102 protein-coding genes, 1 tRNA gene and 2 riboswitches (2 of these 105 cut by a window edge) are annotated in these 115,343 nt (G+C 43.3%); of the genes, 96 read left to right on the top strand and 7 right to left on the bottom strand.

The genetic code is table 11. The features are described from left to right. Together GON05_RS07845 and GON05_RS07840 are read left to right on the top strand one after the other, a co-directional pair. Positions 1–833: the 3' portion of a helix-turn-helix domain-containing protein gene (locus tag GON05_RS07845; RefSeq protein ID WP_157318580.1), read on the top strand. The gene continues 1,513 nt to the left of window position 1, outside the view; 833 of the gene's 2,346 nt are visible here — the last part of the coding sequence; its start codon lies beyond the left edge, outside the window; its stop codon occupies positions 831–833. A 469-nt stretch (positions 834–1,302) separates the two neighbouring features. Further along, positions 1,303–2,220, top strand: coding sequence for a stalk domain-containing protein (locus GON05_RS07840; protein ID WP_221435214.1), 918 nt, complete (start codon positions 1,303–1,305; stop codon positions 2,218–2,220). A gap of 50 nt (positions 2,221–2,270) precedes the next feature. On the opposite strand, the gene GON05_RS07835 is transcribed toward GON05_RS07840, so the two are convergent. Continuing rightward, positions 2,271–2,344, bottom strand: a tRNA-Arg gene (locus GON05_RS07835). 409 nt (positions 2,345–2,753) lie between these two features. Next, positions 2,754–3,257 carry a tRNA adenosine(34) deaminase TadA gene (gene tadA, locus GON05_RS07830; protein WP_157318578.1) on the bottom strand — a complete coding sequence of 168 codons (504 nt, stop codon included), beginning with the start codon at positions 3,255–3,257 and terminating at the stop codon, positions 2,754–2,756. A 232-nt stretch (positions 3,258–3,489) separates the two neighbouring features. After that, positions 3,490–3,577: riboswitch (cyclic di-GMP riboswitch) on the top strand. A gap of 82 nt (positions 3,578–3,659) precedes the next feature. Between tadA and GON05_RS07825 the strand changes: the two genes are divergently transcribed. From GON05_RS07825 to GON05_RS07775, 11 genes are all read left to right on the top strand, one after another. Then, the gene (locus tag GON05_RS07825; RefSeq protein WP_157318577.1) at positions 3,660–4,412 is read left to right on the top strand and encodes a PilZ domain-containing protein; all 753 of its coding nucleotides are present in this window, start codon (positions 3,660–3,662) and stop codon (positions 4,410–4,412) included. A gap of 78 nt (positions 4,413–4,490) precedes the next feature. After that, positions 4,491–5,591, top strand: coding sequence for a redox-regulated ATPase YchF (ychF, locus tag GON05_RS07820; protein ID WP_157318576.1), 1,101 nt, complete (start codon positions 4,491–4,493; stop codon positions 5,589–5,591). Positions 5,592–5,623: 32 nt separating this feature from the next. Further along, the gene (gene prfA / locus GON05_RS07815) at positions 5,624–6,700 is read left to right on the top strand and encodes a peptide chain release factor 1 (protein ID WP_157318575.1); all 1,077 of its coding nucleotides are present in this window, start codon (positions 5,624–5,626) and stop codon (positions 6,698–6,700) included. Further along, entirely contained in the window at positions 6,700–7,587 is an 888-nt protein-coding gene (gene prmC, locus GON05_RS07810; protein WP_157318600.1) for a peptide chain release factor N(5)-glutamine methyltransferase, read from the top strand. The genes prfA and prmC overlap by 1 nt, the downstream gene beginning before the upstream one ends. Positions 7,588–7,967: 380 nt before the next feature. Further along, a complete protein-coding gene (spoIIR, locus tag GON05_RS07805) occupies positions 7,968–8,717 on the top strand; it encodes a stage II sporulation protein R (RefSeq protein WP_157318574.1) in 750 nt (249 codons plus the stop codon). Positions 8,718–8,751: 34 nt separating this feature from the next. After that, positions 8,752–9,819 (top strand): L-threonylcarbamoyladenylate synthase, encoded by a 1,068-nt coding sequence (locus GON05_RS07800; RefSeq protein WP_181646575.1) that lies wholly within the window; start codon positions 8,752–8,754, stop codon positions 9,817–9,819. Between the two features lie 64 nt (positions 9,820–9,883). Continuing rightward, a complete protein-coding gene (locus tag GON05_RS07795; protein WP_246069054.1) occupies positions 9,884–10,444 on the top strand; it encodes a manganese efflux pump MntP in 561 nt (186 codons plus the stop codon). 115 nt (positions 10,445–10,559) lie between these two features. Next, positions 10,560–11,162, top strand: a complete 603-nt coding sequence (locus GON05_RS07790; RefSeq protein WP_157318573.1) for a low molecular weight protein arginine phosphatase — start codon at positions 10,560–10,562, stop codon at positions 11,160–11,162. Between the two features lie 57 nt (positions 11,163–11,219). Beyond that, positions 11,220–11,300: riboswitch (ZMP/ZTP riboswitch) on the top strand. Positions 11,301–11,402: 102 nt separating this feature from the next. Next, entirely contained in the window at positions 11,403–11,861 is a 459-nt protein-coding gene (gene rpiB, locus GON05_RS07785; RefSeq protein WP_157318572.1) for a ribose 5-phosphate isomerase B, read from the top strand. Between the two features lie 11 nt (positions 11,862–11,872). Next, positions 11,873–12,478: a TIGR01440 family protein gene (locus GON05_RS07780; RefSeq protein WP_157318571.1), complete on the top strand. Its 606-nt coding sequence runs from the start codon at positions 11,873–11,875 to the stop codon at positions 12,476–12,478. 42 nt (positions 12,479–12,520) lie between these two features. Continuing rightward, positions 12,521–13,771, top strand: coding sequence for a serine hydroxymethyltransferase (locus GON05_RS07775; protein ID WP_157318570.1), 1,251 nt, complete (start codon positions 12,521–12,523; stop codon positions 13,769–13,771). Positions 13,772–13,830: 59 nt separating this feature from the next. Here GON05_RS07775 and GON05_RS07770 read toward each other — a convergent pair whose 3' ends face one another. Next, positions 13,831–15,099: an MFS transporter gene (locus tag GON05_RS07770; RefSeq protein ID WP_157318569.1), complete on the bottom strand. Its 1,269-nt coding sequence runs from the start codon at positions 15,097–15,099 to the stop codon at positions 13,831–13,833. 181 nt (positions 15,100–15,280) lie between these two features. Between GON05_RS07770 and GON05_RS07765 the strand changes: the two genes are divergently transcribed. The 50 genes from GON05_RS07765 (at position 15,281) to GON05_RS07520 (ending at position 78,016) form a co-directional block, all read left to right on the top strand. After that, positions 15,281–17,107, top strand: coding sequence for an ABC transporter substrate-binding protein (locus tag GON05_RS07765; protein ID WP_157318568.1), 1,827 nt, complete (start codon positions 15,281–15,283; stop codon positions 17,105–17,107). Positions 17,108–17,298: 191 nt separating this feature from the next. After that, positions 17,299–17,928: a uracil phosphoribosyltransferase gene (gene upp / locus GON05_RS07760; protein WP_127453437.1), complete on the top strand. Its 630-nt coding sequence runs from the start codon at positions 17,299–17,301 to the stop codon at positions 17,926–17,928. Positions 17,929–17,958: 30 nt separating this feature from the next. Then, positions 17,959–19,095 carry a non-hydrolyzing UDP-N-acetylglucosamine 2-epimerase gene (wecB, locus tag GON05_RS07755; protein ID WP_127453435.1) on the top strand — a complete coding sequence of 379 codons (1,137 nt, stop codon included), beginning with the start codon at positions 17,959–17,961 and terminating at the stop codon, positions 19,093–19,095. Between the two features lie 224 nt (positions 19,096–19,319). Next, complete coding sequence (locus GON05_RS07750; RefSeq protein ID WP_127453433.1) at positions 19,320–19,541, top strand: AtpZ/AtpI family protein; 222 nt, start codon at positions 19,320–19,322, stop codon at positions 19,539–19,541. Further along, positions 19,541–19,921, top strand: coding sequence for an ATP synthase subunit I (locus tag GON05_RS07745; protein WP_127453431.1), 381 nt, complete (start codon positions 19,541–19,543; stop codon positions 19,919–19,921). Before GON05_RS07750 ends, GON05_RS07745 begins: the two co-directional genes overlap by 1 nt. 33 nt (positions 19,922–19,954) lie before the next feature. Beyond that, positions 19,955–20,650, top strand: a complete 696-nt coding sequence (gene atpB, locus GON05_RS07740) for a F0F1 ATP synthase subunit A (protein ID WP_157318598.1) — start codon at positions 19,955–19,957, stop codon at positions 20,648–20,650. 77 nt (positions 20,651–20,727) lie between these two features. Continuing rightward, on the top strand, positions 20,728–20,952 hold the full coding sequence (gene atpE, locus GON05_RS07735) for a F0F1 ATP synthase subunit C (RefSeq protein WP_028556930.1): 225 nt from the start codon (positions 20,728–20,730) through the stop codon (positions 20,950–20,952). A gap of 78 nt (positions 20,953–21,030) precedes the next feature. Beyond that, the gene (gene atpF / locus GON05_RS07730; protein WP_145668580.1) at positions 21,031–21,516 is read left to right on the top strand and encodes a F0F1 ATP synthase subunit B; all 486 of its coding nucleotides are present in this window, start codon (positions 21,031–21,033) and stop codon (positions 21,514–21,516) included. Further along, the gene (locus GON05_RS07725) at positions 21,513–22,046 is read left to right on the top strand and encodes a F0F1 ATP synthase subunit delta (RefSeq protein WP_157318567.1); all 534 of its coding nucleotides are present in this window, start codon (positions 21,513–21,515) and stop codon (positions 22,044–22,046) included. The genes atpF and GON05_RS07725 overlap by 4 nt, the downstream gene beginning before the upstream one ends. A gap of 33 nt (positions 22,047–22,079) precedes the next feature. Continuing rightward, on the top strand, positions 22,080–23,594 hold the full coding sequence (gene atpA, locus GON05_RS07720) for a F0F1 ATP synthase subunit alpha (RefSeq protein ID WP_157318566.1): 1,515 nt from the start codon (positions 22,080–22,082) through the stop codon (positions 23,592–23,594). A 130-nt stretch (positions 23,595–23,724) separates the two neighbouring features. Next, a complete protein-coding gene (atpG, locus tag GON05_RS07715) occupies positions 23,725–24,582 on the top strand; it encodes an ATP synthase F1 subunit gamma (RefSeq protein ID WP_157318565.1) in 858 nt (285 codons plus the stop codon). Positions 24,583–24,631: 49 nt separating this feature from the next. Continuing rightward, positions 24,632–26,029, top strand: a complete 1,398-nt coding sequence (gene atpD, locus GON05_RS07710) for a F0F1 ATP synthase subunit beta (RefSeq protein ID WP_127453420.1) — start codon at positions 24,632–24,634, stop codon at positions 26,027–26,029. A gap of 46 nt (positions 26,030–26,075) precedes the next feature. Further along, entirely contained in the window at positions 26,076–26,480 is a 405-nt protein-coding gene (locus GON05_RS07705; protein ID WP_181646574.1) for a F0F1 ATP synthase subunit epsilon, read from the top strand. A 225-nt stretch (positions 26,481–26,705) separates the two neighbouring features. Further along, complete coding sequence (locus GON05_RS07700; RefSeq protein WP_127453506.1) at positions 26,706–27,071, top strand: NADH-quinone oxidoreductase subunit A; 366 nt, start codon at positions 26,706–26,708, stop codon at positions 27,069–27,071. Continuing rightward, entirely contained in the window at positions 27,056–27,574 is a 519-nt protein-coding gene (locus GON05_RS07695; protein ID WP_127453417.1) for a NuoB/complex I 20 kDa subunit family protein, read from the top strand. Before GON05_RS07700 ends, GON05_RS07695 begins: the two co-directional genes overlap by 16 nt. Before the next feature lie 416 nt (positions 27,575–27,990). Continuing rightward, positions 27,991–28,440: an NADH-quinone oxidoreductase subunit C gene (locus GON05_RS39660; RefSeq protein WP_338114014.1), complete on the top strand. Its 450-nt coding sequence runs from the start codon at positions 27,991–27,993 to the stop codon at positions 28,438–28,440. 3 nt (positions 28,441–28,443) lie between these two features. Next, positions 28,444–29,544, top strand: coding sequence for an NADH-quinone oxidoreductase subunit D (locus tag GON05_RS07685; RefSeq protein WP_127453415.1), 1,101 nt, complete (start codon positions 28,444–28,446; stop codon positions 29,542–29,544). Then, on the top strand, positions 29,544–30,548 hold the full coding sequence (gene nuoH / locus GON05_RS07680) for an NADH-quinone oxidoreductase subunit NuoH (RefSeq protein WP_127453414.1): 1,005 nt from the start codon (positions 29,544–29,546) through the stop codon (positions 30,546–30,548). The genes GON05_RS07685 and nuoH overlap by 1 nt, the downstream gene beginning before the upstream one ends. Positions 30,549–30,685: 137 nt before the next feature. Next, positions 30,686–31,138 carry an NADH-quinone oxidoreductase subunit NuoI gene (gene nuoI / locus GON05_RS07675; protein WP_127453413.1) on the top strand — a complete coding sequence of 151 codons (453 nt, stop codon included), beginning with the start codon at positions 30,686–30,688 and terminating at the stop codon, positions 31,136–31,138. Next, the gene (locus tag GON05_RS07670; RefSeq protein ID WP_157318563.1) at positions 31,131–31,661 is read left to right on the top strand and encodes an NADH-quinone oxidoreductase subunit J; all 531 of its coding nucleotides are present in this window, start codon (positions 31,131–31,133) and stop codon (positions 31,659–31,661) included. Before nuoI ends, GON05_RS07670 begins: the two co-directional genes overlap by 8 nt. Before the next feature lie 2 nt (positions 31,662–31,663). Continuing rightward, positions 31,664–31,975: an NADH-quinone oxidoreductase subunit NuoK gene (nuoK, locus tag GON05_RS07665; RefSeq protein WP_127453411.1), complete on the top strand. Its 312-nt coding sequence runs from the start codon at positions 31,664–31,666 to the stop codon at positions 31,973–31,975. A gap of 15 nt (positions 31,976–31,990) precedes the next feature. Next, entirely contained in the window at positions 31,991–33,892 is a 1,902-nt protein-coding gene (gene nuoL, locus GON05_RS07660) for an NADH-quinone oxidoreductase subunit L (protein WP_157318562.1), read from the top strand. After that, positions 33,882–35,504: a complex I subunit 4 family protein gene (locus tag GON05_RS07655; protein WP_157318561.1), complete on the top strand. Its 1,623-nt coding sequence runs from the start codon at positions 33,882–33,884 to the stop codon at positions 35,502–35,504. The genes nuoL and GON05_RS07655 overlap by 11 nt, the downstream gene beginning before the upstream one ends. A 4-nt stretch (positions 35,505–35,508) precedes the next feature. Further along, positions 35,509–37,020 (top strand): NADH-quinone oxidoreductase subunit N, encoded by a 1,512-nt coding sequence (locus tag GON05_RS07650; RefSeq protein WP_181646573.1) that lies wholly within the window; start codon positions 35,509–35,511, stop codon positions 37,018–37,020. 237 nt (positions 37,021–37,257) lie between these two features. Further along, positions 37,258–38,487: a hypothetical protein gene (locus tag GON05_RS07645; RefSeq protein WP_157318560.1), complete on the top strand. Its 1,230-nt coding sequence runs from the start codon at positions 37,258–37,260 to the stop codon at positions 38,485–38,487. A gap of 87 nt (positions 38,488–38,574) precedes the next feature. Next, positions 38,575–39,000: a hypothetical protein gene (locus tag GON05_RS07640; RefSeq protein WP_157318559.1), complete on the top strand. Its 426-nt coding sequence runs from the start codon at positions 38,575–38,577 to the stop codon at positions 38,998–39,000. A 289-nt stretch (positions 39,001–39,289) separates the two neighbouring features. Further along, a complete protein-coding gene (locus GON05_RS07635; RefSeq protein WP_157318558.1) occupies positions 39,290–41,818 on the top strand; it encodes a S8 family peptidase in 2,529 nt (842 codons plus the stop codon). A 19-nt stretch (positions 41,819–41,837) separates the two neighbouring features. Beyond that, positions 41,838–42,098 (top strand): DUF1146 family protein, encoded by a 261-nt coding sequence (locus GON05_RS07630; RefSeq protein WP_246069053.1) that lies wholly within the window; start codon positions 41,838–41,840, stop codon positions 42,096–42,098. A gap of 197 nt (positions 42,099–42,295) precedes the next feature. Next, complete coding sequence (gene murA, locus GON05_RS07625; RefSeq protein ID WP_127453399.1) at positions 42,296–43,615, top strand: UDP-N-acetylglucosamine 1-carboxyvinyltransferase; 1,320 nt, start codon at positions 42,296–42,298, stop codon at positions 43,613–43,615. 349 nt (positions 43,616–43,964) lie between these two features. Continuing rightward, positions 43,965–44,609: a hypothetical protein gene (locus tag GON05_RS07620; protein WP_157318557.1), complete on the top strand. Its 645-nt coding sequence runs from the start codon at positions 43,965–43,967 to the stop codon at positions 44,607–44,609. Positions 44,610–44,917: 308 nt separating this feature from the next. Then, a complete protein-coding gene (locus GON05_RS07615; protein WP_157318596.1) occupies positions 44,918–46,081 on the top strand; it encodes an RCC1 domain-containing protein in 1,164 nt (387 codons plus the stop codon). 100 nt (positions 46,082–46,181) lie between these two features. Next, entirely contained in the window at positions 46,182–47,234 is a 1,053-nt protein-coding gene (spoIID, locus tag GON05_RS07610; protein ID WP_157318556.1) for a stage II sporulation protein D, read from the top strand. An 82-nt stretch (positions 47,235–47,316) separates the two neighbouring features. Next, positions 47,317–48,048, top strand: coding sequence for a M23 family metallopeptidase (locus GON05_RS07605; protein ID WP_157318555.1), 732 nt, complete (start codon positions 47,317–47,319; stop codon positions 48,046–48,048). A 300-nt stretch (positions 48,049–48,348) separates the two neighbouring features. Next, positions 48,349–48,639 carry a sporulation transcriptional regulator SpoIIID gene (spoIIID, locus tag GON05_RS07600; RefSeq protein WP_181646572.1) on the top strand — a complete coding sequence of 97 codons (291 nt, stop codon included), beginning with the start codon at positions 48,349–48,351 and terminating at the stop codon, positions 48,637–48,639. 164 nt (positions 48,640–48,803) lie between these two features. After that, positions 48,804–49,805 (top strand): rod shape-determining protein, encoded by a 1,002-nt coding sequence (mreB, locus tag GON05_RS07595; RefSeq protein ID WP_079417018.1) that lies wholly within the window; start codon positions 48,804–48,806, stop codon positions 49,803–49,805. Positions 49,806–49,830: 25 nt separating this feature from the next. Then, on the top strand, positions 49,831–50,724 hold the full coding sequence (locus tag GON05_RS07590) for a flagellar hook-basal body protein (protein WP_157318554.1): 894 nt from the start codon (positions 49,831–49,833) through the stop codon (positions 50,722–50,724). A gap of 23 nt (positions 50,725–50,747) precedes the next feature. Then, the gene (locus GON05_RS07585) at positions 50,748–51,614 is read left to right on the top strand and encodes a flagellar hook-basal body protein (RefSeq protein ID WP_157318553.1); all 867 of its coding nucleotides are present in this window, start codon (positions 50,748–50,750) and stop codon (positions 51,612–51,614) included. Positions 51,615–51,640: 26 nt separating this feature from the next. Next, positions 51,641–51,871, top strand: a complete 231-nt coding sequence (locus tag GON05_RS07580) for a DNA-directed RNA polymerase subunit beta (RefSeq protein WP_127453387.1) — start codon at positions 51,641–51,643, stop codon at positions 51,869–51,871. Positions 51,872–51,971: 100 nt separating this feature from the next. Continuing rightward, on the top strand, positions 51,972–52,490 hold the full coding sequence (locus tag GON05_RS07575) for a CDP-alcohol phosphatidyltransferase family protein (RefSeq protein ID WP_174806771.1): 519 nt from the start codon (positions 51,972–51,974) through the stop codon (positions 52,488–52,490). Positions 52,491–52,650: 160 nt separating this feature from the next. Beyond that, positions 52,651–53,079, top strand: coding sequence for a 3-hydroxyacyl-ACP dehydratase FabZ (gene fabZ, locus GON05_RS07570; protein ID WP_127453383.1), 429 nt, complete (start codon positions 52,651–52,653; stop codon positions 53,077–53,079). Positions 53,080–53,113: 34 nt separating this feature from the next. Continuing rightward, positions 53,114–54,808 (top strand): phospho-sugar mutase, encoded by a 1,695-nt coding sequence (locus GON05_RS07565; protein WP_157318552.1) that lies wholly within the window; start codon positions 53,114–53,116, stop codon positions 54,806–54,808. 171 nt (positions 54,809–54,979) lie between these two features. Continuing rightward, positions 54,980–57,028 (top strand): DUF5693 family protein, encoded by a 2,049-nt coding sequence (locus tag GON05_RS07560; protein ID WP_309492365.1) that lies wholly within the window; start codon positions 54,980–54,982, stop codon positions 57,026–57,028. Further along, positions 57,004–58,113: a polysaccharide pyruvyl transferase CsaB gene (csaB, locus tag GON05_RS07555; RefSeq protein ID WP_157318550.1), complete on the top strand. Its 1,110-nt coding sequence runs from the start codon at positions 57,004–57,006 to the stop codon at positions 58,111–58,113. Before GON05_RS07560 ends, csaB begins: the two co-directional genes overlap by 25 nt. A gap of 51 nt (positions 58,114–58,164) precedes the next feature. Next, positions 58,165–58,950, top strand: coding sequence for a WecB/TagA/CpsF family glycosyltransferase (locus GON05_RS07550; protein ID WP_157318549.1), 786 nt, complete (start codon positions 58,165–58,167; stop codon positions 58,948–58,950). A 132-nt stretch (positions 58,951–59,082) separates the two neighbouring features. Further along, entirely contained in the window at positions 59,083–60,192 is a 1,110-nt protein-coding gene (locus GON05_RS07545; RefSeq protein ID WP_157318548.1) for a glycosyltransferase family 4 protein, read from the top strand. A 265-nt stretch (positions 60,193–60,457) separates the two neighbouring features. Then, positions 60,458–64,339, top strand: a complete 3,882-nt coding sequence (locus GON05_RS07540) for an S-layer homology domain-containing protein (RefSeq protein WP_181646571.1) — start codon at positions 60,458–60,460, stop codon at positions 64,337–64,339. Between the two features lie 389 nt (positions 64,340–64,728). Further along, positions 64,729–67,818, top strand: a complete 3,090-nt coding sequence (locus GON05_RS07535; protein ID WP_157318546.1) for an S-layer homology domain-containing protein — start codon at positions 64,729–64,731, stop codon at positions 67,816–67,818. 244 nt (positions 67,819–68,062) lie between these two features. Beyond that, a complete protein-coding gene (locus tag GON05_RS07530) occupies positions 68,063–71,038 on the top strand; it encodes an S-layer homology domain-containing protein (RefSeq protein WP_157318545.1) in 2,976 nt (991 codons plus the stop codon). 266 nt (positions 71,039–71,304) lie between these two features. Beyond that, entirely contained in the window at positions 71,305–74,388 is a 3,084-nt protein-coding gene (locus GON05_RS07525) for an S-layer homology domain-containing protein (RefSeq protein WP_157318544.1), read from the top strand. A gap of 391 nt (positions 74,389–74,779) precedes the next feature. Then, positions 74,780–78,016, top strand: coding sequence for an S-layer homology domain-containing protein (locus GON05_RS07520; protein WP_246238902.1), 3,237 nt, complete (start codon positions 74,780–74,782; stop codon positions 78,014–78,016). Positions 78,017–78,059: 43 nt separating this feature from the next. On the opposite strand, the gene GON05_RS07515 is transcribed toward GON05_RS07520, so the two are convergent. Then, positions 78,060–78,755: a stalk domain-containing protein gene (locus tag GON05_RS07515; RefSeq protein ID WP_157318543.1), complete on the bottom strand. Its 696-nt coding sequence runs from the start codon at positions 78,753–78,755 to the stop codon at positions 78,060–78,062. Positions 78,756–78,859: 104 nt separating this feature from the next. On the opposite strand from GON05_RS07515, the gene GON05_RS07510 reads away from it, so the two are divergent. The 33 genes from GON05_RS07510 (at position 78,860) to GON05_RS39880 (ending at position 112,343) form a co-directional block, all read left to right on the top strand. Beyond that, the gene (locus tag GON05_RS07510) at positions 78,860–79,414 is read left to right on the top strand and encodes a hypothetical protein (protein WP_157318542.1); all 555 of its coding nucleotides are present in this window, start codon (positions 78,860–78,862) and stop codon (positions 79,412–79,414) included. Positions 79,415–79,558: 144 nt separating this feature from the next. Continuing rightward, complete coding sequence (locus GON05_RS07505; protein WP_157318541.1) at positions 79,559–79,831, top strand: alpha/beta-type small acid-soluble spore protein; 273 nt, start codon at positions 79,559–79,561, stop codon at positions 79,829–79,831. Between the two features lie 315 nt (positions 79,832–80,146). Continuing rightward, positions 80,147–81,352, top strand: a complete 1,206-nt coding sequence (gene metK / locus GON05_RS07500) for a methionine adenosyltransferase (RefSeq protein WP_157318540.1) — start codon at positions 80,147–80,149, stop codon at positions 81,350–81,352. A 192-nt stretch (positions 81,353–81,544) separates the two neighbouring features. Next, a complete protein-coding gene (locus tag GON05_RS07495; protein ID WP_157318539.1) occupies positions 81,545–81,883 on the top strand; it encodes a hypothetical protein in 339 nt (112 codons plus the stop codon). 190 nt (positions 81,884–82,073) lie between these two features. After that, entirely contained in the window at positions 82,074–84,677 is a 2,604-nt protein-coding gene (locus GON05_RS07490) for a stalk domain-containing protein (RefSeq protein ID WP_157318538.1), read from the top strand. A 95-nt stretch (positions 84,678–84,772) separates the two neighbouring features. Continuing rightward, entirely contained in the window at positions 84,773–85,960 is a 1,188-nt protein-coding gene (locus tag GON05_RS07485) for a sensor histidine kinase (RefSeq protein WP_397370667.1), read from the top strand. After that, positions 85,938–86,663 (top strand): response regulator, encoded by a 726-nt coding sequence (locus GON05_RS07480; RefSeq protein WP_127453353.1) that lies wholly within the window; start codon positions 85,938–85,940, stop codon positions 86,661–86,663. The genes GON05_RS07485 and GON05_RS07480 overlap by 23 nt, the downstream gene beginning before the upstream one ends. Before the next feature lie 65 nt (positions 86,664–86,728). Further along, positions 86,729–87,124: a hypothetical protein gene (locus GON05_RS07475; protein ID WP_157318537.1), complete on the top strand. Its 396-nt coding sequence runs from the start codon at positions 86,729–86,731 to the stop codon at positions 87,122–87,124. Positions 87,125–87,174: 50 nt separating this feature from the next. Further along, positions 87,175–89,046: an ATP-dependent helicase ComFA gene (locus GON05_RS07470; protein ID WP_246238901.1), complete on the top strand. Its 1,872-nt coding sequence runs from the start codon at positions 87,175–87,177 to the stop codon at positions 89,044–89,046. Beyond that, positions 89,047–89,817 (top strand): ComF family protein, encoded by a 771-nt coding sequence (locus tag GON05_RS07465; protein WP_157318536.1) that lies wholly within the window; start codon positions 89,047–89,049, stop codon positions 89,815–89,817. It abuts the gene before it with no gap. Between the two features lie 107 nt (positions 89,818–89,924). Next, positions 89,925–90,359: a TIGR03826 family flagellar region protein gene (locus tag GON05_RS07460; RefSeq protein ID WP_157318535.1), complete on the top strand. Its 435-nt coding sequence runs from the start codon at positions 89,925–89,927 to the stop codon at positions 90,357–90,359. 109 nt (positions 90,360–90,468) lie between these two features. Beyond that, entirely contained in the window at positions 90,469–90,735 is a 267-nt protein-coding gene (flgM, locus tag GON05_RS07455) for a flagellar biosynthesis anti-sigma factor FlgM (RefSeq protein ID WP_157318534.1), read from the top strand. Positions 90,736–90,761: 26 nt separating this feature from the next. Continuing rightward, a complete protein-coding gene (locus GON05_RS07450) occupies positions 90,762–91,256 on the top strand; it encodes a flagellar protein FlgN (RefSeq protein WP_157318533.1) in 495 nt (164 codons plus the stop codon). Between the two features lie 27 nt (positions 91,257–91,283). Further along, complete coding sequence (gene flgK / locus GON05_RS07445; protein WP_420819856.1) at positions 91,284–92,825, top strand: flagellar hook-associated protein FlgK; 1,542 nt, start codon at positions 91,284–91,286, stop codon at positions 92,823–92,825. Between the two features lie 27 nt (positions 92,826–92,852). Further along, entirely contained in the window at positions 92,853–93,749 is an 897-nt protein-coding gene (gene flgL, locus GON05_RS07440; protein ID WP_157318531.1) for a flagellar hook-associated protein FlgL, read from the top strand. 128 nt (positions 93,750–93,877) lie between these two features. After that, positions 93,878–94,318: a flagellar assembly protein FliW gene (gene fliW / locus GON05_RS07435; RefSeq protein WP_157318530.1), complete on the top strand. Its 441-nt coding sequence runs from the start codon at positions 93,878–93,880 to the stop codon at positions 94,316–94,318. A gap of 1 nt (position 94,319) precedes the next feature. Next, on the top strand, positions 94,320–94,556 hold the full coding sequence (csrA, locus tag GON05_RS07430; protein WP_157318529.1) for a carbon storage regulator CsrA: 237 nt from the start codon (positions 94,320–94,322) through the stop codon (positions 94,554–94,556). Positions 94,557–94,685: 129 nt separating this feature from the next. Further along, entirely contained in the window at positions 94,686–95,453 is a 768-nt protein-coding gene (locus GON05_RS07425; protein WP_157318528.1) for a flagellin N-terminal helical domain-containing protein, read from the top strand. Between the two features lie 95 nt (positions 95,454–95,548). Then, on the top strand, positions 95,549–96,592 hold the full coding sequence (locus tag GON05_RS07420) for a glycosyltransferase family 2 protein (protein ID WP_185157195.1): 1,044 nt from the start codon (positions 95,549–95,551) through the stop codon (positions 96,590–96,592). Between the two features lie 78 nt (positions 96,593–96,670). Then, on the top strand, positions 96,671–97,045 hold the full coding sequence (locus GON05_RS07415; protein WP_157318526.1) for a flagellar protein FlaG: 375 nt from the start codon (positions 96,671–96,673) through the stop codon (positions 97,043–97,045). Positions 97,046–97,059: 14 nt separating this feature from the next. After that, on the top strand, positions 97,060–98,541 hold the full coding sequence (gene fliD / locus GON05_RS07410; protein ID WP_157318525.1) for a flagellar filament capping protein FliD: 1,482 nt from the start codon (positions 97,060–97,062) through the stop codon (positions 98,539–98,541). Positions 98,542–98,565: 24 nt separating this feature from the next. Next, the gene (gene fliS, locus GON05_RS07405; RefSeq protein WP_157318524.1) at positions 98,566–98,964 is read left to right on the top strand and encodes a flagellar export chaperone FliS; all 399 of its coding nucleotides are present in this window, start codon (positions 98,566–98,568) and stop codon (positions 98,962–98,964) included. Continuing rightward, a complete protein-coding gene (locus GON05_RS07400) occupies positions 98,957–99,289 on the top strand; it encodes a flagellar protein FliT (protein WP_157318523.1) in 333 nt (110 codons plus the stop codon). Before fliS ends, GON05_RS07400 begins: the two co-directional genes overlap by 8 nt. 172 nt (positions 99,290–99,461) lie before the next feature. Continuing rightward, the gene (locus GON05_RS07395; RefSeq protein ID WP_157318522.1) at positions 99,462–101,255 is read left to right on the top strand and encodes a bifunctional glycosyltransferase family 2 protein/class I SAM-dependent methyltransferase; all 1,794 of its coding nucleotides are present in this window, start codon (positions 99,462–99,464) and stop codon (positions 101,253–101,255) included. 26 nt (positions 101,256–101,281) lie between these two features. Next, a complete protein-coding gene (locus GON05_RS07390) occupies positions 101,282–102,985 on the top strand; it encodes a glycosyltransferase (protein ID WP_181646570.1) in 1,704 nt (567 codons plus the stop codon). Next, positions 102,978–105,110 carry a glycosyltransferase gene (locus GON05_RS07385; RefSeq protein ID WP_157318520.1) on the top strand — a complete coding sequence of 711 codons (2,133 nt, stop codon included), beginning with the start codon at positions 102,978–102,980 and terminating at the stop codon, positions 105,108–105,110. Before GON05_RS07390 ends, GON05_RS07385 begins: the two co-directional genes overlap by 8 nt. A 31-nt stretch (positions 105,111–105,141) precedes the next feature. Further along, positions 105,142–105,918 carry a glucose-1-phosphate cytidylyltransferase gene (gene rfbF, locus GON05_RS07380; protein ID WP_157318519.1) on the top strand — a complete coding sequence of 259 codons (777 nt, stop codon included), beginning with the start codon at positions 105,142–105,144 and terminating at the stop codon, positions 105,916–105,918. Beyond that, positions 105,915–106,979, top strand: a complete 1,065-nt coding sequence (rfbG, locus tag GON05_RS07375) for a CDP-glucose 4,6-dehydratase (protein WP_157318593.1) — start codon at positions 105,915–105,917, stop codon at positions 106,977–106,979. The genes rfbF and rfbG overlap by 4 nt, the downstream gene beginning before the upstream one ends. A gap of 21 nt (positions 106,980–107,000) precedes the next feature. After that, entirely contained in the window at positions 107,001–108,371 is a 1,371-nt protein-coding gene (rfbH, locus tag GON05_RS07370; protein ID WP_157318518.1) for a lipopolysaccharide biosynthesis protein RfbH, read from the top strand. Positions 108,372–108,375: 4 nt separating this feature from the next. Next, complete coding sequence (locus tag GON05_RS07365; protein ID WP_157318517.1) at positions 108,376–109,440, top strand: NAD-dependent epimerase/dehydratase family protein; 1,065 nt, start codon at positions 108,376–108,378, stop codon at positions 109,438–109,440. Between the two features lie 8 nt (positions 109,441–109,448). Next, positions 109,449–110,651, top strand: coding sequence for a class I SAM-dependent methyltransferase (locus GON05_RS07360; RefSeq protein WP_157318516.1), 1,203 nt, complete (start codon positions 109,449–109,451; stop codon positions 110,649–110,651). Further along, entirely contained in the window at positions 110,644–111,444 is an 801-nt protein-coding gene (locus tag GON05_RS07355) for a transketolase (protein ID WP_157318515.1), read from the top strand. The genes GON05_RS07360 and GON05_RS07355 overlap by 8 nt, the downstream gene beginning before the upstream one ends. A 23-nt stretch (positions 111,445–111,467) precedes the next feature. Next, positions 111,468–112,343: a transketolase C-terminal domain-containing protein gene (locus tag GON05_RS39880; RefSeq protein ID WP_157318514.1), complete on the top strand. Its 876-nt coding sequence runs from the start codon at positions 111,468–111,470 to the stop codon at positions 112,341–112,343. Between the two features lie 103 nt (positions 112,344–112,446). Here the strand turns inward: GON05_RS39880 and GON05_RS07345 are convergent, their stop codons facing one another. The 3 genes in view from GON05_RS07345 to GON05_RS07335 are tightly spaced (at most 24 nt apart) and all read right to left on the bottom strand, a layout consistent with a single transcriptional unit that may run on beyond the window. Further along, positions 112,447–114,396: a TPR domain-containing glycosyltransferase gene (locus GON05_RS07345; protein ID WP_157318513.1), complete on the bottom strand. Its 1,950-nt coding sequence runs from the start codon at positions 114,394–114,396 to the stop codon at positions 112,447–112,449. A 24-nt stretch (positions 114,397–114,420) separates the two neighbouring features. Continuing rightward, positions 114,421–114,822, bottom strand: coding sequence for a glycerol-3-phosphate cytidylyltransferase (gene tagD / locus GON05_RS07340; protein ID WP_157318512.1), 402 nt, complete (start codon positions 114,820–114,822; stop codon positions 114,421–114,423). 6 nt (positions 114,823–114,828) lie between these two features. After that, positions 114,829–115,343: the 3' end of a CDP-glycerol glycerophosphotransferase family protein gene (locus tag GON05_RS07335; RefSeq protein WP_157318511.1), read on the bottom strand. It continues 1,027 nt past the right edge of the window; 515 of the gene's 1,542 nt are visible here — the last part of the coding sequence; the start codon falls outside the window, past its right edge — the gene reads right to left on this strand; its stop codon occupies positions 114,829–114,831.

Below are 115,343 nucleotides of genomic sequence, written 5' to 3'. Positions count from 1 at the left end.
AAACCATTAGCTCCCTTCTTAAAATGCAGACCACCGTGTGCATGGGCCGTTTAACCGCGAACGTGCAGGATCTGCCGCAGCTTTTAGTATTTTTGCGCAGCTCTATCCGCTATCGGGATTTGAAAGCTGATCATCAAGTGCTTGATTTGGAAGAGATGCTGCCGAGCACCAACGACGATGTGCATTATCCATTTGCCTTGGAGAAAGAGCTGATGCAAGCCATTCGAATGGGCCAAAGCGAGCAGTCGCTGAGCTTGATCGAGAGCTTCGTTCATGAGCTTGTGCGCCAGTCGAGCAAAGAGAAGATCCTCCAGGAAGGAGCCATGCAGGTTCTGGGCAGTATGCTGCATACTATGCTGGAGTCCGGCTTTAATCCGCATCATTTCTTCGAGGGCTACAACTTGTACGAACAGTTGAATCAGCTTCGGGAGCCTGAGCAGATGGTCCGCTTTTTCCAGACGAAGGTGATCTCACCTTATATTGAAGGGCTGAATGAATACCAGGACATCCACATGAAGCGTCTGGTGGAGCGCGTTACGGATCGGATTCAGGAGCGTTTTATGAGCAGTGACATCTCCTTAGAGGAATGTGCGGATGCTTTTAATACAACGACCTATGCGCTAAGTAAAGCATTCAAGCAAATCAATGGCGTGAATTTCATCGACTATTTGATCACCCTGCGGATGGATAAAGCCAAGAAGCTGCTGGTCGAGTCTGATTTAAAGGTCAACGAGATTGCGGAGCAGATCGGGTATCAGCCATCGTATTTTATACGTCTTTTTCGAAAATATGAAAATATGACGCCGGGACAGTATCGGGACCGGATGAAGTAGGGAGGGCCTGCCGCTTTTTGATGCGGTGGGCTCTTTTTTTTGCGCAGAGATGCCGCCCCGCCCTATGTTGTACTTTATACAATACTGAAGGCGGTTTTAACCTGGAATCGTCATCTTCATTGCATGATCTACACTCATTTTGGCCTGTATGGGGTTAATACCGTCCCTCCCTCTCCGAAGTGTTGCACAAAGTACAACGAAACTGCAATTTGAGGCCGATCCTCCGTCTTTTTGTTGTAAAAAGTACAACACAGTGCATGCTTTTTCCTAAGTACTACTTTTTGGTGCCCTTACCTACCCAATTGGGGATAACCTCCCTCTTTTTCGTTGTTAATAACGTTTCAAAAACCTCGTACTTGTGCTGATGTTGATAACGCTGATTTTTTTTCTTAGCGGGCAGGAAGTCTATTAACATGTGGATAGGTAGAAAAAGTTGAATTTTTGCAGGAATTTTCTAGAAATATTAGAAATGTTACAGGTGGCAATTAACAAGCTTATTTGGGTGGGGGAGAAAGTTTTTATGAAAAAAAAGAAAGTAATGGTGTTTATGCTATCGTTTTTCTGTTTGGCTGGTGTCGTTCATGCAGCGGGCCTTCATGGGGACTACAAGGGGGCTCCAATCGTGAAGGTTTTATTTGGGGGGAAAGAGCTTCAAGCCGAGGATGTGCCTGCTACGATACAAGATGGCAGAACCGTTGTGCCGTTGTACCTGTTGAAACAAGCCGGGGCATCGGTAACATGGGATGCTGAGAAGTACACCGTTGATCTTGCATTTCCTCAAGTAAAAGAAGATAACGCAATGAAAGATTTTGCAGCTACTATTCCGTCATTAAATGAGAAAGCCAAAGAATATCAGGGTAAAAATGTCCAGCTTATCTATAATGAGTATGGCGCTTATTTAAAAGTAGATTTAGAAATGTCAAATGATAGTAGCGCAGATAAAGATCATACCATTGCGCTCTCCGATTTTTTGGTTAATTCACCTGTAGATTCAATGATAGTAAGCATTATTCATAATAACTCGGTTACAAACTTTGTTACCGTCAAACGATCAAATGCTGAGGAGTATAGTAAGAGCAGTAAGGACAACCTAGCAGAATACCATTTTATGAAGACTTGGAACTCTCAGCGTGTAGATAATACAACGGATGTATCTGTTCCGAATAAACCTCAACCAACGCCTACACCGCTGCCCGTGTCAAATTCGGCAATCACAGGTCCAAGATGTCACGAGATCGCTGTTCTTTACACAGAGCAGATAAACAATGAAGTCAATCAATACAACGCAAATCTTAGCAATCATTCTGGTGATCTTACTGGATATGTAGATAAACTAAAAGAAAATATGAAAAAAGCTTTAAAAGAATTTAACTGTCCTGTGGATTGAAAAAAACGCCAGCTAACGGCTTATACCGTTAACTGGCGTTATGTTGTATACGCGCCCGAGATGATTCGAACATCCGGCCTACAGTTTAGGAAACTGTTGCTCTATCCTGCTGAGCTACGGGCGCTTGGCAAAGATTATGATAGCACGAAGCCTTATATGGCGCAACCTTTGAGTGGCAAGATTTAACTTGTAGTTGAAATTCGCTAACTGCATCGTGCGATGGGGAACTACAAGGCGCTATTTGAGTAAAACCGCACACTTCAAAGGTTCAGACGGAACTACAGGGCTTTATTTCGCCTAATTAGCCAAGATTTCGGCTAGAAGTGCTAAAATAGCGGATCTCAGTTCCCTCTTCCTCGTGGAAGTACTTAAGATCCGGCGAATAAGGGATCTTAGTTCCCTTTCGCGTATCAATGCGAGGCGACCGCTTGCGAAACTAGCTCGCACTCAGCCTAGCGGCCAACCCCAACGGCAAAGTCCAAAGCCAAAAGCCAAAAGCCAAAAGCCAAAAAGCTAAAGCCAGGGCCAACGCGCTATTCCTTCCCGCGCAGCTTGCGGAAAAACTGCGTCAGCATCGTCGCGCACTCCTCTTGCAGCACGCCGCTGATCACATCGACCCGGTGATTGAACCGGTCCTCCTGCAGCAAGTTCATCAACGTTCCCGCGCAGCCGGCCTTGGGATCGGTTGTGCCGTAGATCACCTGCGGAACGCGCGCTTGAACAATCGCGCCTGCACACATCGGGCAAGGCTCCAGCGTAACGTAGAGCTTGCAGTCAAGCAAGCGCCACGCTTGCAGATGCTCGCTGGCCTGCTTAATAGCGATCATCTCAGCGTGAGCGAGCGGATCCAGCGTCGTTTCGCGAAGATTGTAGCCGCGGCCGATAATTTCCCCTTGATAGACAACAACGGCACCAATCGGCACCTCTCGAATGGCTTCGGCTTTACGCGCTTCCTCTATGGCCGCTTTCATCCAGGGGATATGTTCACTATATTCATCCACAGGGGGACACCTCACTAAAAATAATCTTATCCACATGTGAACAAAGGATCGAACAAGCATTCGTTGTTAACAACCTGTGGATAACAATGTGTATAACTCAAAAAGTTGTGGATATTTAATTCTTCTAACATTCATACAACAAATACCAGATGTATGCAAGAGAATTAGTTGATAATAGGGAAATCCATCCGTATAATGAAAGATAACGTAGGTCTTTTAGACCATAAATCACGATATTGTACGACAAAGCATGACAAATCATTTGCAGGTTCGATAATGGCAAACTTACCGAAAGGTAAGGACGCAAAGCCGAGGGTCTACGGTTCCTATGGAACTACGACAGCCTGGTTACCGAAAATCGATGCTTTTTCAGATTGAGGTAATAGGCTGTCCCCAAAGCAGGGGCAGTCTATTTTTTTATATGGAACGCGGGGAGGGGTGATCAACAAAGTGGTTAGCAACAGCAAACAAAAATCTGCTAAGTTTTACGGCAGCAAGGAAGGGTACGACGCTGATGTAATGATTGACAGCAAAGCGATGCTGAGCAAGGAAGATTTCGTAGCCACTGGCGTGTTGACCTATGCACTAGGTGACATTATTGAAGTGGAGCTGCCGGAGTACCATGTTTTTGCACTGGGAGATAAGTGTAAAATGACAGTGTATACGAAATCCGGGCTGTTTGTTATGGATACGGTGGTTGTGGCCAAGGAGCAGGGTTCGTTGATAGTTCTGAATCCTCCTGAAAATCGCAGGAAGTTCACGGAAAAGCGGGAGTTCCCTCGCGTAGATGTGAAGAATGAAGGGCTTCTTTTCGCGCTCCAGGATAGAAACAAGAAGCTCAAACATCATTTTGATACACCGATTCGATTCTCTATCAAAAATCTATCTATTAATGGTTTAGGATTTACGATCAGTGAAAATGCTATGCTTGAAAAAGTTATTCAAAAGAACTCTCAACTGGAAGTGGAGTTAATTTTGGGCTTTTTGGTGCCTTGTACAATGGAAATTGTTCGGCAAGAAAAAACAAATGACGGCTACTATTATGGTGCTAGTTTTGTCAGCATCCCGGATGAGAAAACGAACGCGCTGCGCGGATTTATTTTAAAAAATCAGATTGAAACGTACTTCGTCCAGAAGCGGGAAAATGAAACAAAAAAAGCACTGGAAAAAAAGTCTGCGGCTAATCAGTAGCCTACAGGCTTTTTTTTGCGTTCCAAGTACTATATAATAAGAAGGATGATTTTCGAAAATTAAGGAGTTGTAACTACGATGGCTTTGAAAGCAGGTATCGTCGGTCTACCGAACGTAGGAAAATCGACATTGTTTAATGCAATTACACAGGCGGGGGCAGAATCTGCAAACTATCCGTTCTGTACGATAGATCCGAATGTTGGGGTAGTTGAAGTACCGGACGAGAGATTGCACAAGCTGGTAGAGATGATTGTCCCTAAGAGCATTGTTCCGACAGCCTTCGAATTCGTTGATATTGCGGGTTTGGTGAAGGGCGCGAGCAAAGGCGAAGGGCTTGGAAATAAATTTTTGGCACACATTCGTGAAGTGGATGCCATTGTGCATGTTGTCCGTTGTTTTGAGGATGATAATATTACCCACGTCTCCGGTAAAGTTGATCCGATTGGCGATATCGAGACGATTAATCTCGAATTGATTTTGGCTGACATTGAGTCGGTTGAGAAAAAAATCGAGCGTTCCCGCAAAAACCTGAAAGGCGGCGACAAGAAAGTTGTTGCTGAGGTTGAGTGTTTGGAACGCATCAAGGAAGCTCTTTATAACGATCTGCCAGCGCGTAGCATCGATTTGAGCGACGATGAGAAGCTGCTTGTTCGCGACCTTCACTTGTTGACCATGAAGCCGGTTCTTTATGCGGCCAATGTGAGCGAAGACGAAGTATCAACTGCGGATGAGAATCCATTTGTTAAAATCGTTCAGGAATACGCTACGAAAGAAAACAACGAAGTTGTTTCGATCAGCGCGAAGGTGGAATCCGAGATTGCTGAGCTAGAAGATGAAGAAAAAGCAATGTTCCTCGAAGAGTTGGGACTTCAAGAGTCCGGCTTGAATAGATTGATTAAAGCAGCTTATCGCAAACTTGGCTTGTATACGTATTTTACAGCTGGGGTGCAGGAAGTAAGAGCTTGGACGATCCGCAAAGGAACGAAAGCTCCTCAAGCGGCTGGCGTAATTCATACTGATTTCGAGCGTGGATTTATTCGCGCCGAGGTTGTGTCTTATACGGATTTGGTAACGGCGGGTTCCATGAACGGCGCGAAGGAAAAAGGGCAAGTGCGTCTGGAAGGTAAAGAGTACGTAGTGAATGACGGCGACGTTATGCATTTCAGATTTAATGTTTAATGAATAAAAAATAAAGAAAGGAGTGATCCGTTATGTTGGATCGACTTCAGTCCATTGTGGACCGCTATGATAAATTAAGTGAGCTGCTGTGTGACCCGGATGTGACGAGTGACACGAAGAAGCTTAGAGAGTATTCGAAGGAACAATCCGATCTTCAGGAAGCTTACGATGCTTATAATGAATATAAGAGCGTGAGCGAGCAGCTGGCAGACGCGAAAGCGATGCAGAACGAGAAGCTGGATGATGAAATGCGTGAAATGGTGAAAATGGAGATCGAAGAGCTTAGCGAGCAATCGGCTAACCTGGAAGAACAACTCAGAATCCTCATGATGCCAAAAGACCCGAATGACGACAAGAACGTCATCGTTGAAATTCGTGGAGCAGCAGGCGGCGATGAAGCTGCGTTATTCGCAGGCGATCTTTATCGTATGTATACCCGCTATGCGGACGCGCAAGGATGGAGAACGGAAATTCTCGATGCTTCCGTGAACGATTTGGGCGGATTCAAAGAGATTATTTTCATGATCACAGGAAAAGGCGCTTTTAGTAAGCTGAAGTTTGAGAGCGGGGCGCACCGTGTGCAGCGTATTCCAGTAACAGAATCAGGTGGACGTATTCATACTTCCACTTCGACGGTTGTTGTTATGCCTGAAGCGGAAGAAGTTGAGATTGTTATTAATGACGCGGATATTCGCGTAGATACATTCTGTTCGAGCGGAGCGGGCGGCCAGTCCGTTAATACGACGAAATCAGCGGTTCGCGTGACGCACGTGCCTACGGGCATTGTGGCAACATGTCAGGATGGCAAATCGCAAAACTCCAATAAGGAGCAAGCGCTTCGCGTACTGCGTGCACGAATTTCCGATAAGATTCGTGAGGAAGAGGAAGCGAAATACTCAGGCGAGCGTAAAAGCAAAGTCGGTACAGGTGACCGTTCGGAGCGCATTCGCACGTATAACTTCCCGCAAAGCCGGATTACGGATCACCGGATTGGTTTGACGCTTCACCGACTAGATACAGTGCTTAACGGCGACATGGGAGAAATCGTGTCGGCGCTAACGATTGCCGCGCAGTCGGATGCTTTGGATAATGGGGAGCAGGCAATGTGATGCCGACTGCCTCGAAGACGATTAGAGAAGCCTATGTAGAGGCTTCTTCTTTTTTAGGGAAGCTGGGCGTAGCGGAGGCGGCTTCCTGTGTGGAGCTTTTGCTGCAGCATCTTTTGGGCTGCAGCCGGACTGAGCTGCTGTTCCGTTTCCAGGAACAGTTTCCTGCCGAGCTGGAGAGCGCTTGGCGCCAGCTGGTAGAGAGGAAGGCCGCGGGTGAGCCGGTACAGTATGTAATCGGCGAGCAGGATTTCTACGGCCTTACGTTTGCCGTTAGCCCGGCGGTGTTGATTCCACGGCCGGAGACGGAGCTGCTCGTGGAGGCTTTGCTCCGCGAGGGCTCGCGTCTGTTCCCGCAAGGCGCTCCGCTGCTTGCGGATGTGGGCACCGGGAGCGGCATCATCCCGGTGACGGTAGCTCACGCGCGCCCAGACTGGCGCGTGGCGGCCAGCGACATCTCCGCGGCAGCGCTGGAGATGGCCCGCTCGAACGCGCAGCGCCACGGCGTGGCTGCGCGGGTGGAGTGGCTCGAGGGCGACCTCCTCGAGCCTTATATTGAGCGCCGGATCGCTCCGGATATACTGGTGTCTAACCCACCGTATATCCCTGATGGCGAGCTCCCGGCGCTGATGCCGGAGGTGCGGCTGTTCGAGCCGCACACGGCTTTGTTCGGCGGTGTCGAGGGACTCGACCTGTACCGCCGGATGGTTGCGCAGCTGCCGCTGCTGCCGCGAATCCCGACCGTAGTCGGGTTCGAGGTCGGCATCGGGCAGGCGGAGGCAGTGGCGGCGATGCTGCGCGCCGCCGCGGATTGGGAGGAGATCCGGTTCGTGCCGGATCTCCAAGGGATTGATCGCCACGTGATCGCGATCCGGCCGCGGGAACAGTAGGGGCTTGTTTTTTTATCCAGTAGTGGCGTTAATCTTGATCATGGGGAAGGGAACAATGGTCCGCTATTCTCCTTTAAAATTGTATTTTCCACCTGGTACAGGAACTACAGTTCGCTATTTTGCCAGTTTCGCTCGATTGACGCTCTATGGGGATTAAATAAGACCCTGTAGTTCGGTTCAGAGAAGGAACAGCCCATTTTTCCCGAAATAGCGTTCTCTGGTTCCGCTAAAGATAGGACCTGACAGGGATTTTGTTAATTGGCAGTTAACTGAATCCCAACTCTATCAAATCTACCAAATTTAAATAGATTGCTAGGTTTAGCCTCTCCTCTTTTTGCCTATACTGGCTAGTAGAAGCGAAGGGAAAGGGGCTTTTCCTCATGGTAAAAAGAACGGATCGCCATTCATTCAAGCACTTATTATTCGTGGCTTTTGCACTTATTGTTATGATAACTAGTTGGGAATCCAATCGTACGAATGCGGCGGTAATTTCGCCTACTATACCGGAAGAATCTATTCGCCTGCGTATTCTAGCAAACTCGGATTCGGCGCAGGATCAAGCACTGAAACGCGAAATTCGCGATGCGATTATTGAGCGTATGCAGGGTTGGGTTGTTGGCCCGCATTCCTTGGATGAAGCAAGAGCGGTAGTATTGGCTCATTTGCCGGAGTTCGATGAACTTGTTGGACAAATGATTGAAGCTCGTGGCTACAGTTATACTCATACGGTTGAACTTGGCAAAGTCCCTTTTCCTACAAAAATGTATGGAAATGAAGTTTACCCTGCGGGTGACTATGAGGCGCTTCGTGTAACGATTGGCAGCGGGGAAGGTCAGAATTGGTGGTGCGTGTTGTTTCCACCGCTTTGCTTTGTAGATTCTGTTTCAGGAGAAGCGGTGGCAACCGCCGCTGTTGTAGCGAAAACAGAAGGCCAAGACAAATTGAAAACTTCGTCTACACCTGCACCTGCAGCAAAAGACAGTAAAGCAGCCCAGCCAACGGTTAAGCAGAAAGCAAGTATGGAAGCGCAAGCGCAGCCTGTCCTTGCTGATGCGACTGAAGACTCGCAGCCTAAAGTGAAGTTTTTCATCTGGGAAATGACTAAAAAAATCGTATCATGGTTTAGTTAACTTGAATTCATTTTGGAAGTAAGGATGATAGATCGTGACAAAGTACTGGAAAGTAGACCCGGATACGGTAGGTAGCAGGGGGGAAGAATTATCAGATGCCGCAGCGCTTTTGCGGGACGGGGATACCGTAGCTTTCCCTACAGAAACGGTATACGGGCTTGGTGCTGATGCTACGAATACCTCTGCGGTAGAGCGTATTTTCTCAGCAAAAGGACGGCCGTCGGATAATCCATTGATCGTCCACATAGCGGATGCGGGGCAGCTCTCAGCTCTCATTGAACCTGATAGTGTCACGCCTGATCATCGTAGGCTTATGGAAGCTTTCTGGCCTGGGCCTCTTACCATCGTGCTGCCTGTGAAAACAGGCGGCATTTCGCCGTTGGTGACTGCCGGTCTTAAGACGGTAGGCATTCGTATACCTGATCATCCTGTTGCTCTGGAGCTGCTCCGGAAAGCAGCACTTCCTATCGCAGCCCCAAGCGCCAACAGTTCTGGCCGACCGAGTCCAACGCTGGCGTCACATGTTGAAGAAGATCTGGACGGTCGAATCGGTGGTATTGTGGATGGCGGCGGCACGGGGGTCGGTGTTGAGTCGACGGTGATTCAGCTTGTTGATGGTGAGCTGTATATTTTGCGTCCAGGCGGCGTTACGGCAGAGCAGCTGCAGTCCGCCCTGCCGGCTATTCGAATTCATGAGCCTGAGCGGGAAGATGTGCAGGTTTCAGAAACGCCTCGTGCTCCGGGGATGAAGTACACACATTATGCGCCGAAGGGATACATGCATATTGTATACGGAGACAATGCTGAAGCAGTGGCCGCTTGGATTCAGCGTGACATTCAAGCCGCTAAAGAACGAGGGGAATCAACGGGAATTCTTACTTTTGAGGAAAGGGTTTTTCTGTTTGAAGCTGATTTGGTCATTGCCTGCGGCTCGTTAGCAGAACCAGAGAAGATTGCTCAGGAGCTTTACGCTGCATTAAGGCGATTTGATCAGCAAGGGATTGAATATATTGCTGCAGAAGGCTGCCCGGAAACGGGGATTGGTCAGGCCATTATGAACCGCCTGCGCAAGGCAGCCGGTCACCGGCTTGTACGTGTTTAGCTAGCATGATTCCCAGTTTGTCCGCATATCTTGGTTAAGAAAGCGGACAAGGGGGACAGCACTTATGCTCGTAACTGGTGTTGAATTTGGGCAGCTCATCACTATCTTCATCATGGCGATAGCTTTGGGTTTGGATGCTTTTTCCTTAGGGATCGGTATCGGCATGAAGGGGATTCGCTTATTGGATATTTTTAAAATAAGCATGGTGATCGGTATTTTTCATATCATAATGCCGTTAATGGGCATATTTATGGGACAATATGTCTCGCTTCTGCTTGGCAATGTGGCTACTGCCGCCGGCGGATGTTTGCTCATTCTTTTGGGCTCCCATATGGTGTATAGTTCGATCCGTGGAGAGGAAGCAACCTCTTTTGATCATAGATCTTTATGGGGGCTTACGATTTTTGCGCTTAGTGTAAGTATAGATTCGTTCTCAGTAGGTGTATCCTTAGGCATGTTTGCGACGGATATCCTGTTAACCGTGCTTGTATTTGGTTTGTTCGGAGCGCTACTCTCTGTAGCTGGTTTATTGGTTGGCAGACGGGTGAACGGCTGGGTTGGCGAATATGGCGAAGCGTTTGGCGGGCTAATTCTGCTCGCGTTTGGGATCAAGTTTTTGCTATGATACAATAGAGGCGGAGCAGGCTCTGCCTATGTTTACGAAGAAAGTTTTGTTACCACAAAACTCAGCCTACGCTTACGAAGAAAGTTTTGCTATGCAAAACTCTGAGGAGGGTCTCATGTTGCGAATTCTATTTGTCTGTACAGGAAATACGTGCCGCAGTCCATTAGCCGAAGGTTTGCTGCGTATCAGGGTGCACCAAGAAGGACTTGCGGCAGAAGTTCGTTCAGCTGGCGTATCCGCGATGACGGGCGCTTCGATCTCCCGAAATAGTGCGACACTGCTGCAGGAGGCAGGGTTCAAAGAGCCCATTCGTTCACTAGCGATTCAGGAGTCTGAGGTGAAGTGGGCTGATCTCATTTTGACAATGACGATGGGGCATAAACGTTCAGTTATTCAGCGGTATCCGGGCGCCATTGATAAGATTTTTACACTCAAAGAATATGTAGAGGACGATCAGCGTATCCTTCAAGCGATTGAGGAGAGAGAGAAGTTGGTCACGGAGCTTCAGCTTAAGCAGGCTCTTTCACAAACAGTAACCGTTGAAGAACGAAATCGGATTTATCTGTTGGAAGATGCCATTCCGGATTACGATATTTCTGACCCGTTCGGAGGCCCTATAGAGGTTTACCGGCAAACAGCGAATGAAATCAGCGGGAGTTTAGATAAATTGGTTAAAAAGCTGCGCGAGCGGAAAGAGGATTCGCAGTCTGGGAAATGATTTGCGAAAGACATCTTTACACCTCGTGCATAATGCGATAAGATGGATTTATCAAGCAAGACTCAATGTAACTGGCGACGAGTGGGAGTAACCACAATGGAGCATTGAGCTATACGGCCGGTCGCCTGGGCAAAAGAGCAACGCGCTATTTCAGCGTGTCCGCTCTTTTTTTCGTTTTCTGGTGGACTTTGGGATATAATAGAAGGGTCGAATTCGAACAAGCAAAGGAGCGTTCTATCCATGAAAATTGCGTTAGGTGCGGATCATGCAGGCTATCGTTTGAAAGATGTTATTATTCCTTTTATTGAATCCTTGGGCCATCAGGTCATAGATTATGGATGCAGCTGTGCAGATTCCGTTGATTATCCGGATTATGCGCTGAAGGTTTGTGAAGATGTGGTTTCCGGGGAAGCAGACAAAGGAATTCTGATCTGTGGAACAGGCATCGGGATGTCGATCGCTGCGAATAAGGTTCCAGGCATCCGTTGCGCGCTGGTTCATGATCTATTTTCTGCTAAAGCCACACGGGAGCACAATGATACGAATGTACTTGCTTTAGGCGAGCGTGTCATCGGACCGGGTGTTGCCGAGGAAATCGTGAAAATTTGGCTGGAAACAGAGTTTTCCCAAGGTGTCCGTCACCAGAACCGCATTAACAAGGTGCAAAGCATCGAAGATCGCTTCGCGATTCATCCATAAGGGTGGCCACCATGACAAATTCCATACTTCACACGATTGCAGAAGATTTGGAAGCAAATCTTCGCGAGTTGGTAAAGGTGGGCAATCTACGGCCAGGTCACATTCTGGTCATTGGTACAAGCACGAGTGAGATTCTCGGTCATCGGATTGGGACGTCGGGGACGTTGGATGCAGCGCGGCCGATTTTTGAAACGGCGCAGCGCATTAGCCGCGAGTTCGGTTTGCACTTGGCTTTTCAGTGCTGCGAACATTTGAACCGCGCGCTTGTCATCGAGGAAGATCTCTTCGCGATTTCCCCTCAGCTTGAGCCTGTGTCGGTGATTCCCGTGCCAAAAGCCGGCGGTTCTATGGCCTCCTACGCCTACCGCCACTTCACAAAGCCCATAGTTGTCGAGACGATCCAAGCGCATGCCGGGATCGATATTGGCAGTACGCTGATCGGGATGCATTTGCGGCGGGTTGCTGTGCCAGCACGGCCGCCCGTGCGGAATATGGGTCATGCCTATGTGACCATGGCTTTTACACGGCCTAAATTGATTGGCGGAACAAGAGCTGTCTACACACCTGAGGCTGCCGAGCAGCTCTATCAGCAAGCCGCGCCAGATGCGGATTGCTAGGTTAACTTATAGATATAAATTATCTTTTAGGAGGAATTCCATATGACAAACTTTCTAAGTAAACAAGATCCAAAAATCGTAGAAGCTATGAACCTAGAACTTGGTCGTCAACGCGACAAAATTGAGCTTATCGCTTCTGAAAACATCGTTAGCCAAGCTGTGCTTGAAGCGATGGGTACAGTACTGACTAACAAATACGCAGAAGGTTACCCAGGCAAAAGATACTACGGCGGCTGCGAATACGTAGATATCGTAGAAGATATCGCTCGCGACCGCGCGAAAGAGCTTTTCGGAGCTGAACATGCGAACGTTCAACCGCACTCTGGTGCACAAGCGAATATGGCTGTATACTTGGCAGCTCTTAACCCTGGCGACACTGTTCTGGGTATGAACCTGGCACACGGCGGTCACTTAACACATGGCAGCCCTGTTAATGCTTCCGGTATTCTTTACAACTTCGTGGCTTACGGTGTAAGTGAAAAAGATTTCCGCATCGACTACGACGATGTTCGTAAAGCGGCTTTCAAACATAAGCCTCGCATGTTAGTTGCTGGCGCAAGTGCTTACCCGCGCACGATTGATTTCGAAGCACTAGCATCCATCGCTAACGATGTAGGCGCATTGTTCTTCGTTGACATGGCGCATATTGCCGGTCTAGTTGCTGCTGGCTTGCACCCGAACCCAGTGCCGCATGCACATTTCGTTACAACTACAACGCACAAAACGCTTCGCGGTCCTCGCGGCGGTATGATTCTTACGCGCAAAGCTTGGGCAGCTGCGATTGATAAAGCTGTATTCCCTGGTTCCCAAGGCGGTCCTTTGATGCATACGATTGCTGCAAAAGCCGTTTCCTTCGGTGAAGCTCTGCAACCGGAATTCAAAACTTACGGTCAAAACGTCATCGACAACGCGCAAGCATTGGCGACTGCATTGACAGCTGAAGGCATTAACCTTGTTTCCGGCGGTACGGATAACCACTTGATGCTGGTTGATCTGCGCAACCTGAACATCACAGGTAAAGATGCTGAGCACGTACTTGACGAGATTGGTATCACAGCGAACAAAAACGCGATTCCTTTCGACCCAACAAGCCCGTTCATCACAAGCGGTATCCGTTTGGGCACACCGGCTGTAACATCCCGCGGCATGGGCGTAGAAGCGATGCAAACAATCGCGAAAGTGATTGCAATTACATTGAAAAGCCCGAAAGATGAGGCTGTTCTTGAGAAAGCTCGCGGCATGGTGAAAGATTTGACGGCGCAATATCCGTTGTACGCAGGTTTAACTTACTAATCAAAATAGAAAGGGCTGTACCAGAAGGTCGTCTAAGACCTCTTGGTACAGCCCTTTTTTTATACTGCCGCATGATGTACCTTCTGCTCTGCTTCCTTCAGGCTCGGCAGAATGGTCGCCATCAAGCCAATGCCCGCGACGCCGGTTAGCAGAATAAACAGCGCCATGGCCCCGGATGGCAGAAAACCGCCGATGATCATGTTTAGTCCGCTAAGCATAATGGCAACGCGGTTCGTCATGCTGCTGAGCGCCATATAGGAGCTGCGGGCGTGATCGGGAACAAGCTGTACAAGCAGCGCTTGTTTTATAGGCACATAGGTCAGCTCACCTATGGTGGCAACAAGCATTAGCAGCATGAGCATGATCGGTTGACTACCGAATACGAGATATGTATAGCCGGCTACGTTCAGAAACATGGCGAACAGCATCATCCTGGTGTCGGAGTTTCCCTTGAGCAGCCGCCCAACAAAGAGGGAGAGCAGCACGACGGCGAGTGTATTCTCTGTGCGTAGAACGCCAACGAGAGGCAGACCGTCGATGGTGGCGGACATACCGGGAAACCAAGGCGTGTGATGAATATCTTGAGCGAGCCGGATGCCGATATACCCGTTTAAATTCATTTCTACGGATACGATGAGCACACTCGAGATTAGATAAATGAGGAATCTGCGGTCGCTCAGCACCTCTTTATAACGGTGATACATCGAGATACGTTTAGAAGGGTGCGCTTCTTCCTCCCCGCTAGTCACCTCGGCCGGCATCGTTTCTGTCATGAAAAAGGCGGTCACCAGCAGCGCAACAAGTGACATTCCGCTAGCAACGAACAAAAGCTCAAAGAGATAGTCGCTAAAGAAGAAACCGCCGATCATCCCTGCAACGGAAATGGCCAGGTTATTGGACCAATAATTTATCCGATAGATGGCTTTACGGGTATCAGGTCCTGATACATCAATCAGCATGGCCTCAACAGCAGGTTTGCTTAGGCCCCAAGAGGCCGTACTGATCACTGTCATGATGAGCGTCAGTGCTGCGGAATGCCAGATTGGCGAATTAGCGAAGGTCATGATCGTATAAGCCAGAAGGGCAACGCCTTCCCCGATAAGCATCATTTTTTTGCGGCCGACCCGGTCTGCGTAATGACCACCGATCGTGGCGCTGATTAGAGCCACAGCAATGGAGATAGTTGTCGCTGTGCCGGCGATGGTTGTGCCGAGTGTACGTGCAAAGTAAATCGACATGAATGGAATAACCATATTGCTGAGGATGTTGGTCAGAAAGCTTAGAGCAATGCGCAGTCGCACATTAGGATGGAATTGAAAGAATGTCATGCGCCATCACCTGTTTCCTAGTGTCGTCAATTTCTGTTCCCCCATCATAACAAATGACAATGAGTTAAAAAGTGTACAGAGCTTTGGAAAACTTTCACCTTTTATCCCTCCTGCAGGCTGTTGACGAAATGGCAAGGCGCAACTATACTCTTTGGTAATTCGTGTAAAGGAGGGGACTTTCATGCAGCTTGCCTTACAATATGCGCAGTTGAAAACATCAGTAACGCGTGTTTTACAGATCCCCCACACGTATATGGACGTGCCAGTCTCCGTAGAAGAAATTGCCGGTTACCTGTATTGTACGGAGCGCAATGTAAAAATTTTGATTCGCAAAATGAGCGAAATGGGTTGGATCGTCTGGACGCCGGGACGAGGCCGTGGACACCGCTCGATGATTCGATTTCTGGTTCCAGCGGAAGATGTGCTGATGGCGGAAGCGAAGATCCATGTTGAACAAGGAAACTTGAACCATGCGATGAGTTTGTTTCAAATGGAAGGTTTGGACGGGAGTGTCATGGATCGGTTCTTGGCCTGGCTCGGCAGTTATTTCGGATATAAAGGCAATTGCGATTCCGGAAATCCTGAAACGCTGAGGCTGCCGATGCAGATTCGCGTGCTGACGCTTGACCCTGTCGATGTGCTGTTCTCGCGGGACCTGCATTTTGTGAAGCAAGCCTTTGACACGCTGCTCTATTTCAATCCGCTTTGCGGCAGCCTGGAGCCTGGCTTGGCTCATGAGTGGGAATGCAATGCGGATGCGACGGTATGGACTTTCTATTTGCGGAAAAGAGTGAGATTCCATCATGGCCGGGAGCTGACGGCGGACGATGTTGTGTTTTCATTCAACCGGCTGCGCTCACTGGGCACAGAGGATTCGCCGAATCGGTGGCTGTTGAATTCCGTCAAGGATATTCGCGCCGTCGACAGGCTGACGGTTCGCATGGAACTTGCTGCGCCGAATTATATGCTGCCGCATTATGTTAGCTCCTACCAGGCAGCGATTGTCCCAGCAGATGTTTACAGTGCAACTAAGGTAGCGGACGCCAGCATGCTCCCCGTTGGAACGGGTCCTTTCCGCATTACGAGGCATGATGCGGGTGGTGTGACGTTAGAGGCTTTCGAGGAGTACTACAAGGAAGGCGCCCATTTGGATCGCATCGAGCTGCTTTATGTTCCGGATAACGTCAGCGATCGAAGATGGCAGCAGTTAAACTTTCAAATGGGGAAACTCAACCATTATAAACAGCCTGCCCCTGCACACTGGTGTAAAAAAGAAGTGATGATGCTGGGGTCTAGCACGGTTGTTTTTAATCTTCGCAAAAACGGGCCACAGCAAGCCCTTGAATTTCGCCAGGCTATTCAGCTTATTTTGAACCGCTGTGGGTTAATAAAGGAGTTAGGCCTTTATCATGCAAGGCCAGCTGCCGATTTCTTGCCAACGGACTCGCCGGGGCAAGGACCTGAGGATCACCAGCCGGAGCGGGCAAGGGAGCTGCTTAGAGAATGCGGTTATAATGGCGAACCCATTACCATGACATTTACGCTCAAGAATCAGCCTCAAGCCGAATGGATTCATGCTCGCTGTCAGGAAGTAGGTATCCCAGTTATTCTGAAGCTTTATACGTTTGAACAAATGACAAAGGTACCGTTGCTGTTAGAGGCCGATGTTATCATAGGCGGAGTTGTTGCGGATGATGATGAGGCACGCTGCCTAATCGAGATGTATAAAGTGGGAAATTTAGCGGTACGTGTTTGTGCGACGGATGAGCAGCGGCGAGTTTTTGATGAGACTATTGCGGCTATCGAAAATGAGCCCGACAGACAGGCGCGCCTGGAACGAATTCGAGGTATGCAAGATTTAGTGTCGAAAAATTTCGCCGTCCTATTCCTCTTGCATACGACGCAGCAATTGGTGTACAGCCCTCATTTACAAGGCATAACGTTCAACACGCTGGGATGGTTTGACTTCAAAAACATTTGGTACCACCCGGGGCCAGTGGAAGATTAAAACAGATAGGATGCAAAGCCGCTTGGGAGATGCTCTCGGGCGGTTTTTTACGCAAATAAGGATATTCATGGTAGGTTTGGTTTTTCGGAGGATAAGTTGGATAACATATGATATAATGAACGAGGTTTGTCGTACCTTGACGCTAAAATGGGTAAAATACATATAACATTGTGGTTTTTTAGGAGGATATTATGGGGAAGTTATTTATTTGTGATCATCCGTTAATTCAGCATAAGCTGACCTTTATTCGGGATGAGAATACGAAAACAAAAGATTTTCGGGAGCTCGTAGACGAAGTAGCGACTTTGATGGCCTACGAGATCACGAGAGATATTCCGCTTGAGCATGTTCAGGTGAAAACGCCTGTTACAACGGCAGATTGCCGCATTATTTCCGGCAGAATGCTGGGCCTTATCCCTATTTTGCGCGCAGGCTTAGGAATGGTTGACGGTGTGCTTAAACTGATCCCGGCTGCAAAAGTAGGACATGTTGGTCTATACCGTGATCCTGACACGCTGCAGCCTGTCGAATATTATGTGAAGCTGCCGACGGATGTCTTGGAGCGGGAGCTCATTGTGATCGACCCGATGCTCGCAACAGGCGGTTCAGCGAATGCAGCAATTGAAGTATTGAAACGCAGAGGCTGTACACAAATGAAGCTGATGTGTTTAATTGCTGCGCCGGAAGGAATTAAAGCGGTTCAACAAGAGCATCCGGATGTTGATATTTACGTGGCGGCCGTGGATGACTACTTGAATGATCATGGCTATATCGTACCTGGCTTGGGAGATGCGGGAGATCGTCTGTTCGGCACGAAATAATAGACTTATGACGATGGGGGAGAAGAACCAATGAAACGTTTGAAAGTCATTACGATCTTCGGTACTAGACCTGAAGCGATTAAAATGGCTCCGCTGATTAAGGAGCTGGAGAAGCATCCAGAACATATCGAGTCTCTCGTTTGCGTAACGGCTCAGCATCGCCAGATGTTGGATCAGGTGCTTGATATTTTTAAAATCACACCGGATTATGACCTTAACGTTATGAAGGATCGTCAGACGCTGAATGAAATTACTATGCGCGTGCTGCAAGGCTTGGAGCCGGTCTTCCAAGAGGCAAAACCGGATCTGATTCTCGTGCACGGCGATACGCTGACAACTTTCCTTGCGAGCTATGCGGCATTTATGCAGCAAATCCAGGTTGGACATGTCGAAGCGGGGCTTCGTACGTGGAACAAAATGTCGCCATATCCGGAAGAAATGAATCGTCAGTTGACAGGCGTTTTGGCGGATCTGCATTTTGCGCCAACCCAGCAATCGGCTGATAATCTGCGCAAAGAAAATAAATCGGAATCTCAAATCTATGTAACAGGGAATACCGTTACGGATGTCTTTCAATATACCGTGCAAGAATCTTTCGAGCACCCGGTTTTGGAGTGGGCTGCAGGCCGCAGGCTGATCTTGATGACAGCTCATCGCCGTGAAGCTCAAGGTGAGCCGCACCGTCAAATTTTCCGTGCTGTGAAGCGTATCGCTGATGAATTTGAAGATATCGCAATCGTATATCCGGTGCATCCGAGCCCGGCTGTCAAAGAGCCTGCGCACGAAATTTTGGGCAACCACCCACGCATTAAGTTAGTAGAGCCATTCGACGCAAGTGAATTCCATAACTTCTATCCGAAGACACATATGATTCTGACAGACTCTGGTGGTCTTCAAGAGGAAGCGCCTTCCTTTGGTGTGCCGGTACTTGTGCTCCGTGATACGACAGAGCGTCCGGAAGGCATCCAAGCGGGCACATTGGAGCTGGTTGGAACAGACGAGGAGAAGGTCTACGAGCGTGCTCGCGCGCTGCTGACAGATCCAGTTTTATACAACAAAATGAGCCAAGCTGCCAACCCTTACGGGGATGGCAAAGCATCCCAAAGAATCGTTCAAGCGATTCTGCATCACTTTGGCAAGGTCTCGGAGCGCCCTGAAACATTCTAACCGTGACAAAATCATGACAAACGCTACAGCGTACAGTTCGACTGTTTGGTTTGGAAACTCGCAAACCTTAGAGCCGCAAGGCTCTGAGGGCTTTCGGGCTGCGAGGACTGTTAAGTTTCGTCAATTGACAAACCTCGCACTGCTTCGATACAATAAATGAGGATTCGTAGCACTATGTCTACGAAACAGGTTTTCCTCAGCGGAAAGCCTTCAGGAGGGATGCGATGAAACGGCAAAATCCCAATGATAATCCGTGGCGGGCAGTAGCGTTAACTAGTGCAATTGGCATTGACCTTGTAGTTTGTTTAGGAGCCGGATATTTGTTCGGCGATTGGCTAACTCGCGTACTAGGGGGACAATTCTGGTTGTTAGGCGGATTTTTGCTCGGGCTTGTAACCGGAATCATTAGCATTTACTTCATGATAAAGCGGTACGGAGGGCTATGATGGATGAATTTTCAGCCACTCTGAAAACGGTTCAAAATGTGTTTCTTTTCTTTTTATCCTTTTGTTTGGCTGCATGGGCGCTTCTTGTCGATTACCGGGTTTACTTTGCCGGCATTATGCTTGGATCTATGGCGAGCATGATCAATGCAAGGTTTCTGGCCTGGAAAATTAACAAGTTGGCAGCAGCTGCGATAGAGCAGAAAGGGCGCAAGGTGACCCTAGGTTTTCTGACAAGAGCAGCAATTGCTGGCTTCGCAGGTTTGGTTGCCGTTCGGTATCCGGAACATGTCGCTTTAACCACGACGATTGTTGGATACTTTTTTGCTCAATTGGCAACACTCGTACTGGGTATTCTTTCTATTAGGAAGTCTAAGAAGTAATTCCATTCGATGAAAGGGGTGAAAATGGGAAATATGGAACATAAGGTACCAGAATTTGAGTGGTTAGGTATTCACTTCGACGCATCAGCTCTTATGATGATCGGAATTACCACCATTATCGTGCTTATTCTTGCAATCGCAGGGGCTAGCCGTGCATCTGTGACGAATCCTTCAAAAATTCAAAACTTCATGGAATGGACGATTGAGTTTGTAGAAGGCATCATTGGAAGTACGATTGGTTCTAAGCATGGCAAAGGTTTTATCGCGCTTGGTCTTACGCTCATTATGTACATCTTTATCGGCAACATGCTCGGCCTTCCTTTTTCGATCGTGACGGAAGATCATGTGTCTTGGTGGAAATCACCGACAGCTGATATCGCTGTAACAGGAGCACTGACGGTTATCGTTATCGTACTAAGTCACTACTTGGGCATAACACGTAACACGAAGCATTACTTCGCGCATTACTTTGAGTACAAAGGGGCAATGTTGATCCTTCATTTGATTGAAGTTGTATCAAAGCCGCTTACGCTCGCTTTCCGTCTTTACGGTAACATTTATGCAGGTGAAATTATGATATCTGTCATCATCGGAGCTGGTTGGTTTGGAATTGCGCCTCTCTTCGTATGGCAGGGCTTCAGTGTGTTCGTAGGTGCTATTCAAGCCTTCGTATTTACAATGCTGACAATGGTTTACATCTCACAAACGTTAATCCATGAAGAACATTAAGAGTAAGACTTACCTCGGGTAGTCTCGAGTCACTTATACACAAAACAAACCTAAGAGTTTAAGGGAGGATTTTATCAATGGGAGCAATAGCATTAGTAGCAGCAGGTATCGTATTCGGTTTAGGAGCACTAGGTGCAGGTATTGGTAACGGTTTGATCGTAGGTCGCGCTTTGGAAGGTATTTCCCGTCAACCAGAACTACGTGGTACGCTTCAAACAACTATGTTCATCGGGGTAGGTCTAGTAGAGGCAATGCCGGTCGTTGCATTGGTACTTGCGTTCATCTTTATGGGGAAAGCTTAAGAAACCGTTTGGCGGGGATGGCCGTAGTCGCCACCACGCCTTCGTTTTGCCCACGTTATCAGAAGGGAGTGACGTTACTTGCATATTGAATGGTCCACATTTTGGATTCAACTTATCGCGTTCTTAATTTTATACGTGCTACTTTCCAAGTTTGCGTTCGGCCCTTTGTTCGGCATGATGGAGAAACGCAGACAGTTAGTTAAAGATCAAATTCAAACAGCTGAAGCGAGCCGCAAGCAAGCTGATCAACTGTTAGAGGAACAAAAACAAGCACTGCAACAAATGCGTAAGGAAGCTTACGATATCATCGAGCAAGCGAAACAAACAGGTTCCAAACAAGCTGATGATATTGTTCGTGCAGCTGGAGCAGAAGCAGCTCGTCTGAAAGATGAAGCTTTGAAAGATATCGAGAACGAGAAGAACAAAGCGGTTGCCGCTCTTCGCAGCCAAGTTGGCGCGATGTCCGTTCTGATTGCCTCCAAAATTATTGAAAAGCAAATCGACGAAAAGTCACAAGAGCAATTGGTTGAGCATTACCTCAAAGAGGTAGGAGGCAACGTATGAGTGACATCGTCGTAGCGAAGCGTTATGCCAGAGCTCTTTTTGAAGTAGCCAAAGATAAGGGGATTATTTCCCAAGTCGAAGAAGAGCTGAAATCTGTAGCTAGTGCGATTAGGGACAATGCAGACTTGCAGAAGTTCCTGAACCATCCGAACATCGGGAACACCGTCAAAACGGACCTGCTGAAGCAGATTTTTGAAGGCAAAGTTTCCGAACCGGTGTGGAACACGCTGCTGGTCTTGATTGATAAAGGAAGACAAGCGATTTTATCCGTTCTTGTAGGCGATTATGTGAAGATTGCGAATGAAGCGCTTGGACAAGCGAGTGCAACGATTTATTCCGCTTTTACACTGACAGAAGCTCAACAAGCGGAAATTGCATCACATTTCAGCAAAGTTACGGGAAAAACAATTCGTGTTGCGACTGTTGTTGAGCCTAAGCTGCTCGGCGGCATCCAAGTGCGCATTGGTGACCGTTTATATGATGGAAGTTTGGCAGGCAAGCTAGACCGCCTATCCAAAGCTTTGGTTTAATAACAAGCACTGTAAGAATAGGGGTGACGTTCGTTGAGTATCAAACCTGAAGAAATCAGCTCATTGATTAAACAACAGATTGAAAACTATAAATCCGATATGCAAGTGGTTGATGTTGGTACAGTCATTCAAGTAGGGGACGGTATCGCTCGTGCTCATGGTTTGGAAAACGTAATGGCAGGCGAACTGCTTGAGTTTTCAAATGGCGTTCTGGGCTACGCGTTTAACCTTGAAGAAAGCAACGTAGGTATCGTTATTCTCGGACCTTACAAAGATATCCGTGAAGGCGATCCAGTAAAACGTACAGGACGTATCATGGAGGTTCCTGTTGGGGAAGCCCTTCTCGGCCGTGTCGTTAACTCCTTGGGTCAACCAGTCGATGGTCAAGGACCTATTGCTACAACTGAATTCCGCCCTGTTGAGAACATGGCTCCAGGCGTTATGGCTCGTAAATCCGTTCATGAGCCAATGCAAACAGGTATCAAAGCGATTGACGCGATGGTTCCAGTTGGCCGTGGTCAACGTGAGTTGATCATCGGTGACCGTCAAACAGGTAAAACAGCGATTGCGATCGATGCGATCCTGAACCAAAAAGGCAACGGCGTTAAATGTATCTACGTTGCAATCGGTCAAAAACAATCCACAGTCGTAGGCGTTGTTGAAAAACTTCGTGCTGCTGGCGCTTTGGAATACACAATCGTTGTAACAGCATCTGCTTCCGAGCCTTCACCAATGCTTTGGTTGGCTCCATACTCAGGCTGCGCAATGGGTGAGTACTTCATGTACAAAGGCGAGCACGTATTGATCGTATACGATGACTTGTCCAAACAAGCGGCTGCATACCGTGAGTTGTCCCTCTTGCTACGTCGTCCACCAGGTCGCGAAGCATACCCAGGTGACGTATTCTACTTGCACTCCCGTTTGCTGGAGCGCGCTGCGAAATTGAACGATGAGCTTGGTGGCGGTTCGATTACGGCACTTCCTTTCATCGAGACACAAGCAGGCGATATCTCTGCTTACATTCCGACGAACGTAATTTCCATTACGGACGGTCAAATCTTCCTTGAGTCCGACCTGTTCTACTCCGGTCAGCGTCCAGCGGTTAACGTTGGTAACTCTGTATCCCGTGTAGGGGGCTCCGCTCAAACGAAAGCAATGAAAAAAGTTGCCGGTACACTGCGTGTAGACTTGGCTCAATACCGTGAGCTTGCTGCCTTCGCAGCGTTCGGATCTGATCTTGATAAAGCAACAAAAGCCCGCCTTGATCGTGGGGTTCGTACACTTGAAATCTTGAAGCAAGGCGTGCATCAGCCGCTTTCCCTAGAGAAACAAGTTTGCTCCCTGTACACGGTTGTTAAAGGCCACTTAGATGATATTCCAGTACAAGACGTTACTCGTTTTGAAGCGCAATTCTTGGCTTACCTGGAATCCAATCGCTCCGAAATTTTGAACAGCATTCGTGATACCAAAGATATTACTGCGGATAACGACAAAGCGCTGGTTGATGCTATCAACACGTTCAAAAAGAGCTTCGCAGTTTCTGAATAAAATTTGAATACCTGCGCTTTTCTTCGTGAAAAGCCAGGTACTCCGTATATGCCTGAGATTGGGTGTAAGCTGCCTGAGATCAGGCCTTCGAATGAAGGCTTTCCAAAGCCTCAAAAGAGAGGTGACAGGTATGGCAAAAGGAATGCGCGAGATTAAGCGCCAAATCAAATCGACACAAAACACGAAGCAAATTACGCGTGCGATGGAGATGGTTGCAGCTGCGAACTTGCGTCGTGCTCAGCAAGCTGCTGAAGCGGCTCGTCCTTATTCGGATAAGCTGAAAGAAGTAGTAGCTAGCATCGCTGCAGGCTCCAAAGGTGTGAAACATCCAATGCTGCAAACGCGCGAAGTGAAGAAAACCGCTTACTTGGTTATCACTTCGGATCGTGGTTTGGCTGGAGGCTACAACGCGAACGTATTGCGGAAAGCGATGACGGAGATTCGCGAAAAACATCAATCCCCTTCGGAATATGCTGTTTTCGTAATCGGACGTAAAGGTAGCAACTTCTTCAAAAAACGTAATGTTGAGATCGTTCAAGAAGTTACAGGACTTCCGGATTCTCCGAAGTTCTCGGATATTAAATCGATTGCAGCTTCTGCTGTTTCCAATTTTGAGAAGGGCGCGTACGACCAATTGTTCTTGGTGTACAACAAATTCCAAAATGCAATCAGTCAGATACCAACCATGGTTCGCTTGCTTCCTATGGAGGAAGTAAAAGGCGCGTCAACGGCTAGCTACGAGTATGAGCCGTCTGCGGAAGGCGTTCTAGAAGTATTGCTGCCTAAATATGCGGAAACAATTATTTACAGCGCGGTATTGGAAGGTAAAGCAAGTGAGTTCGGCGCGAGAATGACAGCGATGAACTCCGCAACGAAAAATGCAACGAAGATGATCAGCAGCTACACATTAGCATACAACCGTGCACGTCAAGCTGCCATTACGCAAGAAATTGCGGAAATCGTCAGCGGCGCGAACGCGAACGCTTAATTGATAAAACGCCTCGCTTAGAGGCGAAGCTTTTCTTAGGAGGGAAACCATGAGCAAAGGGCGCGTTGTGAATATTACAGGGCCTGTCGTCGACATTGAGTTCGGACGCGGACAACTCCCTGAAATTCTGAATGCAATCAAGATTGAAAAAACGGAAGCCGGTCAAACGGTTACGATTACGGTTGAAGCGGCGGTTCACCTCGGTGACAACCTCGTTCGTTGCGTAGCGATGTCTTCCACAGACGGACTTGTACGTGGCGCTGAAGCTACGGACACAGGAGTTCCAATCACAGTACCTGTAGGTGCTGCAACACTAGGTCGCGTATTCAACGTAGTTGGAGATCCTATCGATGGTATCGAAAACGTTGATCGCACGTTGACTAGTCCAATTCATAAAGAAGCTCCTGCATTCGAGAACTTGTCCACGAAATCGGAAGTTCTTGAAACAGGAATTAAAGTTATTGACCTTATGGCTCCTTACGCAAAAGGTGGTAAAATCGGTCTCTTCGGTGGTGCGGGTGTAGGTAAAACCGTAACGATGCAAGAGTTGATTCACAACATTGCCCAAGAGCACGGTGGTATCTCCGTTTTCGCAGGCGTTGGTGAGCGTACTCGTGAAGGTAATGACCTTTACCACGAGATGAAAGACTCCGGCGTTATCGAGAAAACAGCGATGGTATTCGGTCAAATGAACGAGCCTCCTGGCGCGCGTCTTCGCGTAGCTTTGACAGGTTTGACAATGGCTGAGTATTTCCGTGATGTTGAAGGCAGAGACGTTCTTCTGTTCGTAGATAACATCTTCCGTTTCACACAAGCAGGTTCCGAGGTTTCGGCTTTGCTTGGACGTATGCCATCTGCGGTAGGTTACCAACCGACTTTGGCTACAGAAATGGGTCAATTGCAAGAGCGTATTACATCCACGAAAAAAGGGTCCGTAACGTCGATTCAAGCGATTTACGTTCCTGCGGATGACTATACGGATCCAGCTCCAGCTACAGCGTTCGCTCACTTAGATGCGACAACGAACTTGGAGCGTAGCATCGCGGCTGCGGGTATTTTCCCAGCGGTAGATCCACTTGCTTCCTCTTCCCGTATCTTGACGCCAGAAATTCTAGGCGAAGAGCACTATAAAGTAGCACAAGGTGTTAAACAAGTTCTTCAACGTTACAAAGAGCTTCTGGATATCATCGCGATCTTGGGTATGGATGAGTTGTCCGATGAGGATAAACTGGTCGTTACTCGTGCGCGTCGTCTCCGTCTGTTCTTGTCTCAGCCGCTTCACGTTGCTGAGCCGTTCAACGGTTTCCCAGGCTTGTATGTACCATTGAAAGAAACTGTGCGCAGCTTCAAAGAAGTTCTTGAAGGTAAGCACGACAACCTTCCTGAAGTAGCGTTCCACAACGTAGGTACGATTGAGGACGCAATCGAGAAAGCGAAAACGCTGTAAGGTTACCTTTGGTAAACTTCGCGTTAGCTGAGGAAGGAGAATCCAAGTGAGTACATTCCTACTTGAAATTGTTACTCCTGAGCGCAAAGTGTACGCTGAACAAGTGAACATGTTAGTCGCAAAGGGTGTCGAAGGGGAGCTTGGAATTCTGCCGAACCACATTCCACTCGTGACTCCATTGAAAATTAGCTCGATTACTGTGAAGAAGCAGGGCTCCAAAGACGAGATCATCGCAGTGAACGGCGGATTTATGGAAGTGCGTAAGGACAAAGTGGTCATACTGGCGGAAAGCGCCGAGCTGCCAGAACAAATCGATGTAGATCGTGCGAGAGCAGCGAAAGAACGTGCGGAGAAACGTCTTGCGGATTCGAAGCAAGATAACGTTGATTTCAAACGTGCGGAAGCCTCTTTGCAAAGAGCATTGAACCGGATCAGCGTGTCCGGCAAATAATAGATCAAAGAAGCGATGGGACTCAGGTTCCGTCGCTTTTTTCTTATAAACGGATTATTCTTGAAAGTTATGGAAATTCTACTCACAAAGTATGAAAAAATGAGGGCTTGGAATTAGTCATCGACTCCCCTGAGCTCTTTTGGTATAATATTGAAGGTGATTATTACCAATTTGAATCAATGATTTGAGAAAGTAAATAAGAATGGAGGCGGTTACATTCAGATGATGTACACAAATAACTATGTAATCGTAGCGATTTTTCTTGGGTTAGGTATTTTCCTCCCGGTGGCAGCGCTTACGATAGGCAAATGGTTAAGACCGAGCAAACCCGTTGTGGAGAAGTATACGACGTATGAGAGTGGGAACGAGCCTGTTGGTGAAGGGCAAATCCGGTTTAACATTCGATATTATTTGTTTGCGTTGATGTTTGTCATCTTTGATGTAGAGACCGTGTTCCTGTATCCTTGGGCTGTTGCTTTTAATCAGCTAGGACTTTTTGCTTTAGTGGAAATGTGCATTTTTGTAGCCTTGCTAGCCATAGGATTAATATACGCTTGGAAGAAGAAGGTGCTGCAATGGACTTCAGTCTAGAGTCGATCTCCCCAGAAGAACGCGAAGAGTTAAACCGCAACGTATTTATGACAACACTGGAGCAGGTGAAAGCTTGGGCTCGCAGTAATTCACTTTGGCCTTTAACGTTTGGTCTTGCTTGCTGTGCTATCGAAATGATGGGTACGGGCGGATCGCATTATGATTTAGACCGTTTTGGAGTCATCTTCCGTACGTCCCCTAGGCAATCCGATGTCATGATTGTAGCAGGGACAGTTACGAAGAAAATGGCTCCTTTGCTGCGCCGTCTTTATGAGCAAATGCCGGAGCCGAAATGGGTTATCGCTATGGGTTCTTGCGCGACTGCCGGTGGACCGTATGTGAAATCGTACTCCGTTGTCAAAGGTGTAGATCAGATCGTTCCGGTTGATGTGTACATACCTGGTTGTCCGCCGAATCCAGCGGCACTTATCTACGGAATCAACAAGCTTCAAGAGAAGATTCGCTATGAGGCGAAGACCGGTAAGCAGGTGATCAACCGATGAGTGAGGATAAGAAGCCGGAGGAGAAGGTCGAGGTCGGGCAGACAGCCTCTGCGGAAGAGACCAAGGCTGAAGGAAATACAGAGCAGTCGACACCTGCTTCTGAGGTAAAACCGGCGAGCGAAGCACCCGCGGCTGATGCGGCGGAGAAGACCGCCGAAGAGAAGGCCGCGGAGCGCGCCGCGGCGAGAGCCGCCCGCCTAGCGGCGAAGGCGGCGGCCGCTGAGCCGACGGGCGAACCCGCGTCGGCAGCACCACCATCCCCTGCTGCTGCAGGGGATGACGAGAAGGCGGCCAAAGCGCAGGCCGCCGCAGAAGCACGCGCCGCGCGAGCCAGCGCGCGCGGAGCGAAAACCGATGCTGCGGAGCCTGCCGCGCCGAAAGAGCCTTCGCCGAACCAGCCCCTGCTGGATAGGTTGGTGGCGATCTTGAAAGAAAGCGCCGGCGAAGAGGCCGTCGTCGATAGCTTCATTAACGAAAGGGACGGACACCGTCCTTACGTTGTCATTCACAGCTCCCGCTGGCCGGAGGCTGCGCTGACGCTGCGGGATCACGAAGAGCTGCGCTGCGATTACTTGCGCAATCTCTCCGGTGTGGATCAAGAGACGCATCTGGAAGTGGCGTATCATCTGCTTTCCCTCACGCACAAGCGCGAGTATTGTGTGAAGGTGAAAACAGACCGGGATCAGCCAAGCATCCCATCTGTCGCTCCTGTGTGGCCAACCGCGAATTGGAATGAGCGGGAAGTGTATGACCTGCTGGGAATTGACTTCCCCGGGCATCCCAACCTGGTAAGAATCATGATGCCTGACGATTGGGTCGGCCATCCACTGCGCAAAGATTACGAACCGCTTGACCCGGAGGTGTAGCATTTGTTACGGACAGAAGAGCTCCTGCTAAACGTTGGTCCTCAGCATCCTAGTACGCATGGCGTTTTCCGCGTGATTGTGAAGCTGGATGGAGAGATCATCAAAGAAGCTATACCCGTTATGGGCTATCTACATAGAGGAACAGAGAAGCTGGCTGAGAATCTGAGCTACACACAAATTATTCCTTACACAGACCGTATGGATTACGTCTCTGCCATGACGACGAACTATGTTCTCGTTCATGCTGTTGAGAAAATGATGGGACTGGAAGTTCCGGAACGTGCGGAATTCCTTCGTTTGATCGTGATGGAACTTCAGCGGATTGCTTCCCATATGGTGTGGTGGGGAACTTATTTGCTAGATATCGGAGCGATGAGTCCGTTCTTATTCGCTTTCCGTGATCGGGAAATTATCATTGACCTCTTCAATGAACTCTGCGGAGCTCGTTTGACTTACAACTACATGCGTGTAGGCGGGGTAAAATGGGACGCTCCAGACGGTTGGATCGATAAAGTTAAGAAGTTTATCCCGTATATGTACGGCAAATTGGAAGAATATCATACCCTTGTATCCGGAAATGAGATTTTCCTGTCCAGGATTAAGGGAGTAGGTAAATATGACGCTGATACAGCCATTGCTTATGGGCTTAGCGGTGCTAATTTGAGATGTACGGGTGTTGACTGGGATATCCGCAAAACGCAGCCATACAGCCTTTACAATCGCTTTCAATTCGATGTGCCTGTACGAAGCGGCGGCGATTGTTATGATCGCTATCTAGTGCGCATGGAAGAAGTAAAACAGTCCCTGCGTATTTTGGAGCAAGCTGTGGCACAATTCCCTGAACAAGGGGAAACCATGGGCAAGGTGCCTAGGGTGATTCGTCCTCCTGAAGGTGAAGTGTATGCGGCTATCGAGTCTCCTCGTGGAGAAATCGGCTGCTATATTATTTCCCGAGGCAAGCAAGAGCCATTCCGTCTGAAATTCCGCAGACCGTCCTTCGTAAATCTACAAATATTGCCCAAGCTCCTGGTCGGTGAATCGATGACCAACCTGATTACGATATTGGGCGGCATCGATATTGTCGTTGGGGAGGTGGATGCCTAATGGTAAATTTGCTGGAAGAGAGTCTAACCTGGACGAACTTCTTCGTTTTCCTTTTCTGGGGCATCGTTATGCTGCTGTTGGTTCTTGGCTTCGTTACCTATGCGATCTACTTTGAGCGGAAGGTCATTGGCTGGATGCAGCTGCGGATCGGACCAAACCGAACAGGGCCGCTAGGGCTTCTGCAGAGCGTCGCGGACGTATTCAAACTGCTCATTAAAGAAGATACCATTCCCAAAAAGGCGGAACGTGAGCTGTTCATTTTGGCGCCTATCATTACGTTCATTCCTTCGTTTACAATTATTGCGGCGATCCCTTTCTCGGATCGTATGTTTAATGCGAACTTGAATGCCGGTCTGCTTTATTACGTGGCGCTTACAGGGATTTCTACGATTGGGATTATTCTTGGGGGCTGGGCATCAAATAACAAATATGCCTTGCTAGGCGGTATGCGTTCAGCAGCGCAAATGATCAGTTATGAGGTACCGCTCGTCATTTCCGTCATTGGTGTCATTATGATGACAGGCAGTTTAAATCTGCATACCATCGTTGACCATCAAGCGGGTGGCTTCTGGCATTGGAACTTTATTCCTCAAATTCTAGGTTTCATCATCTTCGCCATTGCCGGTGTATCGGAGCTTAACCGGACGCCTTTTGACTTGCCGGAAGCAGAGTCTGAGCTTGTAGCAGGCTATCACGTGGAATACAGCGGCTTCCGCTTTGCTTTTTTCATGCTATCGGAATACGTTTACGTGTTTATCATTGCTTCTTTAACGAGCCTGATCTTCTTAGGCGGATGGCATGCGCCGTTCCCATTCCTTGATTTTATTCCGGGGATCATCTGGTTCCTGCTGAAATTCTCCCTCGTTGTATTCGTCTTGTTCTGGTTGCGGGCGACGTTGCCTCGCGTACGAATTGATCAGCTCATGGGATTTGGCTGGAAAGTGCTGCTGCCCTTGGCGCTTGTCAATATGCTGGTAACGGCGATCATTATGACGATCTTTTAACAAAGCCTACGCATACGATGTCAGTTTTGCTGAAGCAGAACTTAGTCCATGCTTACGATGCAAGTTTCCTACGGAAACTCTAAGCTGATGCTTACGATGTCAGTTTTGCTAAAGCAAAACTCTAAGGAGTGAACCAAATGAAGGGCATAATCAAAGGCTTAGGCGTAACGTTGAAAAGCATGACACAGAAAAAAATCACGTACGCATACCCTGAGGTCCCGATCAAAATGCCGGATCGTTTTCGCGGTATTCAACATTTTGACCCAGAGAAGTGCATCGTGTGCAATCAATGTGCGCGTATTTGCCCAACCGAGTGCATTACTCTGACGGGTAAAGCGAATCCGGACCCCGAGAAAAAGGGTAAGGTCATTGATACGTATGATATCAACTTCGAAATTTGTATTTTGTGCGATCTTTGCACAGAGGTGTGTCCGACGGAAGCAATTGTCATGACAAATAATTTCGAGCTAAGTTCCTATAGTCGCGATGATCTTTTCAAAAATTTGCAATGGTTGAATGACAATAACCAAAACATTCGTCAGGAGAATAACTCGGCCATGCCAAAAGGGGGGGCCAAAAAAGATGTTTAGCGGAATTGGTGATTTCCTCTCAAGCGGTTCAAGCTGGGCTTTCTTCATTTTCGCCCTTCTGGCCATCGGCGGAGCGATCTTTATGATTTCTTTTACCAAAGTTGTTCATATGGTCATTGCCGTTGCGCTTACGTTCATTAGCTTAGCAGGGCTGTATATTATCCTTGAAGCCGAGTTTGTTGCTTTCGTACAGGTGTTGATCTATGCAGGAGCCATCTCGATCCTCATGATTTTCGGCATTATGATGACGAAACACAGACAAGGGGAAGAGGAGGAGCCAAGGCGTCCTTGGCACGAAGGTTTGGCGATCGTTGGCGCTTTGGGCTTGTTCGGGGTGTTATTTTATGCGATTCAAAAAACGACCTTCGTCTCACAAGGCTCTTTAGATACCGGCAAAGACAATACATTAGAAATCGGCAAGCTGTTGTATAACCAGCACGTGATTCCATTCGAAATCATGTCTGTGCTGCTGACAGTCGCTTTCATCGGCGCTATTATCGTAGCGAAGAGAGAGGAGGATTAGCTATGGGCAACATTATTACTCCCTATCTCACGCTGGCTGCAATCCTGTTCTGTATCGGTCTGTACGGCGCTTTAACGAAAAAAAATGGGGTCATCGTGTTATTGTCAATTGAGTTGATGCTCAATGCGGTGAACTTAAATTTGATCGCTTTCTCCAAACTCGGGGATCATCCAGCGCTCACAGGTCAAATTTTCTCACTCTTCAACATTACGATTGCAGCTGCAGAAGCAGCTGTCGGGATAGCGATTCTTATTACGATTTACCGAAATAGAGGAACAGTAGATGTAACGGATTTGGATTCTATGAAGCGCTAGGAGGCTAACAAGGATATGGTATCGGACTATTCACAGTACGCCTGGCTCATTCCGTTGTTTCCGTTGATTGCTTTTCTAGCGCTTACGGCTATGGGACGTCAATTAAAGGATTTGGGCATTTATATCAGTATTTTTGCGATGTTCGCCTCATTTATCGTCGCTGTGCTGATATTTGTTGAACGTATCGGCGGCAAAGTTGAGGATTATACGTGGGATAAGCTGAATTGGCTGCAGGTTGGCGATTTTACCTTGAGTATGGGGTTTGAGGTTACCAATTTGAACGCCTTGATGCTGGTCATCGTCACGTTGGTCTCTCTCCTCGTTAATATTTACTCTAGAGGTTATATGAAAGGCGACGAGCGAATCCATGTGTTTTTTGGTTATATCGCTTTGTTCTCTTTCTCCATGTTAGGTCTGGTTATTTCGGAAAATATGTTAGAACTCTACATTTTCTGGGAGCTTGTAGGGGTATGTTCCTTCTTGCTTGTAGGTTTCTGGTACTTCAAGCCTGAGGCTAAGGCTGCAGCGAAAAAAGCCTTCATCGTTACCCGTATCGGGGACGTAGGCCTGTTCCTTGGCATCCTGCTGCTGTTCTGGTACATGCCGGGGCATGCACTTGATTTTACCTCTATACATAATGCCTTCACTACGGGCAAAATTGATCCGACTATCGTCACTTGGATTGCCGTTCTGATCTTTATCGGGGCGATAGGGAAATCAGGCCAGTTCCCGCTGCACACCTGGTTGCCTGACGCCATGGAAGGTCCGACCCCAATCAGTGCGCTGATCCACGCAGCAACAATGGTCGCCGCAGGGGTGTACTTAGTGGCGCGTACGTTTGACATTTTCCATGCTTCGCCGGATGCCTTACTGGTTGTTGCTTATGTGGGGGGCTTTACGGCCATCTTCGCAGCGACGATCGGAATCGCGCAGAACGATATCAAGCGCATTCTCGCTTATTCAACGGTAAGTCAGCTCGGCTATATGATGATGGCGCTCGGCATTGGCGTGTCGTATACGTCAGGGATGTTTCATTTATTCACGCATGCTTTCTTCAAAGCCTTGCTCTTCTTGGGCGCAGGCAGCGTGATTCACGCCGTGCATACGCAGGATATCAATGAAATGGGCGGCTTATCCCGCAAAATGAAAATAACGACTTGGACATTCGCCATCGGAACCTTGGCGCTCTCGGGAATTTTCCCATTCGCAGGGTTCTGGTCGAAGGATATGATTTTGACAGAAGCGTATGAACATAACCAGCTGTTGTTCTGGGTTGGTGTGATTGCGGCTTTCTTCACCGCCTTTTATATGTCCCGACTGTTCTTCCTGGTTTTCCTTGGCTCGCCTAGAGGGAAAGCGCACGGGCACGACGATCATGCCCATGAGCCGCATGAATCGCCTTCCACGATGACGATACCGCTGATCATTTTGGCTGTACTTGCTGTGGTTGCGGGGTTTGTGAATACGCCGTTCAACGAGTGGCTGGGCCACTGGTTAACGGGTCAAGAACATGACGAGAAAGCCAATTGGATCGTTATTATTTTATCCACACTCGCCGGGTTGCTTGGTATTGGTCTAGGGTACCTAATCTACCTGAAACGCACGATTCCGCGGGATGTCGTATCCGGTAAGTTGCCTTGGTTGTACACACTGCTCAACCGTAAATATTTCGTGGATGAAATCTATGACAGTCTTATCGTCAAGCCACTGCGAGGTTTAGGATGGATTCTTGAACTGATTGATGTGTACATCATTGATGGTATCGTGCGTTTGGTCGCCTTTACTGTCGTCAGTCTTGGGCGTTTGGGCTCCCGTCTTCAGAATGGCCAGATGCAGACCTACGGCGTCATCATGATTCTAGGGATGCTGATCTTGGCGCTCGCCATCGCAGGAAGGAGGTTCATCCATGCCGGCTAATCTACCTATACTTAGTCTAATCGCTTTCTCACCTTTGCTCGGTGTGCTGGTCCTGTTCTTCATTCGAAGTGATCGCGGCCGTTTAATTAAAACGATCGGTATTGTCACGACATTGATTCCGCTTATTTTGGCGGCATGGTTGTATGCTGATTACAATTTTCAAGGTGATCCGATTCAATACAAAGAACAACTCGACTGGATCAAAGTTCCGCTGAACCATGAGGGGATTCAACAAATCACATCGTATTTCTTTGAATTCAAATACAGTGTTGCTGTTGATGGAATTTCATTGCCGCTTGTATTTTTAACCGCTCTTGTGTCATCCATGGCTGCTCTAGCCTCGGTGTACATCAAGAAACGGTGGAAAACGTACTTTATTTTATTCCTGCTGCTGGAAACCGGTATGTTCGGCGTTTTTATGGCCCAGGACCTGTTCTTGTTCTTCCTGTTCTTCGAAATTACGCTGGTGCCGATGTTCTTCTTGATCGGAATATGGGGCTATATGAAGAGAGAGCAGGCGGCGAACCGCTTCCTTCTCTACAACGGGCTCGGTTCAGCGATTATGCTGATCGCGTTCCTTATCCTTGTGAGCACGGCAGGCTTCAACCAAGATCCGTCGCAGACAGAGGCTATCATTTACTACAGCGGAGATATTCATACCATTGCGCATAATTTGCTGCAAGATCCCGCCGCTTATGTGAACCAAGAGGGAGCGCCGTTCTTCCTAAGCCCAGCCATGAAATGGACCGTGTTCATTATGCTGCTGGTCGCCTTCGGCATTAAGCTGCCGATCTTCCCGTTCCATACGTGGATGCTAAAAGTACATACAGAGGCTCCGCCTGCTGTTGTTATGATTCACTCCGGTATTTTGCTCAAAATGGGGGCTTACGGCCTTATCCGCTTCGGCATTCTGTTCTTTCCGGCGGAGGCGAAGCAGTGGGCCTGGATGCTAGCGCTCCTAGGTGTTATCAACATCGTGTACGGCGCCATTCTCGCGATGGTGCAAAAAGACTTCAAACTCGTGTTGGCTTACTCGAGTATCAGCCATATGGGCATCGTCCTGCTCGGACTCGCCGCATTTAACGTGTCGGGCCTCCAGGGAGCCGTGTTCCAACTGATCTCACACGGTCTGATCTCGGCCCTGATGTTCCTGCTCGTCGGCAGCATCTACGAGCGGACGAACACGACCGAGCTCGATCGCTTAGGCGGTCTCGCCTCGTCGGTTCCCTTCATCAGCGGGATTCTGCTGATTGCGGGGATGGCTTCACTCGGATTGCCGGGCTTATCCGGCTTCATCAGTGAGTTCCTCGCGTTCCTCGGACTCTTCGAGACACACCGGGTGTACGCGATTATCGGTACACTGGGGATCATTCTCGCAGCGGTGTATGTGCTGCGCGGGGTGTTGAACATCACGTTTGGCCCTAAGCAGCCAAACCTGGTCCTGCAAGGGATACGCGACGCACGATTAATCGAGGCGGTGCCGATGATTACCTTAGTGGCGTTCATCCTCTTGCTCGGGGTGTACCCAAGCGTGCTGAGCCAGCCGCTTCAGCAAACGATAGGCAGCTTGGATCAATTGATCCAAAGCGTAGCCGGGAAGATAGGAGGTTAGTCCGGTGGAACAGCTTCGACTCCAAGTCGCCGATTTAGCGCATCTGCTCCCTGAACTTTCGCTGGTTGCCACCGCGATCATCCTATCTCTCTTGGATTTGATCCTGCCAAGCAGGTTAAGTCGTTCCGTAATTGGATGGTTAACCTTGGTCGGCCTTGTGATTTCCGGCGTGTTTGTCTTGCTTCAGTTGAACCCGGATGAGGCGATTCAACTGCTCAATCAAAGCTATAGGGTGGATGATTTCTCCAATCTGCTGAAATTGTTCACCTTGGTTGGCACTGGTCTCGTCGTGCTGATGAGTCTAAGTGTCGTGAAGGAAGATACGATCCCGCATGTAGGCGAGTACTATTACTTCTATCTGCCTGCAGCGCTCGGCGCAATGATTATGTCATCCTCGGGTGACTTAATTACGCTGTACGTAGGGCTGGAACTGCTTAGTATTACCTCGTACTTACTTGTGGCGATGAAGAAGAAAGATAGCAAGTCCAATGAAGGAGCCTTTAAATACTTAGTGATGGGCGGTGTATCCTCTGCCATCATCTTGTATGGCATGTCCTTCCTATATGGGATGGTCGGATCGAGCAATCTTGCACAGATTGGTGCTGCGCTCCCATCGCTCATTGGTTCCTATGAGCCGCTGCTTTATGTATCATTTTTTATGCTGCTTGCCGGATTCGGCTTCAAAATAGCCGCCGCCCCTTTCCACAGCTGGGCGCCGGATGTCTACGAAGGGGCACCGACACCTGTGACGGCTTTCTTGGCTGTCGTGTCCAAAGGTGCCGGATTCGCCATCCTTTTCCGAGTTTTCTACGTTTTGTTCGGGTTTAGTTCTTTCGAGGAATCGAAATTCCAATCCGATGTGTTCCTGGCCATCTCCGTTATGGCTGCGATCGCCATGGTAGTCGGTAATTTCATCGCCCTGAAGCAAACGAACATGAAAAGGCTATTAGCTTACTCGGGAATTGCCAATGCGGGATATTTGCTTGTTCCAATTGCGACATACTTCTCTGGTGTCCACTACGCGAATTTCTCTGAATTTATTTTCTATCTGATCGCGTACTTGTTCATGAACATCGGTGCTTTCGCGGTGCTGATGATTATTGAGCAGGCAGAGGGGCATACCGAAGCCAAGGGCTTCGGAGGCCTGTATTACCGTGCTCCTTTTACAGCTGCTGCCATGGTGCTAATCGTATTGTCCTTAACAGGAATCCCGATATCTGGCGGATTCTTCGGTAAGCTGTACATCATATTCGGTACGATGCAAACCCATCAATACTGGCTCGGCTCCCTAATGATCGCGACAAGCGTTGTATCTTTCTACTACTATTTTGGTGTCGTTCGCCAAATGTTTATGCGTAGCGATTATGAGTCGGCTGAGGTCAAGGTGCCTATTGCTTTGGGCATAACAGTATGGGCATGTGCTATTATCAGCGTAGTTCTAGGTTTGGTGCCGCATCTGGTGCTCAAATGGATTGAATCTATCTTCATGCTTACGAAGGATTTTATCTTGATGTAAATAGGATATTGTTTGAAAAGCCTTTCCCTGCATAAGCGGGGAAAGGCTTTTTTTATTTACTTATTTAAGTGATTTTTGGGATTTTAAAATTTAATTAAAAGTTAGCGGTGGTGACATTGAATATATTAGTTGTAATAATTAACCAAAAATTTATCAAATTGTAACATCGTTTAAATATTAGGCTATAATTAAATGGTATAATATGTAAGAAATTATAAAATATATGGAGGTTGTTTAATGAAAAAGTATTGTGCTGCTTTATTTTCGTTTGCATTATTTGCGAGTCTAGTTCTACCAGCAAATGCAGAATCGTCACAAGGGTTATTAACGGAGTTGCAACTAAATCCGGAAATAACAATTGAAGTGCTTGACAAGAATGAAGCCCATGTAAATAGCGCGGATGTATTAATCTTTTCACTAACGGAGGATAACAACAAAGTGGTCTTTAATGGTAAAACCGATAAAGACGGAAAATATATACTTAAATCAACATTATCGGATGAAGAAAAAGCAAAGCAAAAAAGTCCGATTGCAGTAGCAGCTTACGAAGTTTATGCTCTTTCTCCAGAAGGCGAAATGTCACACCAAGTTTTTTCTGTTCCGCATCTTAAAAATAGTAGTCAATTAACAAGGGATGATCGAATAGCATTGGAAAGAGATAGAGTTAAAACAATATCAACTAAATTTAAAGGACAAAAACCACAGCTTAAAAAAAATGGAGATGAAGTATCAACACTAGCTGTTGGTGATTGCGTTCCTTTTGGCGGAGGGAATGGATATACAGTTTGTACAACTTATCAAAATGATGCTCAACAACCAACCAAAATAATATCTGTAAATTTGGGTAGTAATGAATCTGCATCAGTAAGTATGGCATCCTCTGCTTCTGTGAAGATAGATTCTGGATTCAAGCAGGGGTCAGGTTCATGGACTGTTAGTGGTAATACAACATTATCAACTGACACAGGCACCGCAATTGATTACACTGTAAACGGACAGTGTATTTATAACAATGGAACTTACTGTGATGCTGGTGTGGATTTGTATGCTAACTACATGTACAGATCTATAAAAAGAGATATAAAATATTTCGGATCTTATCAATGGTCGGATTACTCATCTACAGCGTTGTATTTAATTGGGCCTTCATCTACATATAATTGGTATACTTCATCTTTGAATGGAATTTCACCTTCCTCAGTTACTGGAGGCTCCTACGGGGCGTACTTTTCAATTTATAATGACGGTAGTGTAAGTGCGACGGCAACAAAATCATACTCAGCAGAAAGGACTCTTGGAGGTGCATTTTCAGTACCAACGCCAGGGGGGACTTTTACAGGTGGGGTGACAACTAGTTATAAAAATTCACATTCAATTAAGTGGTCTGTACCTAATGTGATTCCTGGTTTAAAATATTACCATTATGATAATAACTTTACAGGTACAAACTGGTATGTAACACATTAATCATTAGAATTAAAAACCCTAGTCAGGATTATCTGCACGAGGGTTTTTTAATATTTCACTTAAAAGTGCATAAAGGAGTTGAATTTAGTGGCTATTAAAAAAACGATAATTATACTGTCATTCATTATATGTATTGCAATATCAGGATGTACAAAAAAAACGGTAGAAACTCCGATTAAATATCATCATTTTCAATCAAAAATTTTTAGTACAGTTAATCAGAAGGGGAAGAATGCAGAAGGAATAAGAATGATGTATACCGTCTCTTTAACTGAATTCCATCCCATAGGAGAAGAATTTGAGAGGTTCAACGCCAATAATTCCAACCCAGGTACGAATGGATTCATTGTTATTGATAACAAAACAAAGATCTTTAAAGTTGAAGCCGATACTAAAACAGAAATTGACTCTCAAACACTAAAAAAAGGCGATATTATTGACTTTTGGGTTTATATTTATAATTATGATAGTGGTGTCATGTTGGTTGCTGATGAGATTAGTTTAATAAACTAAAAGTTTGCCATTACCCATATTTTAACTTTATTTTTGACAAAATCCACAAGTAACAATCCTTACACCTCATGGTATAATTTATGGGTGAGGATTGTTTTTTTGTTTCTTTAATCATGACTTCTTCTTAAATATTGGACTATAAAAGCCACTCTGTGGTGTTCATCTCAAATTTTTTCAAAAGTTCTGAACTTTTTGCGAAGAAAAACCGTTATATGTATCGAGAAGACGGGTAATGTGGTATAGATAGAGAAGGCATAAGACCATTACGAGATAAAGGAACTGTGATTTCATGAAATTTATTCGACACTTATGGTTCATCGTCCTGATGATACTTGTTGTGGAACTTACAGTGATGGTTACAAAAACAGAAGCAGCTTATCCCGTTTCGACGGATCCCATGAGGGTGAAACAGACCTATCTGGATATGATCCACATCAATGAAGCGTGGGCTGCGGCTGGAGATTCGCGTGCATCCATTGTAGTTGCTGTGGTTGACACCGGCGTTGATCTTACACATCCTGATTTGGTAGGTAATTTGGTGGAAGGCGTGAATTTGCTTCAGCCCTCAAAAAAGCCAATTGATGATAATGGACATGGAACGAACGTAGCTGGCATCATTGCAGCTTCGATTAATAACGATAAAGGCATTGCAGGCATAGCTCCAATCGCTAAAATCATGCCGATTAAAGCATTGGAGTCAGATGGAACTGGCGGCGAAGCAAAGCTTGGCGAAGGCATCAAATATGCTGTGGACCATGGAGCGAAGATCGTCGTGCTCTCCCTGGGACTGAATAAGTACTCCGATTACATGGCAGGCGTAGTAAAGTATGCAGAGGATCACAATGTCCTGCTTGTGGCAGCTGTCGGCAATGAAAGTATGAGCGTGAAATACCCTGCGGCGTATCCAACGGTTCTAGCTGTAGGAGGCGTGACGGCTGATAAGCAGGCAGACCCTCGTTCGAATTTCGGACCGGAGCTGGATTTGGTTGCTCCCTGGGATGTGTATACCACAGCTCTAGGCGGCGGCTATCAGTATCAAGACGGCAGCTCGATGTCCGCGCCACAGGTTGCTGGGGCAGCGGCACTAGTATGGAGCAAATTTCCAACGATGAGCGCGTATGAAGTGAGATCCCAACTGGAGCAGACGGCGGATGATCTGGGGGAAACCGGGTGGGATGCCAAAACCGGATATGGGCTGCTGCGTGTGGATATGGCGCTGACTAAGCCTTATAAAGAGGATCGATTCGAGCCAAATGATCGACAGAGTCAAGCAGCTAAGCTGCCTATACATACCTCTGTGAAAGCAGCGCTATCCTCCGTGCTGGATGAGGATTGGTACGCGATTGATGCGGCTTATGACGGATATATTGAGCTATGGTTGCAGAACACCGATAGTGCGGGTATTCGTGTGCGTTTTGATTCCGGGGAAACTTTTATTTCCAATAGTTCCTCAGATGGAACTCAGCCTTTTAAGGTAAAAGTGACAAAAGGGCGCACGTATGTGCAGCTTCAAACCGTAGATCGCGAACGGAAAACAGGAATTAGTTACAGTTTGCAAACGGATTTTATCATCTACACGGACCCTTTTGAAGATAATGATAAACAGTACAAAGCATTTGCGCTTCCTGAACGCAGCCAAACGATTCGCGGAACCTTTCACCAGAAAGGGGATGTCGATTGGTTTGTCTTACCTCTGGAGCATTCGGGTTCAATAAGATTGAAACTCTCCGTCGATACGGGTCGTATAGATCCGATGATTCTTTTCCAGAAGGAAGGAGAAAAGTCGATCACTATAGATCAAGGTGGAGATGGCGGAATTGAAATCAGCTCGCTCATAGATGTATTTCCGGGGCAATACTATATTCGAGTCAGTAATACGAAGGATTATACAGAACCGATCACAGGTGAATATACGCTGGAAATTGAATATACGCCGAAGTTAATTGATCCGAATGAACCTAATGATAAGTCGTATCAGGCGACTTTTGCAGCGATGAATTCGGTGTACGAAGGTTTATTTAACAACAATGACGATGTGGATTGGTTCGAATTCCGAATGGGCCAAAATGGTCTGGCGCAAATACGGTTGACCAACATCCCTACTTCAAGGACGATGTACGCAACGCTATATGACAGCACATTGAAGGAACAAGGTTTTTATAGAAATGAGTACGGTTCTGATCAACTTTTTGTTGAGAAAACGTTGAATGCAGGCACCTATTATATTAAGCTGCAAGCCAACCAATGGTTCATGAGTCAAATGTACAGGTTGAAAATTGGCAGTTACACACTGGTAAGCGGGTTTGCCGATATTGAAGGGCATTGGGCTCAAGATGCGATAAGCAAGCTTACGGAGCAAGGCGTGATCAGCGGTTATGGGAATTACCGTTTTGCTCCGAATCAGTCGATTACCCGAGCAGAAGCAGCGACGGTTTTGACTCGAGCTTTGAAGCTGACGAAGCGTAAAGAGCTGAAGTTCTCCGATATGCCTTCTTCACACTGGGCCTATGATTATGTCGCCAAAGCGCTGCAAGCAGATATTGTTGCCGGTTATCCTGACGGAACCTTCGGACCTGATCGTACGCTTACGCGAATGGAAATGACACAAATGCTTGCCCGCAGCATGAATATGACAGGGAAGAAGCGGGGGAATTCACCTTTTAACGATGTAGATGAGTCTTACTGGGGCTTGGGTATTTTGAAACAAATGTGGGCAGACGGCTGGATCACCGGCTATTCCGATGGCTCTTTCCATCCTGATGAGCAAGCCACACGCGCTGAATTCGTCTCTATGCTGGTGAAAGTAATGAATCGGTAGAACCGAGAAGGGGTGACCTATGGGAGAAGCGGATAAATGGAATGAAGCCGCGAAGTATGCTTCGGTAATGAACATGGTCGATATCGTGGTTTATATTTTGTGTATCGGCCTCGCGTGGTGGGCGCTGCAAGCATTTCGCTTTGATGTGCTGCTTAAGAATCCTAAGGGCGCGCAAGCCATTATGCTACAAATTCTACTTTCTATTGGGCTCGGTCACTTAGTCGCCAGTTTTTTTATTCAATATTTAGGGTTCTCCATGGGCTTCGGAAAGATGTTTTAATTCCCTTTTTCGAATAATGATTTAAATTGTTGTCAACAATGGATAGTAGAACGGATCGAAAATGGAGATCCTATTCGAACTCTATGTAGGTGTTTCAGAATACCAAAAGAACACAGTTGTAACTATGTGGCTTGTGATGATAAACTTAGGAAATGTGCAAAACCTTGTAATTAAAATAAGTGCGCGGAGGGACCATGATGAGCAAAATTATCGTCCGCGGTGGCCGAAAGTTAGCTGGCAATGTGAAAATCAACGGAGCGAAAAATGCGGTACTGCCGATTATTGCAGCTTCCATTCTGGGGTCGGAAGGTGAAAGCGTCATCCACGATGCGCCTCCCCTTGACGATGTACTAGTCATTAATAAAGTATTGCAAAGCTTAGGTATTGAAGTCGCCTATGACCGACAGGTTATTCGTGTTCGTGCGGAACGCATTGACACATGCGAAGCATCCTATGATCTAGTCCGTAAAATGAGAGCCTCTTTCCTTGTTATGGGGCCATTGTTAGCAAGACGGGGGCAAGCAAGAATTTCACTCCCAGGCGGTTGTGCGATTGGCACGCGGCCAATTGATCAGCATCTCAAAGGCTTTGAAGCGATGGGTGCCGATATTGAATTGGGCCAAGGGTATATTGAAGCCAGAGTGAAGGGGCGCCTGAAGGGTGCTAAAATTTATTTGGATGTTGCCAGCGTTGGCGCAACCGAGAATATTATGATGGCGGCTACGCTTGCGGAAGGCACAACCATCATTGAGAATGCAGCTAAAGAGCCGGAAATTGTCGATTTGGCGAACTATCTGAATGCGATGGGGGCAATTATCCGCGGCGCAGGAACAGGCGTTATTCGCATAGAAGGCGTAGAGAAACTTTGTGGGGCCGTACATACGGTTATACCGGATCGCGTAGAAGCGGGCACATATATGATTGCTGCTGCTATTACCGGCAGTGAACTGTACATGGAAAATGCTATCGGGGATCACCTGCGTCCTGTCATTTCTAAAATGCAGGAGATGGGCGTTGTCATCGAAGAAGACGAAAACGGTATTCGCGTTCGTGCCACGGGACCGCTGCGCGCGGTTGACGTGAAGACATTGCCGTATCCGGGCTTCCCAACCGATATGCAGTCGCAAATGATGGCGCTGCTAATGGTAGCGGATGGCACAAGTCTTGTGACCGAGACGGTGTTCGAGAATCGGTTCATGCACGTGGAAGAATTCGCGAACATGAATGCTCATATTAAAGTCGATGGCCGCACGGCAATCGTCAGCGGTAATGCGAAGCTGCGCGGTGCAAAAGTGTGTGCAACCGACTTGCGTGCCGGCGCGGCGCTGATTTTGGCAGCGTTGGCAGCGGAAGGTGAGACCGAGATTACAGGCGTTCACCATATTGATCGCGGATATGTCGATATTACCGACGTATTGCGCGGGCTTGGCGCCGATATTTATCGGTCGGTGCCGCAACAAGTGGAGCAAGAAGCGGCGGAGCTGGGTTTTTTCAATATCCAGCCAACGTTAGCGTAGGATAGTAAGAACCGTCGGAGAGAGATCCGGCGGTTTTTTTATGTCCATAGGCATCTGTAATGGGAACTGGAGTCCGCTATTTTTCTGAAATAGCGGTATTTCCATGTGGAAGAGGAACTACGATCCGCTATTTTGTCGATATTATCAGAAAGCGCACTATTGTGGACAATTAAGACCCTGTAGTTCCGCTCAGTGTGGAAATAGCTTGTTTTCACGAGTATAGAGGACTCTAGTTCCTTTAATTGAGCTTTTGTTGGATTCAAAGTAACCTCATAAAATAATTATTTCTAATTTTGGAATTATTTCTCTTATATTAGTGTCTAATGATATAAGGAGTGATGCTATGAGGATGAAGTTGCCGATTTTTATTGTATTGTTGGTCTGTTTTTTACTTGTCTCCACATTACTAGTAAATAGAGATTTTAGGACAGTTGATCAAGAAATTGATCATAATTTAAACAATATTTCCATAGGACCAGGAGTGAGTTCTAACCCTTACGACTACATTACAGATAACGAAGCTTTTGAAAACATTGTATCCCTTGGCAGCGAAGCATTACCTGCACTTCATAATAAGTTATCAATGAGTGATGAAAATGGACTTAAGGAGTATTATCTAGCGGTTGCTATTGAACAAATTGCTGGTGTAGACCTGAAGCAAAGCCAATCTACATTTTGGGATACACCTAACGGTTTTATTCAGATGTGGTCTCGATATTTAGAAACAATTCCATCACATGTAGATGAAATTTCAAAGGATGCTAATCTTTCGCAGGAAGAAAGAGTAAAACAACTTATTAAGTTGGGCACCCCTGCGGTGCCATTCATTCTAGATGAAATAGAGCTAGGTGATGAGGGGTTACTCTCAGCATTCAATGTTTTAACGAGAAATTCAGCCGCTACAGCGGACATTTTAGATAAAAAGGCATGGGCTTCCGAGAACAAAGATCAGTTCGCAGAGTTAAAACGTTATGTTTTGGAAAAAAGAAACTAACCAGTTAAATAAGAGTTCTCAGGGGGATTTGTGCCAATTGATATTCGGCCAAATTCCCCTTTTTTGCCTACAAATAGCCGGCTATTTGTCCTCTATGCCTTAATGCAAGCTTACAATGCTTTATACAAATATTGTAAAAGTTTACTATTGCTTTAATCTCACAAGATAGTATTATTAATTATGTATCTAATTCCATATTTTTACACTAATAGAAAGGAGGGTAAGTTTAGATAGGTTATTTGGAATCTATGATTCCGATCGACCAGTCAGTCAGGTAACCAATTTATCAAGCGAAGGAGAGAATATTAATGTTGATGAGAAGAAAAGGATTTATTTCAATGCTTACTTTCATGTTACTCGCCATGATGATCGTGCCTGCATCGGCGCAGGGAAATCCAACGAATCCACCTCAATTGAAGACGGTCCTTGCAACAGGATGGGGTCATTCGTTATTTTTGAAAACAGATGCTACCCTATGGGCTTGGGGCGATGGGAATTTAGGACAATTAGGTAACGGTTTAGGTACGAGCAGCTCATCTGCCGTTCAAAGTCCACTTCTTCAAGACATTGTCGATGTTGCGGCAGGTGATGAGAACCACAGTTTGGCATTACGCAACGACGGAATTGTATTCGCGTGGGGAACTAATTCTGTTGGCCAACTGGGAGATGGCACGACAGTCATAAATCGCAACAGCCCCGTGCAAGTGAATAATTTAACAGATGTAATCGATGTAGAAGCTGGATTCTACCATAGTTTAGCGTTAAAGTCCGACGGAACGGTATGGGCATGGGGGAGTAATGTTTTCGGTGAGTTGGGGGATGGAACAACTACAAATCGGTCAACGCCAGTTCAGGTATCTGGCTTAACCAATATCGTAGCCATCTCAGCGAAAAACTATCATAGCCTTGCCATAAAATCGGATGGAACGGTTTGGTCTTGGGGTTATAATACGGATGGTCAACTGGGAGACGGAACAACGACGACTCGGGTAACTCCGGTACAAGTGTCCGGTCTCAGTAATGTATCCTACATATCAGCCGGTTCCACCCACAGTCTTGCTATAAAGTCGGATGGAACAGTATGGGCATGGGGCAATAATTCAACTGGCCAATTCGGAGATGGTACGACGACGAGTCAAACGACTCCGGTTCAGATTTCAGGTTTGAGTAACGTAAAAGTAGTAGAAGCGGATTGGCACCATAGCATGGCGATTAAAAATGACGGAACGCTATGGGCTTGGGGTTATAACTCAACTGGGCAACTTGGGGACGGTACGGTTGGTTCGACCTATTTAAGCCCAGTTCAGGTAGCGGGTCTAAGCGGGGTGACGGCTGTGTCTACGAGTGCAACTTTCACGGTGGCACAAAAGTCAGACGGAACGGTATGGGCATGGGGCCATAACTATTTTTACCAACTTGGAGACGGCACAAGAACTGACCATTATACGCCTGCTCAAGTTATAGGTCTGTAAATCTCAAATTGCAACATGTTCTAATCTATCAGCGCCTCTCATAAGCTAAGTCATACCAAAATACCTGCTAGTAAACGCGCTTATGGAGGCTGCTGAGACGATGTTGAAGAAAAAACGTGTTCCTGGCCGCGGGGCCATCCTATGGATGGCTGTTTGTTTGTCTTCTATGCTCTGCGTCATCCTTCTTGTTCCTGGATTGCTAGTCAAGAAGATTCCGGGGGGCGAAGATCCGCCCCCTGTACAGCTAGCGATTGATGGCTCTCATCAGGAAACGGTGACCGCTCAAGGGTTGATGATCCCTGTCTATTTGACCAAAAAAGATGAAATCGAAACGGTGCCCTTGGAGCAGTATGTGAAGGGTGTGCTCGCTGCAGAAATGCCAGTAGAGTTCGAACTGGAAGCGCTCAAAGCACAAGCAATGGCAGCTAGAACATACGTCATACGCAGGGTGCTAGAGAAAGATTATAGTAATGTTCCTGTAAATGATGCGCTTGTAACAGACACGACGGCACATCAAGCCTATCTGACCGATCAAGAGTTAAGAGAGAAGTGGACCAAAGGGACGTATGAAACGAATATGGCCAAAATCGATAGAGCTGTGAATGAAACGAAAGATTTGATTTTAACTTATGAGCACAAGCCTATCAATGCAACTTTTTTCTCAACGAGCAATGGGTATACGGAAAACTCAGAAGATTACTGGCCGTTTATGAGTCCCTATTTACGCAGCGTGCCAAGCCCGTGGGATGTGAAGCTGTCTTCTCGCTACCAAGAAACCGTAGATATTACGTACAAGAGTATGCTGCAGAAACTGGGCGTTACGAGTATAGCCACCACCGGTACAGGAACAAAGAGTATGAAAGTGCTAGAGTGGTCCATGGGGCATCGAATCAAGAAGATGACGATCGGAGGAAAAACCTTCTCTGGTCGAGAAGTAAGAGAGAAGCTAGGATTAGCATCCTCCCAATTTGCCTGGAAATGGTCCGGTTCCAAAATTACGTTTACGACTTACGGATACGGTCATGGTGTTGGCTTAAGCCAATATGGCGCTAATGGAATGGCCAAGGAAGGCAAGACTGCAGCGCAGATTGTAACCTACTATTACACAGGCATCTCTATTGAAAAAGCGACCCCTTTTATCCAGAAATCTTAGTTTATAACGTTTCTATAAAAATATCTTTCTTCAAGTATAAAACCTTTAAATGTGTCAAGAATGGTTGATGAGGTGATTAACCATGAGTGATCAAAACAAAGGTTTTCAAAAAGAAGAAGCTCCTAAAACTGTTCAAGGGGCACAAGGAAGTCCATCCGCATGGAAGAGGTTGCTTGCTAAGAAGTGGGTATTCCCAGCAACGTATGTAGCAGCAGCGGCAATTATCTTAACCTTAATGTGGGTGTACCAGGACACAGGTACGAAAACAGTCAGCCAAGACGATCTGGGCATTAAGGTAAGCAGCGACGATCAAGCACCTGACAATTCCAAAGATGGAGCGGTTGCCGTCAACGCACCAGCAGAAGCTATGCAATGGCCTGTGAAAGACAGAGCGGCTCTAGACGTATCCATTCCGTTCTATGACACCAATGCAACCAATGAAGTTAAACAGGCGGCAATGATTCAGTATAACGATCAATTGACGCCGCATACCGCAATCGATTTGAAAGCCAAAGATGGCGCAGCATTTGATGTATTGGCCGCTATGAGCGGTAAGGTTACGGCAGTTGAGCAAAATCCGGTTGTCGGCAATCTTGTCGAAATTACGCACAGCAATGGCTTGATCAGCGTGTACCAAAGCTTAGCTGAGGTCAAAGTAACCAAAGGCGCTGAAGTGAAAAAAGGCGACGTCATCGCCAAAGCGGGACGTAATGATTTCGAGAAGGAAGACGGCGTGCACCTGCACTTTGAAGTGCGTCAAGTTAGCGATAATGCCGCTCTGAATCCGGAAACGATTCTAAACGCTAAACAGTAATCGGTTATCATGAAAAGGCAAGCAGGTGGCTTCTTCACCAACCAGCCTACATAGAATGAGGGCAGCGGGTATATCCTGCTGCTTTTTTGCTTTGAAACCTAGGGGATTCACTCCACGGCTTGCCCTCCATCAGGTACACAACAGACTTGTCCTTGCCAAAAAAGACCGCATAAGCCCTTATTTCCTGATTTTTTTGAAAATAAATATGGGAAATGGGCTTGTCAGGCTTGGTTACGTAGAATATCTAGTCATGCCCCTCATATACTTTACCAAACTATCTCGAGTAGGGAGGCGAGGGGAGTGCACGATTACATCAAAGAGCGAACCATTAAGATTGGTACCTGTATCGTCGAGACCAAGAATACGGTTCGCACCATTGCGAAGGAATTCGGTGTTTCCAAGAGCACGGTGCATAAGGATTTGACGGAAAGACTGCCGGAAATCAACCCGGACCTGGCCAACCAGGTGAAGCACATTTTGGAGTATCACAAGTCCATTAGACATCTAAGGGGAGGAGAAGCGACGAAAATCAAGTATCGAAAGACACGAAGCCCGAAGCACTCCGAGAACTTAGTCACGGTCAAATCCTAAAAATACCTTCATCCCGACGGTTTCCTGGAACTGGACATGTCGAAATTTCACGGAAAAAGAGGAATTAATGCATTTACAGCGAATTTAGCTTATAATTAGAACTATCTATAAGAGCGCCGATTCTTCACGGGATGGACGGTAGATTTAGGGAGGATTAACTTGAAATGTTAAGCAAGGATATTGGAATAGATCTCGGCACGGCAAATGTGCTCATTCATGTGAAAGGACGCGGCGTTGTGCTCGATGAGCCATCTGTAGTAGCGATTGAAAGCGATACGAAACGCGTGCTTGCTGTTGGAGAAGAAGCTTTCCGCATGGTCGGTAGAACTCCAGGCAATATTATCGCGATTCGTCCATTGAAAGATGGGGTTATTGCGGACTTCGATATTACAGAAATGATGTTAAAGCATTTTATTGCAAAAGTAGGGGGCAAGAACTGGTATTCGCATCCGCGTATCTTGATCTGCGCCCCTACCAACATCACCTCGGTTGAGCAGAAGGCGATCCGCGAAGCGGCTGAGCGCAGCGGTGCCCGAGAGGTATTCATGGAAGAAGAACCGAAAGCAGCGGCAATTGGCGCCGGTATGGACATTTTCCAACCTAGCGGCAACATGGTTGTAGATATTGGCGGAGGGACGACGGATGTGGCCGTGTTATCCATGGGCGACATCGTCACCTCCTCCTCCATCAAAATCGCTGGCGACAAGTTCGATATTGCTATCACGAAGTATATCAAAAATAAGTACAAGCTGCTGATTGGTGAGCGGACGAGCGAAGATATTAAGTTGAAAATCGGAACGGTATATCCACACGGCAGAGATCAAGAGATGGATATTCGCGGTAGAGATATGGTATCCGGATTGCCGCTTACGATTACGATTCACTCCAGTGAGGTCCAGGAAGCTCTATGGGATCCGGTTTCATCGATCGTAACGGCTGCGAAGAGCGTTTTGGAGCGTACGCCACCTGAACTTTCCGCAGACATTATTGACCGTGGCGTTATCCTGACAGGCGGCGGAGCTTTGCTGCACGGCCTGGATCAGTTGTTAGCAGACGAGCTGAAGGTTCCGGTATTAATTGCGGAAGATCCTATGTCTTGCGTAGTTAAAGGAACAGGGATCATGCTCGATAATCTAGATAAAGTTTCCAAGCGTAAATTTAACTAGACAAGTTTATCCAAGAGGTGAAGAGATGCTAAGAGGACTGTATACCGCGGCGGCAGGAATGATCTCCGAGCAGCGCAGACACGATACCATTACGAACAATATTGCTAATATTAATTCCCCGGGTTTTAAACAAGGCAATGCCTTGTCGCGTTCGTTTCCGGAGATGCTTATTTCTACAATTCGCGGTGGACAAGGCGCCTCAACGGCACCGCTTGGGAAGATGAGTCTGGGTGTGTTTTCAGAGGAGAATATCTCCGTCCACGCACAAGGCGACCTGCAGGAAACGCAAAATCCATTTGATTTTGCCCTCGTGTCGGACATCCAAGTGCCTGGCATGGCTTTTGATGCTTCGGGGAAATACGTGAATGCGGACGGGGAGCGCACGTTCCAGCCACAGGCACTATTCACCGTCATGAATGCGAATGGAGAACTCCGGTATTCCTTGAATGGTAAGTTCACCGTCGATCCGACAGGACAGCTCGTGAACGCCAATGGCAATCAAGTGTTGGGTCGCGATGGACAACCCTTGCTGCTTGTTGATGGAGCGGGTCAGCCGATTCGGTCCTTTAAGGTAACAGACAAAGGGGAGTTCCTTGACGGAAACGGCCAACCGCTGTTGAATCAAGCTGGACAACCTGTAGGATTAATGCTTTCGCGTGCAGAGGATCCCAATCTGCTGTTGCGTGAAGGGAACGGTTTGTTGCGGATCAATCCAGGCGACGAAGCAACAGTTACACAGGTTGCCGTTGGGGATCAAGTCGAAGTTCGCCAAGGTTTTATCGAGCGCTCCAACGTGGATTCTGCGCAGTCTATGGTCGATATGATGTCGGCACTGCGCGCCTATGAAGCCAATCAGAAAGTCATTCAATCTTATGATAAAAGTATGGACAAGGCAGCGAACGAAGTCGGACGCGTCTAATCTAGCTTGCGAAGGAGCCACACATGAACAATTCCATGATTAACTCATCGGTATCCATGCACAGCTTACAGCAGAAGCTGGATATCTTGTCCAATAACATAGCGAACCTCAATACGACGGGTTTTAAGAAAAAGGATGCTTCCTTTGAGGATGTTCTGACCAATGTGAAGTCACAGCCGGAAGGATTCCGTCAGCAAGGCAGATTCTCTCCTCTTGGTTTCAACCAAGGGTGGGGATCAAAGTTGGTGCAAATCCAAACAAATCTTGCGCAAGGGCCAATTCAGTCCACAGGCGGTATTACGGATTTTGCAATTCAGGGAGACGGGTTGTTTGAAGTGTCCGTCAGCAAGGTGGATGGGAACGGAAACCAAGTGTTTCAACCGGCATGGACGCGTAATGGGTCTTTCAATTTGACACCTGATGCCAATGGCGATACGGTTCTTACCACTAAAGAGGGCCATTTTGTTACAGGAACAGACGGTAACCCCATTCGTATACCTGCTGGCTTCAGACCTGTTGTTCAACCAAACGGCATTATCAATGGATACAGTGAGCTGGACCCGACTGCTGAGCCGCTTAATCTGGGTCAGATCAAGCTGGTTCGCGTTGTGCGCCCACAGTTGCTCCAAGATGTTGGAGATAACCTGTACGCACTTCCTACGGGAATTACGGAGGCCGAGAAGGCGAACATTTTGCAAAATGTGGATCCGGGGCTGGATACAACCAATAATCGGGTTACATTAATGCAGGGGTTTTTGGAGCAATCCAATGTGACGCTTTCCGACGAAATGACGGATCTTGTGATGGTGCAAAGAGCGCTTCAACTCAATTCCCGGGCGATTACATCTGCCGATCAGATGATGAATATCGCGAATAATTTGCGCGCCTGATCGTAGAAAGGGAGGGATAGGGCTCGATGTCTGACAAGCCTAACAAGCCTACTCCAAAGAAGAAAAAGGCACCTAGGCCGAAATGGCTAAACATCATATGGCTTATTTTCAAAATCATACGTATTCCCGTTCTTTGTGTGTTAGCCGTTTATATCGGGCTATGGGTCGGATACTCCAAGCTGGGCCATCAGCCATCGGCGGAAATCTTCCATATGAGCACTTGGCGGCATTTATACGATTTGGTATTTGCGAATTAATTCAAACTCCCTTATTGGGAGTTTTATTTTTGTGTTAGCAAATGTATAATGAATGAAGGCTAATCGTCAGAGACCAGATAAAAGGCGCAGGAGGGGTACTTTGAATATTCCGAACATGCTCACCATCAGCAGGTTTGTTCTTATCCCTGTGTACCTCATCATTTTTTTCAGCGGCCATATCCAGATAGCCTTTCTGATCTTGCTGGCAGCAGGGCTTACAGATATCTTAGACGGTTATATTGCCAGAACTCGAGGTTTGGTGACACCTGTTGGTGTTATGCTGGACCCCCTTGCGGATAAGTGCATGATGATTGCGGTCATTCTCTCTCTACTCCTTACAGGGATGATACCATGGCAGGCGGCGGCAGCAATTTTTATTCGTGATCTGGGCATGATCATGGGCTCTGCTTTCGTCCACTTCAGGGGAAAATTAACCGTTCCCGCCAATGTGATGGGGAAATTAACAACAGTACTTTACTATCTCGCCATTCTCTTCATTGTATTTCATTTAGATTTCGCCATTACCTATTTGTGGTTCGTGATCGGGATCTCCTTTTTAACTTCCTTCATTTATATTTTTCAATTCTTGCTTTTAAATCGGAGGGCCAAAGCCAAATAGACCATAACGTAAAAAGAGCCTATGTGAGGGCTGTGCACACACCTCTTTACATAAGCTCCCCCTATATGAACCTTCACTTCTGCAGTTAATGAAGGGACACCAGTATTGTAAGTGATTACCTTGTATTTTATACAAGAAATTGAAAGGAGCATTTCCCGTTATGCTAGATATTAACCAGATTCAAGAAATTATTCCACATCGCCCCCCTTTTCTGCTTGTTGACCGCATTTTGGAAGTAGAGCAAGGCGTGAAAGCGGTAGGGATTAAGAATGTTACCATCAATGAACCTTTCTTTGCAGGTCATTTCCCAGGGTATCCGGTTATGCCGGGTGTGCTGATTATTGAAGCTTTGGCACAAGTGGGCGCTGTAGCTGTCCTTTCCATGCCTGAGTATAAAGGTAAAATTGGTTTATTCGCTGGTGCAGATGGCATTCGCTGGCGTCAACAAGTGGTGCCTGGTGATACACTGACATTAGAAATGACGATTACACGAGTTAAAGGAACAATTGTTAAAGGCCAAGCTGTGGCGAAAGTAGGCGAGAAAGTGGTAGTCGAAGGTGAACTTATGTTCGCCCTTGCTAATAAATAACCCCATAGATAAAAAGGAGATGAACCTGACTACTATGACGCGCGTACAAACAGAGTATCAATTATGGCTGAACGATCCAGCAGTGGATGCAGAAACGAAAAAGGAACTGCTTGCAATTCGGGAAGACGAGAAAGAAATTGAGGATCGCTTTTACAAAGATCTTGAATTCGGCACAGGTGGGCTTCGTGGCGTTATTGGCGCCGGAACGAACCGCATCAATGTCTACACCGTTGGTCGTGCAAGCCAAGGTCTTGCACAATATGTGAATAGCACAGGCGTACAAAGCCCTTCTATTGTACTGGCTTACGATTCACGTCATATGTCGCCGGAGTTCGCTCTAGAGGCTGCCCTGGTTTTTGCAGGAAACGGCGTTAAGGCCTATCTATTCAAAACATTACATGCTACACCACAGCTGTCTTTTGCCGTGAGATACTTAGGCGCGACAGCAGGCGTTGTCGTGACAGCAAGCCATAATCCACCTGAATATAATGGATATAAAGTATATGGCGCAGACGGTGGACAACTAGTTCCTCAGTTTGCGGAGCAAGTGATCGCCGAAGTTCAGAGCATTGACTCTTTTGATAAAGTGAAGAAGCTTAGTCAAGAGGAAGCAGAAACACAGGGACTTCTTACATGGCTTGGCGAGGATGTCGATCAAGCATACATAAAGGCAGTAACCGCGATTAGCCAGAATCCGGATGTGATTAAGGAAATTAGCGATGATTTCCGTGTCATCTTCACACCGCTGCATGGTGCGGGTAATGTGCCAGTCAGAGCTGTATTACAAACTCTCGGTTTTGGACAAGTCCGTGTTGTTGCTGAGCAAGAGCTGCCGGATGCACAGTTCTCTACCGTAAAGTCTCCGAATCCGGAAGAACGTGAAGCTTTTACACTCGCTATCGCACAAGCTAAGGAATGGGATGCTGATATCATTATCGGGACCGATCCGGATGCAGACCGTATGGGCGCAGTCGTGAAGGATCAGAACGGGGAGTATTTTGTTCTTACAGGCAACCAGTCGGGAGCCATTATTGTTAATTACTTATTATCGAGCTTGAAAGAGCGTGGAACACTTCCTGCCAACGGCGTAGTTGTCAAAACGATCGTAACGAGCGAGATGGGTGCAGTCATAGCGGATCATTATGGAATTCCAACGTTAAATACGTTAACCGGTTTTAAATATATCGGGGAAAAAATGACCCAGTTCGAGCAAACGGGCGAGCATACTTTCTTATTTGGCTACGAAGAGAGCTATGGTTATTTGGCTGGCGACTACGCGCGCGATAAAGATGCTGTCATCGCAGCTATGCTTATCGCAGAAGCGGCAGCTTATTATAAGAAACAAGGCAAGACATTATATGAGGTCCTGCAAGAGCTGTACGAATCCTTTGGTTACTTTTTGGAAAAACTGGAATCAAGGACGCTCAAAGGGAAAGACGGCGTAGAACAAATTGGACGTATGGTAGAAGCGTGGAGAACGAACCCTCCAACAGAGATTGCCGGTACGCCGGTTACCGCTATGGAAGATTACGCCAAAGGGGTAAATGGACTTCCGCTTGAGAACGTGCTGAAATTCAAACTGGAGGACGGTTCCTGGTTCTGTTTGCGTCCGTCGGGTACTGAACCCAAAATTAAATTCTATTTTGCGGTAAAAGGATCTTCAGGCGCAGAAGCGGCAGAACAGTTGGATCGCATCATTCAAAATGTACTTAGCCGTGTAGACGGATAATGAAATAGGATCAATTGAACCTCTTCAGAACCTAAGTCAGGGGTAGGTCGTCTAATGAATAGATGGAATAAATCCGTATTCATTGGGCCTATTTCCTCGAGTTTAGGAGCTGAAGGGGTTTTCGAATGTATATGGGACTAGAAAGTAAATGCTCTAAGGAGTGGACAATTGGTGAATTGGTATAAAACTTGGAATAACCCGCTCAAAAATGTATTATGGTGGCTTGTCATTATCGGCATGTTAGGCTCGCTTCCGCTAGCTTACACGCGTCACCTGACGGAAACTTCGACGAAGAACGTCGAGTTCGTTTTTGACTATCGTGACTTATTGGATATTTCGGATTTACAAACAAACCCGCAGAGCTTCATCGCGCAGCAGCTGAAAAATATGAAGGCCGCTGGCATTGGATCAATGGCCGTGTATGAAAGCACGCTAGGCGAGTTCAAAGAAAGCCGCCACATTGAGATGTATAACTCGAGGGACGCCGCCGCGCTTACGCAAACCTTTGGTGATCCTAATGAGAATTTCACCTATGTGTTGTTCAAGGACAGTGCGACCCAGCAAAAGCTGGAGCCATTAATTCAGAAAACATTTGCTGACCTAAACGTTGGCATTAAACCATGGAGCTTCAAAAACCGTAACGGGCTCATCATTCAAATGAGCATGGACGATGCTTCAATTAAGGGAATGGATCCTGACCCGATTACGCTGCAAATGCTGAAGGATCAAGGTTTCCACATTGTAGTACGCCTATCTAATCGCCGACCTTTCGTCACGAATGAGATGGATAAGTTCCTGAAGCAGCTGCATGATATGGGCGTGAAAAGAATCATTGTCGATGGCAATGAAGTTCCAGGTTATACGGAAGAAGATACGGAAGTTAGCCTTAATAAAATGGCGGATTTGCTGAATAAGAATGGCATCGGTTTAGCCGCAATCGAATTACTGAAAGAGCCTCAGAAGGGTTTCAATACGTTAGCGAAACAGACGAACTATAATGTCGTCCGGCTGCATTCTTTCACGGAGAAAGATGGAGAGAAACTCATGGAGCCGCTGAAAAAGGCCGAGCTGGAAGACCGCATTCAAGGCGTTGCGGATCGCTTCGTGCTTGCGGTGAAAGATCGCAACATCCGGATGGTTTTCTTAAATGCCAAACCGCTGAAGAGTCTGGATAAAGGCAAATTAGTAGACCCTCTGTCCGCCTTGTACGAGAGCTTGCAGGGCAAGGACGGAGCGATTCCGCGCATTGAGAAAGCCGGCTTTACGCTTGGTTCAGCGCAGACATTCGAAGTGCATACAACAGGATGGCAAAAAATCGCTAGCGTCTTTATGTTGATTGGCGGTTTAAGCATCATTGTGCTTATGATTTCTTTCTTCATTCCAGAAGCTACACTTGTGTTTTTTGTGCTTGGACTGCTCGGTCTGGTCGGTTTACATACCTTGTCAGCTAATTTGTATGCACAAGGACTTGCCTTGGGAGCAGCGATTTCCGCTCCAAGTATTGCGATTATGCTGGCGATTCGAACGGTTCGATCGGGGGCTGCAGCGAAGTGGAAATCAGGTCTTGCGTTTGCAATATGGACGCTCATCAAGACATCGGCGATCTCACTTCTTGGTGTCGTCTACGAGGTTGCGCTTCTGAATCACATTACGTATTCGCTTGTTTTACAGCAATTCCGTGGTGTAGGTGCGCTGCATCTACTGCCAATAGCAATCGCAGGTGTGTACTTGCTGTTCTTTAGCGAGAGCAATACCTATAGCGATAAAATTATGCATGTTCGTCGTATCCTTACATCCTTCATTAGCGTATTGTGGATCGTTATTGCGGGAGTTGCCCTGGCTGCTGTTTTCTATTACTTGTCTCGCACGGGTAACGAAGGACAAGCTTCAACGGTGGAAAAACTATTCCGTTCGTTCTTGGAGAACACACTTGGTGTACGCCCGCGTACGAAAGAGTTCTTGGTGGCTCATCCTTTATTCGTTCTCGGCGCATACTTATCTATACGCTATAGACATGCTGTCTACTTGATTTTCATAGGTGTAATTGGGCAGCTTTCCATTGTTGATACCTTTGCTCACTTGCATACACCGCTTCATATTTCTCTCATCCGTATATCCTACGGTATCGGTTTTGGCGCGATTATTGGCCTCGTTCTTATCGCAGCTTGGGAAATCATCACAAGGAGTTGGAAACGATGGGTGCCAAGGTTGTCAAAATAGCGCTATCGGGCTACTACGGTTTCGATAATAGCGGGGATGAGGCTGTGCTTCAATCGATTTTGTTCGCTTTGGAGGAGCAAGGCCGAGAGCAGGGCATTCGTATTGAGCCGATTGTACTTTCCGCGAATCCGGAAAAGACGTCAGCGATGTACGGTGTCCAATCCTATCACCGTATGAGACCAGGCCCACTTCTCAGCGCTCTGCGGGAAGCAGACGGTTTGATCAGCGGCGGTGGGAGCTTATTGCAGGATGCTACAAGCTCCAAGACGATTCCGTATTACTTAGCCGTTTTGAAAATCGCACAGTGGCTTGGGAAGCCTACGTTTATATACTCTCAAGGCATCGGCCCGGTGAACCGCCGGATGTTCGATGGTTGGATCCGCGGCGTGTTCAAACGATGCGCATACATCTCCGTCCGCGATACGGAGTCCGCGGAGCTGCTTGGGAAGATGCGCCTCCCGCGGGAGCGCATCGCCGTCGTGCCCGACCCGGTCATGGGCCTGCCGCTTCGCGGCGAGGCTGGTGCTGGCGGGTCGGCTGAGGGCGCGCGGACGGTGGGCGTGTCCGTCCGCTTCTGGAACGAGGACCGCTCGGAGCTGGAAGCTCTCTCGCGGTCCCTGGCAAAGCTGCTCGCCGCCGATTCTAGCGTGCGGCTGCGGTTCTTGCCCTTCCACCTCCCTTCGGACGAGGTGGCCTCGCAGTTCGTGATCGACCGGTTGGGCGATCACGGGTCGCGGGTGGATATGGTGCCGGGCATCGTCCATCCGCAGGATATGCTCGCGCAGGTCGCGGGTTGCGACCTGCTGATCGGGATGAGGCTGCATTCCTTGATTTATGCAGCCTCGCAGTATGTGCCTATGGTCGGCATCTCGTACGATCCGAAGATCGACCAGTTTCTCCATAGGCTTGGCATGAAAGCTGCCGCATCGACGTCTCGTTTCGATGCGGATGCCTTGGCCCAGGAGGCTGCGTCTCTCCTGGATGGCCGAGAAGCTTGGGCGGCGTCCAAGCGCGCCGCCATCGAGGAGCTTAAGGCGCAGGCCCAGTTCCCTGCGAAAAGCATCGTTTCCTTTTTTAATAAATAAAAAAATCAACCAAAACGTGAAAGCCAACGTCACATAAAGGAAGAGATATCTATGAGCTCAACATCGACAACGACAGCTGGAGTTGTTTCTGCCCAAGCTATACCGAAAGTAAGCATATATGGGGTTCCTGTCTCCAAGATGAGCATGAACCAAACAGTTGCCTACCTATCCAAGGCAATTGAACAAAGACAGCCTCATCAAATCATAACCGCAAACCCGATTATGGTGATGTCGGCGCTGGATGATCCCACCTATATGAGCATGATGCAGCGCGCCGAGCTTATCGTTCCTGATGGAACAGGAGTAGTCTGGGCCGCCAATTATGTTGGAGAGCCTGTCGCAGAGCGGGTCCCAGGTTACGATTTGTTAAATGAGCTGATGAAGGCCGGAGAATCGAAGGGTTGGAAAGTCTATCTGCTCGGTGCTTCTAATGAAGTGATTCAAGCGGCAGCGGACAAAATACGCAAGAATTATCCTGGAATCAAGCTCGTTGGTGTGCGTGACGGTTACTTCAAAGATGAGCAGGATGCCGAAGTGATTCAATCCATTGTAGATGCCGCACCGGACCTTCTATTTGTAGGGAGAGCGGCAGCGAATCAGGAGCCTTGGATCGGCAAATACAAAGGGCAGATCGGCGTTCCGGTTATGATGGGAGTCGGGGGAAGTTTTGATGTTCTTTCGGGCAAGCTAAAAAGAGCACCGGTTGTATTCCAAAAACTACGTCTTGAATGGTTTTACCGCCTGTTACAGGAGCCGTGGCGCTACAAAAGAATGTTATTACTCCCTAAATTCGCGATGAAAGTGATGCGTGACAAAGAGAAAGTCACAAAACCATGAAAATTTTTATGAAAATTGGCTGAAAACGGTCATTTCAGACAAATTTAGCAGTAGTATTTGTGGACAAATGGGAGTATAATTCTCTTCGGCGGATCACCTGCCACCCAAGACAAGAGGAGCTGTGAAGAAGACATGTATGGATTATACGCGATTGGGTTCATCGCTGCCTGCATTATTGCAGTGCTGCTGACACCCCTGGTCAAAAAGTTTGCCTTCTGGGTTGGAGCTGTAGATGCCCCCAACCATCGAAAAGTTCATACGCGAATTATGCCGCGTCTCGGGGGCCTAGCTATCTTCCTTGCCTTCGTCGGAGCTTATTTCGTCGTCTCTCCAGCGCTTGATGCCGTTAACTCCAATGCAGCGTTCGGTTTGCTGCTCGGCGGGTTAGTTATCGTCATCACAGGGGCTTTGGATGACCGTTTTCAACTATCCCCTAAATGGAAGCTTCTTGGGCAGCTGATTGCTGCGTGTATCGTCGTTTCCTTTGGCCTCAAAATCGATCTCGTTAACATTCCTTTCGGAGAGACGAACCTGCCTATCGGTTGGTTGAGTATCCCGATTACGATATTATGGATTGTCGGCGTATCCAATGCCATTAACCTAATTGACGGTCTTGATGGCCTGTCTGCGGGCGTATCTGGTATTGCTACTACTACGATTCTTGTTTTAGCGCTTATGATGAATAATGTAACAGTTATTCTGTTGGCTGTGATCTTACTTGGAAGTATCGTCGGATTCATGTTCTATAACTTCCATCCGGCCAAAATTTTTATGGGCGACTCGGGCGCCTTGTTCCTAGGCTTCGCACTTGCGACACTCTCGATCCTAGGCTTTAAACAAGCAGCCGTTGTCTCGCTTCTAATCCCGATTATGATCCTAGGCGTACCGTTATCGGATACCTTCTTCGCGATTATGCGCCGTTACGTGAATAAATTGCCGATTTCGGCACCGGACAAAAGCCATCTTCATCACTGCTTGCTGCAGCTTGGCTTCAGCCATCGTACAAGCGTACTGATCATTTACGGTATTGCTTCTGTATTCGGCGGCAGCGCGGTTATCTGCTCCGTCTTCATTTCCCAGGATTCGACTTGGGGACTAATCATGATCATTGTTGCTCTATTCCTAGTGATGCTCGTCGGAGCAGAAGCAATCGGCATCATTAGTAAAAGCCGCAAGCCGGTTCTTAACTTCCTGCAAAGACTTGTAGGTAAGACTGTGCAGAGCGACCGCATGGGCAAATAATCAGCACTTATACCTGTTTCACTCCAATCCAACCTTCGGGTTGGATTTTTTTTCTATTTTGTGAACTTCCTTCTTTCTCTAAACAATTGAGAGGTTTTGACCGATAAGAAAGGTACAAGAACTTTTGGCGGTATGCCGCGTCAAATCATGAAGAATGATAGAAGGATTTGGGAGGGATTGTCGAAAGTAAGTTTGTCTAACCGACGGTTAGCAGCATTGCTATGTCAAATGAATGGAATTTAGAGGACATAAGGAGGAACTAGCTTTGAAGACCAAGCAAAGAAATAAGTGGATTAGCATTAGCCTCATGGTTGCCATGTTGTTGGCCTTGCTTCCGCCACTCGGGGCTTCGGCCGCGCCTGTAATTAATATTACGAATTACTACGTACATACTGACCCTAATGATACTACTGTGGTTCAGGATCCTGAGCAATTCCTTGATGCATTGATTCCAAGGATTACGGCAAACCCAATTACGCTAAGTGCAGACATTGGGGGTATTTCAGATGATCAGATTACGAACGTTTTCTATGAAATCAAAAATATGACCACAGGTATTACGACACCAAACAAAACAAATCGCGCCATCAAAAATCCTAATAACAGCAACCAAATCACCTTTGAGAATATTCAATTAACGGAAGGTTTAAATAAAATTGTTGTTAAATACGGAAGCACTTCAACGGTTGATTCTAAGCCGGCTTGGGTGTACTTCACACCGGTATCCAACATCACAAATTTGAAAATCAATGATGTTGATTTCGCAGATGGTGGTATGTACCCAGCAACAGGTCCTTATACGAATCTTACAATTACAGGTAATTCTAATAATGCTTATCAAGTAAATGCTACGGTATCGGGAACTACTTATGAAGCAACTAATTTTTCTGGCGGTATTTTTACATTCTTAACAAACACGGGAAGGGCTTCGGATCTCACCTTAACGCCAGGGGACAATCTAATCACTTTCGTTGCCAAGAACCCGACAAACTATTATACAACGTCAAGAAACTTTATTTATAACAATGGCTTAGGCTTTGCTTATAATGGTAAAGTTCGTTTTAAAGAGGCAGCAGCAGGGAACTCAGACCAAGCATTGGTCAATATCCCTAATTTGGTGAGTTCAACGGATAATAACATTGTTTTTACAGCTGATTTAAAGAACAGTAAAGGAAACATTACGGCAGGTAGCCCAGATTACTTATACGCGGATATCAGCGTTGCGGGAAGTGGGACAACTCTCCGTTATACATTTGCAACAAATTCGACAACCCCTATTGGCGGTTACTTGAATGTTAACCCTAATGTTCCTAGTGGAACGGCTCCTAGCCTGGTTAATCCTGCGACTGTAACAGGTGGAACAGCTTACGATGTTCATCATATTGAAGCAAACCTACCACTCAGCGGTACAACGACTTCACAGGAAATCGACGTTAAATTCGTAACAAGTCTAGGTGGAGAATATACAACTAGATATAATTTTAATTACATTAACCCTACTTTGCCTTACATTGATTACACTGCGCAATACTTTGCTCCACCTACTGGAGTTGGAGCAGGTTATGAAGTTAAGCTTACTGAGCAAGGAACGAATCAAATCAATGAATTCCCTGCTAAACTTAAATTCCATGTGAATGGCAATGCCGATAAAGTGAAAGTAACGATCCCCGGATTTGCAGGCAATGGTGATGTGAACGTTACTGCGGGTGTAGCGGAGATTGATCTTCATGATATACCGGATGGCGCTACCAAGCTGACTTTGGTCCCTTGGAACACGACAACAGGATATAACCAAGCTGGTGCCAAAGTGTATCAGTTGAATATCTCAAGTGCTCCTTACGTCATTGTGAACAGTCTCTATAATGGGAAAGTAGTCAGTAATCCGGCTCAAATCACTTGTGCGAGCGGAGCGGCACCTTGTATTACAGGTAAAATTGTCAATCTGCCTGCATCAAGCTATGGCGATATTGAATTAACTGTGAATGACACAAATATTAATATTCCAGCTGGAGCAATTGACACGGTAACTGGAACTTTCAATATCCCTGCTTCTGCATTGAATCCCCTTTTTGATGCAGATGGTAAGAAAACGATTAAATTCTCACTGTACTTGAAGCCTGCAGGCGTAAAAGTGCTTGTTACACAAACGATTTATGAGATCTTCGTTTTAAGCGATTTCGCACCGCTAGTTGAAGAACTAGCCCTTGATCCAGCTATCACGCCTTTTACACCTAGTTCAGTGCCTGGAGCTTTCCTGACGACGTCTGATAAGCTGCAGCTCTCTGGTACAGTGTTAAACGCAAAATTAAATTCAGCAGATGCTACTTCAACAGCTATTTTATATGTAAGAAGTGTTCCTAATGGTTCCACTCTTACTGTTGGTACTACGCCGCTACTAGCCCAAATCTCTCAAGTGACCAATCCACTGGATGGTAATCAAATTACGACTAAATTCAAAATATCGACTCCTTTAAGTTTGGATGCTTATGGAGATTATGTGTTAGAACTGGTGGCTAAGAATAAGACTGGCCGTACGACAAGCAAAATGATTACTGTTACAAAACAGCCTGTAGATTATCTGCTTCTTCAACCAACGAATTTCGTTAAAAATGCAGATAAGATTGATCAGGCCAATGTAAATACAAATTTCCAAACTGTCGTGATTCAAGCTGATGGAGCAGACTCCATTGTCTATAATAAAACAGAAGCTAAACTTACTGCGCCAGGTATTTTCCGTTTGGATGTACCGAACTTGAAAGCAGGCAAAAATACAGTTAGCTTTGAAGTTATTCGAGGCAGTGCTAAATCAAAAGGTACCTTTATTCTCAATAATCTGAATACACCAATTGAAGGTGCGCAGTATCGTACGAATATTGCAGCTAAAATGAGCCTGTTCGATGGGGATCTTACATTAACTTTCCCGAAAGACACGAAGTTGATGAGAAATGACCGTACACAAACGGAACAATTCATCACATCTGATCGTAAATTAGTGTTTGGGATTGCCAATCAAGATGACGGGCGTGTAGATAAGGCTTCTGAGACTCAAGCCGGCATGCGCTTCCTTCAAGAGCCGACAGGACGATTCAGAGCTGCCAGTAAACTGTTCTGGATTGATGGCGGTTCGATTGATAGTAGTGCAGCAAGTACAAATGCGACGCTTAAAGACGCTCTACAAGGCAGTGGTAACCTACCATCTCCATCGCTACCTGGACCTGGGGAGACGGCGTTTTACTCCCGTTACATTAAAAATCTAGTTATACCTACGGAACGTGGAACGTTAACGTTGAAATACGATGAAGAGATTCGTAATGACTCTTGGAAGTATCTCACTGTGTACCAATTCGGTACGTTCTTGGATCCAAGCGGAACCGGGAACCAATACGTAGGATGGAAGAATATTGGCGGCGTTGTAGATGCCAAATCCCATACGATCAAAGTACCGGTTGAAAATTTCGGCTATTTCCAAGTCATGTATATGGATAACAGCTTTAATGATGTAACGAATCATGACTGGGCCCGCGATTACCTGGATATTCTTTATTCCAAAGGGATTATGAATAACAAGACACCGGGACAGTTCTTGCCGAATGACGCTATTACTCGCGGTGAGTTTGTAACGATGTTGGTTAACATTTTTAATATCCCATTAGTAAATGAAGATACAACCTATCATACTAACGATCCGACCAACCCTAACTTCCAGGGTACTTTCGCGGATGTGCGCAGAGGCCTTGGATTGCCGAATAGCAGCAGTTTGTATGACTTCATGCATATTGAAGCCGGAGCACGGGCGGGTATCGTCAGAGGTAACTCTAACGGCTTGTTCCTTCCGACCAATTCGATTAGCCGTCAAGACGCCGCTGTTATGATCGAAAGAGCAGCAAACATGAAAACCAGCGCGGATTCAGTCAAATCACTTGCTAATCTTAAAAAGCAATTCACAGATGCAGGTGACATGGATACCTATGCACTAGCTTCTATAGAAGCAGTTATTAAAGCAGGACTGATGGATGGCATTGAAAACGCGCCTGTTCAAGGACAGAAGAAGCCAACCTACAGCTTTGATCCAAAGGGCAATATGACCAGAGCGCAAGCTGCGGCGATTGCTAACCGCGTTCTTAAGCAACAGAAGAAAATTCCTTAAATCTTGAATTGAAGTGAACAAAGACTGCTCCGATATAATCGGATGCAGTCTTTTGCTTTTCTTATGGTCAAAAAATCGTTTCAGCTTATCTTAAGCTAACTTTTAGGTTAAATTCAGCTTCTCTACTTATTTAGTTCACAATTAACATGTAAATTGTAAATGTGAGTGATACATGCACAAACCGATAATTATTTCTCTAGTAAATAGAGCCTACTGGAAAATACTTATCAATGAAATTTAGTATATACTCACGTATACTAAGTCGTGTAGCCGAGATGATAGCCGCGGAGCTACATAGAACGGCTGAAAAAATGATTCAAACTGTCGTCCCGTTGGTTATAAGTTTTTATAACAAAAAACTTTAAAATATTAGGAGGAAACAAACCCTTATGAAGAAAACTCTATCCGTAGTCCTTACATCTGCTATGGCTCTTTCCATGTTTTCATCTCTAGCATTCGCAGCAAAATCGTCTGAAGATTTCACAGATCTGAAAGATTTGGATGCTGCTACGAAAGCAAAATTTGATGCGATGATCTCCGCTGGTATCTTCGACGGCGTATCCGAAACAACATTTGGTCTGAAAGACGAAATGAACCGTGCACAATTTGCAAAAGTTGCTGCATTGATCATGGGTCTTGACGTAAATAAAGATTTGAAAACTTCCAGCTTCACTGACGTTAGTGTTGACGATGCAGCTAACGGTTATGCACTTCCTTACATCGAAGCTTTGAAAACTGCTGGTGTAACTGATGGTTATGCAGAAGGTCAATACAACCCAGCTGGTAAAGTAACAAAAGAACAACTGGCTACTTTCTTGGTTCGTGTTCTTGGTCAAGACGATGCAGCTAAAGGTAAAACAGGTACTGATACAACAGTATCCGGCTGGGCACAAGGTTATGTAGCTCTAGCACTTGAATTGAAACTTCTTTCTAACGGTGAAGATGGTACTTTCGGTGGCCAAGCTAACGCAACTCGTGACCTTCTTTTGACAGGTGCTTATGAAGCGAAACAACAATACGTACCAGCTGGTAAAGTCTCCGTAACAGGAGCGAAAGCAACGGGCGCGCAACAAGTAACTGTAACTTTCAACAAACCGGTTGATACAGATAAAGCTACTGTGAGCTTGAAAAAAGGATCTAGCGATGTTGTTACAACTACAAAATTCTCTGATGACAAGAAATCCGCGGTTCTAACATTGACTGATGTGAAAGTAAGCAATGGCGAATACACAGTAACTGTTTCCGGTTTGGATGCAGCTACAGTTGATAAAACATCCGCAACTTTCACAGGTGAAGATGAAGTTCTTACAAAAATCGACTTCGTAAATGCTGGCGACACTATCGCTTATGCAGATAAAACGATCGTAAAAGTTAAAGCTTCTAACCAATACGGTGAGAATGCAACAACAAACGCTGGTTCTTACAACGTGTACACATCTGCTGCAACATTCACTAAAATCACGAAAGATACAGATGGTACTTTGTTGATCACTTTGGATACAGCTAACGAAAGCACAACCCAAGGTGTATCTGTAATCCCAGTAACTGTTGTAAACAATGACAGCCATATCACAGCTACGAAAAACTTCAAATTGGGTACACAACCAATCTTGACAAAACTTGAGCTTGGTGATGCTCGCTACTCCGTAGGCACAGCACTTAACGGTAAAGGCGAAAACGTGAAATTCGACCTTAACCTGTTTGACCAATACGGCGGTACAATCTCTTATGACTCTTTGATGAATGCGACAGTATACAGCAACGGTAACACAAGCACATCTAAATTATTCGGTGAAACAACTGTGATCTGGAACGATTACATCCCAGCTGAAGATGTGAAAACAGAAGTAGAAGATAACGGCAATGACATCCCAGAAGTTAAAATCTCGTTGATCAATGATGTTGATAAAGCTGGTGACTATAACTTCACCGTGTTCAACCAAGCGGCTACAGCAAGCGGTAAAATTTCTGTTCAATCTTCGAAACTTGCAAACAAAGTTGAAATTGGCGAAATGAACGATGTGATCGCGGCTGGTGACACAGAAGTTTATATTCCTGTCGTAGCTTATGATGCAGCTGGTAACCAATTAAGCATGGATGACCTGACTAGCGATGAAAACATCAAACGCATCCAAGTGAACGTTTCTGGTGTCGAAGGTCAAACAACTGCAAGCATCCTTGATTCCGGTGAGCACAAAGGTTCGATTAAACTGAACCAAATTAGCAACAACACTAAAGGTGCAGTATCGATTACAGCGATCATTGCAACAGCGAATGCAAGCAGCACTTCCACAAAAACATTTACAGTTGCTGACGCTCGTGTACCTGATCACTTCAAAGTAGTAACAGATCCTGCGAAATCCGTTGTAAAAGGTGGAGAATCTGATATTGAGCTTGCGGTCATTGACCAATACGGCCAAGTACTTGACGATGCACACTTCACTGATAGCCAAGGCAACAATGCTCCAACGTTCGTTGACGGTTCGAACAACAAGTACCAAGTAAAAGTTGAAGTAACAGCTACAGGTACTGCAGCTGGTACAATCGGCCTGAAAAAAGGTGACGATAACAACAATGCAATTACTTCCGCCATCTTTGGTAAAGGTGAAACTGCTGGTGACTTCGAAGCATTCAATGATGAGTACACACTCTTCACAACAGAAGGTGCTACTGAAGGTGCAAAAGCAGACTACACTGCAACAATCACGAAAAACGGCACTGAGATTTCCAAATTGACAAGAACGATCACAGTTGCTAGCGCAACAGACGACCTAACTTACTCCGTGAACGCCGTTCCAACATTGTTCAACTTTAGCGATAGTGGCGTAGTAGTTGGATCGACTTATGGTACTGATGGTACAGCAATCTCTGCTGATGATCTGAAAGATGTAACGAAATCTCAAGTATTTGCACAAGAAGTTAAACTTACAGCTAAAAACGCTTCTGGCGACACTGTAAAACTTCCAGCTGGTACAATCACAGACATTAAGACATCGAACAATGCAGTTGCAAAAGTAGCGCTTGTTGATGGTAAAGCGTATGTTCTTGGTAACAAAACAGGTACAGCTACATTGAACGTAACGTACAGAACAATTAAAGGTGAAATTAAATCAGCTACTGTTGCAGTAACATCGAAAAATGATGCACTTGCAGTCGATAAAGTTGAAGCAGACAGCACAATGACAGTTGCTACAACTGGTGGCAATGCATTCATCAATCCAGATCTAATTGTTACTGATAACTACGGTGTTGAGTATGAGCAAGAAGATGCACAAAAAGCTAACGGTGTACTCGGCGTAACATTCTCTGCTAACGGCTACTCCGCTAACATTTCTGCAGTATCCATCGATGCGAATGGTAAAATTCAAGTAACGAAAACATCTGATGCTGATGGATCCTTTGATTTAACAATCACATCTCCAAGTGGTAAATCCGATGTTGTCGCAGTAACTGTAACTGGTGCAGCTAATAACAAATAAGATTCACCATTACAAGAAAGAAGGCCAATTGGCCTTCTTTTTTATTTATGTGCTTTGCATAAATGACCATGGTAAATAGTTATCAATGATTTTATCATTAGTCGATAGTATACTAAGTTTGTAGACGAGATGATATACAAGATGATATACGAAATTGATTGCAAGTCACTGCGATTCACTTAAAAAGCTAATCCTAAGGTTTTATAACAAAAAAACTTCAAATATTAGGAGGAAACAAACCTTTATGAAAAAAACACTTTCCGTAGTTCTTACTTCCGCTATGGCTCTTTCCATGTTCTCATCCTTGGCATTCGCAGCGAAATCCTCTGCTGACTTCACAGATTTGAAGGATTTGGATGCCGCTACAAAAGCAAAATTCGATGCGATGATCTCTGCAGGTATTTTCGATGGCGTATCTGAAACAACCTTTGGTTTGAAAGATGAAATGAACCGCGCACAATTTGCAAAAGTTGCTGCATTAATTATGGGTCTTGACGTAAATCAAGATTTGAAAACATCGAGCTTCACTGACGTTAGTGTTGACGATTCAGCCAACGGTTATGCACTTCCTTATATCGAAGCTTTGAAAACAGCTGGTGTAACTGACGGTTATGCGGAAGGTCAATACAACCCGGCAGGTAAAGTAACAAAAGAACAGTTGGCTACTTTCCTGGTACGCGTTCTTGGACAAGACGAAGTTGCTAAAGGTAAAACAGGCACGGACAAAACAGTCTCCGATTGGGCACAAGGTTATGTTGCTTTAGCACTTGAATTGAAACTTCTAACTAATGGCGAAGATGGTACATTTGGCGGCCAAGCTAACGCAACTCGGGATCTTTTATTAACTGGTGCTTATGAAGCAAAACAACAATATGTACCGGCTGGTAAAGTTTCGGTTACTGGTGCGAAAGCAACTGGAGTTCAAAAAGTTGAAGTTACCTTTAACAAGCCTGTTGATGTAGAAAAAACCAAGTTGTCCTTGAAAAAAGGTAACGCTGATGTTGTAACAACTACCGCTTTCGCGGCTGATAAAAAATCTGCGGTTTTAACACTAACAGATGTTAAAATCAGCAATGGTGAGTACACAGTAAATATGAGCGGTCTTGATGAAGCTGCTGTTGATAAAACGACTGCTACTTTTAAAGGCGAAGACGAAGTAATGAAAAACATCGAATTCGTATCCGCAAATGACACGATTGCTTATGCAGATAAAGTTATTGTTAAAGCTAAAGCTGTAAATCAATATGGTGAAGCTGCTTCTACAAATGCAGGTTCTTACGATGTGTACACATCAGCTGCAACATTTACGAAAATAACAAAAGACAATGACGGCACTCTGTTGATCACATTGGATACTAACACAAATGACACGACGCAAGGTGTGACTGTGATTCCAGTAACAATTGTGAATAATGACAGCCATATCACTGTAACAAAAAACTTCAAGCTTGGTACGCAACCAATCTTGACGAAACTTGAGCTTGGCCAACCGCGTTATTCTGTGGGTACTGCTCTGAATGCGAAAGGCGAAAATGTTAAGTTTGATTTGAACTTATATGACCAATATGGTTCTGTTATGTCCTATGAAACACTATCCAGTGAAGACAAGCTTAAAGATACTAGCTTAATCTGGAATGATTATCTTGCGAGCGAAGATGTTAGCTATGTAATGGAAGATAACGGCAACGACATTCCACAAGTGAAAATCTCCTTGCTTAAAGATATTGATAAATCCGGAGATTTCGGCTTCACTGTATTTAACCAAGCGGCAACTGCAACAGGTAAAGTGAGCATTCAATCCGCAAAAGTAGCGACTAAAATAGAAATTGGCGATATGAATGATGTGATTGCATCCGGAGACACGGATGTATATGTTCCATTGATGGCTTATGATGCAAATGGCAAACAACTGAGTGCAGACGATTTGGCAAGCGATGCGAACGCTGAGCGTATTAGAGTTTCAATCTCTGGGGCAACGGGTAGCAGCACAATTGCAACTTCGGGTGAGCACAAGGGTATGATTAAATTAGATAAAATTGATGCAGGTTCTAACGGAGCAGTATCTGTAACAGCAGTTATTGCAACTGCGAATGCTAGCAGCACAGCAACTAAAACGTACACTGTTCACGATGCACGTATTGCGGACCATTTGAAAGAAGTAACAGTGCCAGCTAAAAATGCTGTAGCAGGAGCAACTTCTGATTTTGAGTTCAGCGTGATTGACCAATATGGTCAAGTGTTGGATGATTCCAACTATGTAAATAGCAATGGTTCTGTGGTTCCGACGGCAGAAGGCAATACGAAATATAGCGTCGTCGCAACAGCAGTAACTTATGATGTAAATGGTAATGTTATTGACAATACTACTGCGCATGTTCTTACTCCAAATGGCGACGTATTGACTAAAAATACGTACGAAAAAGGTACTAACGACTACAAAGCTTTCAATGATGAGTTCACTTTTGAAACAACAAGCGCAGCAAAAGAGGGGACTTACGTTAAGTTCACAGCTCAAATTCTTAAAGGCGATCAAGAGATTTCCAAAGTAGAAAGAACACTTACTGTTGTTGGTAAAAATGCAGATTTAACTTATAGTCTTGGAACAGTAGCACCATTGTTCAATGCTATGGACAGTGACGTAGTGAATGACAGTGAATTGGCAATTGCAACAAGCAAATTGTCCCGCGAAGTAAAAATTACAGCTAAAAACGCTGCAGGTGAATCCGTTGAGCTTCCGGCCGTGGCTACACAAATTACAACTTCAAACCCTAGCGTGGCACAGGTTGCGATGGGTACTGGAGAGGATGCAGGTAAAGCTTTTGTAATGGGGAATAAAGAAGGCACTGCAACATTGAGTGTGACTTATCAAACGGTTGACGGTAATGTTAAACAAGCAAGTGTACCTGTAACGGTAAAAAGCGATATGGTTGCTGTAGACAAGTTGGAAGCTGGGGAATCGGAAGCAACGATTTCTACAGGTGCTAATGCTTATACGGTAGCAGATCTGACTGTTACGGATAACTATGGTGTTGAGTACGACAAAGATCAAGCACCGGCATACAACTATTTGATGGGTCTGGCATTCTCCGCGGATCAAGTTAAAGGAAAAGTGGAGATTAGTGCTGACGGAACAATCAAAGCTGATAGTGGCACAACATTTGATTTGATCATCACTTCGCCAAATGGCAAGTCGACTGTAACGTCGGTAATTGTGAAGTAATTATTTTGGAGGAGAAGAAGGCCCTTCGGGGTCTTCTTTTTTTGCATTTTCCTAGTGCGAGCACAGACTAATCTAGCTATCTACTTGGAAAATACTTGTCAATGAATTAATGGTGAGATAATAGTATACTAATTCATGTAGACGAGGTGATAGAAAAAAAGCTATACGAAATTGATAGCAAGCTACTTCGATGTCGTCCCGTTGTCCCGTCGGTTATAAGTTTTTATAACAAAAAACTTTAAAATATTAGGAGGAAACAAACCCTTATGAAGAAAACTCTATCCGTAGTCCTTACATCCGCTATGGCTCTTTCCATGTTTTCGTCTCTTGCATTCGCAGCGAAATCATCTGCTGATTTTACAGATTTGAAAGACCTGGATGCTGCTACAAAAGCGAAATTTGATGCTATGATCTCCGCTGGTATCTTCGACGGCGTATCCGAAACAACATTTGGTCTGAAAGACGAAATGAACCGTGCACAATTTGCAAAAGTTGCTGCATTGATCATGGGTCTTGACGTCAACAAAGATTTGAAAACTTCCAGCTTCACTGACGTTAGTATTGACGATGCAGCTAACGGTTATGCACTTCCTTACATCGAAGCTTTGAAAACAGCTGGCGTAACGGATGGTTATGCAGAAGGTCAATACAACCCAGCTGGTAAAGTAACGAAAGAACAATTGGCTACTTTCTTGGTTCGTGTTCTTGGTCAAGATGAAGCAGCTAAAGGCAAAACTGGTACAGATGCAACAGTATCCGGTTGGGCACAAGGTTATGTAGCATTAGCGCTTGAATTGAAGCTTCTTTCTAATGGTGAAGATGGTACATTCGGCGGTATGGCTAACGCAACTCGCGATCTACTTTTGACAGGTGCTTATGAAGCAAAACAACAATACGTACCAGCTGGTAAAGTTTCAGTAACAGGAGCAAAAGCAACAGGTGCGCAACAAGTAACAGTTACATTCAACAAACCAGTTGACGTTGAAAAAGCGAAACTGACATTGAAAAAAGGATCTAGCGAAGTTGTTACAACAGCGAAATTTGCTGATGACAAGAAATCCGCGGTTCTTACATTGTCTGATGTGAAAGTAAGCAAAGGTGAATACACAGTAACTGTATCTGGTTTGGATGAAGCTTCAATTGATAAAACATCCGCAACTTTCACAGGTGAAGATGAAGTTCTTACAAAAATTGATTTCGTAAATGCTGGCGACACTATCGCTTATGCAGATAAAACGATCGTAAAAGTTAAAGCTTCTAACCAATATGGTGAGAATGCAACAACAAACGCTGGTTCTTACAACGTGTACACTTCTGCTGCAACATTCACTAAAATCACAAAAGATACAGATGGTACTTTGTTGATCACTTTGGATACAGCTAACGAAAACACAACACAAGGTGTATCTGTTGTTCCAGTAACTGTTGTTAACAACGACAGCCACATCACAGCTACGAAAAACTTCAAATTGGGTACACAACCAATCTTGACGAAACTTGAGCTAGGTGATGCTCGCTATTCCGTAGGTACAGCACTAAATGGTAAAGGCGAAAACGTGAAATTCGACCTTAACTTGTTTGACCAATACGGCGGTACAATTTCTTATGACTCTTTGATGAATGCGACAGTATACAGCAAAGACAATACAAGCACGACTAAATTGTTCGGTGACACAACTGTGATCTGGAACGATTACATCCCAGCTGGAGATGTGAAAACAGAGATTGAAGATAACGGTAACGATATCCCGCAAGTTAAGATCTCCTTGAATAAAGATCTTGATAAAGCTGGCGATTACGGCTTCACTGTGTTCAACCAAGCGGCTACAGCAAGCGGTAAAATTTCCGTTCAATCTTCGAAACTTGCAAACAAGGTTGAAATTGGCGAAATGAACGATGTGATCGCGGCCGGCGACAAAGAAGTTTATGTACCAATCGTAGCTTATGATGCAGCTGGTAACCAATTAAGCATGGATGACCTGACTAGCGACGAAAACATCAAACGTATCCAAGTGAACGTTTCTGGTGTTGAAGGTCAAACAACAGCAACCATCCTTGATTCTGGTGAGCACAAAGGCTCCATTAAATTGAACCAAATCAATAACAACACAAAAGGTGCGGTATCCATTACAGCGATCATCGCAACAGCGAATGCAAGCAGCACTTCTACAAAAACATTTACAGTTTCTGACGCTCGTGTACCTGATCACTTCAAAGTAGTTACAGATCCTGCGAAATCTATCGTTAAAGGCGGAACATCTGCAGTTGAGCTAGCGGTAATTGACCAATACGGCCAAGTACTTGACGATGCGAACTTCACAGATAGCCAAGGCAACAATGCTCCAACGTTTGTAGATGGTTCGAACAACAAATATCAAGTAAATGTTAAAGTAACAGCTACAGGTACTGATGCTAGTACGTTTGGTTTGAAAAACCCAGGTGAAAAAGTAATCACTTCTGCTACATTCGGTAAAAATGAAGCAGATGGTGACTTCGAAGCATTCAATGATGAGTTCACACTCTTCACAACAGAGGATGCTAAAGAAGGTGCAAAAGCTGACTACACAGCAACAATCACGAAAAACGGTACTGAGATCTCCAAATTAACAAGAACAATCACAGTTGCTAGCGAAACTGACGATCTGACTTACTCTGTGAACGCTGTTCCAACATTGTTCAACTTTACTGATAGCGGCGTAGTTGTTAAATCTACTTATGGTACTGATGGTAAAGAGATCTCTGCTGATGATCTGAAAGATGTAACGAAATCTCAAGTATTTGCTCGTGAAGTTAAACTTACAGCTAAAAATGCTTCTGGCGACACTGTAAAACTTCCAACTGGTACAATCACAGGCATTACAACATCGAACAATGCTGTTGCAAAAGTAGCGCTTGTTGGTGGTAAAGCATATGTTCTTGGTAACAAAACAGGTACTGCTACATTGAACGTATCTTACAAAACGATTAAAGGCGAAATTAAAACAGCTACTGTTGCAGTAACATCTAAAAATGATGCACTTGCAGTTGATAAAGTTGAAGCAGATAGCACAATGACAGTTGCTACAACTGGCGGCAATGCATTCCTTAACCCAGATCTAATTGTTACAGATAACTATGGCGTTGAGTATGAGCAAGAAGATGCTCAAAAAGCTAACGGCGTTCTGGGCGTAACATTCTCAGCTAGCAGCTACTCCGCAAACGTTACTGGCGTATCGATCGATGCTAATGGTAACATTAAAGTAACAAAAACAAATGGTGATGCAGGATCCTTTGATCTGACAATTACATCTCCAAGTGGTAAATCCGATGTTGTTGCAGTCACTGTAACTGGTGCAGCTAATAACAACTAAGATTAACGATTAAAAAAAGAAGGCCAATTGGCCTTCTTTTTTTGTTTTTACAGATGTACTATGCACAAATTCATTCGTATTTATGTTGGGATGGATCTGTTGTTCTTTCAAAAAATAAAAAAAGTTTTTTTGAATAATCGCAACTTTTTCGAAACCTGTGCGTTTAATACTTTGAAAGCAAGCAAATAATAAAGAGTTAACCAGATTATAGCTAGCCATACAGATATCACAAAATAACTCTTTACGACGCTATTCGACCAATGTATAATGTAAATTGGTGTGGGTGTCTTTCTTCCAACTTTACGTTTACTAGTTTCCAATGCAGCTACTAGAGCTGCACGCGAACTTAGTTATATAATGCTCTAACTCTGGAAAGGGGGTGAACCAAACTATGAGTAAATCGAGCTCAAATAATACTAGCTTTAACCTAAAAAATAAAACCAAAGATATTCAAGGAGGAGAAAAAAAGGTTATGAAGAAAAGTTTATCCGTAGTTCTTTCTACAGCAATGGCATTATCCATGTTTTCGTCCCTAGCTTTCGCAGCTAAATCCTCTGCTGATTTCACAGATCTTAAAGATCTTGACGCAGCTACAAAAGCAAAATTTGATGCAATGATCAGCGCAGGTATTTTTGATGGAGTGAGCGACACTACATTTGGTCTTAAAGACGAAATGAACCGTGCTCAATTCGCAAAAGTTGCAGCTTTGATCACTGGTATCGAAGTAAACAAAGACCTTAAAACTTCCAGCTTCTCCGATGTTAAAGTTGACGACGCTGCTAACGGCTACGCTCTTCCTTACATCGAAGCTTTGAAAACTGCTGGTATTACTGACGGCTATGCTGAAGGTCAATACAACCCAGCTGGTAAAGTAACAAAAGAGCAATTGGCTACTTTCTTGGTTCGCGTACTGAACAAAGATGCTGATGCTAAAGGTAAAACTGGTACTGACACAACTGTTTCCGACTGGGCACAAGGCTATGTAGCACTTGCTCTTGAGTTGAAACTTCTTCCTGCTGGCGACGGCGGTAAATTTGGTGGCCAATCCAACGCAACTCGTGACCTACTTCTTACTGGTGCATACGAAGCGAAAGCTCAATACGTAGCTCCTGGTAAAGTATCCGTTACAGGTGCAAAAGCAACTGGCGCTCAACAAGTAACAGTTACTTTCAACAAAGCAGTTGACACTGACAAAGCTAAATTGGCTTTGAAAAAAGGTACTTCCGAAGTTGCTACAACTGTTAAATTTGCTGATGACAAAAAATCCGCAGTTTTGACATTGACTGACGTTAAAGTTAGCAAAGGTGAGTACACAGTAACTGTTTCCGGTTTGGATGAGGCTTCTGTTGACAAAACTACTGCTTCTTTCACTGGTGAAGACGAAGTTCTTACAAAAATCGACTTCGTAAACGCTGGCGACACAATTGCTTACGCTGACAAAACTATCGTTAAAGTAAAAGCTTCCAACCAATACGGTGAGAACGCTACTACAAACGCTGGTTCCTACAACGTTTACACATCTGCTGCATCATTCACAAAAATCACTAAAGATACTGACGGTACTTTGTTGGTGACTTTGGATACAGCAAATGAAAACACAACTCAAGGTGTTTCTGTAATTCCTGTAACAATCGTTAACAACGATTTCCACATTACAGCTACGAAAAACTTCAAATTGGGTACACAACCAATCTTGACGAAACTTGAGCTTGGTGCAGCTCGTTACTCCGTAGGTGACGCTCTTAACGGTAAAGGTGAAAACGTTAAATTCGACCTTAACTTGTTTGACCAATACGGCGGTACAATTTCCTATGATTCTTTGATCAATGCTAAAACATATAGCAAAGATAACACTAGCACTACTAAATTGTTTGGAGATACTACAATCATCTGGAATGATTACATTTCAACTGATGATGTGAAAACAGAATTCGAAGATAATGGAAATGATATCCCACAAGTTAAGATCTCTCTGAACAAAGATCTTGATAAAGCTGGTGACTATAACTTCACAGTGTTCAACCAAGCTGCAACAGCAACTGGTAAAATCTCTGTGAAATCCTCTAAAGTTGCTAACAAAGTTGAGATTGGTGATCTTAATGATGTAATCGCTGCTGGCGACAAAGAAGTATACATTCCAATCGTTGCTTACGATGCATCAGGTAACCAACTTAGCCTTGAAGATCTGACTAGTGACCAAAACACAAAACGTATCAAAGTTAACGTTTCTGGCGCTGGTTCCCAATCTGTTGCTACAATCCTTGATTCCGGAGAGCACAAAGGAAGCATTAAATTGGATCAAATCAGCAAAAACTCCAAAGGTGCAGTTTCTGTTACTGCAATCATTGCAGAAGCAAATGCAAGCAGCACTTCAACAAAAACATTTACTATTGCTGATGCTCGTGTACCTGATCACTTCAAAGTAGTTACAGACCCAGCTAAAGGTGCAGTTGCTGGTGGTACAGCTGCAATTGAATTTGCAGTTATCGACCAATACGGTAAAACACTTGATGATGCTCACTACACAGATAGTCAAGGTAACGATATTGATAGTGCAAGCACTAACGAGTATCTAGTAACTGTAACAGCAAACACATACAACGCTAATGGTGGCGTATTGACTGATGGTACAGTTGGTCTTAAAGCACCAGACGGAGATGTGCTTCCTACTACTACTACGTTTGGTAAAGACAGAACTAGAACTAAAACTAATGGAACAGTTGTTAAAAATGACTTCGAAGCTTTCAATGATGAATTCACATTGTTCACTACAGGAAGTGCTGTAGGTGGTTCCAAGGTTGACTTCATTGCAAAAATCACTAAAAACGGTGTTGAGATCTCCAAGACGACTAAAACATTAACTGTTGCAAAAGCTACTGATGATCTTACTTACTCAGTGAATGCTGTTCCTACATTGTTCAACTTGAGCGATAGCGGTACTGTTGTTGGATCAACTTACAGCACAATTGCTGACCCTACAACTATCAACACTATCAGTGCTGATGACCTTAAGGATGTAACGAAATCTACAGTATTCGCACGTGAAGTTAAACTTTCCGCTAAGAATGCTTCTGGCGATGTAGTTAAGCTTCCAGCAGGTACAATTACTGATATTAAAACTTCCAACAACGCAGTTGCAAAAGTAGCTCTTGTTGGTGGTAAAGCTTACGTTCTTGGTAACAAAGTAGGTTCTGCTACATTGAACGTGACTTACAAAACTGTTAAAGGCGAAGTTAAGCAAACAACAGTAGCTGTTACTTCTAAAAATGATGCTCTATCAGTTGACAAAATTGCTGCTGATAGTGACATGACAGTTAACGTAACTACCTCTGGAGCAGCTGATGGTAACGCATTTATTACTCCAGATCTAATTGTTACAGATAACTATGGTAAAGAGTATGAGCAAGATGTTGCTCAAAAAGCTAACGGAGTACTTGGTGTAACATTCTCTGCTAACAGCTACTCTAGCAACATTAGTGCTGTAACTATCTATTCCAATGGTAACATTGTTGTAACTAAAACTGATGCTCTTGATGGAGCATTTGATCTGACAATTACATCTCCAAGTGGTAAGTCCGATGTAGTTTCAGTAACAGTAAAAGGTCCTAAATTCGTTCCAGCTCCATAATTAGCGTAATGCTAAATAAAAAGAAGGCCTAATGGCCTTCTTTTTATTTTTGTACAAAAGTAGTATGTGCATATTTATTGGTATTTATAATGTTCTTTTGGCTATTTTCTATGCTGTTGAAAACGCTCATTTGAAGGCTAGAACTGATCTGTGCGTCGCTTTTACGAGTCATCCAGATTTTAAGCAATTCTTTCGTTTGCCCAACCGATTCAAGTATCTTTGATTGGCTAGCTAGTATTTCATTGATGCCAGTTTCTGCACCGTACTGTTTATAAACGGAAGTAGCATACTCCAAAGATTTATTGTACTCATCTGTTAATTCCAAATAGTCGCGATCAAGTAAATCTTTAAGGTTAGGTACTTGATCTAAATCCATGTACTGCTGCAATTTACTAGCAAACATATAAATTTGCATGTCCGTATCACTTAGCCAATTATAAGCATTCATTATAGACGTTTCTTTAACGTTATTTTGAGTCTGTTCATTCTTCAAAGTAACATTGACACTATACGTCGAATCATCCCAAGCAACATCTGCACCAAGTTGCTTTAACATATAAATCGGCACCATCGTTCTTCCGTTATAATTGATAGCTGGGACATCCTCTACTTTAAGTTCACTTCCATTCGTTTTTACGCTTACAATGGGATTACCCTCAAAATCTCCGCGGGTGGAGGAAGCGTTGACGCTGCTGGTGATAAAGAATAAAATCATAGTGACAGTTAGTAATTTTTTCATAGAATCACTCCGTTTGCTAAATTATTTAATCGTAAATAATTCGACAAAAGAAGTAAGATATCCTTTAATTTTACAGATTATTAAGACAGGAGAGTTAATAGCGAATGAATATGAAAAAAATGATCTTGGCAACAGGCGGTGCAATTTTACTATTATCTACATCTCTTTCAGTTTCCCAAGCTGAAGCTCCAACCCCAGGCTCGTCCACCGATCCGGTGATCACAAAGAGCTATTTTGATCAGAACACGTTAAGCGAAGCCAAGGTGAAGGAGATCGTTGCCTCCGCGATCGCTGCTAGTGCTGGCGGAAGTCAGCCTGGCAATGGAAGCAACGGAGGCACGGGCACTAACCCGACGTCAGCGGCTATGAAGGTTGTCCAATTGGCAAATGGACAAACACTTTATGCTGGTGCTGGCGCCGAATTTATCGTGCGAAGCGGCAGAGTTCTCACCGTGAGCAACGATGATAATGGCATCCCGGATGTAACGGGAGGCAAAGATCTTCCAGCGGGGACAGAACCTGCGCTGAATCATCTTTTGGTTTTTCCAACAGAGGGCCGTGGTATAAAACCGTCTCCGAAAAATACAGCGGACATTTTTGTCATGGTGCGCGGCAGCTATTTGTTGTTGAATGCAGATGGAAGCACGGTTGCGAAATAGTTTCTTCTCCACAATTTTACCCTTAATGACAACTTCTTATGAGGTTTGAGATCGGGAATCTAGCCATAATAAAGGTGTCCCCACTTGGGTCAACTGTTTACGGAGCTTGGTTTTAATAATAAAAACTCTAAGGAGGCGTTTATTATGGCTAGAAGTAACAGCAAGTTGGTTCCTCAATCAAAAAAGGCGCTGGATGCACTCAAATACGAGATTGCAGCTGAGCTAGGATTGCCTGTGGGTAAGCAAATGTCGGCAAATGCAGATACGGAATTTGCTACGGAGTTAGGCTCTATTCCATCTTCTTCGGTTAAAGAGGATTATTGGGGACACATCTCTTCAAGAGATACCGGGGCTGTTGGGGGTACAATAACAAAAAGGCTGATCCAACGCGCTGAAGAAGCTTTGTTTTCTCTTTAAGGTTAGAAATTATTCATAATTTATTCACGAGTACATTCATTGACACTAGACGACAAATAAAGTAAGATAATTTATTGAAGGTCAATGTTTAATTTAACCTTTTCCAATCGGGAAAGGTTCATTTTTTTGTTGTCTTTATTCATGTTTTAAATTTTAGCAGTGCGGAATTCAAAGTTCTTGTCAGCGCAGAGCGCAAAAGAGGGATTCCGTTTGGCGTGAAAAGCTGCCGCTAAAGCCGGGCCCACTTTTTTTCATATAGAGGCATCGAGTAGAAGCTTTTCAAACATACTAAATGATATTAGGAGGATGAATGATATGGCGCAAGTACGTGGACGTCGTTTATTTACATCCGAATCCGTAACAGAAGGTCATCCGGATAAAATTTGTGACCAAATTTCTGACTCGGTATTGGATGCATTTCTTGCTAATGATCCGAATGCTCGTGTAGCATGTGAGGTATCTGTAGCAACTGGTTTGGTATTGGTAATCGGTGAGATTACTTCTAGCTCTGAATATGTTGATATTCAAGCAATTGCAAGACAAACGATCAAAGAGATCGGGTACACACGTGCGAAGTACGGTTTTGACTACCAAACTAGTGCGGTTCTTGTTTCTTTGAATGAACAATCTCCTGACATCGCACAAGGTGTTAACAAAGCTCTTGAAGCTAGAGAAGGCTCTATGTCTGAAGAAGAAATTGAAGCTATTGGTGCCGGTGACCAAGGTCTGATGTTCGGATTTGCAGTTAATGAAACGCCAGAACTTATGCCGCTTCCGATTTCGATTTCTCACCAATTGGCTCGCCGTTTAACAGAAGTTCGTAAAAATGGAACGCTTCCATACCTGCGTCCTGACGGTAAAACACAAGTAACAGTTGAGTATATGGATGACAAACCAGTGCGTGTTGATGCGATTGTAGTATCTACACAGCATAGCGAAGAAGTTACTTTAGAGCAAATCCAAAAAGATATTAAAGAGCATGTTATTGCTCCTATCGTACCAGCACATTTGTTGGACGAAAACACAAACTATTTCATCAACCCAACTGGCCGTTTCGTAATCGGCGGACCTCAAGGGGATGCTGGTTTGACTGGTCGTAAAATCATCGTAGATACGTATGGCGGATACGCACGTCACGGCGGCGGTGCTTTCTCCGGTAAGGATCCAACAAAAGTTGACCGTTCTGGTGCATACGCAGCACGTTATGTTGCGAAAAACATCGTAGCTGCTGGACTTGCTGAGAAATGTGAAGTTCAATTGGCTTACGCAATCGGTGTAGCACGTCCTGTATCCATTTCTGTGGATACATTCGGTACAGCAAAAGTAAGCGAAGAGAAGTTGGTTGAGCTGATTCACAACAACTTTGACCTTCGCCCAGCAGGTATCATTAAAGAGCTTGACTTGCGCCGTCCAATTTACCGTCAAACGGCTGCATATGGTCACTTTGGCCGTAATGACCTGGATGTCCCTTGGGAGCGTACAGACAAAGCTGAGCTTTTGAAAGCTCAAGCATTAGTTTAATATAGTTAGATAAGCCATCCTATTATGGATGGCTTTTTACTTTTCAGTAAAAGAGAACATATGTTTGACTAATGATATAAAAATTGGTAATATATACATATACTAAATGACTTTTCATCACGAGAACTTCGTATGTTATACTGTAATTACGATTATAAGCATCTATTATGGATGGATCGGGGAGTGATGGAAATGGATAATGAGTTGAAAGAGGCTCTATCAGCGCTGCTGAAGGCCGAATTTTTGCCGATGTATGATAAGATAGATTTAATGGATAGACGTATGGATGGAATTGAAAACCGTCTGACTGGGATCGACAGACGCTTGGATGGTATTGATACACGTCTTGATGGTATCGACAACCGCCTAGACAAGATCGAAATAGAACAAACTCAAGTTAAACAAGCTGTTTTAGAAACTAATGCAACTGTTAAACGGATTGAACTCATACAAGAACAGCAGCATTCCATTATTGAACTTTTGTCTGCTCGGTCTATTGAGCATGAAGCTAAAATAAAACGTATTCTGTAAATTTTACAGGTTTTGTATCTCAGGCAGAGAGCAGGCCCCATAAGGGATGACTCTCTTTTTTGTGTTTCTTTGGTGTATAAATACAACTGCAGCCCTATCGTAACTTTTTCCATAGTTTAAGAGTCTATATAAGTATCGTGAAAATGATAGATAATAGACTTAGACTGAAAGAGGAGTGTGGAAAAGCAACATGACGGTACAGAAGCAAGTATGGATTGGTGCGCTGGCTTGCGCACTGGTGTGGCAATTGGCAGCTGGGACTACGGTAAGTGCGGCAGGTTCAACGTTGACGCTTAGTTCACAGGAAACAATTACATCAGGCGCAATCATGAAGAATTATGTGTGGACAACAATTAGAAGCAATAAGGATGTTTCGGTAAACGCCAATGTGATCGAGGTCGACTTGACGAATCCGAACGTAAAGATAGACGCAATGGCAGGAACGAATACGCAGTTTACGAAGAACCAAAGCGTTTTGGGCATGGTGAAGGATAGCGGCGCAGTTGCAGGTGTGAATGGAGATTTCTTCAATACACAGGCTGAAGGTGTCCCGGAGGGCGCTCAAATTACAAATGGAACAGTGATGGCGACGCCAGCAAAAATATCGGGATTATATTCTTTTGCAATTACGAAGAACAATCAACCTATTATTGATATTCTTGACTTTGAGGGCAAGGTAACAGCGAAAGATGGAACATCTTTTGAACTTGGCGGTGTGAATAAAACGTATTATTGGGATGATAACAATGTCGCGATGATTGCTGATGGACTTTTCCTATATACAAGTGCTTGGGCAATGACACAAAGAGCAGTAGATGGTACGCACGTTCCAACTGAGGCCCTTATTCAAAATGATATCGTCAAGGAAATTGCGGTAGATACGAATATTAAAATGATTGCTCCCGCGGACGGCTACATACTTAGAGGTTCAGGCTTAGCTAGGGAGTTCATCGTAAATCATCTCAAAGTCGGAGATAAAATCACCACCAAATATGATATGGTTCCGCATGATGCTTCCCAAACATATGATTGGAAAAACTTCAAAATGCTTATCGGGGGAAGCACGCTGCTAGTTGACGATGCGAAGCCGAGTTACTTCACACGGAATATTAATGATTTCAGCGGTTACAGTCCGCGCTCACGAACAGCATTAGGTTATTCAAAAGATATGAAAACAGCGTACATTATTACCTCTGATCGTAGTGCAGGTAGCGCGGGTATGACACTTCCAGAGCTGCAGCAGTTTATGATTAGTGCTGGAGTTTGGAAAGGTTTAGTGCTTGATGGTGGTGGTTCCACACAAATGGTTTCCAGACCTCTAGGTGATTTTGACCCTAAATTGGTTAATAAAACGGAGAATGGCAACCAACGTTCCGTTGCAAATGGTTTAGGTGTATATTCAACGGCGCCTAAAGGTGAGTTGAAAGGTCTTATTTTAAAAGGTCAAAATATTTTATTCATGAATGAATCCAGCACTTATCAATTCAAGGCATATGACGATTATTTTAACCCGATTTCAGTGGATGGTATCGTTCCACAATGGAGTAGTTCGACAGCAAATGGCGGCTTTAAGGATAGTGTATTTACACCTACAATACCGGGTAAAACGCAGATTACTGCGAAGTCAGGGAAAGGTTCTGCATCTATGGATGTCGAGGTTATCGGTCGGGACCAAATTACTTCGATGAAATTCAATTCAGGTGCTTTTTCATTGACCGAGGGTGGGGATTTTAAGCTGCCTATTATGGTGACAACCAAAAGCGGTGCAACAAGAGAACTGCCCGCGGCATCAGCAACATGGGAACTTAGCGGAGTAAAAGGGAGCTTGAAAGATGGTATTTTACATGTAGATAGTGCTTCAGGTTCTCAAGCTGCTCAGGTTATCGCAAGGTATGATGGTTATAGCACCATGGTTACTCTTCCAGTAGGACAAGAAAAGGTATGGTACGATCTTGATAAGTCTGCGGTTATAACTACTGGTGATAAATATCCTGCTGAGGTTGTTTCTTCTGTAAATATTGAACAAGCGAATGGAAATAAGAATTTAGCGATTACTTACGATTTTACAAAAGGTACAGGTACGAAAGCCGCATATGCCCGATTTGATGGTACGAATGGTGTGCAAATTGCAGGCGAACCTGAGTTCATTACAGCTAAGGTTCTCGGAGATGGAAGTTTTAACTGGGTGCGTGCTGAAATTGTTGATGCTGATGGCAAATTGAACTATGTCAGCTTCACAGAAAATACGAACTGGACAGGCTGGCGCAAACTAACGGCTGATGTCTCCGATCTTAAATTCCCCATTAAGCTTAAGAGCGTTTATGTAGCTAATCCGGCGAATGGACAGGATGAAAGAGCTTCGAAAGGGAAAATTAGTATAGATGACATCTCTTTTATTTATAAAGGACAGTTGCCGGCTTTACCGAAAAATTCAGTAAAACTTACAGTAAACAGGAAGCAGGTAACTGTAAACTTAAAAGCTATGACTTTAGAACAAGCGCCAACGATTGTAAATGATAATACACTTATCCCAATTCGATTTGTTACAGAAGCTCTCGGCGGTAATGTGAAATGGGATGATAAAGAACGGAAGGTTACCGTTATTCGCGGGGATAAGCTAATCGATTTATGGATTGATAATGCAGATCTACTGGCAAATGGGGATCGTATCACAGCGGAAGTAGCGCCAAAAATTATGAATAATGTAACTATGGTTCCACTTCGTGTAATTTCTGAGAAATTAGGGTTTAAAGTAGGCTGGGATCCCCAAAATTATGGGATAACCATTGAATAAATAGTGCTAGAAGTTCACTTCAAATTGTAAGAACTATGTTACAATATGGGGTAGACTAATTTCTAATATTGTTATTAAAAAGGAGCATGTTTCATTTGCAGCCAGACGCTATAGATCGTGTCATAAAAAACGCAATTAACGTCATGGAGAGCAGCAAGTATCAGATGTTCGAGATCGCTGAAGCTTCTCGCTTGGAGAAAGAATCGCTTACTCGTGAACTTGAAGAAATTAAGCATGAAACAAGCATCACGATTGATTTAGTCGACAAGTTAGAGAAGGACTACAAGCGCTCCCGCATTCGACTCACGGAAGTCAGTCGTGACTTTAATAAGTACCGTGAGGAAGATATTAAGGTTGCTTATGAAGCGGCTATTGCCTTTCAATTACAACTCACTATTGCTAGAGAAAAAGAAAATAATCTGAAGACCAGACGCAATGACCTGCAAGTGCGAACTAAGAATGTGGACAAGCAGGTGGAACGGGCTGAAACGATCGTTTCTCAGATGAATGTAGTTTTAGAATACTTATCCGGAGATCTCAATCAGGTCACTCGCATATTAGAATCGGCTAAAAACAGGCAACTGCTTGGTTTAAAGATTATTCTGGCGCAAGAGGAAGAGCGAAAGCGTATTGCGCGTGAAATTCATGATGGTATGGCTCAGACCTTGGCAAATGTTGTGTTGCGAACAGAAATTGCTCAACGCATGCTTATTAAAGAAGATATCCCCGCGGTTAAGGAAGAACTAGTGGATTTGAAGGGACAAGTCAGAGGGGGGCTTGAAGAAGTTCGTAAGATCATCTTCAACCTCCGCCCGATGGCACTCGACGATCTAGGTATCGTACCGACTCTGCGTAAATATGTTCAAGATTGCGAAGAGAAATATCGTATTCGTACGCAATTCAATCTCGTAGGCAAGCAGACTCGCATTCCATCAGGACTTGAAATTGCGATTTTCCGACTGGTGCAAGAAGCTCTATCTAATGTAATAAAACATGCGAAAGCAACTTTCTTATCTGTTGAGCTAACACTGGAACCTGATCAAGTACAAATCTACGTCGTAGATAATGGGGTCGGCTTCGATGTGCCGCAAACAGAGCAGAAAATAGCTAAGGGAAATAATTTTGGTTTATTAGGCATGCGTGAGCGTGTTGAGCTTCTGGAAGGCACAATGATCATTGATTCCGCCAAAGATTCCGGAACCAAAATTACAATGCTAATCCCTATTGGCGGCGGTGCAGAGAACAAGGAGGAAAATCAAAATGGACAACACGGCGAGTCATAAACGCAATGTGCGAATTGTTATTGCGGACGATCACCAGCTGTTTCGCGAAGGTGTTAAACGGATTATCAATATGGAAGATGATATGGAAGTCATTGGAGAGTGTGGCGATGGGATCCAGGTTATCGAGCTGTGTAATCAAATCACGCCAGATATTGTTCTCATGGACATCAACATGCCACTTGAGAATGGTGTAGTCGCGACTGAGCGCTTAAAGCTTATTTTCCCTGATATTAAGGTTATCATTCTTTCGCTACATGATGATGAGAGCTATGTATTTGAGACCCTTCGCAAGGGAGCTTCGGGTTACTTGCTTAAGGATATGGAAGCGGAGTCGCTTATCAATGCGATTCGTTCTGTGGTGGCTGGTCACGCGTACATTCACCCCAAAGTTACAGGAAAGCTAATTAACCAACTAAGACGCATGACGTATTTAGATGACGTCGGTGTGGTTGGATCAGGACAGGGCGCTAAGGATTCTGCGCTTAAGTACATACATAATACCAACAGTCCACTTACCAAACGGGAAGCGGAAGTTCTTCGTTTAATGGCAGAAGGCAAAAGCAATAAACTGATCGGAGAGTTCCTCTACATCAGCGAAAAAACGGTGAAGAACCATGTCAGCTCCATTCTTCAAAAGATGGAAGTTGATGACCGTACACAAGCGGTTATCATTGCGATTAAGAATGGTTGGGTAACCCTGTAAGACTCCCGTTGTTGGAACCCCTCTACTTTTTGTGGCATACACTGCAATTAAGGGAGGGATCCGCTATGTGGATTGGGTTACTTTGGATCTTGGGTTGCTACGGAATCAGCATCGCAGTGCTTCATCTATTGTTCGGAACCCGCAAGGGTAGAAAGAAGAAGCCTGCAAAAGTTCTGCTTGTCACCAAAAATAACCAAAATCAAATTGAATGGTATATTCGCTCTTTATTTTTTTTCTCTGGATTAAAAGGCTACGAAGTTACGGCAACAATCTACGATGAAGGATCTTCTGACGACACAAGGCAAATTATTGAGCGACTATCCCATACCCATTTACTTGATTTGAGATATCAAATGGATTTTGATGCAGTTGATCAATTTAGGAGCCAGCATGAAGGGGAACCTGTTGTTGTTGTTCATCTTAGCAATAGGGAAGATCTTGTGAAAATACCTGTGGGATAGTAGTAATCGCTTACTTACAGGTGGTACTTAAAAAGAGAGTAAGGTGAGCAATGAAGGTTCAACTTTACGCCGTTTGTTTAAATAAAGAGTGGAATTGGCATTTGACTATTCACCCTATGACAGACATTCAATATTGGTTCGAGCAATACGCAGCCGACGCCGGCCTCGTACTGTTCGAACCTTTTATTTCGTTTGGGCAAGGTGTGCGCCTGCTTGGCAAACTAAAATCTTCAAATTTAAAACAAGAGATTCAGAACGATGAGAGTATGCTGAGGCAGTTCCGCCAGGCGGCCAAAGATTGCGGTGTGCTAAATTGCGACAAAATTGCAATGAAGAAAATAACATTTAGAGAACAAGGATTATTCCCTAGAATGATTTTAGATTATGGGATTTATACAAAGGTTGTATTAGCTTGCAGCGGTAGGACATTGCTTGTAGAGGAATTTGAGCAGCTGTTAAAAGCAGCGAATTTAGAACTAGGCGCAGGGGAAGCGTGGATGAGTTATCTGCAACTGGCTCATCTAAACAGAGATATAAAATTAGAGAATGGACTTAATATAAAGGAGTATCGGGAATGGCGCCGAGGTTACCAAAAAAGGACGATTTACTCCTGTAAACGGTGCGGAAGCGGTGAGGAGAGTTTGTATTGGTCAGCCTGCCATTTTTGCGGACAAGAATGTCCCTACTGTGAGGCTTGCTTGACGATGGGGCGGGTAAGGTTCTGCTCGTTGCTTTTATCGGGAGGGACAGCTGATAATGGAAGGTTAATGGTGGAAGACGCTAGACAGTCGTTTGGGCATCTTGAAAACTACATCAAGCCATGGGGACTTAGTGAAGCTCAAACTAGAGCGTCTCTGGAGGGGCTGCAATTTATTACGGGCGAGAGGGGAAAGGATAGACACGGACTGCTAGCCAAAGAGCCTCGAAAGTTTTTAATCTGGGCGGTTACCGGTGCGGGAAAGACGGAAATGATATTCCCTTTCGTTCACATAACAGTGGCCAACGGAGGGCGAGTGTTGATTGCAACTCCACGAAAAGACGTTGTATTAGAGCTTCAACCAAGAATATCGCGAGCTTTCTCAGACTATAGTGTCGTTACACTTTATGGTGGTAGCGAGCAGCGATGGGAGCAAGGGCAAATTACAATTGCCACGACACATCAACTCATGCGTTTTAATGAGGCATTTGATCTTGTCATCATTGATGAAATTGATGCATTTCCATACCATAACAATCCAATGCTTGCTTATGCTGCAGCTAAAGTTTGCAAACGAAGTGGTGTGAATATATTGCTATCGGCTACACCGCCGAAAGGCGTCAGGCAAGCGGCTGAACGAGGCCATTTACCACATGTTCGGGTACCGGTGCGTTTTCATAAAAATCCCTTGCCAGTACCGGAGCTCATAGCCGCTCCATCCCTAAATAAATCGATAAATACTCGAGCTCTGCCTAATTCGTTATTTGCTAAGCTGGTAGCTTCAGTGGAGCGAGGTGCACAGTTGTTTGTTTTTGTTCCAAACATTCGCCTGGTGGAGCCCACGGTAGACCTACTAAGGGTAAAGTTACAAGGGGGTAATATGTTGTGCATAGAGGGGACCTCGTCAAAGGACCCTGACCGAACTGAGAGGGTTCATCGTTTTCGTAACAGGGACATACGAGTTTTGGTGACAACGACGATTTTGGAACGGGGAGTCACTGTACCTAAATCGGATGTTTTTATCCTAGATGCTGATTCTAAATTATTTGATGAAGCAGCGCTTGTTCAGATGGCGGGGCGGGCAGGTAGATCAAAGGACGACCCAGCTGGAATGGTTTATTTTGCAGCCAAAGAAATCACAAGATCACAAAAGGAGGCTATTCGACAAATCGAGAAAATGAATCGCATAGCGCGTAAACGGGGTTATTTTGAAAGGGGGAAGTGAATGAGTGATTGGAAAAATTGGCTAGGTGCAATGAGAGGAACTTTCTTATCACTGCTCAGTCCATTAAAGGAAGAGTGTTTGCTGTGTAAACAAGTTAGTTCTGATCGCGTTAAGCAGCTGGGACTTTGTCGTTCATGTTATATGAGAATACCATGGATTCGAACGGCACTTTGTGCTATATGCGGGCGAGGCGAGGTGTGTTATGACTGTCAAAGAAGGGGATACGCTTATTTCTCAAAAAGCCGCAGTGCTGTGAGATACGATGAAATGATGAAAGAACTATTAGCTCGTTATAAATATCGAGGAGATGAGCGACTAAAGGCTGTAATTGGTCATATGCTTGTTCATGCGTATTTCTTATTGCAAGAGGAAATGAGAGAATTCGACACGGATCCGTCTTCAGCTAAGAGGGTTATCACATTCGTACCTGTTAGTGAACGTAGATTGCTGGAGCGCGGTTTTAACCAAGCCGAACAAATGGCTATTGAATTAGGGAGAAAAGTCGGACTCCCTGTCTTCCCACTGCTTAATCGCTCGAAACATACAGATAAACAAAGCTTTAAGAATAGGAGTGAGCGTCTGGACGATTTGGTACATGTTTTTGAGATCAACGAGTTGCTGATTAAACAGCTGACAGGTTGCCAGGCAGCTTCCTACGTCATATACATCGTAGATGATGTATACACCACAGGGAGTACTATGAATCAGTGTGCAAGGGTTTTAGGTGAATCCCTTCCGGCGAAAGTGTTCGGTATTACATGGGCGCGATAGGGGCTCCAGCTAGGCTTTCGAAAAATAGAGATATGCAAACGCTGTCGGATTGCGGTAAACTGGAATTAAATATTTAGGTTAAGGGAACAATAGAAGGGGGCCATATAATGGGCATGAACGTTGCTAATTGTCCACGCTGTGGGAAGATTTTTGTTAAGGGTTTTGCTGAGGTATGTCCCGTATGTGTGAAAGATATTGATCAACAATATGAGAGATGCTTGAAGTACCTTCGTGAGAATAAAGGTGCGGCGATACAAGAATTAAGCGAAGTAACTGAAGTTTCCATTAAACAAATAACAAAGTTCATCCGCGAAGGTAGAATATCTTTGGTCAATGCTCCTAACATGTCGTATCCATGCGAGGTGTGCGGAACGTTGATTCGAGAAAATAAAATGTGTGACCTTTGCAGGAACAAGTTAGTAAAGGATGTTAGGAACAATACCGAGGATGAACGGCGTAAGGAAGAACTAAAGGAACAATTAAAGAAAATTGAACCTAAAGCTAGCTATAAAATACAGGAACGATTAGAAAAGCGTCACTAAATATTGAAATAGGTCTGAGGGAATATAAAGTTTCATATTTAAGATGCCGATAACATGTATAATGATTATCGGTTTTTATTTTTAAAGTTGTAGTCTGGAGGGAATTCCCATGAAAATTAATGAGACCGGACGCATTAGCGGTACGAATCCTTACCGTAAAAATGAAATGCGAACAAATTCTATAGGCGGTAAACAACGACAAACTGATCAAGTTCAAATATCTGAAGAAGCTAAAGAGCTATTGGATGCACAACAAAGTAGCGAAGCTTCAATGAAGTCTGAGAAGATCCAATTATTGAAACAGCATGTGTCTAGCGGAACTTACCATGTAGATGCCAAAAAGATAGCGGAGAAGCTTTTGCCATACTTAAAGTAATAAGTCTTAATTAATAGGTGGATGCGATGTCCGTTCAAAAATTAATTCAAACCTTAGATGCACTTAGTGTCATTCATAGTAGACTTTTAGAACTCGGAGAGCAGAAGAAGAAATACATTATAAAAAATGATATAGATGCATTGATGAAATGCGCCAATACAGAGTCACGTCTGATCAAAGAAATCGCAGAGATTGAAAAGCAGCGTATTCACGCAACGAACTACATACTGCTAGAGCGAGGCTTAAAGTTAAATCCGCACATAACAGTGAGCGAATTAGCGAAGATTGTAACAAATATTAATGATAAACAATCATTGATTGCTGCAAGTGGGCAACTATCAGAGCTATTATTAAGACTAAAAGAAATTAATGAATTGAATCAGCAACTCATTAGTCAGTCTTTACAATTTATTGATTATTCACTCGACTTGATCGGCGGATCTGATGATGACATTATCTATCATAACTCTAAACAACAGAGTACTCTCAATAAGAGGAGTTTATTTGATACCAAAGCGTAGAGGGGGATCTATTTGAGATCTACATTCATGGGATTAGAAACTGCAAAGCGTTCATTATTTACTCAGCAAGCAGCCTTGCAGACGACTGGTCATAATATAGCAAACGCTAATACAGAAGGATATTCTAGACAAATAGTAAACATGACTGCATCACAATCTCTGGAGCCTCTTAGTTTAAATCGTTCAACTATTCCAGGCCAAATGGGTACAGGTGTAGAATTTACGAGTATTACGCGGATACGTGAAAAATTCCTCGATGAGCAGTTTAGGAATGAAAATAAATCGCTTGGAAATGCAACAATTCAAGCAGATACATTGGATAAACTAGAAGCCGTTGTGACGGAACCTTCGGATACGGGTTTGCAAGCCGTGTTAAGTAAATTTTGGTCAGCGTGGTCTGATTTCAGTAAAGATCCTAATAATGTCACAGGACGAAAAATTGTAAAAGAGAATGCTATGGCTCTAGGAGATGCGCTGAACTATACAAGTTCAAAGCTAAGTGAACTGAGCTCAGATTTAACCAAAAACATTAATGTCAAAGCGGATGAAATGAATTCCATCACTTCAAATATTGCAAAGTTAAATGTCGAGATACAACGAATTGAAGGTTTGGGAGACGACGCTAACGATCTGAGAGATCAAAGAGACTTACTAACGGACAAGCTATCCAAAATTGTGAATATATCCGTGCAGGATACGCCGCAAGGTTATACCATTAATATGGGTGCAACAGCTCTGGTAAATGCTGATGCAAGCACAACAATGACTGGTGATATTCTAAATTCATCTGTACCGGGTTCTCTAACTGATGGCGAAGTATACGGTATGATTGTTTCACGAGATCAATACGTAAAAGATTATCAGAATCAACTTGACGTGTTGGCAAACACGATCGCTAACGGTAATGTAACGATTACTATCCCTAGCGGTTCTGTTCTCCCCGAAGGGACAGTTTTGAACGGGACAACTTACTCAGACGCAGCTGGCAATCGGACTTTAAACAGTGATCTTACCGTTACTGTACAGGGAATAAATGGCTTACAGAAGCTCGGGTATAACTTGAATACACCAGTGGGGACGGGCGTGGATTTCTTTACTTCTAAGGATGGAAGTACAACAATAACGGCAGCTAATTTTCAAGTAAATCCAATTATTCAAAACGACCCAACCCGAATCGCTTCTTCTATGGCTGTGAGTGGAAATCCACCAAAAGCAATCCAAGGAAATAACACATTGGCATTATTAACAAGCCAGCTCAAAGATTCAGACTTTACCTTTGTGAATTTAGATGGAACGAGCACGCAAGCTACTGTGAATGACTTTTTTAGTGCTGTAGTAGGACAGTTGGGTATTCAATCCAGTGATGCTCAGCGCCAGCTTACAAATCAGCAAGCATTAGTTGATCAGGTTGATTCCCGAAAATCATCCGTTAGCGGCGTTTCCCTTGATGAAGAAATGTCTAATATGATTAAATTTCAACACGCTTACTCAGCCGCGGCGCGTGTAATGACAACCTTTGACGAGATGTTGGACAAATTGATTAATGGTATGGGTACGGTAGGCAGATAGATTAATGGTTAGATGGGAGGGAAAAAGATGTCATTACGGGTCACACAGAGTATGATACAAAATCAACTGATCAGCAATATAAACAAAAACATGATAAATTCAGATAAATTGCAGACACAACTTGCAACTGGACGTAAAATTAATAAGCCATCAGATGATCCTGTAGGAATCACTTATGCGCTTAGATATCGAAGTGAATTATCCTCTAACGAGCAATATACAACTAATGTAGATGCGGCTCATTCTTGGATGGATTACTCTGATGCTTTAATGGATGAATCTACAAAAGTTTTACAGCGCACCAAGGAATTGGCTGTTCAGGCGGGGGCAGAAACAAATCCGCAATCGGCATTGGACAGTATTAAGTTGGAAATCGATCAGCTTAAGGAACAACTGGTCCAAAATGGAAATAGTAAATTAAATGGGAAATATGTTTTCAATGGTCAAAAGTATGATGAGAAGCCCTACGAGAGTGCAACTGCATCTAGTATACCAACTAATGATGGCGGTGTGACTTATGAGGTAGGAACAGGGGTCACTCTGGATGTCAATGTAACGGGTAATCAAGTTTTTGGTAAACCGGGAGAATCTGATCAGGCATTTGCTTTGCTAGAACGTCTTTCAACCGCACTAAAGAATGGTGACTTTTCAGGTATAAATAATGAGTTGCCGAATATTGATACTAGACTTGAAAAAATAGCCACAGCTAGAGCAGAGATGGGAGCAAAAACGAATCGTGTGGAATTAATGCAAGACCGGCTAAGCACCCTGGAAGTTAATCTAACTGATCTTCAATCCAAGACCGAAGATGTTGATTACGCCAAAGCGGTTATGCTTCAGAAAATTAATGAAAATATTTATGAGGCATCACTATCGGCGGGGTCTAAAATTATTTCACCAAGTCTTATTGACTTTTTGAGGTAGCGAAATCTATGGGTAGCTTGAACCTCAATAATTTGGTTAAAACAATTTAATTGGTATAGTTTAGGCTATAGGACGAGCTGGTAATTAGCTATCTATAGCCTTTTTATTTTTATAGGGAGAGTGAAACCATGTTTATACAAACGACTCGGTTTAATCAAATCGAAATTGATGATAATGATATTATAACTTTTAAGCAAGGGATCCCAGGGTTCGAGGAAAGGACCAAATATATTGTATTAGAAATGGAGCAGGGGCCATTCTCTTTCCTTCAATCCGTGGAAGAAGCGGGTCTCGCTTTCGCTGTCGTAGATCCATTTACGCTATATCCTGATTACGAATTTGAACTTCCTGCATCCGCAAAGGAAGAGCTCGAAATAGACTCTCTAGAGCAAATTACAGTTCGAAGTATTGTGTCTGTTAAAGACAATTGGGATAATGCAACGACAAATCTAGTTGCTCCCTTAGTTATTAATCATTTGCATAAGCTGGGAAAACAAGTTGTTCTAACTAAAACAACATATACGACGAAGCATTTGCTGGGGATGAAACTAAAAGAAGGAGCTGAATAATATGCTGGTACTGTCACGCAAAAAAGGAGAGTCTATTATTATTGGCGATCATATTGAGATTACTCTCGTCTCGGTTGATGCAGATACTGTGCGAATCGGAATTACTGCGCCAAAAGAAATTGACATTCTACGAAAAGAATTGTACCAGGCGATTAAAGAATCAAATGTTGAAGCAGTAGAAAATCAACTAGATTTCTCTGAATTTTCCAAGAAAATAAAAAAGCTGAAAAAAAGCTGAAGCTAGCTATAAACTTTACGTAAGTTAGTGTCGATATAATGAATATAGCTGATCCAAGGCGGCCGACTTGGCAACAGTATACCACATGGATGTGGACAACATTACTCAAATTCAGGGAGGAACATTACAATGAGAATTAATCACAACATTTCTGCATTAAACACGCACCGCAATATGACTTTGAACAACGATGCTTCAAGCAAAAGCATGGAAAAATTGTCTTCCGGTCTTCGCATTAACCGCGCTGCTGACGATGCTGCAGGTCTTTCGATTTCCGAAACAATGAGAGGTCAAATTCGCGGACTTGAGCAAGCTCAACGCAACACGCAAGATGGTATCTCTTACGTACAAACAGCAGAGGGTGCAATGAATGAAGTAAGTGCCATGCTGACTCGTATGAAAGAACTGAATGTTCAAAAATCGAACGGCACGTACTCCTCTAATGACACGGCTAACATTGACCAAGAGTTGGGTGAACTGGGTTCACAAATCGACGCAATTATGACTAAAACTACGTTTAACGGTATTAGCATTACTAAAGGTGCTGACATCGTTACTGACGATAAAGGTGCGACAATTGCTATCGGCGCTATCACTACAACTGGTTTCGTAGGTCTAACAGCAAGCACTTCCTTGTCTGGTATTGAAACAGCAATCACAAATGTTGCAACAGAACGTGCTAAACTGGGGGCTAAACAAAACCGCCTTGAGTATACTTCCAACAACTTGGGTACTGTAGTTGAGAACTTGACTGCTTCCGAGTCTCGTATCCGTGATACAGACATCGCTGCTGAGATGGTTAAATTGACTAAAAACAATATCCTTCTTCAAGCTTCCCAATCCATGCTTTCTCAAGCAAATTCCGCGCCTCAAGGCGTTCTATCTTTGCTCAGATAATAAACAAAAATTTAGAGACCTTAGACCTTCTAGGGTCTCTATTTTTTTATTAAAGAAAAGAAGAGGCCGTATTAGTGAAAACCATATCCCTAGTAATGATTGCATTAAATGAGGAAAAATGTCTTAGGCGATGTCTAGAAAGTGTAAAAAATTTAGTCAATGAGATCATAATAGTAGATACAGGATCGACAGATTCTACTAAGCAGATTGCACTAGAATATGGAGCAATGGTATATGATTTTGTATGGACAAATAACTTCTCAGATGCAAGAAACTTTGCATTGATGAAGTCTACCGGCGATTGGAATTTAGTGCTAGATGCTGATGAGTATATCTCTAACGATTGCTTTGTTACTTTAAAAGAGTTTATTAACACCAAACATGCGATCGGCAGAGTGAAAATAGTTAATGCTTTTATGGAGCAAGAGACTTTGAGTTATTCGCAAAGTATTACTTCAAGAGTTTTTCCAAAAGGTTTGTATTATAAAGGTAAGATTCACGAGCAGATTGAAACTGATCTACCTAGGGTGATTTTACCTGTAGAAGTTCAGCATGATGGCTATATTCGAGGTAGCAGATCCGAACGCAACATTCCGTTACTAGAGTTGGAAATTGTGAATAATCCCAACAATCCATACTATTATTTTCAAATTGCTCGGGAGTTTAAAGGAATGGGATGTATAGATTTAGCGCTTCAAAACTTCGCTAAAGCATACTCACTATTAACTAAAAAAGAAAATTATGCACCTAATGCTGTTGTCGACTACCTATACTGTATAATGTCAGGTGGCAACTTGGTGGAGGGGCTTTCAATAATTGAGGTCGAAGATAGCTATTTACGCAAATTTCCTGACTTTCATTTTTTAAAGGGGGTCTACTATCTGGAAACCATGATCAGTGACCCAACAACCTATATGTATCTACTCCCACAAATTGAGCAAGCTTATAAAGCTTGCATTGAACTGGGTGAGACTAAGGAATATGACAGTGTAATTGGTACGGGAAGCTTTGCGGCATATTATAATCTAGGCGTTTTTTATGAAGTTACAGGACAGTCGGAAAAAGCCCTAAATTGCTATAGAAAGTCTGCTGGATACAATTACCATCCAGCTAAGCTAAGAGTTCCTCAAAGTGAATAAATTGTAGATTACTATTAAAACCTATGTCGGCAGAGCCGATAAATATAGTAACAATTATATTTTGAGGGTGGTGTAGATTTGGACTTTTCAGTTAATGGGAAAGATTATGCAGGGAGTATGACAAGCCCCTCGACAGAAAGCGGATTTGCAAGGAACCAGAATAATATTGCAACGACGGAAAATAAGATAGATCAGCCAGTTGGTGAAAAGGGAGAAATAAAATCAGTCGGTGAAGAACAATTAAATAAAATAATTAATAAAGCAATTAAAGCTGCTCAAGGAGTTAATACGCAACTCGAAATCTCTGTGCATAAAGAAACGAATGACCTCATAGTAAAGGTCATAAACAAAGATACGGGCGATGTTATTCGGGAGATACCGTCAGAAAAAATGATAGAAATGATTCAAAAGTTCATGGAAATGTCCGGAGTGCTTATTGACCAAAGAGTGTAAGAGGAGGGAACAATATGGTTAATAGAATTAGTGGGGCGGGCTCGTCAGGTCTCGATATTGAGGCAGTTGTGACTAAGTTAATGAAAGCGGAACAAGCACCTCTAGATAAGTTGAATAAAAGCAAACAACTCATCGAATGGACAAGGGACAGCTACAAGGAAGTGAGCACGAAGCTGGTTGACTTCCGCAATAATAAATTATTTAGCTATAATACAATGTCAGCAATGTCGGCTAAGAAGACCACAGTAACAGGGGATACGAATGCATTTACAGCTACTGCACTAAGTTCAGATGCTTCAGGTAGCTTTACTGTAAAGGTTAATCAGTTAGCCACGGGCGGAGCTTTAGTGTCAGGGACCGGAATTGGAGCGACAACTGCAACAACAACTTTAGCGGATATTGGAATTACCAACGCGTCGACGATTCAAATAAATGGACAATCAATATCCTTCAATTCAACAGATACAATCTCTAGTTTTGTTTCTAAAATCAATAAAAACAGCAGTGCCAACGTTGTTGCCGTGTTTGATTCAACATCCGGCAAGCTTTCGTTAACAAGTAAAACGACGGGTTTGGCTTCGAGTGTAACGGTTTCAAATGATTTAAAAACTGCGTTTAAGTTGGACACTCTTAAGCCAGGTACAAATGCAAAACTAACGGTCAATGGTCTAGATATAGAACAGGATAGTAACTCTTACACATTAAATGATGTGAAGTTGACATTTAATGCCGTTTCGACATCTGTAGATGGGTCTACCGTAACAGTTTCCAGTGATACGGATGCAATTGTAAACACTATTAAATCTTTTATTAGTGATTATAATAACGTACTATCACTTGTAAATAATAAGCTGGACGAAGCACGATATTCATCCTATGGACCTTTAACTAGTGATGAAAAGTCGGCAATGACTGATGGTCAAATTACAGCTTGGGAAGCTAAAGCTAAGAGTGGATTAATTAGACGAGATTCTACACTGACTAGCTTAGTCTCTAATCTCCGATTATCGGCTATTTCCTCGGTAAATGTGCCATCTGGCTCAACTACTAGCTCTATGAATATTACCGAAATTGGCATAACGACGGGAACATGGTCCGAAGGCGGAAAACTTTATCTAGATGAGACCAAGCTTCGAAAGGCCATAGAAGCTAATCCGGATCAAGTAGTGGCACTATTTACAGGTAAGGACAGTTCTGTTACAAGTACCAGCAATCCAATAACCGCTAATAATGGTGTATTTAATAGAATGTATTCGGTATTGAAAACGGGATTGGATGGTCTGGCGGAAAAAGCAGGAACCTCTAAGTATAGTGTGGAACTTGATCAAACCTTGGATAATAACAGCACGTTGGGTAGTCAAGTAAGAGGAATTGATGATCGCATAGCTACTATGCAAGACAGGCTTAATCGATTGGAAACCGCGTATTATGCAAAATTTACTGCAATGGAAAGTGCTATTAGTAAGTTGAACTCACAAGCTAGCAATTTTAGCTAGGGTATATAGAAGGGATAGAACAATATGAATCCATCTCAATTACAAAAATACCAACAGACCTCTGTTCAAACGGCTACTGGCCCACAATTGGTTATCATGCTTTATGATGGTGCCATACGATTCACCAAAATGGCTATCGATGGTATTGAGCAGATGGATGTTGAAAAAGCACACAAAGGGCTTCTTAAAGCGCAAGCGGTAATTAATGAACTTATTGCATCACTTAATTTTGATTATGTTTTATCTAAGGATTTATCAAGAATATATGAGTTTATGTTATATCAGTTAATTCAAGCTAACCTAAAGAAAAACAGCACATCTGCTAAAATTGTCCTGGATCATTTATTAGATCTAAAGGAGGCCTGGGTACAGGCTGCAAAAATTGTTTCATCCGATAAAACCGGTGTGTTGAATCATGGATGAGTTAATAAGTGCTCTTGATAAAGTAACGGTGGAGATGGTTAGTCGAATCCATGAGGCTAGTTATGAAGATCTAGAGAAGTTTGTGGACGAGCGTGGCCTAATTGTTGATCAGATCATACCTTATATAGATAATGGATTAGATAAAAGGCAGCAAGCTGAAATTAATAGGATTTTTACCCATGATGAAGTGCTCAGGGAAAGAATGCAACAACTTCGAGATGAAGCGCTTCTGAAAATAAAGCAAATTAATCAAGCTAAATTGCAGAAAAAAAGCTACGAATATTATACGGTAACAGATAGTTATTTTATAGACAAGAAAAATTAAAAAAATGAGGCTGCTATGCAATTAGCAGCCTCATTTTTATTATGCAACCACTGGGAAAAATATACTAGTAAAGTACGCTTATATAAATGCCGATATAAGATGGAGATATAGAAACACAATACACCGTACGGATAATTATAATTTGAGTACCACCAAAAGGAGCAAAACCAAGATGGTAGTTGAAAAATTTACTAAAACAAGCATAGTTATACTAACATATAATAAATTAGAATATACACAAGCTTGTATTGAAAGTATCCGTAAATTCACCCAAAGAGGTAACTTTGAGATTATTATAGTCGATAATAATTCTACGGATGGAACACGTGAATGGTTAGCGGAACAGACAGACATTCTAACCATATTTAATTCAGAAAACGTCGGTTTTCCAAAAGGATGCAATCAAGGTATAGAAGTGGCATCTGGAGATAACATCATGTTGCTTAACAACGATATTATTGTAACTGAAAACTGGTTGCCTCCTATGATTGAAGCTTTATATAGCAGTGACAAGATAGGGGCAGTTGGACCTGTTACAAATAGTGCCTACGGGTATCAAGAGATACCTGTAAGTTACAATAATCTAGACGAGATGTTGCAGTTCGCTCGAAACCATAATCGCCACGATTCAAGACAGTGGGAGCGGAGATTAAAACTTATTGGTTTTTGTATGATTATTAAAAAGGATGCTATTGACCGAATTGGTTTACTAGATGAAATCTTTTCCCCAGGTATGTGTGAAGATAGTGACTATTCTTTCCGTCTGCTTGAGGCGGGTTATGAGCTTCTATTATGCAAAAATGTTTTTATACATCACTTTGGTAATACTTCCTTTGGTGAAATGCCTGAAGGAGCGAAAAATTTACTAGCCTCGAATCGCCAAAAGTTCCTCACTAAGTGGGGCTTCCATACAGCAACTTCAACGGAAATTAGACATGAACTCATAGCATTGATGGATAAACATCTAATTAATGACCCTATACGTGTGCTAGATGTGGGTTGCGCATGCGGTGGAACGTTATTAGAAGTAAGTAATAGATACAAAAATGCTGAATTATACGGCATAGAAAAAAATTGTTACGCGGCGGCTGTTGCAGCTAGGTTTGCAAAAATTGAAAATACCGATGTTGAAGAAGAGTTAGAATATCCATCTGATTTTTTCGATTACATTTTCTTGGGGAATATATTAGAACAATTGCGTGAACCGGAAACTGTATTACGAAGGTTAAAGAGGTTTTTAAAACAAGACGGCAAAGTACTTGCAGTTATCCCTAATGCTATGCATCATACAGTTTTGCGTGGTTTGATTAATGGTAGGTGGACTTATACGGAATCGGGAATTCTTAGTAAGCATAACCTTCGCTTTTTCACCTTGGAAGAACTTATGAAGTTATTCGGAGCAGTTGGTTTCAATAACATTAAGTACGGGTCAATTACAACCTCGTTGTCAGAGACTGACAAAAGATGGGTCGAACAACTATCTGCATTAGTAGATTCGCAGAACGATTATCAATTTAAGACATATCAGTACACTCTAGTCGCCAGTCATACCCAACCTAATTGTATTATTGATGAGTTATTGGTTAATGTAGAGCAAGGAAAAACTAAAGAAACATCATTGAAAGAAATTGCTAACTTAGTTAGGCAAGGTCTTATTGACACAGAAGGTATTATTAAAGCAGTCAATAGAGGTCTGAAACAAAAGCAATATGTGCTTAACGTACTGGCGAATAATTTCTTTGCTGAAAGTTTATTTGAAAGCATTATTCCTTTATTAAATGAATCACTACTAATTAATCCAGAAGATACTGATACACTATTTAATTACGGATTTATTTTATACAAGATTGGAGCTTATGAGAAAGCTCTGGGTTTTTTGGAACTGATAAAGATGAAGGATGCAGAGACAATCGGCTTAATAATAAATATAACTAGAGAAATCAATTCTTATCACAACCAATCTTGAGTAATAGAAAAAGGGGTCAGAGTTTGATGGTGCTTAGTGGTAGAAAAAGTTATGTAATTATTACTCATAATGAGCTTGGATATGTTGTGAAGACTATAGCAATGCTAAGAACAAAAAATGCAACAGAAAAATATGAAATAATTGTAGTTGATAATTGCTCAATGGATGGAACAAGAGAGTGGTTAGCTGAACAAACAGATTTGCGTATTATATTTAACGATATTGATGCCGGATTTGATCAAGCAGTGGTTCAAGGACTCCAAATAGCATCCTACAGTACCGTTATAGTACTTCAACATCAAGAAGATTCTCCTATAAAGGAGCATCAAATAAATATTGAAGTTGATTTAATTGAAAAGATAAATAGAAGAATAGACGAGCATTTTAAAATCTTAGATGTTGGATGTGGGTTTGGCGGGACACTAGCTAAAGTAAAAGATAGATTTCCGCTAGCTGAAGCCGTAGGTGTTGAGTCGAGTCCTTTGATGGCTAATACTGCAAAACATGTTACCAAAGTGTATAGCGATAATATTGAAAAGGTACTTGAGAACTTTGAGAGTGACACATTTGACTATATTATTATAGGGCCTGATATTTTCAATACAGATGAACCTGTCGATGCACTCCTAAAAATAAAACGGTGCCTTAAATCGGATGGAGAAATATTAATTAAATTTCTCAATTCTTTATATCACGTTTCAATACAAGAAGTAATTTCAGAAAAAATAAACACAGATATTCCCTCTGGATGGACGCTTGATGAAATAACTACTCTTTTCGAAAAGGCTGGATTTGCTGAGATTGATTTTGATTATTTGAGAGAGAAGGATTCGGGTAAAAGTTTGGAATTAATAGAGAATTTCGAGGGATTTTGTTCAAACGAAGAAAAGCAATTTCTAGATGTTACCCATTTTATAGTTAATGCACGGAAAACATCACTTGATGCTAAGATTGAGAATCTGCTTAGAGAAATACAGGTGGCAGAAAATTCGAATAATTTGTTAAACGAAGTACTGATATTTGATCAAGTGCGATTAATTGAGATAATATCTGATAGTGATTTTTCTAAAATCGAGTTGTTAAATAAACTTGCGATGCACTGCTTTGATTGCGGAAGAATGGACTGCGTTTTTCCATTCCTTAATAAGGCCTACGAATATAGCAACTCAAATTCTGAAACAGCACTTAATTTTTCGGAAGTAATGTATAAATTGGGAAATAAAGAGCTCGCTGTGCAATGGCTTGAGACGCTATTGGAGTCTGATTTTAATAATGACGGAGTAATAAATAAGAAAATTGTAGATATTCATCGAGAGATAATAAGCGACAATTATGAAAAATACCTATTAAAGTTCATGATGCGTAGGATAGAAAATAATATAGAAAAAGACGAGACGACAAAACAATTAATTATTCATCTTGATGAAAAAGTAATAAGTATGAGCCAAATCTTTCGCGTTGTTGAAAATGATATCATGAAGAAAGATGAGTTGTTAAATCATATTGCTGTGAGTTGCTTTGAAACCGGTCAATTTGAAAAAGTAATTCCTATATTAGAAAAATCGTTAGATTATAATAAAGATAATAAAGATACTTATTATAATATTGGATATACCTTGTTCAGTTTTCAATTATATGAAGAAGCCTTGAATATCCTTGCAAATGTAGAAAAAGATGAAGGACTTAATGTCTTGATTTCCCAGATCGAGGAGAAAATAAAGCATGGATGATAAAAAAATTAGTTTTATTTATTGCACTAATAATCCGGTATTGTATGAAGAATCCGTTAGGTATGTGAACTCCTTATCAATTCCCGATGGTTTTGAGATTGAGATTATTTCAATAAATGATGCAGTGAGCATTACTTCCGGCTATAACATAGCAATGAAACAATCAAATGCTAAGTACAAAGTATATATGCATCAAGATGTATTTATTATTAATAAAAATTTCATGCATGAAATTATAGAGGTCTTTACTAAACAACCAAATTTGGGGATGTTAGGTGTAATAGGAGCCGCTAAGATACCTCACCATTTAGTTTGGTGGAATGCCAGTAAAAAATACGGAAAAGTCTTTGAGAATAGCACTGGACAAATGAGAATGCTATCATACTCAGAAGTTGAATCTAACATTGAAAAAGTTGAAGCCATTGATGGCCTAATCATGATTACACAAGTTGATATCCCTTGGAGAGAAGACATATTTACTGGGTGGCATTTCTACGATATCTCACAATGTATGGAGTTTACTCAAGCTGGATACGAGATTGCGATTCCTCATCAGAAAGAACCATGGATAATTCATGATTGTGGGGAGCTTTTTTTAGACAGTGAATATGAGAAGTATAAGATAATTTTTACAAATGAATATGGAATTGGACGCATTATTAATAGTTTTACATTCTATAAATTTGGTAAAAACTCCAGAGTTGAGGCCGGAGCGACACTCACGTGTACAGAGGGTATGTCAGTTGGAGATAATGTCACTATACCTGAAAGCTCCTGGTTTCTTCTCCCGTATCGAAATTACAAGGATGGCCCCAGAATATTTATTGAAGATAGCGTGACTTTTGGTCCCAGAAATAATATTTCCGCAGTAAATAAAGTTATTGTTGAAAAGAATGTTATATTCGCTCCGAATGTACATGTTTCTGACCATAACCATGAATATCGGAATATTGGAATTCCTATTAAACACCAGGGTGTTGATTCACTTACGAATAAAGTTAGAATTGGAGAAGGTTCTTGGATTGGATTCAATGCAATCATCGTAGGTAACGTAGATATTGGTAAGGGTTGTGTTGTTGCGTCAAATTCTACAGTTGTGGATGATGTTCCAGATTATTCATTAGTAGCAGGAAATCCTGCAAAAGTGATAAAAATGTTTGATAAGAAAAGTGGAGAATGGTTAAGAGTTAAAACCAAAGAAGAAATAGCTAGAGTGTTGGAAAATCGTCTGGAGTGTGAACCATTAATTTCAATTTGCATTCCTACATATAATAGATCAGCATGTCTAGATCAGTGTCTTCGTACGATATTCAATCAAATTGGCGACGACAATAATTTTGAAGTAATTGTTTCTAATAATAACTCAGTGGACTCTACAGATGAAATAGTAAAGAAATATATAAATAGATATTCAAACATTAAATACCATAAGAATGAAGAAAATATAGGATCAGAAAAAAATATATTGAAAACAATATCTCTCGCAAAAGGGACCTTCTGTATGATTCATGGTGATGATGATTACTTTAAAGAGGGAACACTCTATCATATATATAATCAAGTTAATCAACATAAACAATGTGGGATGTTTTTCCTGGATGTTAGAAGGGATAACAATAATGTATATCTCGGCGAAGGTATGAATCAATATTTGAGAGCCACATCAAATTATTGCACTTTTATTTCTTCTCTTATCTTAAAAAGGGTTGAAATCAATAAAATTGAAACGATTGATCGGTTCTTGGGAACTTTCATTAATCAAGTCTATATACAATTTTCGATATTGGAAAATAATCCATTTTTTGGTGTAATTAATGGGAGAATATACACTTATGCTCACAATGTTAATGGAGGATATAGCTTTGCAAAAGTTTTCATTGAAAACTATTTAAAGATACTCAACTATTTCAATGATAAAGGATTACAAAGCTCTAGTATTGCATTTGAAAAGAAATTCATGTTGGATGCATGGGTTATTCCTTCTTACACTAATATGATACTTAATGAATGGGACCAATTAGATCCGAGTAGTTTCAACAGGATTTTTGAGGAAAATTATTCTGATGAACCCTATTACAACCAAGCAAAGTCAAAAATTGAGACGTTTATACAAAATAAAACTTAAATACGAAGGTAAAAATTGAGGTGAATAATACATGAAGGTTGTAATATTAGCAGGTGGATATGGAACGCGAATAAGTGAAGAATCATATCTTAAGCCAAAGCCGATGATTGAAATAGGAGAAAGGCCAATTCTCTGGCATATTATGAAAATATACTCTCATTACGGATTTAATGATTTTATTATTTGTCTTGGGTATAAAGGGTATAGTATTAAAGAATACTTTGCTCATTACTTTATGCATGAATCGGATGTTACCTTTGACTTCAGAAATGATAATCAAACCTCAATTCATTATCATTCAGCCGAGCCTTGGAAAGTTACTTTAGTAAATACCGGTCTTGATACAATGACTGGTGGTAGAGTGAAAAAGGTGAAGAAATACATTAATGATGAACCATTTATGCTCACTTATGGTGATGGTGTTGCTAATGTAAATATTCATGACTTGATCAGGCATCACAAGCTACATGGAAAAATAGCAACTGTTACCAGTGTACAGCCAGGGGGGCGGTTTGGTGCACTAGAATTAAATACAAATAATGAGGTAGTTGGTTTTCAAGAAAAGCCAAAAGGTGATGGTCACTGGATTAACGGGGGCTTCTTTATAATGGAGCCAGATATTTTCGATTATTTAGATAATGATGAAACGGTTTTGGAAAGAGAACCTCTAGAGAAACTTTCGAAAAAAGGTGAGTTGTCAGCTTATAAACATTATGATTTCTGGCAGCCTATGGATACACTTAGAGATAAAAATTATTTGGAGGAACTGTGGAAAGCCGAACGAGCCCCATGGAAATTATGGATATGATTAACAGATCATTTTGGAAGGGAAAGAAAGTATTTTTGACTGGTCACACTGGCTTTAAAGGCTCATGGTTGGCTATCTGGTTACAAATGCTTGGTGCGGAGGTAATCGGTTACGGGTTAAAACCAAAGAATGAAAATGATATTTTTAATGTTGCAAAACTTGACAAACATATCGTAGATATTCGCGCAGATGTACGTGACTTGAATCGATTAAAGAACGAGATTAAACAACATAAGCCTGATATTGTATTTCACTTAGCTGCTCAGCCGTTAGTTTTACATTCATACCAAGATCCAGTTTACACATATGAAACAAATGTTATGGGAACTCTTCATTTATTAGAAGCTATTAGAGAGAGTGACACCATAAGGGCAGGAATTATTGTTACCTCTGATAAATGCTACGAAAATAAAGAGCAAATATGGGGCTATAGGGAAAATGATCCAATGGGGGGATATGACCCTTATAGCTCTAGTAAAGGTTGTGCGGAAATATTAACTGCATCTTATCGAAATTCTTTTTTCAACTCTAGCAATTATGTAGTACATCAAAAAGCGGTTGCTACTGTTCGAGCAGGGAATGTTATTGGTGGAGGCGACTGGTCTGAACATAGGTTAGTACCAGATTGTATTAGTTCGCTGATCGCAAATAATAAAATTGAGATTAGAAATCCTAAATCGATTCGACCTTGGCAACATGTAATAGAACCTCTACATGGGTATCTGATTTTGGCAGAGAAGTTATTTTCGGAAGGCACTACAGTAGCTGAAGGTTGGAATTTTGGCCCAGATGAACACAACGCTCTGGAAGTAGAGTATGTTGTAAAAATGCTTATAGAAAAGTGGAATAGTCCAGCTGAGTATAAGGTTACTTCGAATTCGAATGTCCACGAAGCTACATATCTTAAACTTGATTGTTCAAGAGCAAGGACCTTATTACAATGGCACCCGAAATGGAACATAGATTCTACAATACAAAAGGTTGTAGAGTGGACACAAGCTTTTATAAATGGAGAAGATATGTTCAAGGTTAGTCAAAATCAAATAAAAGAATATTATTAACATGTATAAACGGAGGCACAAATGAAGGAATTACAGGGGCAAGAAATTGATCTTAGAGAACAAGTAATTCAAGCTGCAGTACGTTATTATGAAGCGGTTCACAAAAATAAAAACGAAAAATATACTCCAGGTGATCATATTTCATACGCCGGTCGAGTATTTGATGAAAAAGAAATGACCAATCTAATAGATTCCTCTTTAGATTTTTGGCTAACCACAGGTAGATATTCAAAACAATTTGAGAAGAATTTTGCGGAATTTCTGGGTGTTCGCTTTTGTTCATTAACAAATTCAGGATCCTCTGCAAACCTTTTAGCCTTTATGGCCTTAACTTCTCCCAAATTAGGAGAGCGCCGCATAAAAAGAGGTGATGAAGTAATTACAGTTGCTGCAAGTTTTCCGACAACTGTTGCACCAGCTATTCAATACGGCGCTATCCCTGTTTTTTTGGATATTGATATTCCTACTTATAATATGGATGTTACCTTCTTGGAGAAAGCACTATCAGAGAAGACGAAAGCGGTCATGATTGCTCATTCATTAGGAAACCCATTTGACCTTCAGACTATTAAAGATTTTTGTGATAAATATAACCTATGGCTAATTGAGGACAACTGTGACGCACTGGGTTCAAAATATAAAATAAATAATGAATGGAAGTATACTGGAACAATTGGCCATATTGGAACATCCAGTTTCTATCCACCTCATCACATGACAATGGGTGAAGGTGGGGCGGTGTATACCAATGATCCTCAACTAAAAATGATAATTGAATCTTTTAGAGATTGGGGTAGGGATTGTTGGTGCCCGTCAGGTAAGGATAATACTTGCTGTAGAAGATTTAATCAGTCATTTGGTGAACTTCCCTTTGGATATGATCACAAATATGTATATTCACATTTTGGTTATAATCTAAAAGTCACTGATATGCAAGCAGCTATAGGTGTCGCTCAAATAGAAAAACTACCTATATTTATTGAATCCAGAAAGAATAATTGGGCGAAAATTAAAAATTCTTTGAAAGATTTTACAGATGTGTTCATTTTACCAGAAGCAACTCCTAATTCTGACCCGAGTTGGTTCGGTTTCACACTAACCGTTAAAGCGGATGCCCCCTTTTCGAGAGATGAGTTAGTTCAGTTTTTAGAAGGTAGGGAGATTCAAACGAGAATGTTTTTTGCCGGGAATCTTATTAAACATCCGTGTTTTGACGAAATGCGTAGCTTAGGAGAGGGCTATAGAGTTGTAGGTAACCTTACTAATACTGATTTAATTATGAATCAATCTCTCTGGTTAGGAGTTTATCCTGGTTTAACTATTGAAATGATAAATTATATGATTGACTCAATTATTACTTTTGTAAAAGATAAGCAATCGATGAGAGTGTGAGCAAATGAACAGAATACTTGCAAATGATTTTCTCGAAATTAGTAAACATATCAAAAACAAAGACCAATTTAAAAATACCAAATGGGTAATAACAGGATCAACTGGTATGATTGGATCATACTTAGTATCTTTTCTTTCATGGTTTAATAAAGAGTTTCTTAATCATTCACTGTCAATAATAGCAACTTATCGAAATGAGCTAAATGCATTTCATCCAATACTAAAAGAAATATATAGTGATAAATTAATTAATTTTAAAAAAATAGATGTTGGAACTGAATTTGACCTCCCTGAATTAAAATTTGTAGACTTTGTTATCCATACTGCTTCCAATGCAGCCCCCCAGTCTTATATATCTGATCCTATAGGGACAATCAATGCAAATATTCGAGCAACAGAGTATATTCTTGATCAGCTTAAGGACAGTGTTTATCTTAAGTCCTTTCTATATATTAGCTCTGGCGAGATATATGGGAATCCTTCGTTAGAGAATGTGCCTACACGGGAAACTTACATCGGAGAGACAGATCATCTTTCATTAAGATCTTGTTATGTGGAATCAAAAAAATTTGCTGAAACTATTTGTTATAATTATTACCGTACTTTTAATATCCCGGTAACGATGGTAAGGCCTATTCATGTTTATGGTCCTGGATTCAAAGAAAATGATAGTAGGGTTTGGGCTGATTTCATTATAAAAGCTACAAAAGAAAATCACATTGAAATTCTTGGAGATGGAACTCCACGTAGGGGATTTTGTTATATATCTGATGCCATCTTACAAATGATAAATGTATTAGTTTATGGTAGACCAGGAGAGGCATACAATATCGGGAATAGTCATCATATATCGATAAAAGATCTTGCTAATGTAGTTGCTGCATCTTGTTCAAGGAGCGTGAGTGTTTACGTGAAAAACGAGCTCCCAGAATATTTAAAAACAAGTCCTCAGATATCATGTCCTGATATGAAAAAAACATCCGAACTTGGTAAGTTATTTTCTACTGATATTGAAGTAGGTATAGCTAGGACAATATCATGGTATCAAAATCCAGATGAAATGATGTGATTATATTTATGAATAATGAGTTCCATTCGATAGATAACTGTAGATCTTGCGGGAATGAAACATTCAGGGAGATCTATCAGGTTGATCCTATTCCTGTCGCAGGAATGTACGCAAATATAGATGATTTTACAGAGGGTATTAATATACCAATTACACTTATTCTTTGTGAAAACTGTAATTTAGTTCAACTAAAAGAGACTGTGAATCCAGAGATTTATAGTAATTACAGTTTTGCTGGAAGCACGACTCCTACATACAAGAATTATCTATCTGACTTGGCAAAACATCTGGTTGAACAAAAAGGAACTAATAATAAAAAAGTTTTGGAAGTAGGCGCAGGTGATGGAACTTTTCTTCAACATTTGAAGAGTTATGGACATAATGATGTGTTAGGCGTTGAGCCTTCGACACAATTATGTGTTTTTTCTAGAGAAAAAGGGATTCCAATGATTAATAACTTTTTTAATAAGGAGTTCTTGAATCAAAGTGAAATAGGAAAGTATGATTTGGTTATCGTACGGCATGTGTTAGAACACATTGATAATTTAGAAGAAATGATTAATTGCTTAAAGTTCGTATTAAAGCCTGAGGGTTTATTAGTTGTAGAAGTACCGGATTTTGATGCCACTTTAAAATTTAACTTATTTTCAAATATTTTTCACGAACACCTGAATTATTTCACTATTGAATCTATTAGTAGTCTGTTAAGTAGGCATAATTTTAGTATAGATTATACAGAGAGAGTTAATATCCACGGTGGTTCTATTTTACTGTATCTTAAGAATGGCAGCGATACAAGCATATCTGAATCACATAATATTGATCTTTTAAAAATAAACTTGTTTTCGAATAATGCGATGAAATATTTCAATGCAATTAAGAGGGAAATTGAAAAACTAATCGATTCTAATAAAATAGTTCATGGTTTTGGAGCTTCACATCGCACGTTTCTACTCATGGCAAATGCTAAATTGTCTAGTATAGAAGTACCGATATTATATGACAATAATACTTTTTTGCATAATAAAAAATTATTAGGTTTAAACGCATCTGTATACCCAGTTGATCGCCTAAATAAGAACGAACATCCTGATGCGATTGTCATATTTGCAACCTCATATGAAAATGAAATTATAGAGTTATTAAGACAAGAATATGGATTCAATGGAGAAATTGTTTCTTTAAAATATGAGGTGCTTTTGAATGAATGAAATTGAAAAGCTATATTCAATTAGAAAATCTATATTGAATATGATGCATTACTCAAAGTCATCTCACATTGGTTCTTGTTTATCTATAGTGGAAATTTTATATGTTCTTTATTTTAAAGTACTTAGAGTCGATCCGGATTCTCCAATAGATCCTGCTAGAGATAAATTTATTTTAAGCAAAGGACATGGAAGTGCAGCGCTTTATGCAACTTTAGCAGAAAGAGGTTTTTTTTCAAAAAAATATTTGGATGAATTCTATGTAAATGGTGGTCGATTACCAGGTCACTTGGACATGAGTGCTGTTCCTGGTATTGAAGTATCAAGTGGATCTTTAGGACATGGGCTCTCGATTGGTGCTGGCATGGCGATAGCAAATAAATTAGCGAAATCAGAAGCTAGAGTTTTTGTATTAGTAGGTGATGGGGAGTGTAATGAGGGGAGCATATGGGAAGCTGCAATGTTTTCATCCCATCATTTATTGGACAATCTGACTGTTATAATTGATTATAATAAACTCCAAGGGTTTGGAGAAACCAATGAGGTAGTAAATCAGAAATCAATTATTAATCGTTGGCAAGCCTTTGGATGGGAAACATACGAAATAAATGGCCACGAATCAAAAGAAATCTATACGGCTTTAAACAAGAAACAGTTAGCTCCAAAAGCTATTATTGCTCATACGATTAAGGGTAAAGGTATTTCATTCATGGAAAATAAATTAGAATGGCATTATAAATCGCCAAATGAGGAGCAGCTAAATAGAGCATTAATAGAATTGGGTGATTTTCAGTGAGAAATACCTTTATTAAAATATTGATGGAGCAAGCTGAAATTGATAACCGTATAATGATTATTACACCCGATCTAGGATTCTCGGTGTTAGAGCCATTTGGTAAAAAGTTCCCAAACCGTTTAATTAATGCTGGCATAGCAGAACAAAATGCTATAGGAATAGCTTCTGGTTTGGCACTTTCTGGAATGGTTGTGTATGTATACAGCATTATTCCCTTTGTGACTATGAGGTGTTATGAACAAATAAGAGTGGATGTTGCATACTTAAATGCAAATGTTCGTTTAGTTGGTGTTGGGGCAGGACTAAGCTATGGTCCAGCAGGAGCGACACATCATGCCTTGGAGGATATTTCATTAATGAGAAGTCTGCCTAATATGACAGTATGTTGTCCTGGTGATCCAATTGAAGTGAGAGATCTTGTCCGAAGCAGTTTTACTCATGAAGGTCCAATGTATATAAGATTAGGCAAAAATGGTGAAACATGCATACACGATGAGAATCAGCATATTGAACTTGGACAAGCAGTAACAGTAAGAGATTATGGTGATTCTGAAGCAGTGCTAATAACAACGAGCAATACATTTCACTTAGCTCTAGAGTGGGTTGATCAATGGAAGAATGAAGAAGGCATTAACGTTATGTTAGTTAGCATGCCTACGATAAAACCGTTCGATAACAAAAAAATTATTGAGCTAATTGATTTAAGTATACCAATCTTTACCTTGGAGGAGCACACAGTCATTGGGGGATTAGGAACTACGGTAGCGGAAGTTATTGCAGAGTATGGAAAACCAGTACAATTTAAAAGAATCGGGATCCCAGATGTTTTCACACACGTTGTGGGTGATCAACATTACTTAAGAAAAGAACTTGGAATAGTGAAACCAAAGTTGAATTGATTTTATAAGAGTTTACAAGGGTACGGATAAACAAAGGAATCCCCGTTTCTTTCAACAGGGATTCCTTTGTATTAACGTCCTAATAAGACTTTGTATCAACCAGTCACAAACTTTGAATAAACGGAAGCATCTTATCTTTAGGAAAACTATCTTCGAAGTTTTGTTTGTACCTCGATCTTTCCTCTGCAATTGTACAGTATTTACACAATAATACATGCAAATATACCTTCTGTGGTTCTTTTTCAACACCATACTTCAAGAATTCTACTGCGTCCTCATATAACCGCTGATTTATATGATAATAGGCTAAGTTTTCAGCACTCAATCCATTTAACTCATTTTGATCCAAGAGTAATGAGTAATAGTTCATCGATAGGTCAATTTGATTTTTATTATAGAAATAATTTGCCAACTGATTAACTAAAGCTGGAGTACCAATCTGATTAACTAGACGGTCATAGGCTTCGAACTGCTGCAGCGTGAATAAGTCTGTCAATAGGAGAAGTAACTTACTTGATACATCTGTACTACTATCCTTTTGACTATATGTTAAATGTTGGAGTAGCGCGATTAAGAGTTGCTTTTCATTATAGTAAGTATGGTTCTCAGCTAATTCAAGCTGCTCGATATAAGCAGTCGTTTCCCAAATCAATGATGCTAGAAGAAGATGCTTTACAAATTTATCAGAATCTTTTTTCTCTAGAGGAATTTCCTTTAAATACAAATCAAAAGCAGCCCGATCATTAATTAATAGGGATAGACGCATTTCGTCCAAGGGTTGTACAAGCTTTAAGGCTCTTGCTTTTTCTATATATAATTCAGTTAATTGAAGATGTCCAATAGCTAAGAACGTTTGTAACCGAATCGAAATATGCCGCGGATTATCGTCTGAATAAACTTTATTCAAAAAGCCTGCTATGGACTCGGTAGTTTCGTTTAATGCTAACAGTTCACATAATTTGATAAGCGACTGCATATCGTTTGAATCATTCATTAGTAGTTTTGTTAAATAATAAACTGTTTTCTCGATATCTCGTTCGCGGTAATGTAAATCCTTGAGACGTATCTGAGGAAGTTTTGAACCATAATCGGGACTGATAATCCAAGCGTCTTTGTTCAAATCAGCTAGCCGTTCTGAACACAACAGTGCTTCTTCATATTCACTTTTAGCTTCACTAAACAGTCCAAAATATTCATAGAAAATGGCACGTATACAGTGGTACTCAGGGTAGTTAATGTATTGAGAGAGTTTACTCTCAACAAGGTCCCACGCCTCTTTAATGCTTCCAGAGTTAAATAAAGAACTAATGAGTCCGGCAAGACAATGGATATACCATTGAAAATTTGGATTGCAACCACTAAAGCCACGTTGATAATAATAAGCTGATTTTTTAAAGTCTTTTTGGGAATGATATTCATTGGCTAATGTAAAGTAATCATATGCCGTGAATTTCCCCTCTTTTTTCATCTGATCAAAGATAGCCATATTTCGCTCAGTTTTATTTTTTTCCAGCAGGACTTCTTTTAAGTAGCCTGTATGATAGATTCGAAATGATATCGGATATCTGTTGAGTGCAGTGCTGTGTATGGAAACAAGTTGCTCATGAATGGGACGGTTGAAAAGAATTCCCATATGATTAGGAAAAATACGATCCGTTGTGGATTCAAGAATATTACTTTCTGCTAGTGAGTCGCCAGTGAAGCTAATAATTTTTATGTTAAGAACAACATCTGCCCTGGGCTCTTCATTAATAAGCATTTCTCTCAAGTTATGAACGTCTGCTTGTTCGATATATTCATCTGCATCCATGATAAGAATCCACTTTCCCGTTGCTTTTGCTATTCCTTTATTTCGGGCTGCGGAGAAATCATTGATCCAAACAAAATCATAAATATGATCCGTGTATTTTCGTGCAATTTCTTTGGTTGAATCTGTTGAACCTGTATCTACGATAATAATTTCATCGACTAAATCCCTGACGCTATCTAAACAACGCTCAAGGACCTTTTCTTCATTTTTGACGATCATGCAAAGTGAAAGTAGTTTTTCCATAAAGCCTCCAAATAAAGCGGTTAGTTAAGTGGGCATGCTTGTTTGTTGGTAGTGCTGACGAATATGACTGGATGAAATATTATTCGTACGTTCAAGATAAACGACGTTACAATGTGCTTTCAAGAAGTCGAATTTCCCAATCCAATCGTTCCCGATGACAAAGGTGTCGATTCCAAGGCGAATGATGTCCTCTGTTTTTTGTTCCCAGGAATACTCAGGAATAATCTCATCTACATACCGAATTGCTTGCAAAATCAGTTCGCGTTGCTCGTATGGGAAAAAAGACTGTTTGCCTTTGCCTGCATTAAATTCATCGGTAGATAATGCTACGGTAAGATGATCGCCTAGTTCCCTTGCCCGCCGCAATAAAAGTATATGACCATGATGCAGCAAATCAAAAGTTCCATAGGTAATGATCTTTTTCATTGTTATTTACCTGCTTATCTGGTTATTTTGTAGTTTGGCTAAACTTGATTGTATGGATGCAACGAGCTGCGGATCCTTACAGTATCTTAAAGTTTGTTGGTAATAGTGGGTAGCTGATTGACTATTCCCCATACCTTCATATATAAAAGCAAGATTATATAGAACATCTACATTGTCCTTTTGAATCATATGAGCCAGTGTAAGAGTTTCAATTGCCAAAATAGATCGTCCTTCAATATAGTCGATAACGGATTGCATGCACATAATCTCTACGTCGCCATCGCCGGCTATTTTCACATATTCGTCGATTGTTTCTTGTGCTTTGTTGACTTCGCCAGATTCAATGAAGTCGCTGATGTGCTTTTTAAGCATAACCTTAAGCTGTTCAAACTCAAATTGCTTTTTATGTGAATGTTCTTTCTCCGCATAGTGTTGGTCCACATATTCGTCAATGATTTGCCATAACCGTGCACTGGCCAGATTATCATGATGCGTATGAACCATAGATTTAATTAACTGTC

The organism is Paenibacillus anseongensis (genome assembly GCF_009757995.1).
Taxonomy (GTDB): domain Bacteria; phylum Bacillota; class Bacilli; order Paenibacillales; family NBRC-103111; genus Paenibacillus_E; species Paenibacillus_E chondroitinus.
The sequence above is the reverse complement of the archived record's forward strand: the minus strand, read 5'-3'. Positions and strand labels throughout refer to the sequence as shown.

Coding starts and splice junctions, on each gene's coding strand:
- GON05_RS07840 (WP_221435214.1), top strand. CDS start 1,303: ATGTTACAGGTGGCAATTAACAAGCTTATTTGGGTGGGGGAGAAAGTT.
- tadA (WP_157318578.1), bottom strand. CDS start 3,257: ATGTGGATAAGATTATTTTTAGTGAGGTGTCCCCCTGTGGATGAATAT.
- ychF (WP_157318576.1), top strand. CDS start 4,491: ATGGCTTTGAAAGCAGGTATCGTCGGTCTACCGAACGTAGGAAAATCG.
- prfA (WP_157318575.1), top strand. CDS start 5,624: ATGTTGGATCGACTTCAGTCCATTGTGGACCGCTATGATAAATTAAGT.
- prmC (WP_157318600.1), top strand. CDS start 6,700: ATGCCGACTGCCTCGAAGACGATTAGAGAAGCCTATGTAGAGGCTTCT.
- spoIIR (WP_157318574.1), top strand. CDS start 7,968: ATGGTAAAAAGAACGGATCGCCATTCATTCAAGCACTTATTATTCGTG.
- GON05_RS07795 (WP_246069054.1), top strand. CDS start 9,884: ATGCTCGTAACTGGTGTTGAATTTGGGCAGCTCATCACTATCTTCATC.
- GON05_RS07790 (WP_157318573.1), top strand. CDS start 10,560: ATGTTGCGAATTCTATTTGTCTGTACAGGAAATACGTGCCGCAGTCCA.
- rpiB (WP_157318572.1), top strand. CDS start 11,403: ATGAAAATTGCGTTAGGTGCGGATCATGCAGGCTATCGTTTGAAAGAT.
- GON05_RS07780 (WP_157318571.1), top strand. CDS start 11,873: ATGACAAATTCCATACTTCACACGATTGCAGAAGATTTGGAAGCAAAT.
- GON05_RS07775 (WP_157318570.1), top strand. CDS start 12,521: ATGACAAACTTTCTAAGTAAACAAGATCCAAAAATCGTAGAAGCTATG.
- GON05_RS07770 (WP_157318569.1), bottom strand. CDS start 15,099: ATGACATTCTTTCAATTCCATCCTAATGTGCGACTGCGCATTGCTCTA.
- GON05_RS07765 (WP_157318568.1), top strand. CDS start 15,281: ATGCAGCTTGCCTTACAATATGCGCAGTTGAAAACATCAGTAACGCGT.
- upp (WP_127453437.1), top strand. CDS start 17,299: ATGGGGAAGTTATTTATTTGTGATCATCCGTTAATTCAGCATAAGCTG.
- wecB (WP_127453435.1), top strand. CDS start 17,959: ATGAAACGTTTGAAAGTCATTACGATCTTCGGTACTAGACCTGAAGCG.
- GON05_RS07750 (WP_127453433.1), top strand. CDS start 19,320: ATGAAACGGCAAAATCCCAATGATAATCCGTGGCGGGCAGTAGCGTTA.
- GON05_RS07745 (WP_127453431.1), top strand. CDS start 19,541: ATGGATGAATTTTCAGCCACTCTGAAAACGGTTCAAAATGTGTTTCTT.
- atpB (WP_157318598.1), top strand. CDS start 19,955: ATGGAACATAAGGTACCAGAATTTGAGTGGTTAGGTATTCACTTCGAC.
- atpE (WP_028556930.1), top strand. CDS start 20,728: ATGGGAGCAATAGCATTAGTAGCAGCAGGTATCGTATTCGGTTTAGGA.
- GON05_RS07725 (WP_157318567.1), top strand. CDS start 21,513: ATGAGTGACATCGTCGTAGCGAAGCGTTATGCCAGAGCTCTTTTTGAA.
- atpG (WP_157318565.1), top strand. CDS start 23,725: ATGGCAAAAGGAATGCGCGAGATTAAGCGCCAAATCAAATCGACACAA.
- atpD (WP_127453420.1), top strand. CDS start 24,632: ATGAGCAAAGGGCGCGTTGTGAATATTACAGGGCCTGTCGTCGACATT.
- GON05_RS07700 (WP_127453506.1), top strand. CDS start 26,706: ATGTACACAAATAACTATGTAATCGTAGCGATTTTTCTTGGGTTAGGT.
- GON05_RS07695 (WP_127453417.1), top strand. CDS start 27,056: ATGGACTTCAGTCTAGAGTCGATCTCCCCAGAAGAACGCGAAGAGTTA.
- nuoH (WP_127453414.1), top strand. CDS start 29,544: ATGGTAAATTTGCTGGAAGAGAGTCTAACCTGGACGAACTTCTTCGTT.
- nuoI (WP_127453413.1), top strand. CDS start 30,686: ATGAAGGGCATAATCAAAGGCTTAGGCGTAACGTTGAAAAGCATGACA.
- GON05_RS07670 (WP_157318563.1), top strand. CDS start 31,131: ATGTTTAGCGGAATTGGTGATTTCCTCTCAAGCGGTTCAAGCTGGGCT.
- nuoK (WP_127453411.1), top strand. CDS start 31,664: ATGGGCAACATTATTACTCCCTATCTCACGCTGGCTGCAATCCTGTTC.
- nuoL (WP_157318562.1), top strand. CDS start 31,991: ATGGTATCGGACTATTCACAGTACGCCTGGCTCATTCCGTTGTTTCCG.
- GON05_RS07655 (WP_157318561.1), top strand. CDS start 33,882: ATGCCGGCTAATCTACCTATACTTAGTCTAATCGCTTTCTCACCTTTG.
- GON05_RS07645 (WP_157318560.1), top strand. CDS start 37,258: ATGAAAAAGTATTGTGCTGCTTTATTTTCGTTTGCATTATTTGCGAGT.
- GON05_RS07635 (WP_157318558.1), top strand. CDS start 39,290: ATGAAATTTATTCGACACTTATGGTTCATCGTCCTGATGATACTTGTT.
- GON05_RS07630 (WP_246069053.1), top strand. CDS start 41,838: ATGGGAGAAGCGGATAAATGGAATGAAGCCGCGAAGTATGCTTCGGTA.
- murA (WP_127453399.1), top strand. CDS start 42,296: ATGAGCAAAATTATCGTCCGCGGTGGCCGAAAGTTAGCTGGCAATGTG.
- GON05_RS07620 (WP_157318557.1), top strand. CDS start 43,965: ATGAAGTTGCCGATTTTTATTGTATTGTTGGTCTGTTTTTTACTTGTC.
- GON05_RS07615 (WP_157318596.1), top strand. CDS start 44,918: ATGTTGATGAGAAGAAAAGGATTTATTTCAATGCTTACTTTCATGTTA.
- spoIID (WP_157318556.1), top strand. CDS start 46,182: ATGTTGAAGAAAAAACGTGTTCCTGGCCGCGGGGCCATCCTATGGATG.
- GON05_RS07605 (WP_157318555.1), top strand. CDS start 47,317: ATGAGTGATCAAAACAAAGGTTTTCAAAAAGAAGAAGCTCCTAAAACT.
- mreB (WP_079417018.1), top strand. CDS start 48,804: ATGTTAAGCAAGGATATTGGAATAGATCTCGGCACGGCAAATGTGCTC.
- GON05_RS07590 (WP_157318554.1), top strand. CDS start 49,831: ATGCTAAGAGGACTGTATACCGCGGCGGCAGGAATGATCTCCGAGCAG.
- GON05_RS07585 (WP_157318553.1), top strand. CDS start 50,748: ATGAACAATTCCATGATTAACTCATCGGTATCCATGCACAGCTTACAG.
- GON05_RS07580 (WP_127453387.1), top strand. CDS start 51,641: ATGTCTGACAAGCCTAACAAGCCTACTCCAAAGAAGAAAAAGGCACCT.
- fabZ (WP_127453383.1), top strand. CDS start 52,651: ATGCTAGATATTAACCAGATTCAAGAAATTATTCCACATCGCCCCCCT.
- GON05_RS07565 (WP_157318552.1), top strand. CDS start 53,114: ATGACGCGCGTACAAACAGAGTATCAATTATGGCTGAACGATCCAGCA.
- csaB (WP_157318550.1), top strand. CDS start 57,004: ATGGGTGCCAAGGTTGTCAAAATAGCGCTATCGGGCTACTACGGTTTC.
- GON05_RS07550 (WP_157318549.1), top strand. CDS start 58,165: ATGAGCTCAACATCGACAACGACAGCTGGAGTTGTTTCTGCCCAAGCT.
- GON05_RS07545 (WP_157318548.1), top strand. CDS start 59,083: ATGTATGGATTATACGCGATTGGGTTCATCGCTGCCTGCATTATTGCA.
- GON05_RS07535 (WP_157318546.1), top strand. CDS start 64,729: ATGAAGAAAACTCTATCCGTAGTCCTTACATCTGCTATGGCTCTTTCC.
- GON05_RS07530 (WP_157318545.1), top strand. CDS start 68,063: ATGAAAAAAACACTTTCCGTAGTTCTTACTTCCGCTATGGCTCTTTCC.
- GON05_RS07525 (WP_157318544.1), top strand. CDS start 71,305: ATGAAGAAAACTCTATCCGTAGTCCTTACATCCGCTATGGCTCTTTCC.
- GON05_RS07520 (WP_246238902.1), top strand. CDS start 74,780: ATGAGTAAATCGAGCTCAAATAATACTAGCTTTAACCTAAAAAATAAA.
- GON05_RS07515 (WP_157318543.1), bottom strand. CDS start 78,755: ATGAAAAAATTACTAACTGTCACTATGATTTTATTCTTTATCACCAGC.
- GON05_RS07510 (WP_157318542.1), top strand. CDS start 78,860: ATGAATATGAAAAAAATGATCTTGGCAACAGGCGGTGCAATTTTACTA.
- GON05_RS07505 (WP_157318541.1), top strand. CDS start 79,559: ATGGCTAGAAGTAACAGCAAGTTGGTTCCTCAATCAAAAAAGGCGCTG.
- metK (WP_157318540.1), top strand. CDS start 80,147: ATGGCGCAAGTACGTGGACGTCGTTTATTTACATCCGAATCCGTAACA.
- GON05_RS07495 (WP_157318539.1), top strand. CDS start 81,545: ATGGATAATGAGTTGAAAGAGGCTCTATCAGCGCTGCTGAAGGCCGAA.
- GON05_RS07490 (WP_157318538.1), top strand. CDS start 82,074: ATGACGGTACAGAAGCAAGTATGGATTGGTGCGCTGGCTTGCGCACTG.
- GON05_RS07480 (WP_127453353.1), top strand. CDS start 85,938: ATGGACAACACGGCGAGTCATAAACGCAATGTGCGAATTGTTATTGCG.
- GON05_RS07475 (WP_157318537.1), top strand. CDS start 86,729: ATGTGGATTGGGTTACTTTGGATCTTGGGTTGCTACGGAATCAGCATC.
- GON05_RS07470 (WP_246238901.1), top strand. CDS start 87,175: ATGAAGGTTCAACTTTACGCCGTTTGTTTAAATAAAGAGTGGAATTGG.
- GON05_RS07465 (WP_157318536.1), top strand. CDS start 89,047: ATGAGTGATTGGAAAAATTGGCTAGGTGCAATGAGAGGAACTTTCTTA.
- GON05_RS07460 (WP_157318535.1), top strand. CDS start 89,925: ATGGGCATGAACGTTGCTAATTGTCCACGCTGTGGGAAGATTTTTGTT.
- flgM (WP_157318534.1), top strand. CDS start 90,469: ATGAAAATTAATGAGACCGGACGCATTAGCGGTACGAATCCTTACCGT.
- GON05_RS07450 (WP_157318533.1), top strand. CDS start 90,762: ATGTCCGTTCAAAAATTAATTCAAACCTTAGATGCACTTAGTGTCATT.
- flgK (WP_420819856.1), top strand. CDS start 91,284: ATGGGATTAGAAACTGCAAAGCGTTCATTATTTACTCAGCAAGCAGCC.
- flgL (WP_157318531.1), top strand. CDS start 92,853: ATGTCATTACGGGTCACACAGAGTATGATACAAAATCAACTGATCAGC.
- fliW (WP_157318530.1), top strand. CDS start 93,878: ATGTTTATACAAACGACTCGGTTTAATCAAATCGAAATTGATGATAAT.
- csrA (WP_157318529.1), top strand. CDS start 94,320: ATGCTGGTACTGTCACGCAAAAAAGGAGAGTCTATTATTATTGGCGAT.
- GON05_RS07425 (WP_157318528.1), top strand. CDS start 94,686: ATGAGAATTAATCACAACATTTCTGCATTAAACACGCACCGCAATATG.
- GON05_RS07420 (WP_185157195.1), top strand. CDS start 95,549: ATGATTGCATTAAATGAGGAAAAATGTCTTAGGCGATGTCTAGAAAGT.
- fliD (WP_157318525.1), top strand. CDS start 97,060: ATGGTTAATAGAATTAGTGGGGCGGGCTCGTCAGGTCTCGATATTGAG.
- fliS (WP_157318524.1), top strand. CDS start 98,566: ATGAATCCATCTCAATTACAAAAATACCAACAGACCTCTGTTCAAACG.
- GON05_RS07400 (WP_157318523.1), top strand. CDS start 98,957: ATGGATGAGTTAATAAGTGCTCTTGATAAAGTAACGGTGGAGATGGTT.
- GON05_RS07395 (WP_157318522.1), top strand. CDS start 99,462: ATGGTAGTTGAAAAATTTACTAAAACAAGCATAGTTATACTAACATAT.
- GON05_RS07390 (WP_181646570.1), top strand. CDS start 101,282: ATGGTGCTTAGTGGTAGAAAAAGTTATGTAATTATTACTCATAATGAG.
- GON05_RS07385 (WP_157318520.1), top strand. CDS start 102,978: ATGGATGATAAAAAAATTAGTTTTATTTATTGCACTAATAATCCGGTA.
- rfbF (WP_157318519.1), top strand. CDS start 105,142: ATGAAGGTTGTAATATTAGCAGGTGGATATGGAACGCGAATAAGTGAA.
- rfbG (WP_157318593.1), top strand. CDS start 105,915: ATGATTAACAGATCATTTTGGAAGGGAAAGAAAGTATTTTTGACTGGT.
- rfbH (WP_157318518.1), top strand. CDS start 107,001: ATGAAGGAATTACAGGGGCAAGAAATTGATCTTAGAGAACAAGTAATT.
- GON05_RS07365 (WP_157318517.1), top strand. CDS start 108,376: ATGAACAGAATACTTGCAAATGATTTTCTCGAAATTAGTAAACATATC.
- GON05_RS07360 (WP_157318516.1), top strand. CDS start 109,449: ATGAATAATGAGTTCCATTCGATAGATAACTGTAGATCTTGCGGGAAT.
- GON05_RS07355 (WP_157318515.1), top strand. CDS start 110,644: ATGAATGAAATTGAAAAGCTATATTCAATTAGAAAATCTATATTGAAT.
- GON05_RS39880 (WP_157318514.1), top strand. CDS start 111,468: ATGGAGCAAGCTGAAATTGATAACCGTATAATGATTATTACACCCGAT.
- GON05_RS07345 (WP_157318513.1), bottom strand. CDS start 114,396: ATGGAAAAACTACTTTCACTTTGCATGATCGTCAAAAATGAAGAAAAG.
- tagD (WP_157318512.1), bottom strand. CDS start 114,822: ATGAAAAAGATCATTACCTATGGAACTTTTGATTTGCTGCATCATGGT.